The sequence below is a fragment of the Shimia sp. genome (assembly GCF_039969785.1).
In the GTDB taxonomy this organism is placed as follows: domain Bacteria; phylum Pseudomonadota; class Alphaproteobacteria; order Rhodobacterales; family Rhodobacteraceae; genus Shimia.
The window spans coordinates 1-109,848 of record NZ_JBDVNC010000031.1 but is presented as its reverse complement, the minus strand read 5'-3'; the positions used below and the strand labels follow the sequence as shown (position 1 = coordinate 109,848).

Below are 109,848 nucleotides of genomic sequence, written 5' to 3'. Positions count from 1 at the left end.
CGCTTCAAGGCCAGTTCAGAAGCTGCAAAGAAAACCACAAAGGAGGCCACCATATTGACCAAAGCATAGCCGCCGATACATAAATAAAGCGGGTCAAATCTCGGTGACAATACCGGGTCAGTTATCAATGACATTCAACACGAAGTCTATCAAAAGATGGCGACGGGCGCACTGAAACCTGCCCTCGACAGTGTTTCGGGAAAGCTCGCCGACTTCACTTTTCTCAAGACGCAGGTGCAACACATATTGAAACGCCATCGTTGCGGTGAAGGATGGACGGTCCAAGAAGTTGCCCGGATCACAGGCTGGAAAGAGCAATGTATTGCACATTGGTGTGACGCTGGTTTGATAGAGCATAACCTCGGTAGCCATTCCCGAGGTCTGTCGAGAATTATCACCCCTGAAGCACTTGCTGCATTTCAAGCAACACACGTCCAAGTGTCATCTCTGGCCAAACAGCTCGACACCACATCCCGATCGTTGGTTAAGAAATTAGACGAAAAGGGGATTAAAACTGTCGGCGCCTTTCAAGATGGGAAGGCAACTCGTGGGTTACTTGTCGCTCTATCGGATCTTGTAAAAGGGCTCGACGACTTATTGGTCCCGCCTGTTGCTGAGAAATCAAAGTGACTTTGTTTGAAATCGCATTCTTGATCGTTTGTATTTTAATGACAGCAGTGACAGTGGCCTACTTCACCTGGCTGGTTTGGACGCGCGGCCGGGATCCCGTTGATGATCCCAAACTCGTGGAAAAATTTCGAGAGACCGCCCCTTACCAAAAGCTCGATCACGTTCTTGATCCGTCTGAGGATGAAAAAGGCTTCCCTTTAGAGGATGGTGGCGACGATCAGAGCTGACAAGTTGGCAAAGCCTTGTTGGCATGCCAATTTCGTTTTGAAATTGGGTTTTCGCCAAAACAGGTTTTCATTTCTTCAGTGTGGGCGGGTTGCTGCAATTCGCTGTTCATGGGAGCGGATCAGGCCGATTTGTCAAAGTAGGCATTCCGACCAAGTCATTTACTTCACGTGAGTTGCTCTTTTTGGCTCCATGCGCTTAGGGTTGTCGAAATTTTAGATTGAATCATGAGGCCGAGGTATTATGGCAGACACCCATTTCCGAGTACAGGTAGAGCGTGATCATCTCAAAAAGCTGTCAAGCGCCGATCCAGTCAAGGCGTTGTCTGAGTTAATTTGGAATTCAGTGGATGCTGACGCCACTCGCGTGGACATCGAGATTGAAAGCGACGATTTCGCCATGCGGTCTATTACTGTCCGGGACAATGGCCACGGCATCCCGCAAAGCGATATCAAGGAACTATTCGGCAAGCTCGGTGGATCATGGAAACGCAATGGGAACCGCTCGAAAGGCAAGGGCCGCATCCTCCATGGCAAAGAGGGCAAAGGACGCCTGAAGGCGCTGGCACTGGGTCGTTCAGCTGAATGGACTGTGCGCTATCGGGAAGACGGCAAGCTGTTCTGGTACAAGGTTTCGCTGCTCAAAGATGATCTGGTCGATGTTCGCGTAACGGAGCCAAAAGAGGCTGAACCAGCACTCGGAACAGGTGTCGAGGTCGTGGTGTCCGAGCTTGACCGTACTTACCGGTCTCTCGAACCGGCAAAATCAGTACAGTCGCTATCAGAGATCTTTGCGCTCTATCTGACTGGCTACAAGGATGTGTCAATTTACGTTGAGGCCGAGCGGCTGGACCCGAACAAGGCGATTGAAGAAAAGGTCAGCTTTGATCTTGATTCTATTATTGAAGGCGAAGGCGAAGAGGTTAAAACACATTCGGTGAGGCTCGACCTCATCGAATGGAAATCTGCGATCGAGCGCTGGTTCTTCCTCTGTGGTGTGCATGGCTTCCCCTTCCAGCGCCTGGCACCCCGGTTCCATACCCCTGGCTATCGGTTCTCTGCTTACCTGAAATCCAGCTATATTGACGACTTGCAAGAACGAGGTGAACTCGACTTTGCCGATTTGGTCGCACCAGCACTTGCTGAAACACAAGACGCGGCTGCCGAAATCATTAAACGACACTTCGACAATAAGGATGCAGAGGCGGCGCAGACCGAGATCGCCCAATGGAAAGAGGAAGAGGTTTATCCCTTTCGAGCGGAACCGCAATCCCCAGTTGAAAAAGCAGAGCGCAAGGTCTTCGATATCGTCGCCTTAAACGTCAACAAGCACCTGCCTGACTTCAAGGTGCAGAGTAAAAAGAGCAAAGCACTCCAAATGAGAATGCTCCGGCAGGCCATTGAGCGCGGCCCAGATGAACTTCAGCATATTCTGACCGAAGTACTGGATCTGCCAGAGCGCACACAGAAGGAAATGTCCAAACTACTGGAAGAAGCCGATTTGGCCAACGTCATCAGTGCCGCTCGTCTTGTATCTGACCGGCTCAAGTTCGCTCATGGGCTTGAAGCTCTTATTTTCAACCCGGACACCAAGAAACACCTCAAGGAGCGCAGCCAACTGCACCGTTTGATCGCCGAGAATAACACGTGGATTTTCGGCGAAGAGTTCCACATGACCGTGGACGACCAGTCCTTGACAGAGGTGCTTCGCAAGCATCAAAAACTCATCGGGAAAGAAACCATGATAGATCGCCCGGTCACTCGGGTGGATGGCAAAGTCGGTATCGTGGACTTGATGTTATCGAGGGCGATCCCACGTCAGCGCGAAGGTGAGTGTGAGCATCTCGTCGTGGAATTAAAGCGGCCAAGCTGCAAGATCGGATCAGCAGAAATCAATCAGATCGAAGAATACGCCTTTGCGGTAATTGAGGATGAGCGCTTCCGGCACCTTAAGACAAGGTGGAGTTTTTGGGTTATCTCAAACGAACTGGACGAAACTGCCAAACGAAAGACACGCCAGCACAACAGCCCGCCCGGTCGTGTCTACATGTCGGAAGAAGGCAATGTCGAGGTATGGGTAAAAAGCTGGGCCGAGGTACTGGCCGCTTGCAAATCCCGCATGTATTTCGTGCAGAAGAAGCTGAACGCAAATGTCGATACGGAAAGCGCCCTAAGGTATCTCAAGAATACTTACGAGAAGCACCTTGTCGGAGTAGGTGAAGAATATGTGGACGATCCGGAACCTGCAGATGCTGGGCTGAGCTAATACTGGCTCTGAACAGTAATTGCGGATGCTCACTTTCATGGTTTACCGATACCGCAACGGAGGTCGGCCAAGAAACCAAATTGAAGAACTTAGCAAGATCAAAATGGGCTTTCTGAGCGCCGTGCCAGCCCCGGGCTTCAGAGTAGTAAATCTTCCAGAGGATATAGTTATGGCAAAAAGCCGGGTCGACAATCATATGAAGGAAGACGCTTCAGAGCTGTTAGTCTCCAATTTGCTTCCTGAAGAATGGGTGATGCGCAAGTTGCACCCAGACTACGGCGTCGACGTCACTATCGAAGTTTTTGAGCGCCAAGAAGGAAAAATACCTACAATGGGGGAATTCCTATTTGTGCAGCTCAAGTCAACAACCTCGCTTAAACGTGGCATCGAGCCGATCAAACCTCGAGGCAACGTCGAAAAGGGTCTCGACCCTCAAGACGGAGATGCAGAGCACGAACTCGACGTCGTGCGCTTTGTCGTCGATACTGACACGATTGATAACGCACGACTCATGGGGCCATCTACTCCGCTGATGCTGTTTGTATGCGATCTCGTTGAGAGCGAAGTTTATTACGTTTGCCTGACCGACTATTACGACAAGGTCATTGAACCGCGTGGGATTGATCTTACCAAGCAAGCCTCCGTCACCGTGCTCATTCCCGCCGGGAACAAACTCACCGATCCGAGGTCGGCTCAGGTGATGCGATTCTTCGCCACCCGCGCGAAGCTCTATGGCATGTTTAATCTCGCACAATTCCAGTACCGTGAAGCTCGATGGATCCTCAGTGAGTTCGCTGACCACGATTACGTCGAAAAGCTTCCCAGCAACTTTGCTATGATCGAGAGGTTCGCGTATCGACTGCGCGCGATGCCGATTTGGGAGCGGGATATACCTTGGCAACTGATGCGCGACTATAAGACAAGACTGGACCTCATTATCAAGAACATTGAAGCGGATACGCTGGGCCTTATCTTGCGCGGGATTGACGCCTTCCTGAAGGGTGACGACAAGGCCCTCACGCCACTACTGCAATTTCACGAACTATGCTCGATGTCATGGGAGCAATTTTCTGCCATTGGACAAACATTCGAAGACATTGTCCGCGAGTGGTTTCTGCCCACTTGGATGGGACAGCTTGGGAGCGGTGAAGAGCCATATTTTCGTGAAATTAAGTGATTGCGGCCAGGCGAGAACTCAACATCGCCTTGAAGTTGAGCGTTCACGGAAATAGAATCTCATTCTTACAGTTAGGGAGGTTTCCGAGCTTTCGCTGCGGCCTACCATTTTCACCAATAAATCAGCAGATCAGACATTGATCATCTTTTCCCTGACCACCCTCAAAAAAACCTCTGGGGTGTCTCCGGGCTCATTTACGATCTGAGGTGACTGATCTACTTTCATCTCAAAATTGCAAAGCGGGGGTGTGAATTGGCCAATTTCTGGGATGGGGAACCTAAAGGTAAAAAGGAATTAGTTCGCCAGCTGACGCGCGACGGCAAGTGGTTGCGGTGGGATGGCGAGAAAGAAAACCCAGACGACCCCAGCAAGAAACCCAAAGCAGGATGCAAGGATCAAGTTGAAGAGGCCCTGTTGGCGGCGCTGCATTCAACCAATGTTGTAGTGTTGTTGGGGTCTGGGGCATCCTTCTCGGCCAAGAACGAAGGTGGGCCGAATGCGCCGGGAATGTGGCATCTCTGGCAGGCGGTCAAGAATAAATGCGGCGAGGCTGCGTTCAACGACATCACAAACTCAGTGATAGGACATGTGCCAGCCGAGGGTGACGAAAACATCGAAGCCCTGTTGAGCTTATGCAAGATGTCCATCGAATTGCTGGAGGTTCGGGCTGAAAAGGATGACGTTTTCCCTGATCGGGCGCGGTTGGAACATCTGAAAGAATTTGCAGCCACCGCAGAACGTGAAATTCTTGCACAGGTCGGCTTCGTACGCAGCGACACCGAGCTGCCAGCGCACACTGGCTTTCTTCGCAAGTTCGCTCGCCGATCCCCAGAGAAGCCCAGAGTGAAGCTGTTCACCACTAATTACGATCTGTGCATTGAGACGGCGGGCCTACGCCTCGGTGTCGTGTTGATCGATGGGTTCTCGCACAGTGCCGAACAGCGGTTCAATCGAGATCACTTCGACCATGACATCGTAAGGCGAGCTGCTTCAAGCGCAAAGGCCGACTACCTCGACGGCGTGTTTCACCTTTACAAGCTGCACGGATCGGTGGATTGGCGGCGGAAGTCTGATGAAGTGGTTATTCGCAGCGCCGATGCCCCCGGAGAAAACCGCAAGCCAGTCCTGATTTATCCACGCTCTTCCAAGTATCAGGAAGCTTTCGATAGCCCCTATCTCGATATGTTTGCGGCCCTGCAAGCAGCGCTCCGAGAACCCGACACCACTTTGATTGTCTCCGGCTTCGGTTTCGCGGATGACCACATCAGCGCTCCGATCTGGTCGGCCATCGAAACGAACCTGTCACTTCGCCTCGTGCTCTGTGATCGTGGGTTCATAGAGCCTCAAAAATTATTCGATGAAGAAGCACAGGAAATCAACCTCGATCTGGGTGGACAACGCCGCTACCAGAGCAAGATCGCACGCCTTGTACAGCAGGGCGATACGCGCATCACTATGTTGAATGGCCGCTTCGAAGACCTTGCCGACGCGTTGCCGATGATATCAGGCAAAACGGATCGCCAGCTGTTGCAGGATCGGCTTGAGAAGCTGCGCGAGGGCGGTGGCACATGACTGACCCCGCCTCCCTAATCGACCCGTCCAAGCGCATCGGAACGGTCACACGGGTGACTGCGAGTGCTGTGGAACTCACTCTGCCGAACGCCCTTGCCGCCCTCGGTCGGCGTGGGCTGGCCAAAGGTTCCGTGGGCGACTTCGTGTTCGTCGATTGCGACCGCGCTGCGATCTTGGGGCGCGTGACTGAGGTTGGCATCCCAGACAGGCAGAGAAACGTCATTGAGCACCAGATCGAAACCGATCCTACGGTAGAGCCGCAGGGTCGTGTCCAGTTATTGGCAACCGTGAGTAAGACCACTCGTAAGGTGACGCGCGGCATCAATACTCAGCCAAGGGTCGGTGATGGGGTCTACCTCGCAGAAGGCGGGGCGCTGTCTAATTCCATCAAGGATGCCCTTGAAGGTGACGTGGGGCGTGATGGTGAACGATTGCTCGTGGGATTGGGTCACCTTTCTGGGTTGGACGATGCGGCGCTCGACATTCCACCAGAGAAATTATTCGGCCGTCATTGTGGGGTCTTTGGTGCGACCGGCGGCGGGAAGAGCTGGACGGTTTCCCGCCTTATCAATGAGATCGTGCGTATCGGTGGGAAATGCATTCTCTTCGATCCTTCCGGCGAATTCACCGGCAAAGTGACGGGCGCGTGGCAATACGCGTTTGGCGAAGCTGGCGATGAAGATCAGCCCTTAGCGCGGTTTCCCAGCGAGAACCTTTCGGAATTGGACTTACACGCCCTTCTAACCCCGACTGGTCAAAGTCAGGGCCCGGCCCTTCGGAGTGCCACTAAGAGCCTTCGCATGGCTCGGGTTCTAACCGCTGACGCAAAACGGTTCCCAGTAGAGGAGAACGGTGGCAAGCTGAATATCATGATACATAGAGGTGACGATCCTGTGGGGCATATCGTGGTCGAGGATCATGGCACCATTGAAAAAGCAAATCAGAGCCGCATCGCATACAGTCAAGCCGAGCTAATTCTTGCAGACGATCTTTCTGTTGAAACCTGTCCGTTCGATTTCAGTGCACTTTCACGACAGGTGCGAAACGAGTGTGTAAGGCCAGTGCATAACAATGATGCCTCGAAATATGGCCAACTTGATAACAATGCAGTTGGATACTCTAACTCGCTGATCATACGAATTGAGACGTTTCTTTCTTCTCCTGAGTTGGCATGCCTGTTTTCAAGCGATGGTCTGGATATCTGTAGCGAGATTGAGCGCTTCTTGACCGACTCGAAGGCCAGAGCAATGGTCCTGTCATTCGAAAAAGTCAGCTTCAAGCATAACACGAGAGAGTTGCTTCTGAATGCGCTGGGGCGCTACCTGCTCGGTCTTGCGCGGCAAGGCCGGTTTCGCCAGAACCCGCTCGTTTGCAGCTTGGATGAAGCACACCAGTTTATTGGTCGGACTGTGGGCGACGAATTCAATAGCGTTAACCTTGATGCATTCGGCTTAATTGCAAAGGAAGGCAGAAAGTATGGGTTAACTACTGTTATTGCGACGCAGCGCCCCAGAGATGTACCACAGGATGTTCTCAGTCAACTCGGGACACTCTTTGTTCATCGACTAACCAATGATCGAGATCGGGAAACCATCGAGAGGGCATGTGGTGACTTGGATCGCAGCGCCGCTGCTTTCATCCCATCCCTGTCGCAGGGCGAGGCAATCATTGTCGGCCCCGATTTACCCGCACCTTTACCGATCGTAATGGCCAAACCCGAAAAAGGGCAGCAACCAGAAAGCCACGGCCCAGAGTACCAAAAGTATTGGGGGCGAGAGGAGGTCGGCCCCGTGGTTGAAGAATGACATCAACGTCGTCCACCAATGGTACCCTACTCGCTCAGCTTGATCGGCTTCACATCAACGCCACAACCGTCTATCCAAGCATCGACCAGACCGAAGTTCATCTGCGAAATCAGCGCCAATCAACAAAGCCTGTAAAAATGACTTCGAGCGCAGCGTCCGAGTACACTCCCGAGGGGTGAAGGAACGGCAGCGGCAATACGCAAGCCGCTATCGACAACCGTTGACCCATTGAGATTTGAATGGGCATTTTTGGCAACTTTTTTGCGAGAAAACATAGTGACCCATCCTGCCCCCACACATCCATTAGATGAGTCAGTTTTTGAAGATGTGTTCCTTCAAGAGCTGGATTCTTGGTTCACTGCTGACATCGCTTGTTGCGATCAGTGTTATGAGAAGTTTCTGAAAGAGTGGCCTGCGGCGAACTCTGCAGATGACTGCGAGTTTCAGAAAAACCAGATTCAACTTGATAGCTTTTACGATGGGTCTCGGATAAACGCGTTTTATACTCTGGAGCAGTTTGAGCGTCTCGCCCGTGATTTGGACTGCCCCAGGTGCAGCGGGAAGCTCGGATACACCTTGTACCCATATAACTTCCCTTTTGATATCCCCGAGGGCTTCGAAAAAAACGTGGAGGAAATCAGTACCCTGGCTCAAGATACACCGTTCCTTCTGCTAAAAAATGAGCTTGCTTCCGAGGTTCTCAACACCCTTGGAAGTTTGGCAGCAGAAACTGCGACGAGTGAAATAAAATCAAGTATGTTTAGGGCGCGCGCGTTAACGGGTTTGAAGAACTTTGAATTCGAGCAGTTTGATTTTGCGGCTCCCGAATATGTGAGTGAGGGACGTTACAATCATGCGGGAAAGCCTGCTTTGTATTTGGGGGACAGTAAGGAAACATGCTTCCATGAGTTGAGGCAGTCTGAATGTGCAATTGCTGAAATTTCTCTTGAAGCTGATATGAAGGTTCTGGATCTCGTTTCGCCGTATGACAGTCATGGTGCCGACACTGATCTGCTGAATGCCCTGATCTTTTCAGCACTCTTGAGTACCCCCCAAGACAATCATGGCTACCAAAAACCTGCCTATGTGTTTTCACGGTTCGTTGCCGACTGCGCGCGCACATTCGGCTTCGATGCAATTAGATACCCGTCAACGAGAGTGTCAGAAGGCTCTTATAATTTGGTTGTTTTGAACCGCGATTTTTCGATTGGACGGAAATCAAAAATGCGGAGTTTGTGCGTGTTTGATGGCAAGAGATCGAGGACAATTGAGCTCTGAAGTGGGTCCCTGGTCAGGGCATGCCAACAGAGGCCACTAACCTCGCAAGCGGGTCAGGCTTGTTGTTCGCTTTCCTGAAGCCATTCCACCCATGTTCTCAAAAAGCTCCTGAAACTGTCTTCGCTGATGCGCAAAATGTTCAGCCCTTCCAGGTTTCCGAGACCGGTTGGGCAGTGACCTTCTCCATGCTGGCAATCCCGACGACCATACTTCCCGTTGACAAATGCATACATTTTCACAGGACGGTCATGGCCACTCCTGCCATCTTCATCGAGATAGACAATACCTCCATGAGCCAAAGCATTGCGAAGTATGCTGACCCATTGGTTAGCAGGCATTCGGCGCGCATTCTCTGAAGCTTCATCACTGCCCAATCTGTCTGCGGTTTCCTGGGGAATACCATCCGCTATGTTGAAAAGCGGTTCTTCACGCAGAGCTAAAAATGACCAGGCGCCATCCTCATAGAAAGGTGCCGCGGCAAGTGTGCCTTTTCTGACCACCGCATCGAAAGCTTCCACAGCTTTTTCGTTGATTTTCCGATCATCCGCATAGCCTGGATCTTTGTTGATGTGCCGCTCAATCCGCTCTATCGGCAAGTTGATAATTGGCATCGCCATTGAGATTAGGAAAGTTGTTGTGAGGGGCCCGAGGTCAGGGCGGTTGCCTCCGTGGATGCTCTCGGCTTGCTCCCAAAGACCGTCAACCAGTTGCAAGCAACGTGCAGGGAGTTCAATGCCATAATGGTTCGGTTGTCCCAACCCGACCTCCTAAATGCAGTTGGCAGAACTCATATGCGCTGAGTCTACAATCCCGGATTGTTTTGATCCATTGGTATTCGCCGTTTTCCCACACAAACTAACTCTTTGTGGGAGAAGTGATGTCCTTTGGCCATTTGTACTAAGCGCCCTGGGATATGCCCTCGCCGTGCTGATCACTAACGGTATAAACGCACGTAAATACCTGAAAGTTTGCGGTGCAAAGTTATGGTCAAGATCGAGTGCAAAATTAGCGCTATGAAAATGAAATTTTCTCAATAAACGAGCCGACACAGTGCAAGTTTATGCTCGGCCCTACAGAGTTTGTAAGATTACAAAGAGCCGTTCGCAGCGTGTTGCGAACGGCTTTGAATTCTTAAGAAGTTAGGACCGCGTCCTTAATCTCAACCGTCATCCACAGGGACTTCAGCTAAGGCTATGAATGGACTTGAACAGGACGCAATTGTTGAGAGACTTGATCAGATTATCCGTCAATCCGCGCCAGACGTGGAAACGCTTCGGAAATATGGCGGCACACTCTACACGCTGAAGCCTGACGAGAAGGAAGTTCAGTTTTGCGGCCTCTTTCAGTACAAGGATCACGTCCAGCTTGCCTTTAGCAACGGCGCCGCCCTCAAAGATCCAAATCAGGTTCTTATTGGAACAGGAAAGTTTCGCCGCCATATCAACTTCTCTAATCTGCAACAGATTGACCCGAATATCATTGGCGGGTTGATCGAAAGCGCTGTTGCGTATTCACTTTCTTAATTGGCGAATGCGCAAGCTCTGGACCCGTGACATCGGGTTTGGGATGTTGATTTCCCACATCACGACCGAGGGTCAATTCGGCGGGTTTTCAGCGAATTGGATGTCAAATATCGCCCCTTGCCCATTCTCCTGCGGCGCCGCGATTGCGGTCAGCGTTGCGCCATACCCTTCGAGAAGAGCGGTGACGATGGCCAACCCCATACCGGTGCCACCTTCTTCGCGCCGCGTTGTAAAAAATGGGTCGGTCAGACGCGGTAAATCGCCCTCAGACACCCCTTCACCATCATCGCAAATGCGCAATCGATTTTGGGTGAACGACAGGGTTAATTCCCCTGCCCCATGAGCGCGGGCGTTCTGCGCCATATGAGCCAGGATGATTTGTCCATGTTCCTGAGAGAGAGGGAGCATCTCATCGCTGGGCTCAGCAATCCGAACAGCCAGCCCGTCGATGTCCGGGATCATGTCCAACAGGCGCCCGGGTCCCGATTTTTCGGCTTGTCGCAAATGGGCCATCTCGCGCAAACGGGACAAAAGCGTGTTCATGCGCCCGGCCTCGGTGCGAATGTTGTCCAACAGTCTGTTTCAGTCTGCCGGCGACAGCGCAGACCCCTCCAAAAGTTCGGCCGCACCAGCAACCGACGTAACCGGGCATTTTAGTTCATGGGTCACATGATCCGTATAAATCGCGATTTCATGCGACCGGCTGCGCAGTTTATCGGCCATCGACAGCATGCTGTGCCCAAGCTCTGCCAACTCACGCGTCCCGTAATGCTTAAGAGGCGTCGACGTCGGGTTTCCGCCATCGGCAATGGCGCGCGCCTCATCTCGCAGACTGCGCACTGGGCGCGACATCAGACGCAACAAGAGCCACCCAACCAGACCTACTCCAAAGACCATGAACAATACCATAATGACCAGCGCCGCAGCCTCATAGGCTGCGCGGTCAGCAGAGGGCATGGATTTCGGGGTAATGCGTTGGCATCGATTGCCAAACGCGTGAAGATTCGCTGAGCCAATTCCAGACCGCTTCGCCAACCCCAGCCGTTCGCGCCCATCCTGCGAGACAAAGCTGACTGCCACGCTCCAGACGCTCCCGTCAGGAGCGGCCGCCTCGCAATTTGACGTGGGTAGCGGTTCGAAACGCGTGCCCAAAAACCGGACGCCGTAGCCCAGACTCAGCAGGCAGGTGGACAGGGAATGCAGGTGACGCAGCGGCGATGCTGCGCGAACCGCGTTCACACCCATTGGTCCAATCTGTGCCTTCTGAGCAGTGCCACCGTGAGTGGAAAAATAACTGCGTTCCATTTCCGACAGCGCAACAGGCTGACCCCGGTGCCCCAACGGCAGGCAGAACAGGAACAGCACCGCCGGCAAAAGCGGAGACAAAGCAATCCGACGCCGGTCCACCCGCAGGAAGGCGGCCAATGCAAATGCGTCGATCGCAAGTGCCAAAGCATTGAGGATGTTGATCGCCAGCATCTGCCCGGCCAGCCGGACTGAGGCGGCAATCAGGAACAGACCAAAAATCCGGCGATCAACAGACCATACAATCCGCCATCAGACTGGTATGACGGGTCACGTCAGCTTTGCAGCAACCATCTGACGGGCTCGATTGCCAACAGAGCCGAAGCAACGGCAAAACCTGCCCAAAGTGGTCTATCGTTCTTTTGTTCTATACCGGTTTGTCTCAAGCGGATGTGCATCTCAACCGTTCAAGATGTGCAGGATTTGTGCAGGCGTGTTACATGTCGGGTGGTTCGGATTTCCGGCTCAACGCGTCCGAGATCCTTAACTGGCTATTTAAATTCTTCGTTCACGCCCTATAATATGTTGCAAATCTGGGGCTGCATTATGCCTCGCGTGTGAAAGACTATTTTCTTGAAATCCGAAACACCTCTCATAAAACGTCAGCATTTACACGACATTCGGACCAATAACAGAGCACGCATTCTTCAGGTTCTGCGTGAACCTGAACCTATCTCACGGCAGGAACTGGCAGATCGTCTGGATCTTACGCCTGCCTCGTTGTCGCGCATTTCAAAAGAGCTGATCGCCGATGGGATATGTGTCGAGGCGCCTCTTGTGCGTGACAGCAACCAACGCGGACGCCCCGGAGTTGCGCTGCGTATTCACGCTCAAGGCGGCTACCTGATAGCGGTCAGTATTTCTTCCTATTCGCGGCTGATATCCATCGTCGATATCTCAGGAACGCAACACCACCAGAAAATCATCCCGGTCGACGTAACGGCGTCTGGTCCCAACACGGTTGAATTCATAGGCGCCTATATTGACCAGCTGGTGGCCGACAACCTGCTTGACGGGCGGCTCATCCTTGGCGCGACGGTGACAATTCCCGGGTCGATCAGTGTGGAGTCCGGTTTCCTAACCAAATCTGTTCTGTTGAACTGGCCCAACTTCCCCATTCAGAAACAGTTTTCAGAACGGCTGCGGTGTCGCGTGCGCGTCGAAAACAACGGGGATGCCCTGTGCCGCCACTTTATGGACAAACACCTTGGTCTCAAGAGCCAGCACGCCAGTGTTTTCCTGGCGCATATTTCGCAGAGCATGGGGGCGAGTATTGCCATCGGTGGCAGGATCGTTCGGCGTCTGGCGGATGAAGGGTGGATTAACGACATCAAGGTTTCGGTGCCCTCTTCCAACACCGAGAGTGAACAAACTCTAAGCGAACTTGCCTCGGGGGGTGCCATTCTGAGGGATGTGTCAAAGCTGGACAAGGATGTCAGAAAAAATGGCACCGAATTCAGCCAAATGATCCAATCTGCTGTTGCATGTTCCAATCGAAACGCCGGTCCTGTGTCGTCTGTTTTCTTTGACTCCGGTTATGCGCTTGGCAGCAATCTGGTCCCGTTGACGATTGCCATTGCGCCAGAAGTCATTGTTCTTGCCGGGCCTGTTCTGCAGGCTCAGGCATATTCTAACGGAGTGATCGCAGGCTATGAAAAGGCCGCCTCAGAGATGGATATGCAACCCAGCAAGATCATCGTGAGCGGCGCAAGCTACAGCGACGCGTCCGAAAATCTGGCGCTGCATGACTTCTTTCTGACGGGTGCGTACGGGATTTAAACGCGCCCCGGAATGGAGCGGGAATTTCCTGGGTTTTGGCGTGTTTCACGAAGAGTTCAGGTGCGTGTCCGGTTCCAAAACTGCGGTCAACTCTCTGATTTAGTACAATTTATTTTTCCAACACTTGGCAGCAAGACTTTCGTAAAAGATTCATTATTGACATAAAATATATTTTGGATCTATCTTTAATTACATCATGTAAGTTAATTATGTGCGTCACTGTTAGACAGCCAAATAGCATCAAAACAGACATTGCGGGGCAGAGGAGATCACGCGTTGTTTCAGTTTCCTGGGGAGGAAAAAATGCTTTCTAGAAGAATTCTACTCAAGACCGGAGCCGCCTTTGCGACCGCAAGTGTTGCGTCACCATTTGTTATAACATCGGCGCGCGCAGCGGCGGATCACCGGTTGACCTTTGGCCACACCTTTGGTGCCGCAACCGAACAATATATGATCACCGGATTGTCGCAGTTCAAAGCAGCGGCCGAGCGATACTCAAACGGCGCGCTTGAGGTTGATATTCACGAGGCAGGGAGCCTTGGCGGCCAGAATGTGCTGCCGCAAAAGGTGCTGACCGGCGCGGTACAGGGATGCCAGCTTTCGACAGGTAACTTCGTGAATTACTCTGACGTCTACAACATCATAGACCTGCCCTTCTTGTTCGCCTCAAATAACGCGTTCGAAGAAACCATCCAAACAGAACAGTTCCGCAACTCCGAATTCCTGAGCCGCCCGGCCTCCAGCGGGTTTCAGGTTGTGCCTGGCATGTGGGCCAACGCTGGCTTCCGAGTTCTGGGGATCAGCAACAAAGTGGATCGCGTGGTACGCCGTCCTGAGGATCTTGAGGGACTCAAGGTACGCACCAACGGCACGCGCGTCGAAGACGTAATGTTCAAATTGACCGCGGCCAATCCAGTATCCATCGCCTGGGGCGAAGCCTATCAGGCAATGCAACAAGGTGCCGCTGATGCGCTGAGTGTTGGATTGGGTCCGCTGACCGCAACCAAAATCCATGAAACCCTGAGCAGCGCGACGATGTACGAGCTGAACTTCAATTGCCACATCACCGTGCTGGACCGCAATTGGTACTCGGCTTTGCCAGACGATATCCAACAGGCCATCATGCGCGCCGGGGCAGAAAGCTATGAATTCCAGCGCCAACAGCAGCTGGCGGCGAATGACGAAATGGTCAAGCTGTGGACAGACTCGGGCATCGAGGTTGTGACCTTGACCGATGATGAGAAAAGCGACTGGGTGGCCGCGATGGGCCATCAGCGCAGCGAATATGATGATTTGAAAGATGCGTTCGGCCGTGAGGCGCTTCAAACAGTCCTGAACCTACAGGGCTAACCGGCAAGGTCGGCGGAAAGGGACCCTGCCTTTCCGCCGACCTTACCCATACAAGTTGACCTCTCTGGAAAGCACCCCTCAAAAATGCAAACTACGAGTTATAACAATGGGTTCATCCGATTCCTGGACGGCCCTTTTGTTAAGATTGTGGTCATTCTGGCCTACGCGTATTTCTTTCTGATCATCCTGTCAGAAGTCTTTATGCGGTACTTTTTTGCGCATTCGACCAACTGGGGCGAAATGACCGCGCGGTATGCTTTTGTGTATTTCGCATACATCGCTGCAGCCGAAGCCTTTCGCTATGATGAACACATTCGGATCGACCTGCTCCCCAATCGGTTGGGGCAGACGGGGCGCCGCGTGCTTGAGACCTACAGCGATTTTCTGTGTGTGCTGATCTCGATTGCGGTGATCTATTATTCCATCCGCCTCATGGACATTCAGCAAATGGCGAACATTCGGATGCATGCGCTGCCGCTGAACATGTCATGGGCGCAGGCCGCGTTACCCCTGGGATGGGGGTTGATGATCATTCGCATCATGCAGCGTGTCCAACGCCGATTTTTCCCAAAACCACTCTCAAACGCGGAGCTAGCGACATGATTGATCTTAGCAATATGCAGGTCGCCGTGGTCGTAATCGTTTTGATGCTGATCCATCTGGTGATCGGGCTTCCATTATTCATAGTTCTGGCAATGGGGTCGCTCTCCCTGATGCTTCTTACCGGAGCGTACTCGCTCAGCAGCCTCAGCACGACATTGTTTGACTCATTGGACAGCTGGGCGCTTTTGGCGATGCCTTTGTTCATTCTTGCTGGCGAAATCATTTCCAGAGGTCGTATTGCGCGCGACCTTGTGGGTCTGGGCGAGGCATTGGTTGGCTGGATCAAAGGCGGGCTGGGTATGGCCACGATCTTTGGCTGTTTCTTCTTTGCAGGGACCAGCGGCTCTAGCTCTGCCGACACTGCAACAATCGGTAAAATCATGGTCCCGGCCCTGAAAGACCGCGGGTATGACAAAAGCTATGCTGCCTCACTTGCAGCATCCGGCGGCATCCTTGGTGTTATCGTGCCCCCCAGCCTGATCTTTATTATCTATGGCATTGCCACGGGAACCTCGGTTGGTGATCTGTTTATCGCAGGTGTGGTTCCGGGATTGTTGATCGCCTTGGGGCTGTGCATTGCCAACTACGTGGTGTGCTCTTTCTCCAACTGGGGGGCCAATGAACGTTCACCGTTTTCGGGGTCCCGAGCACTCTCGGCTGTGTGGCAGGCGCGGTATGGATTTGGCGCACCGGTTGTCATTCTTGGCGGCATCTATGGTGGTTTTTTCACCCCAACCGAAGCCGCAGCCGTCGCCGTGTTCTATGTTCTGGTTGTCGAACTGTTGATCGTGCGCGAGGTCCGCTTTAGCGAACTAGGCAGCATCTTCCTCGCCGCGTCAAAGACCACCGGCATACTTGCCCCCATCATCGCCTTTTCGATCCTGTTTGCCGAAGTTCTGGCAGTTTTGCGGGTTCCTGGCGCCATCGTCGAAGCGTTTACATCATATGGAACCGGACCGATTCTTTCGGTTGTGTTGATTGTTGTCATGCTGTTGATCGTCGGGTGTTTGCTGGAACCGATTGCGGCCATTCTCGTGATCATGCCGATCCTCTTTCCGATCGGTGCGCAACTGGGATTTGATCAGGTTCACTTTGGCGTATTTGTGGTTGCCACGCTTTCGGTTGGCTTCATTACCCCGCCAGTTGGGATCAATCTTTTTGCCGCAGCGGCGGTCAGCGGCGAACCTTTCATGAGCATTGCCTACAAGGCTTTTCCAGCTTTCTGCGCGTTGATTCTGGTGTGCTTCGTGATCGCGTTCTCGCCGTCGCTCATCCTGTGGTTTCGTTAACAGCAATCCGGCCCTCACCCAAAAAATTGTCATGTAACTCACGTTACCTGACCCTCTAATTGCCAACTAAAGGAGAGACTCCATGGCTGTCACCAAGAACATCAACCACCTGAAATATGCGGATTTACCACAGGTCCAGCGCGGCATTGGCATCGTAAATCAGCCCATCGCCAGCAAAGAAATCGGCGCGCGGTCTCTTCACTCTGGCATCACCGTTATGCCCGCTCACAGCGCGGTGCCACCGCACATTCACAATGCAGAAGAGCAAGTGACCGTTCTGGAAGGCACAATGCGCATTATTCTGGACGGCGACAAAGAAGTGTTCTGCAGCAAATACGATTCCACATTCATTTCACCGGGCGTGCAGCACGAACTGATCAATGAAAGCGACGAAACCGTTGTCGCGATGGTCATCTATGGCAGCGCCAACGTGAACCGCACATTTTCGGAAACCGGTGAAACTGTCGATATTGGGTCCGACCGCGACAAGTTCCCCGCGACCTAAGCAAATTCAGCAGCGGTACAATGCCACCTCCCAGCGCATTGTGCCCTGCCAAAAAGGAGGCTCCTTTGAAACTTCAAACGGTTGGCCAAAAGGGTGGTCTTTATTGTTACCTCATTACGCCATTTGATCCTGCGGGTGATGTCGATCACGCCACATTGGAGCGCTACACAGACGCGATCGTCAACAGCGGGGCGGATGGTCTGACATGCGTGGCCAGCACTACCGAAGGTGTCTATCTGACAGAAGCGGAACGGTTCGCGGTTGTGCAAACGGTCTGCCAGACAAATGCGGGACGTGTGCCGGTGAACGTTGCTATTGGCGACATCTCAACCCGTCAGGTCATGCATTGGGCGGATCATGCCCAAAAGGCTGGCGCGTCCACGCTTATGCTTGAGATGCAAACCTATTTGCCCGACATCCACTTTTCCGATGTCCTGCACCACTATCAAACGGTTTCCGATGGGGTGGATGTGCCAATTCGGCTTTACAATATTCCGCGCACGACACGCTATGATATGAGCCCCAAAATGATCGCCGAACTGGCCGCGGTTGATGGGATCGATTCCGTCAAAGACGCGACCGGCGACCCACATCGGGTACGTGACATCAAGGCTTTAACCGGCGACCGGTACGCATTCTACACTGGCTTGCACTTCGTCGCGCGCGAAAGCTATCGCTATGGGGCAATTGGATGGGAGGCAGCCTTTCATCCTTTGTTTGCCGACGACATGGTCTCGTTGCACCAACTGCTTCTCAGCAACGATCCCCGGGGCGCCACACTCTATAAAAAGATGGAGCCTCTTTTTGTCTTTTTCCGCCACTTTGGCGTTCCACAGTGCATTCGAGCGATGTCGATGTGGTCAGATCTGAGCCTTGGCCACGCCCGTGCACCGCTACCCAAACTGAACTCTCAACAATTCACTCAGCTCAAATCTCTCATGGCTGACCTCGAATACAGCTAATTTTCGATCAGGTTAAAAACCCTGCCTCAGTCTCACGACCGAAACGATCGGAACCAAAACCGACGGAGAAATACCTATGTCTAAAATCGCCCATTTTGTGAACAATGCTACGTGGTCAGGGTCCGGGGACCGAACCGCAGATATCATCAATCCGTCCACGGGCCGGGTCTCGGGCGCGGTGACACTCGCCTCTTCGCAAGACGTGGATGAAGTTGTGCGAGCCGCTGCCAGGGCCCTGCCGGGCTGGTCAGCAACACCCCCCGCAAAACGCGCGATGGTCATGTTCGAATTTCGCGATCTGCTGAAACGCCATACAGATGAGTTGGCTGAACTTCTCTCGGCTGAGCACGGCAAAACCATTCCCGACGCAAAAGGCGAAATTGCGCGTGGTATCGAAGTGGTCGAATTTGTGTGCGGTATTCCTCAACTGCTTAAGGGCGAATACTCCGAAGCGGTTGCGTCAAACGTGGACAGCTTTTCGGTGCGCCAGCCGGTTGGCGTTGTTGCCGGGATCACGCCATTCAACTTTCCGGCAATGGTGCCGTTGTGGATGTATCCGGTGGCCATCGCCTGTGGGAACACGTTTATCCTGAAACCCTCCGAAAAAGACCCGAGTGTCGTGATGCGTATTGCCGAGCTTTTGGCCGAAGCTGGCCTTTCAGAAGGGGTGTTCAACGTTGTAAACGGCGACAAAGAAGCCGTTGACGCGTTGCTGGATCATCCAACGGTTGAGGCCATCAGCTTCGTGGGGTCGACGGCGATTGGTGAATACATCTACGGGCGCGGAACCAGTAACGGCAAGCGTGTCCAGGCATTGTGCGGTGCCAAAAACCATCTGGTTGTAATGCCAGACGCGGACATGGATCAGGTCGTCGATGCGCTGATCGGGTCCGCCTACGGGTCCGCAGGAGAGCGATGCATGGCAATCTCGGTGGCTGTACCGGTTGGCGAAGAAACGGCTGACCGCCTTGTCAGCGCGCTGACACCACGCATTCGTGCCTTAAAGGTCGCGCCTTATACCGACCCGGAGTCTGAACTGGGGCCGGTCATCAGCAAGCAGAGCTTTGACAAGATCAACGACTACATCGACCAGGGGATCGACAAAGGTGCCGAGCTTGTTGTCGATGGGCGCGGGATCACGCTGCAGGGTTATGAGGACGGATACTTTATCGGGGGATGCCTGTTCGACCGGGTCACAACCGACATGTCGATCTATTCAGACGAGATATTCGGCCCGGTATTGTCGGTTGTGCGTGCCAAAACGTATGACGAAGCCGTCACTATGGTGAATGACCACGAATACGGAAATGGTACCGCGATCTTCACCCGGGATGGCGACGCCGCCCGGGATTTCTGGGCACGTGCCAAAATCGGAATGGTAGGTGTGAACGTCCCTATCCCTGTGCCGGTTGCCTACCATTCCTTTGGCGGTTGGAAACGGTCCTTGTTCGGGGATCACCACATCCACGGCATGGAAGGCATCCGTTTCTATACACGTTTGAAAACAATGACCACGCGGTGGCCATCCGGCATCCGCTCGGGTGCGGAATTTAACTTTACCGGCGGCAAAGACGTCTGATGTGATTGTCAACTTTGAAGAGGCCCAAGCAGACGCTTGGGCTCTCTTTGAGACCGCGCCAGCCAACTGTGCAAAAGGCCATGTTCAATGAATTTTGAAACAACCGTGGCGGCCTTTGCCGCATCGGCGCAGGACAAGACCAACCACCTGCGCCGCGACCCGATTGCATTCCTCTGGCTTGCTGCAATGGCAGGCGCCTATGTCGGGTTCGGCATTCTGCTGATCTTTTCCGTTGGACAAGGTGTCGAGCCCGCGATCCGCCCTGTCGTCATGGGCGCAAGCTTTGGCATCGCCCTGATGCTCGTCATCTTCGCAGGGTCAGAGCTTTTTACCGGCCACACAATGTACATGACCCATGGCCTGCTGACAGGCCGCACCAGAATAACTGATCTGCTCTTATGCTGGGGGCTCAGCTGGTGTGGAAATCTGATCGGCGCAATATTTCTGGCGGCGGTGTTTGTATTTGGCGGCGGCGGATTGATTTTGGCAGACAGCAACAGCCTGCTTCACGCCGTTGCAGTAAAGAAAATGCAAGGCGATGCGCTTGCTTTGGTGATGAACGGCATCCTGTGTAACTGGCTGGTATGCCTCGCAATCTGGATGTCAGCACGGGCAGATTCCGCGATTGCCAGGATCGTTCTGATCTGGTTCTGCCTTTACGCCTTTATCGCGGCCGGGTTTGAACATTCCGTCGCAAACATGACCATCTTTGGCGTTGCGCTTTTGTCCGAACACAGCGGCGGGATCAGCCTTGCGGGCGCAGCCCGAAATCTGGTTTTTGTATCCCTCGGAAATACCATTGCCGGAGCAGGGTTGATGGGCGCCGGGTACTGGTTTGTCGCCGGGCGTCCCAAGTTCAGGCCATCAATGGATCCAAATTCAGATCTATGACACATACCCAAACGCGATTTTCGGAGTTTCGCCGCTATCGATCCAGATACTCTTGGGACTTGTATACTCCATCAAAGCATCCGTGCCGCTGGAGCGCCCGAAACCAGAGTTCAGTGAACCGCCAAACGGCGATGACACATGGATGGCTTTGTAGCTGTTGATCCAGAATGTTCCGGCGCGGATGGCCTCCGACATGCGGTGCGCGCGCCCAATGTCATTGGTCCACACGGCCCCGGCAAGGCCAAACATCGTGTCGTTTGCAGTCGAAATCGCCTCTTTTTCATCCGCAAATGGGATGGCCGTGACGACAGGACCGAATATCTCGGTCTGCGCGGCCTGTGCGGTATTTGTGAGACCGGCAAGCACGGTTGGTGGAACAAAATAACCGGTCTGAGGCGTATTCTGACGTGTCAGAACATCCGCCCCCTCAGCTTGGGCGCCAGTGATCATCTGGTTCACATGGCCAAATTGGCGCGCATTGCTGATCGGGCCAATCTCGGTCGCTTCGTCAAGCGGATCGCCAAGGCGGATCGCATCCATGCCATCAGCAATCATTTCAAGCAATTCTGCATGAACAGATTGATGCACAAGCAACCGGGACCCGGCGACACAGCTTTGCCCCGCAGAAGAAAAGATCGCCGCTTGCGCGCCAAGGCACGCATGTTTCAGATTGGCATCCTCAAAGACGATATTGGCCGATTTCCCTCCAAGCTCCAAAACCGCCGGTTTCAAGGCTTGAGCGGCAGCAACTGCGACGCGGCGACCTGTTTCAGGAGAGCCGACAAAGACCACCTTGCGAACAGTAGAGTGTTCGATGGCCGCCTGCCCGGACGTGGGTCCAAGGCCACACAGCACGTTCACTAAACCTTGCAGCAAGCCTGCAGATTCCGCGATTTTGACCAACGCAACTGTTGTTACCGGGGTCAGCTCACTGGGCTTGATAACCACGCCATTCCCGGTCGCAATCGCAGGCGCAATTTGCCAACCCGCGGTAAATATCGGCGCGTTCCAAGGCGTGATTTGAAACACAACGCCCAACGGTTCGCGCAGCGTATAGTTCAAGTGCCCGCTTGGCACCGGAATAACCTCGCCATGCAGCTTGTCGGCCCACCCCGCATAATAGCGAAACATTTCAATGACTTTGGCGACTTCGATCCGGCAATCTCGAATGGGCTTTCCGGCGACAAGCGCTTCAAGCGTCGCCAGAGTCTCGACATGGGTCTGAACCGCGCGTGCAATATCTTGCATGATCTCGCCGCGCCTGGCTGACGAAAATTCACGAGCCCATATTTGTTGGGCCTCGCGCGCCGCATCACAGGCCTCAGCGGCCAATTCGGCCCCGCAGTCTGGATAGCTCGCCAGTTCTGTCTGAGCGTAAGGGTCTTCCAGACTGATCGTTGCACCCGTTCCGTCGCGCAAGACGCCACCAACAAGGCTTTGTACAGATGCCCCAAGGCCAAGTTCCGCCATTGAGGACCAGAAAAGTTTGGCACGATCAGACATCTGCGGATGCTCCGTATTTGTAGATTTCGTTAAAGTCCGCGCTATCACAAAGGGTTGACCGGCTGTCCTCCCAAATCGCGGCAATGGCCCGTGTTGCCGGCAACTCCAGATCTGCGCTTTTGGCCAGCTTGGTGGCAAGCCCGACATCCTTGCGCATCAATCCCATGGTAAATCCGGAATCGTATCCGTCGCTCAAAATCCATTTCGGAAAATTGACTTCACTGACAGCACTGCGTCCGGACCCGGCATTGATCCCTTCCAGAAGATCGCTCAGCGAAACACCCGTGCTTTCAGCCAACCGGCCCATCTCGCTCACAAGGACAAGATTTGCCGCGCAAAGAAGGTTGTTGGCGATTTTTGCAGCATGGCCAGAACCGGATGGTCCAACATGAACAATCTTAGCCGTCAGAGCCGCAAGCATGGGTCGAACAGCGTCAATAGCGTCTGCCGCCCCCCCCATGACCATTGTCATGGTGCCGTTTCTTGCGCCAAGCGGACCGCCACTGACAGGGGCATCCAGAAAGACATAGCCGCCTGCCTGCGCCGTTTGCGCCAGTGCTTTTGTGACTTCAGGTTCAGATGTTGAGGTATCCAGAACGATCGTGGCAGGTTTGATATGGGGGCCCACTTCCGACATGACCTGCCTGACGATATCGGCCCGTGGCAACGACAGAATAATCACGTCGCAATCTTCTGCCAGCGCCTGCAAGCTGTCTCGCGCTGTGCCGCCCATTGCTTCGGCCCGGCTTCGGGCTTCGAGCAAGGCATCGTAACATTGAACCGAATGCCCTTGCTCAATGAGGCGGGCGATCATTGCACCACCCATCGCACCACAACCTATCAATCCGATCATTTCACGCCCCTCGTCTAGTTTGTTCGTCCTGTGTGGCACCACCAACCCGCGGGGCGGTTTCCAACAACATTTGTGTGTAAGTGCTCTCAGGGGCTTCAAATAATGCCTCTGCATCTCTGCATTCGACAATCTTTCCCTGTTTCATGACCGCAACCCGATCAGACACCTGCCGGACAACCGCCAGATCATGGCTGACAAACAACATCGTCAGCCCCAGCGAGCGGCGCAGTTCCATCAAAAGCGCCAGCATGTCGGCCTGAATGGATACATCCAACGCCGAGGTCGGTTCATCGCACAAAAGAAACCTTGGCCGGACCGACAAAGCCCGCGCGATACAGATGCGCTGCCGCTGGCCGCCGGAAAACTGGTGCGGGAATTTGCGGCTGGATCCGGCTGGTAACCCAACCCGTTCCAACAAGGCGTCAACAAGGCGATCAATCTCATCCCGTTTCGCCAAACCGTGAAAGCGGATCGGCTCTGCCAAAATGTGACCGACACGCATCCGGCTGTTCAGCGAAGAATACGGATCCTGAAAAACCACCTGCACATCGCGGCGGAAGGCTTTTCGAATTGCCGCTGACCTGATGTCGGCCAAGGCCCCATGATCGCCAAACGACACACTGCCTGTGCTGGGCTTTATCAAACCAGTCAGAATCCGGCCAAGCGTCGACTTACCTGAGCCACTTTCCCCAACAAGCCCAAGAACCTCTCCGCGCTGGACGCTCAGACCTTCAATGTCTACGGCCCGAAAGCTGCCTTTCTTGCCCCAAAAGCTCGCCTTGCGGGTCGCGAAATCCTTGGTCAGCGCGCTGGTCGACAAATAGTCCCCGTCACGTGCGCCCTGCTGACCTTCTAATAACCACGTGTCGATTTCGCCTGTCTTTTTGGGCGGGTTCCTGAACCGATCTTCGCGTTCGTCGATACTTGGAATCGCTGAAATCAGGTCCTGCGTATATTGTTCTGCGGGCGCTCCGATTACCTGTTCGGTAGGTCCGGTTTCGATCAGTTTGCCGTGGCGCATCACATATATACGGTCAGCGGTTTCTGAAATAACACCCATATCATGCGTCACAAGAATGACGCCCAGCGACCGCTCCACGCAAATGCGGCGAATAAGATCGAGCACTTGTTTCTGCACAGAGACATCAAGCGCGGTCGTTGGTTCATCCGCAATCAAAAGGTCGGGATCACCAGCCATGGCCAAAGCAATGACAACACGTTGCCGCATACCGCCGGAAAACTCGTGTGGGTACTGATTCACACGGTTTGCTGCATCTGGGATTCCCACATCATCCAGCCGTTCGGCGGCCATCACGCGGGCTTTCGCCATCGGGACATCCTGCAAAATAGATATGGATTCGCTCAGCTGCTCACCCACTGTCATCAACGGGTTCAGCGACGTCATCGGATCCTGAAAAATCATCCCAACACGCCGTCCGCGCAACTGCGCCATCTGGCTGGCGGACTTTGAGATAAGATCTTCACCGTTAAGCAGAATTCGCCCGGACGTGACCTTGCCCGGATGCGACAACAGCCCCATGATCGCATTGCCAATGGTTGATTTACCAGCCCCGCTTTCGCCGATCAGACCAACAATTTCACCCCGACGCACTTGCATATCAAACCCATGCACAGCGACGAAATCGCCAAGCCGGTGCGGGAAGGTAATTTGCAGGCTTTCGGTTTTACAAAGCAACTCGGTCATCGCAGCCTCGGGTTTAAATAGTCGCGAACCCAATCCGCGACGAGGTTGAACGCAATGACCATCACCAGCAACATGGTGCCCGGAAAGATGACAACCCACCAAATACCTGAGAACAGGTATTGGCTGCCGATCTGGATCAACGCGCCAAGGGATGGTTCCGTGAGAGGTGTGCCCAGACCCAGAAACGACAGGGTTGCCTCTGTCACGATGGCAACAGCGATCTGCAGCATCGCAAGCACAAGGACGGGGCCCAGAATGTTGGGGGTGATATGGCGCAAAATGATGGTAGATGTCGGCAGGCCAATCGCCTGACAGGCCGTGACATAATCCTGACCGCGCTGCACAAGCACCGAGGCACGCACAATCCGGGCGAACTGCACCCAGCCCGCCAGGCCAATCGCAAGTATCATGATCGGCACCGCAGCTTGGGCGAATACATTTGCCGGAAGCGACGCTTTCATAATCCCGTTGAACAAAAGCGCGATTAGGATCGGTGGAAACGCGAATTGGATCTCTGCAACACGCATTAAAATCGCATCGGTCATGCCACCGAAATACCCGGCCAATAGCCCGACGGTCATCCCGATGACCACGGAAAGCGCAACCGCGCCAAGCCCGACCAGCAACGAAATCCGCCCGCCATACAGCATCGCGGACAACACATCGCGACCTTGCAAATCGGTTCCCAGCAAAAAGCGCGGATCAGATCCGGACTCCCATGCTGGCGGCAAGTTGTTGTCCAAAATGGAAATTGTTGCAGGGTCAAACGGCGTGTGCGGCGCAAACACTGGCGCGAACGTACACCCGATGGCCATCAATAGAATTATGACCAACGAGACAACTGTGACCGGCGCGTTCAGCAATTCGTACCAGAAATCTGAGCGGATTTTTTCAAACATCTCAGTGCGCTCCATGACGGATGCGCGGGTCGATCAAAACATAGATCGCGTCGACAACCAGATTGGAAATTGTGAACACCAGTCCAACAAAAATCAGGTAGGCCGCCAGCAGTGGGATATCGCTCTGACCAATCGCATGCAAAAGCAGTGACCCCATTCCGGGCCATTGAAACACCCGCTCTGTAATGATGGAAAACGCGAATAGCGAGCTCAGCTGCAACCCAATGGCGGTCACAACCGGCACCAGCGTATTTTTGAGCGCATGACGCAAATAGACACGTTGACCGGGAAGCCCGCGCGCCCACGCAAACCGGATGTATTCAGTGCGCAGAACCTCAAGCATTTCCGCCCGGATCAGACGCAGGATCACACCCAGTTGAAACAGGCAAAGCACAGCGGCTGGCATCAAAGCATGGCTCAACCCATCCAAAGTAAACAGGCTCGATTCCAGCGTAAAAAGCGACGCAGTATCACCGCGTCCAAATGAAGGCAGCCAATTCAGCCAGACAGAATAGACAAGGATCAAGAGTATTCCCAACAAGAATGAAGGCACGGACACACCGATCACGGACAGCGCCATGATCGTCTGGGCCAGCCCGCCTTTGCGGCGAATGCCCGTGTAGATGCCTGCCGGAATGGCAAGGATCAGCGAGAAGACACCAGAGAGAAGAACCAGCTCAACTGTTGCAGGGAGCCTGTCCGCAATCATTTCGCTCACGTCACGATTAAAGCTGTAGGAAATCCCGAAATCCCCTTGGATCGCATTCCCTACATAACGAAGATATTGCACAAAGATCGGATCATTCAGCCCAAGGCTTTCCCGCAATGCTTCGCGGTCTTGGACAGTCGTTTCCTGTCCGACAAGAGACAGAACCGGGTCGCCAATATACTGAAACACCAAAAAGCCAACAAATGCGACGCAAAGCATAACAATCGCAGCCTGGAACAATCTGGCCAGGAGGAAATACATATGAGGTATCCAAGCAGAAGATGGGTGTTTGAACGGCCCGGAACTCTCCGGGCCGCTCACTTACACTCAGTTTACGTTGTAGTATTCCAAAGGAAACTCAAATGTTGGGAGTTGGACAACATCGATATTATCTGCCGCCCCCCAAACAAGCCGCTGAACATGAAGCGGTACAAGGCACACGTTCTCAACCATCAGCGCCATTGCATCTTGTAAATGCGCTTCGCGTTCGGCGGCATCCATTGTGTTGGCGGCTTGTGCGGCCAGCGCATCTGCTTCCGGAATTGAACAGCCAGAGATATTCCAAACGCCCAGACCGTTCTCCAAATCACGTGTTCCCAATACGTTTTGGAACACGTTAAGGCTATCCATTGTGGACGGTGTCCAGCTGAGCAGGAAGAAAGATGTGCCAAAATCAGGGGCAACAATTTTCGGGAAGAACTGCGCCTTAGGCTGCGCGATCAGGTTTACCTTTACATTCACCCGAGCCAGCAAGCTGACGACAGCCTGACAGATCTGCGCATCATTGACATAGCGATCAGTCGAGCAATCCATAGTCAGCTCAAACCCGTCCGGATAGCCAGCCTCAGCCAAAAGCGATTTGGCAGTTTCAACATTGTACTCCAACCGTGTCAGGTCTGGGTTGAAACCATTAACTTTATCCATGACGTACTGTGTCGCCAAAGTCGCTTGGCCTTGCATCACGCGGTCGATGATCGCCTGAGCGTCAATTGCGTGGGCAAACGCCTGCCGAACTCTAAGGTCCTGGAACGGGTTTCCTTCGACGGGGCTTTCAATGATCTGATCGCGCCATTGATCCATACCGATATACATCGTGCGGGCTTCTGGGCTGGACACCACTTTTACACCGTCTGCGCCTTCAACGCGTGGGATATCCTGCAAGGGCAAAGGCATTACCAGGTCGACTTCACCTGACAGCAGCGCTGATACCAATGTCGCCGCGTTGTTGATAGGAGTGAACACAACGTCAGTCACGTTGCCAGTTTCGCCCCAATACCCGGTATGGGCGGCAAGAATTGTCTTTTCGCCCTGTGCGCGTGAAACCACGGAAAATGGCCCGGTGCCATTTGTGTTCGTCGCACTGAACGCTTTTTCCTCAGCCTGAAGGTTCACCGGCTCTTGTGCACCGTTCGCCTCAGCCCATTGTTTGTCAACGATCATAAAATCCAGAAGATCGTTCAACAAAATCGGATTTGCTGACTTGGTTTTCACCTCGACTGTCATGTCATCGATTGCAGAAAAACTATCGACCGTTGTCAGAACATGCTTGAAATTCGACGGTTCAGAAAGTGCGCGTTCCATGCTGAAAATCACATCGTCTGACGCAAAGCTTGATCCGTCGTGAAATGTCACGCCCGGACGCAGATGAAAGTGCCAGGTTGTCGCGTCGACTTGCTCCCAGCTTTCTGCAAGCTGCCCGGTAATCTCAAAGTTCCGGTCGCGTGCGACAAGCCCTTCATAGATATTGGCCAAAAAGAAATTCGTGAAACTTTCATTGTGGCTGTGCGGGTCAAGGCTCGTGGCGTCGCCTTGCGAGGCAATGCGCAACGTTTCAGCCTGAACAGTTCCGGCCAATGCCGCAGATACCGCCAGAACTGATACAATGGACGTGAGTGTCCTGTTTAACATGTGATTTCCCCTGTGATCAGATTCTTATCGGGCGAGACTAGCCATGTGGTGAGCTTGTTGGAATTGCGCCATATGATCTTTAACGTTGCAATTTTTGCAACACTAAACAGATTGCCGGAACGCCGCCATGGATCGAATGACGTGATCCACCAAACGGCTGGCCCCTTCGGGCAATCGCCGTCCAGCTCGCGTAAATACCGACGCTTCGCCTTTGCTAAACTCAGGAATATCCAGCGATTTCGTAATGATGGTTTTGTCTTCGATTTCCCGGGTAACCACAAAAGCAGGGAGTATCGTTGCCCCCAATCCTTCACGCACGAAATTGCGCAACACGGCCAAAGAATTGGACTGCACCGATGCCTGTAAACGGGCACCATAAACACCTTCCGTCGCCCGGATCATGTCGCCGACCCCGAATCCGCTTTTTAACAGCGCGCAGGGCAGCATTTCCAGCTGCTGCATTGTGACGGGTTGCGAAAGTTCGGCCCATTCCGACGTTGGGCTAACCAATACCACAAGCGGCTGTTTCACTTGTGATGCGGTTCGGATCGCGCGCTCTCGGCGTGCATTATAAGCAAGCCCTATATGCGCACGGTCTGTCCGCACTGCATGTAACACCTGATCCGTCGACCCGCTTAAAATGTCATAGGTGAATCCGGGGTATGCCAATTTGAATGTCGCCAACGCATTGCCGATAAAATCACTGATGAACCCATCGCCAACCGCGACAACCAGCTCGCCCCGGCGCATACCAGAGAGTTCGTCAAACTCAGATAACAACGCCTCCTGATCACTTTGCTGGCGTTTCAAATAGAGCAACAGAATATTCCCGGCTTCCGTCGGACGCACACCTTTGCGACCGCGCTCGACCAAGGTGACATTCAGCGAGCTTTCCAACGCGGAAATATGGCGACTGATCGTGGACGGCTCGACTCCAAGACGCTCTGCGCCTGACCGAATTGATCCTTCTTCGCAGACCACCAGAAACGATGCCGCTTGAGCGGTCTCTATCTTAAACACTGCTGCAAACACCTATATTCCGAAGTGTGGCCATAGAAGCATTTTAGATAGAGCCCTGTCCACGAGCCAAAACGGAGATTCCGATCGGTGGCCAGATAAGCGAGACAAAGATCCGGAAAAGCGAAAGGGTTAACCAGTTCGTTCGCAGCTTTGAGGGTGTTTCTGACCGACGCGATACCGACGGAATACCGACGTGTTGCCGAAGCAAGGTTTCATTGGCACACTTAAGACGTTAATAATAATCACAACCCTCATGAAAGGCCAAACAGTGAACCCCGCCCGCGGTATTCTATTTATGCTCATCGCCGTCGCATTGTTCTCGGTTATGGTTGCGTTTATCAAAATTGCGTCCGGGCATGTCCCCACCGGCCAGTCGGTATTTTTCCGGTCTGCGTTTGCTTTGCCTGTTATTCTAATCTGGTTGGCACGCCGGGGTGATCTTGGCACCGGGCTCAAAGTCAAAAACCCAATGGGCCATTTCTGGCGCGGCTTCATTGGCACCACAGCGATGGCATTGGGCTTTGCCGCGCTGGCTTATCTGCCGCTGCCCGAAGTCACCGCCATCGGCTTTACCGCACCGCTGTTGACGGTTGTTTTTGCCGCCATGTTTCTGGGTGAAACCGTGCGCGCATTTCGTCTCACAGCAGTTGGTATTGGCTTGTTTGGCGTCATGGTGGTGCTGTGGCCACGCCTGACCATCTTTGGTGGTGGCTCTGCGTCTGACGCAGCAACGCTGGGGGTCATGCTGGTTCTCGGCTCCGCCGTGTTCAAAGCCCTTGCCCAGATACACATTCGCAAACTGGTGCAAAGCGAACAAACCTCCGCCATCGTGTTCTACTTCTCGTTGACCGCCACATGTCTGTCGCTGTTGACGCTGCCGTTCGGCTGGGTCATGCCCACCGGACCTGAATGTGCCTACCTGATTGGCGCCGGTCTGATTGGGGGCGTGGCGCAGATTTTTCTGACTTCAAGTTATCGCTTTGCACCGGCATCTGTGGTGGCGCCATTTGACTACTCCGCCATGCTGTTTGCTCTTGTGATCGGCTATGTCTGGTTTGACGAGGTGCCGACACTTTTGATGCTGGTCGGTGCTTCGATCATCATCTTTGCAGGCGTTCTCATCATCTGGCGCGAACGTCAGCTGGGTCTGAAACGCGGCAAAGCACGCCCCGGCGTCACTCCCCAGGGTTAGCTCTGCATCTCGGACTGGGCTTGTGTAATGATCCAGTCGCGTACCCGCTTTGCCTGAGAAATCAATGGGGTGCGCCGCGACCAAACCAGATAGAACCCGGCCCCGGTGTTCCAACTCCAATCTTCCCTTGCGGCCAAAAGCCCTTGCGAAATCAGTCCCTTTGTTACGTGCTGCCAGCCAAACGCAAAACCTTCTCCGGCGATCGCGGCTTGCAGCACCAGCGCATAATCATTTAACCGCAACCCGGTTTTCGGCTCACGGCCCGGCACGTTGTGATGCGCGAACCACTGGCCCCAGTTGGGGCGCTCGCGGACCGGTTCTTCCAGATGTATCAGACGTTCATGTAACAGGTCTGGCACCGTCGTCAGATTGCGCGCCGCAGCCATCACACGTGGGCTGGCAATGGGATAGATCACTTCGGGCGCGATCAATGCTGCGTGGCAATCGGGCCATAGCCCATGCCCCCGGCGCACCCCTAGGCTAATGCGTTCCGCGTCAATATCCGGCTCACGGTCGCTGGTTTGCAGACGCAGGTCAATATCGGGATGAGCGCCGTGCAAATTCTGAAGCCGCGGCACCATCCAATAATAGGCAAACGCGGTCGACACAGACAATGTCACGTGATCATTTTGCCCACGTTGGTGCACCGCCCGGGCCGACGCCAAAATACGCTCCAACGCTTGGGATACATCCGCAAACAACCGCTCTCCGGCGGGGGTCAGCGTGACTTGGCGGTGCGACCGGTGAAACACCTGAACCTCCAACGACTGTTCCATCTGCCGGATTGCGGCGCTGACGGCGGGTTGCTGCACGTTCAGCTCGTTCGCGGCGCGTGTAAACGATCCATGTCGCGCAGCCGCCTCAAAAAAGATCAGATGGCGCGGCGATGTCACCAATTTCCAGAGCTCTTGCATAACTGACAGTTATCCAAATGCTTGCAACAATCAAGGATCACACTGCGCACGACGCGATCTAAGATCGTCTGATCTTTCTCCACGGAGTCCAATATGGCCCGCCGTAACCGCAAATATCGCACCCGAACCGACAACCTAGGTGTTTTGCCCTCGCCCCATATCCGGCGGGTCCTGCCCTTTTTCGATCCGCTCGACGCGGAACAGATCAACCGTCTGGAAACGCAAGTTGACTGGATCATGCAGGATGTGGGCATCGCATTTCGCGACGATCCCGAGGCGCTGCGCATCTGGAAAGATGCCGGCGCTAATGTCGACGAAGACACAGTACGCATGCCCGCCGATCAGATCCGCGCGCTTTGTAAAACCGCGCTACGCGATTTTGTGCAACTGGCCCGCAATCCGGACCGATCTGTCACTATCGGCGGCAATAATCAGGTCTTCGCCCCGATCTATGGCGCCCCGTTTGTACGCGACCTGCATAGCGGCCGCCGCTATGCCACGTTTGATGACTTTGAAAAGCTCGTAAAGCTGGCTTACATGCATCCCAACCTGCATCACACCGGTCTTGTGATTGCCGAACCCACGGACATCCCTGTGAACAAACGCCATTTGGATATGGTGCTGGCACATATGACCCTGTCGGACAAACCACATCTGGGCGCCATTACCGAGATGAGCCGCGCGCAGGACAGCATTGACATGGCCGAAATCCTGCATGGGCGGGACGTGATGGACCAGAACTGCGTAATCATGGGCAACGTCAACACCAATTCGCCGCTGCTCATCGACAAGGTCGTGACCGAAGCGATCCGCGTTTATTGCAGGCGCGGTCAAGGCATTGTTGTTGTGCCGTTTATCCTGTCCGGTGCCATGGGGCCGGTCAGCACCGCGGCGTCGGTGGCTCAGGCCATGGCCGAAGCGTTAATGGTCTGCGCCTTTTCGCAGTTGGTGCGCCCGGGCGCACCCTTTGTACTGGGTAATTTTTTGTCGTCGATGTCGCTAAAATCCGGCGCACCAACTTTTGGCATGCCTGAACCGGTGATGTCTAATTATGCTATCGGCCAACTGGCCCGCCGCGCCGGGCTACCGCTGCGCTGTGGTGGATCGCTAACCGCATCTAAGATCGAAGATGCCCAAGCAGCGTATGAGAGCGCGGATTCGATGCATTCGACCATGTTGGCGGGTGCCAATTTTGTACTGCATGCCGCTGGCTGGCTCGAAGGCGGGCTGTGCACCGGATTTGAAAAGTTGATCATGGATGCTGACCGGCTGGGCAGTTATCAAAAACTGCTGGGGCAAGGGCTGGATGTCAGCGACGAAGCCTTGGCGCGCGACGCCTATGGAGAAGTGAAACCGGGCGGTCATTTTCTCGGCTCGGCGCACACATTCCGCAATTACCAGAACGCCTTTTACGAACCCACGCTCAGCGACAGCGAAAATGTCGAAAGCTGGGAGGAAGCAGGATCAAAAGACATGCGCCAGCGTGCCTATGACTGCTGGACCGGGATGCTGGAACGATACGAACCGCCCCCCATCGACATCGCCATCAAAGAAGAGCTGAGCGGCTTTGTGGCCAAGCGCAAAGCCGACCTTCCCGACGTTTGGTATTAAAACCTGATCGACAGACTATGAGGATCACACCATGACCAACATATTGGCTCAATCCGCACTGAACATTCACAAAGACGACACCAGCCGCGGCAAACCGCTTCCCAGCCACACCAAGGTTGTCATCATCGGTGGTGGCGTGGTGGGCTGTTCGATCCTGTTTCATCTGGCCAAGTTCGGATGGAAAGATGCGATCCTTCTGGAACGCAATGAGCTGACCTCGGGGTCCAGCTGGCATGCGGCGGGGCAAATACACACGATCTCGTCCGACCCAAATATATCGCGTCTGCAGAGCTATACGATCAACCTGTACAAAGAGATCGAAGAGCTGTCGGGCCATTCTGTCGGCCTGCACATGACCGGCGGGTTTTATCTGGCGTCCAACAAAGCCTGGTATGATTACCTGAAACGCGAACGCTCCAAGGCGCGCTATATGGGATTGGAACAGGAATGGATCAGCCCGCAAGAACTGTCGCAACGCCACCCTCTGATCGACGGCAAACACTATTACGCCGCGCTTTGGGATGATCAGGACGGCGATCTTGACCCCTCGGGCACAACCTATGCCTTTGCCAAAGCGGCACGGCACTACGGTGCGCAATATTTTACCCACACACCAGTTACAGCAACCAAAATGCGCAGCGATGGACTGTGGGAGGTCACCACATTACGAGGAACAGTCATTGCCGAACATGTGGTCAATTGCGGTGGGCTTTGGGCGCGGGAGGTCGGGCATATGGCCGGTCTAAACCTGCCTGTGCAACCGATGGAACACCATTACCTATTGACCGACCGGATCGACGAAGTCGCCACTTTTGGATCGCGACTACCGTGCGGCATTGATTACGAAGCCAACATTTATTTCCGTCAGGAGCGCGAGGGCATGTTGCTGGGCACCTACGAACCAGTTGGAGTTCCTTGGAAAGTTGGCGGCACCCCGTGGAGTTTTGGACACGACTTGCTGCAACCCAATCTGGACCACATTGCAGACCGGTTAGAGCTTGGTTTTGAACGTATCCCGGCGCTGGCCAGCGTCGGGATCAAGGACGCCATCAATGGCCCGTTCACTTTTGGTCCGGATGGCAACCCGATGATCGGCCCGGTGCCCGGCATGCGTAATTATTGGACGGCCGTGGGTGTCATGGCCGGTTTTTGTCAGGGCGGCGGCGTTGGGTTAACCATGGCGGAATGGATGATCGACGGTGAACCCTCAATCGATGTCTGGGCGATGGACATCGCGCGGTTTGGCAATTGGGCAACCCCCGATTGGGGCACTATCAAAAGCTGCGAGAACTACGAACGTCGCTTTGTGATGACATTCCCCAATGAAACCTTGCCCAAGGGTCGCAAACAACAAACCACCGCGCTTTATGACCGATTGGTCGCCAAAGGCGCCCGCATGGGTCAGGCCTTTGGTTTGGAACATGTGCTGTGGTTCGCCGACGGGCCTGAGGACGCATGGGAAGACCCGACATTCGAACGCAACCGCAGCCATGACTATGTCGCCCGCGAAGTCCACGCCGTACGCACCGGTGTCGGCGGGATTGAGATTGCCAATTTTGCCAAACACGTGATCAAAGGCCTGGGCGCGCGTAACTGGCTGAATAAAACTATGGCCGGGTACATTCCTAAACCCGGGCGCATGACATTAACTCCTATGATCACCGAAAAGGGTCGGCTCTATGGCGATCTCACAGTTGCCTGTCTGGATGAAGAGCATTTCATGCTGTTCGGTTCGGGCGCCATGCAGGATGCGCACAGCCGGTTTTTTGCCAAGACCTTGCCCGATGATGTCATCCACGAAAACCAGACCGCCGACTGGCACGGCATCGCCTTATCTGGCCCGAAGTCACGCGACCTGTTACAACGGATCACGCGCGATGATGTCTCGGGCAACGCGTTCAAATTCCGCGATACATGTAAAACATTCGTCGGCGGCGTGCCAGTGATTCTGAACCGGATCAGCTTCTCTGGCGAGCTGGGTTATGAAGTTTATTGCCGTCCACAGTACCTGATCCGGCTGTCCGAGGCGATCGAAGAGGCCGGCGCCGATCTGGGGTATCGCTGGTATGGAAACCGAGCCCTGATGTCGTTGCGTCTGGAAAAGGGGTGGGGCGCGTGGGGACTGGAGTTCCGCCCCGACTTTAACGCCATCGACTCCGGGATGGATGTCTTTATCAATTGGAACAAAGACTTTGTTGGCAAGGACGCCACGCTGAAACTCAAACAAGACGGTGTGACGCGCAAGCTGGTCACGCTGTTGGTGGACACGCGCATTGACGTCACTCAGGACGAAGCTGTGCTCAAAGACAACAACGCCGTGGGCTATGTCACTTCCGGTGGTTATGCGCATCATGTCGGCAAGTCTCTGGCGATGGCCTATGTCAGCTCTGACAACGCCGATCCGGGCACCGCGCTGCACGTCGAAATTCTGGGCGAAATGTATTGCGCCGAGGTTTTAGGAGGCCCGGTCTATGACGCCAATGGAGCCAACATGCGCAGCTAGTCAAACACCTGACCAGTCAGTGCCCCTTGAGACACCCAAAGGGTTCAGCATCTCTGATCACCTTGCCTTGACCGGCCTGTAATATCCCTATTCTAATGCTGTTTCAGTCCCATATTCCGAAGGGACTGTAAGGAGACGCGCATGACAAATTATTTCAAAGATCCCGATGTGATCGCCACTTTGACCGACGAACAACGCTGGGTGACGCAAGACAGCGGCACAGAACGTCCCGGAACGGGCAAGCTGCTGAACAACAAAGAGCCCGGTATCTATGTTGATGTTGTGTCCGGCGAACCGTTGTTTGCCAGCTCGGACAAATACGAATCCGGCTGCGGCTGGCCCAGTTTCACTAAACCCATCGAAACAAAACATGTCACGGAACACCACGATTCTACGCACGGTATGGTGCGCACCGAGGTCCGCTCGACCTATGGTGACAGCCATCTGGGGCACGTGTTCCCCGACGGTCCGCAGGATCGCGGCGGATTGCGGTATTGTATCAATTCCGCCAGCCTGAGGTTTGTGCATCGCGACGATATGACGTCCGAAGGATACAGCGCCTATCTTGATCAGGTGGAGGACGTGACATGAGCGAACGCGCGGTTCTGGCTGGTGGTTGTTTCTGGGGTATGGAAGATCTGATCCGCAAATTGGACGGCGTTTTGGCGACGCGGGTTGGCTATACCGGCGGCGATGTGCCCAATGCCACCTATCGAGACCATGGTACCCACGCCGAGGGTATCGAGATCACTTTTGACCCGGCGCGCATCAGCTTTCGCCAGTTGCTGGAATTTTTCTTTCAGATCCACGACCCGACAACGCCAAATCGACAGGGCAACGATATGGGCATGTCCTATCGGTCAGCGATCTACTTTGTCGACGATGCGCAGAAAGCTGTGGCCGCTGACACGATTGCCGATGTTGACGCGTCTGGCCTTTGGCCCGGAAGGGTTGTGACCGAGGTAGAGCCTGTTGGCGATTTCTGGGAGGCTGAAGACTATCATCAGGACTATCTGGAAAAACACCCCAACGGATATACCTGCCATTTCCCGCGCGCCGGTTGGGTTCTGCCAAAACGCGCAGGCTGACAATCTGAATCGCCACGCCCGGCGTCATATCGGGTGTGGCGATTGGGGCAAAACAGTCTCTAATTCACCGCAATACGCGGCCGACCAGAGACCTCCACAACAATATCGGCCTCAACAAAGATCTCCCGACCTTCGGCCTGTGTCGTCCGCACATCACGTTGGGCCGATATTCGCACATCGACCGCCCCGGCTTTGTCCGCCTCGACACGCGCACGTTTGGTAAGTTCGGTTTCCAGCAAACTCAACGCCGCTTCCAACGCGTTAAAATCTTGCGGCCCCTCAGGCAGATGCACCCGAAAACGTCCTTCGCTCGGGCACGTGACCGTTCCGGCCTTGCGGATCGTAACCCGTCCAACAACCGCACCGATGGCATTTGCCACGCCTGCATGGGTCGGCAACTCCATCTGACAGCCCAGCCGTTGCCCAACCGCCGGATAATACGCACTCGCAGAGGCACCCAATCCAATCACCGGGCTCTGCAACCCGGTGTTCAGCCGGACCAGACCCTCGTGACCCCTCAGGCCCCTTTGCATCAAAACGTGGCGCGCCAGGTCTGCTGCAGGCAATCCAAATGGGTCTTGCTCTTCGGCAAAACCAGTCTCTAGCAAAGCCAAACTTGTCTCATGCGTCAGCTGATCGATGATCATCAGGGCCATTTCTTTGGGATCAGGTGCCAGCATATGCCCCGCCCCGGTACGCCGCCGCCCCATCAACCGCAGCGCCTTTTCTGCCGCACCCTTGTCCCACACCGAAACATGTCCCAATACATGGCTCGCATCTGATGGCGTCGCACCGGCAACTTGCACCAGACCTCTGTCCACCAAACGCCGCATGGCCGTGACGTCCAGCCTTGATCGCAACACGTCTCCCAATGGGTGCACTTCGTCTCCGATCCGCTGCAACAGGGCCGCATCGCGCGGCTCAAGCGCGTCGGGGCTCGACCCGCCAACACAACGCACAAAGCGCCCGTCATGCTCTCCGGGCACCGGGCGACGCAACTGCTGGTACAGCGCATCGTGCACAGTGTCAGGCGCGTCCCTGGCAATTAGGGACACTGGCAAGATCCGCCGAGGCCCCAATGTGATGCCACCCGCCAGACCTTCAGCGACAAAATGCACTTCGCTGTCCCCGCCCAGCCCAAAGGTCCGCATCGCCACCGCCTCGACCATGGTACGATAGGGGCCCACACGGGCACCATCCGGGTCAATCGACGGACGCCCATTGCGCAAAACCGCCACATCTGTGGTGGTCCCGCCGATGTCACTGACCAGCGCATCCTGCGCGCCCGTCAGCCAGCGCGCGCCAACGATTGACGCCGCTGGTCCGCTCAGAATGGTTTCAATCGGACGTTCGCGCGCGAACTCTGCCGAAATCAACGCCCCATCACCGCGCACCACCATCAACGGCGCTGTGATACCCAGCGCCGCTAGCTGCGATTGTGCGCGCCCGATCAACCGGTCAATCATACCGATCAACCGCGCATTCAGCACCGCTGTCATCGCCCGCTTCGGGCCGTTCAATCGCGAAGACAAATGATGCGACGCGCTGACAGGCCGCCCCGTGATCTGCTGGATCAGCGCGGCCGCCCTTTGCTCATGCGCCGGGTTGCGCGTGGCAAACTGCGCGGCAATGGCAAAACCGGACACGTCGCGTCCATGCGCATCTAGCCAACGCCTCAGCCGGTCCTCATCCAGCGCCACTTTTTCGCCGCCTGCATGATCATGGCCCCCCGCAATATGTAACGCAGGGTCGCCAGACAAGGCACCGTTCAACCCATGCTTTTCCAGATCGCCATTGCGAAACCCGATCAGGATCAGCGCCACGCGCCCGCCCTGCCCTTCGACCAGCGCATTTGTCGCCAATGTCGTGGAGAGGGACGCCAGCGCCACCTCCTCCGGGCGCACCGCGCCGTCACGCAATACTGCAGAGACTGCCGCGCCAATACCTTCGGCCAGATCGTGGCGTGTGGTCAGCGCCTTGGCCGACGCCACAACATCCCTTTCGTCCCGGATCAGCACTGCATCAGTATAGGTGCCGCCAGTATCCACCCCCAATGACAAAGCCATTCAGGTCATCTCCCTTGTTCGCGCGCCCCTAATAACGACTAAACCAGAGACTATTCCAGCTCAATTGCGACCTCTCGCAACCGCTTTACCGCCCATTTGGCCGCGTCAGCCACGGTTGCATCCGGGTCCTCACACAACCCTTGCGCCACATTTATCAACGACTGGTCCCCGGAATTCCCTATGGCATAAAGCACATTGCGCACAAACCGGTCTCGCTTGATCCGCTTAACGGGTGATCCCGAAAAGAACGCCCTGAACTCAGCGTCATCCAGCACAGCAAGCTCTCCCAGACGCGGGGCCACCAAATCGGCCCGTGCTGCATAACGGATTTCTCGCGCACTGACTGCAAACTTGTTCCACGGACAGGCCGCCAGACAATCATCACAGCCATATATGCGATTGCCCAATAACGGCCGCAACGCTTCGTCAACAGGACCATGATGTTCAATTGTCAGATAGGAAATGCAACGCCGCGCATCGATCTGGTTGGGGGCCGGGAAAGCACCCGTCGGACAGGCGTCCAGACAGGCGCGACAACTGCCGCAATGATCCACTTCCGGGGCGTCCACCGGTAAATCGAGCGTGGTAAAGACCGAACCGATAAAGAACCACGAGCCTAGATCACGGCTTACCAGATTGGTATGCTTGCCCTGCCAACCCAACCCTGCTGCCTGCCCTAATGGCTTTTCCGGTACGGGGGCTGTATCTACAAACACTTTAACTTCGGTCTCAGGCCCGGCCTCAGCAATCAACCATCGTGCTAACCGTTTCAGGCGTTTCTTGACAATGTCATGGTAATCCCGGTTCTGCGCATAAACTGAAATCGCCCCCCGGTCCGGGCGCCTATGAATCTCAATCGGATCATGCTCGGGCGTATAGCTCTCGCCCAACACAATAACAGACCGCGCCTGCGGCCAGAGCGCGGCCGGATTGGCGCGCCATTCGGTGCGCTCTGCCAACCAACCCATTTGACCGTGATAGCTTTCAGCCAGAAACCCGGCCAACCCGGCGGGCACATGTCCCACAGCATCCGGGCGACAAACCCGCGCCATGTCAAACCCCACCGCGCGCGCCTCGGCGATCAGACGGGCTTTCACCTCAGCAGACACCGGCCCGCTCCTTCATTTTGCCCAAAACACTCCGGGGGTGAATTGGGCCGCATGGCCCAAGAGGGGGCTGGCCCCACCCCGGGGCCTGTTCAGAAATCCAGATCGGCATAATGCGCCGGAGGCAGAAACCCCGGAATCTGATCGGCCAAAAGTGACCGAAACGCCGGGCGCGACTTGATCGTCGCATACCAGTCTTTGACCACAGCCGACCGGTTCCAGTCTACATCTGAAATATAATCCAACGCACTCAGATGCGCCGCAGCGGCGAAATCGGCAAGCGTCATAACATCACCGGCCAGCCAGCGACGGTGGTCCAGCAGCCAGTGCATATAGTCCAGATGATACTTGATCGCCTTGGCACCGGCTTTGACATTACCGCTATCCGGATAACCCGACCCCATCACCTTTTTGTTGACCCGCTCATAAAGCAGCTTCGAGGTGACTTCATTGTGGAATTTGTCGTCAAACCACGCCACCAGTCTGCGCACTTCGTATCGGCCATCGGCGTCACGCGGCATCAGGCTGGGTTCAGGGTATTTTTCTTCCAGATATTCGCAGATGGCACTACTTTCGGCCATCATTTTGCCGTCCATCTTCAAAACGGGCACCTTGGCGGCGGGGTTACGGCGCAGAAAGTCCGCGTCTTTCTCCCAATACCGTTCTTCAACCAGTTCGACCTCGATCCGCTTCTCGCCAAGGCTCAGCCGCACCTTACGGCAATACGGGGACAAAGGAACATGAAATAGTCGGTTCATCGGGCAACACCAATTCTCGGGATTTCTACCTCTTTGCCTTGCCCCGCAGATATTTTCAATCCTCGAAACACCTTGCACGCGGCTCTTCGCGTATGGTTTCCGCACCGTCAAGGATTGAAGCGGCGCGCTTGCGTAGGTTGGCAGTGGGATTGCTGGCTGACCGCTGCTTGGGATTTGGCAAAACCGCTGCCAACCGCGCCGCCTGAACTGCACTCAGCTTTTCCGGACCAATGCCGAAATAATGCCGGGCTGCGGCCTCAACGCCAAACACACCTTCATCAAACTCAGCCACGTTCAGATATACTTCCAATATGCGCCGTTTTGACCATGTCAGTTCCACCAAAGGCGTCAGCAACGCCTCGATCGATTTGCGCGCCCAACTGCGCCCTTGCCACAGATAGACATTCTTGACCACTTGCTGGCTGATGGTTGACGCCCCGCGCCCACCACCGGAATCCAACGCGGCCCGGATTGCCTTAATGTCGAAACCCCAATGCAGACAGAAATTCGCATCCTCTGCAGCCACCACTGACCGACGCATCACCGGAGCGATTTCTTCGATGGGCACCCATTCCCGATCAATCTGGCCCAGCCGTCGATATTCGGACATCATCGTCCATGTGGTGGGTGGATTGATCACGGAAAACAGCAGCACCATCAAAAGCACCAACGACACGATCCAGACCAACGAGCGACGCAACCAATAACGCCCCCGCAACAATTGCCGTCTGAACCAGCCGCGCTTTTTGGGCGCTTTCTTTTTGGCCATGTTCTACTCACTCCGTCCTCACTGTCGGAGTAATCATTCCCGGTTCATTGCGCAAGCGCGGGCAGCGTCTCGCTCTTAACTCTGACTTCCTTCGACTGGTTACGCGTTGTCCCACGACGAATTTCGACGGCTATGCTGGAAGAGTACTTATCCTTTTGGCTGCGAAAAGCCGAGAAAGCCCGCAATCGACACTGCTTTTATCTTTCGGAGGCAGTCGCTGTTGTATGGAAAGGCAAAGGGCTCGCCCCGACTTCTCTAGGCGAGCCGCTACTTCAGTTACGTCCGAACGGATCGTTATCCAAAGATGTAGAACGCCATTTTGTTCCCATCGGGGTCACGGGCGTAGGCGCCGTAGAAAACATCCTCGATACGTTGACCAGGCTCGCCTTCCGATGTTGCACCAAGGGAAATGGCCTTGTGATAATACGCATCTACTTCACCTTTTGAAGATGCCGTGAATGCAACCATTGCACCATTGCCGCAACTGGGGGCATTGCCATCATGCGGTTCACAGACGGCGATCATAGGTGCGTCGATTGTTTTTCCAATCATGGCCAAACGGCCGATGTCGACTTGAACAGTTGCGTCGAACAGTTCTGTATAGAACGCTTTCGCTTTCTCAATGTCTTTAACGCCAATGGTTGAGTACCCGATCATGATGTTTCCTTTTTGAGTTGAACAATATCCTACCTACTAGAAGGTTGTTGAATTCAATTCAAGCCAAACCCAAGCCCTCACTTGAATGTGACCGCCCACCAGTTGGACCAGCGCTCCAGAAGCTCTGGACCATGGGTCACAAGACCGTTGCCTATTACCCGCCATGTTTTGAAAGCTCCCGGAAACATGAACAACACCGACACGGGCGGATGTGGCACTGGAATTCTTGCCTTTAAGAACACTTTACGAAGCTCATCGTTCCGCAGGTTCCCTTGATCGGTCTCGATCTGTTCCAAAACCCCCTTTTTCGACTAAGGTAATTCCACCCTGATCTGGGTTGGAATGCGGATACCATCGTAAAACTCATTAATTCCTTCCTTCTGAAATGCCATCCGAACCGGCAGTCGACTTCAAGGATTCGAGAGGAGATTGAAATTGGGGCAGGCTGATGTTGATAGTTGTCAAACTATCTATTAGTAGGTAGTTAAACTTGATCGACAAACAAAGGAGGTAACCAACATGTTTCATCCGGCCAGCGTCTTTCACGAAGGCGAACGCAGCCTGCACGAAAAGCTAAATATCAAGGAGCGCCAGCATCAGCTTGGTTTGCGGATGATACGCGATCATATGCCAAATCAGCACCGAGACTTTTTCTCAAAGCTGGAAAGCGTTCATATTGGCGCAGTGGACGCTGACGGGCACCCATGGGCAGTCATGCGGACGGGTGCCGCGGGATTTATGGCATCTCCCGACAACAAGACCTTGTCGATTTCATCGCACCCTTTGCCCGGAGAACCCGATGATCTGGATTTCGCAATTGGCGCGAAGACAAGCGTCGTCGGGATCGAATTTGAAACCCAGCGCCGCAACCGTGTGAACGCGACGATTGACGCAGTAGAGAACGATAAACTGTCGTTTCGCGTTGATCAAAGCTATGGGAATTGCCCCAAATATATTCAAATTCGACATAAAGTACCGGCTGGCCCGTCGGTCCCAAAAATTCCTGTCACTTCTATAAAGTTGAGCACGGCAGACATAGACCAGATCACTCAGGCGGACACGCTCATGATTGCATCGCGCGCGGCGGAACTTGGGGATGATCCACGCGCAGGCGTCGATATTAATCACCGTGGAGGCATGCCCGGTTTTGTGACCGTGCTGGACGACAAGACGCTTCAGTTCCCCGACTATAAAGGGAACAGTTTTTACAACACCTTTGGCAACATCCATACAGACAAGCGCGTTGGGCTTCAGTTCGTCGACTTTGAGTCGGGAACTATGCTGAATATCAAAGGGACTGCCGAGCTGATCGAGGACATCAACAACGGTGAGTTGCCACTGATGGGGCGCGGGCTGCGCATCACTGTACAAACGGCGACACGCGCCGAAGGGGCGTTGCCAATTCGGTACAAGTTTGGCGCGTTTTCAGAGCGCAATCCAAACGTCACCCCATAAGGGAAACGCCTTGACCATCAGCCTACCTACTGGTAGGGATTATCTCGATCTACGACACAAGACACCGCCGAATTGCACAAAGGGAAACCACCTATGGAACTGAACGCTGACTTCGGCACACGTGTCGTCATCGAATCGGATCAGCTTGACTGGAGCGCCTCGCCCATGCCCGGCGTGGACCGTCGCATGTTAGACCGGATCGGCGGAGAAGTGGCCCGCGCGACCTCAATCGTGCGGTACGCGCCTGACAGTAAATTCTCGGCACATACGCATACAGGCGGCGAAGAATTCATCGTGTTGGATGGTGTGTTTCAGGACGAACATGGCGATTACCCAACCGGCACATACGTGCGTAATCCTCCAACCACATCGCACACGCCGGGGTCTGACGACGGATGCACGATTTTCGTGAAATTGTGGCAATTTGACCTGAATGACCGTACCCAGTTCCGCAAGACAATGGCCAATGAACTTGCCGCCCCAGTGAACGGCGTCGCCACTGCTGAATTGCACCGCGACGCGTTTGAGGTGGTCACTTACAGCCATCTGAAAGCAGGCACGACACTTAACAACACAGACGCTGGCGGGGTTGAAATGCTGGTGATCGGCGGCTCTGTGATCGAAAGTGGCGAATCCCTGGGCACCGGCGCTTGGCTACGTTTACCAGAGGGTCAGACGTTGAATGCAGAGGCAGGCAGTGATGGCGCAAAACTTTGGATCAAAACCGGTCATCTGACCCATGCGAAACCGCCGGCTGTCTGATGGCTGAGCAGAAACCCTTAGCTATCGTCGCAGGCGCCGGAGCTGGTCTTGGCCAGTCCATTATGTCTCGTTTTGAACAGGGCGGATTTGCCGTCGTCGGCCTTGGCCGTACGGCCCCGGCCAACCCTGTTGGCGCGTTTCACACGCTTGATTTATCGGACGAAACAGCAGTTCACGTTCGGATCGCACAGATCATCAAAACCTTCGGACCGCCCAAAGCCGTCGTTCACAACACTGCCGAGCTTGTCATCGCACCCTTTGGCGAAACGACCCTGGATGACTTTTCGCGGACCTGGACATCAATGGTGCAAACTGCGTTCCTGTTGGGCCAAACCACACTTGCCCCCATGGCGAATGCAGACGGCGGTACGTTCATTGTGTCGGGCGCCACGGCATCCTTGCGCGGTGGTGCAAATTTCGCTGCATTTGCCAGCGCCAAATTCGCGTTGCGCGGCCTCACACAATCAATGGCACGAGAGTACCAACCGCAGGGCGTGCATGTCTGCCACGCCATTCTGGATGGTATCATCGACACGGCCCGGTCACGTGATCTGCACAGCCTAGACCCTGCCAAAATGATGAAACCCGAAGACATTGCCGGAGCGTATTGGCAATTGGCCCACCAACCAAAATCCACTTGGACCCACGAACTGGATCTGCGTCCTGCAACGGAAGGGTTCTAAACCGATGACGGCGCTTATCATTGGCGGCGGCCTGTCCGGCCTCGCCCTTGCAGACGCGCTTGAGACGCAGGGCAAGGATTACGTTATGCTTGAGGCCCGGGCGCGGTTCGGCGGACGCATCAAAACCGAACACTGCCAAGGCGGGTATTTCGACATGGGCCCCACATGGTTCTGGCCCGGCCAACCCCGAATGGCTGCTCTCATCGACAGGCTCGGCCTTAAAAAGTTTGATCAATTTGCAATCGGCGATCTGATTTACGAAAACGAACGCGGTCAGGTCCAACGCGGTCGCGGCTTTTCGTCAATGCAAGGCTCCTGGCGTCTGCAGGGCGGGCTGGGGACAATGATACAAGCCCTCGTGGATCGGGTGCCTGACCACCGCAAAAGACTGAACGCCGACGTCACAAAGCTGACTCGTAAAGCGACCGGCGTCACCGCCTTGCTGAGCACAGGCGACACGGTAGAGGGGAACCAGGTGATTGTGTCGATGCCGCCGCGCGTCGCTGCCAAAATCGCCTTCGTCCAGCCCCTGCCCCAGGCTGCACTGACGTCCCTGCAAAACGTGCCGACATGGATGGCAGGACAAGCCAAAGCTGTCGCAGTTTACGACACCCCGTTTTGGCGCGAGGATGGGCTGTCAGGCGATGCACAAAGTCACTTTGGTCCAATGGTTGAGATCCACGATGCCTCTCCGGCACATGGCGGCCCCTATGCCCTGTTTGGTTTTATCGGTGTACCGCCAAATGCGCGCGCAGACGAACAAACTCTGCGCTGCCATCTGATGGAACAACTGATCCGTCTTTTCGGCGCCAAAGCGGCCAATCCGACACAACTTTACGTCACGGATTGGGCCTTTGATGCTTATACTTCAACCGAGGCCGATCTGGCCCCGCTTTATGCCCACCCAGCCTTTGGGCTGCCGTCCAGCCTGATGCACCTTTGGGACACCCGTTTGCATTTTTCCGGTGCTGAGCTCGCGCCCGAATTTGGCGGTTATCTCGAAGGGGCTTTGGAAGCTGCTGAAAACGTATTAAAGATTTTGGAAATCCAGGATAGGTGACCGAGATGCCAACAACCGACACAAAGACTGCTCTGCTTAACTCTGCCGAGAATGCCGCACGCAGACTTGGTTTTGACGGGTTTAGCTATGCCGATCTGGCCGAAGACGTTGGCATTCGAAAAGCAAGCATTCATCATCACTTCCCATCCAAAGCCAAACTCTCAGTCGCGTTGATGCAGCGGTATCGCGAGAATTTTCAAACTGTCTGCGCGGAAATTGACGCTTCGTTTGAAACCGGCGGTGCGCAATTGGCGGAACTCATCAAACAATACGAAATAGGTAGCGACGAAGGCAAACGCCTGTGCCTTTGCGCCTCGTTCTCGGCCAGCCGCGACAGCCTTGCCCCAGAAGTGGTCCATCAAATCAGCCTGTTTCGCACCATGGTAATCGGCTGGATGACAAACGCGTTTGAAAACGGGCGCGATGATGGCTCAATTTCTGGCGTATCTCAACCCGCGTTAGAGGCCGCCTCGACGATGTCCCTGTTGGAGGGCGCCCAACTGGCCGCCCGCGCAGAGGAAAATCCCGCACTGTTTGATAACGCCATCAAGCTTTTGATGACACGCATTTCCGCCTGAAGACGCACCACACACCTTATGACTTCCGATAACTCAAAACGCTGGTCCTCTCCCCGGTGCCGGTGTCGCGGACGCGACCTGCGCTGGCTTGCAACGGGATAACAACGTTGACCGGGTTCCTGAAGTAGCCGCACGCCAAAACCGGCGATGTGCATTTACACCCGAAGAAGCGCGCGATTTTGCCGAAGCTTTCTGGATTGGCGAGTGCCCCTAGAAGTCTGAATAATTGTTAGGAGCACAGGAAAAGGACCACGAAAATCTTTTGGCGACGTTGCAAAACTAAAAACCTTTCATCAGTCCACTTGTACGGTACCATCAGCGCACCACGCATCAAAAATTTCCAACGCCTTATCCGCAAACGCGGCATCGTTGATGTGGTGCGGAATGCGTTGCGCAGAAACATTCGCCGGCAAACTTGTTTCGATTTCACTCAAAAACGCGGCCAACCCTTCAGCATTATGGAGATCAGCACCTTCCCGGTCCCATTCCCCCAACCCTTTTTCAGGCAAAATCATTGTGACTGGCCCCTTTGCTGTTGCGAGCTGTTCACAATGCGCGCGTGCGATTTGTTGGGTTTCAGGGGCCTGCAATACAATCGATGTCAACAAACGGTTATGCGCGTGCTTCATATGGTTCGCCCATTTGTCATCAATGGGTTTCCAGCCGACCACATCCACCAAATCATAGCATCCCGGTGCCACGATTTGCGGGGTGCCATTGGCTCCTGCGTTGGTCAATCGGTCTGCTCCGGCAGAGATATTCGACCCTTGAATATGATTGCCCAATTCCTGTGTGCAAAAATCAAATACACAGGCAAAGGCCCCTTGCGCAGCAAGGCTTTCAAATGCGCGGCCACCCATGCCGGTGGAATGGAACACTGCGACCTCAAAACCACGCTCTTCCAGCGCAGGTTTTAGCGGCACCATATAACGCAGCGCGGTTTTTCCGAGCGACGTCATCCCGATCAGGGGCTTGCTCCGGTTCATTGGTTCAACCGCGCGCGCGGCACCAAGAACAGCTCCTGCCGCCTGACTCAGCGATGCTTTACACACGGAATTGAGGCCATAAAGCCCGCCCGCCCAAAGGATCATCTGCGTATCTGCCGCCAACCGTTCGGCCGGGATTAAGGGGGAGAAGGACACTGTCGAGACGATATATTTTGGCACGCCCAACGGCAAAGCGGAACACACATCCAGCGCCAGATCAGTGCCCATAGTGCCGCCAAGAACAATCATCGCATCGATTTTGTCTTCACGGTGCAGTCGGGCGGTAAGCAATGCGGCCCCCTGCCCCATAATTTGCATCGCAGTGTTTTCATTGCCGCTGTCTATCGCGGCCTTGATCGAACTTCCGCCTTCTTGTGCAACATCGTGTTTGGAAAAATCGCAAGGCTTTGATGGGTCTCCCAGAACGGACACATCCATCGTCAACACGTGCCCGCCTTGTTCGCGTATCACACCTGAAAGATAGCCCAGCTCGTCGTCTTTGGTGTCGTATGTGCCGATCACAAGTATGGTTTTATCGGTCATCGAATAGCTCCTACAATTTGATCCAGGCAGTCTTGAGGTTGACGTACTTGTCGATGGCATGCAGCGATTTGTCCGCCCCGTTGCCAGATTGCCCCACGCCGCCAAGCGGCACCGTCACATCCGGCCCGCCATATGTGTTCACATGCATCACACCTGTCCGCACGGCGCGGATCATGCGATGCGCGCGGCTTAGGCTGGATGTCCAAACGCCACCGGCCAACCCATAGACAGTCGAGTTCGCAATCTGGATTGCTTCGTCATCGGATGAAAACGGGGTCACGCCCAACACAGGTCCAAAGACCTCTTTTTGGGCCAGCGTCGCGTTTTGATCTACACCGGCGACAATTGTGGGGGCCATGTAATAGCCGCCCGTTTCTTCCAGAATGCGCGCGCCACCGGTGACAATGTGGCCACCTTCGGACTTGGCTGTTTCGACGAAACCAAGGTTTGCATTCAGCTGCACCTCGGAATTCACAGCGCCTATGTGCGTATCCATCTGCAATGGGTCACCAACGCGCATCGCCTCCGTGGCCGTGGCAACGGCCGCAACAAATTCATCATGGATCGACGCCTCGACCAACAGTCGCGAGCCAGCCACACAAACTTGCCCGGCATTGCGGAAAATTCCACCGGCTGCGACCTTAGCGGCCTCATCCAGATTTGGCGCGTCAGCGAAAATGATGTTTGGGGATTTGCCGCCCAATTCCAGATAGACGCGTTTCATATTGGAGCGTGCTGCGTATTCCATCAGCCTGCGGCCTGTACCACCCGACCCAGTGAACACCAAAACATCGACATCCATTGACAGACCCAAGGTTTCACCAACCACTGCACCTTCACCTGTTACCGCGTTCAAAACGCCGGCAGGCAGGCCAGCCTCAAGCGCCAGCTCCGCCAAGCGCATCAGTGATAAGGATGCCGTTTCCGACGGTTTCAACACCACCGAATTGCCCATCGCTAAGGCAGGCCCAAGCTTCCATGCGCCGATCATCAACGGAAAATTCCATGGAATGATCGCGCCGACAACGCCCACAGGTTCTTTGTGGATCATCCCCAATATGTCAGAAGACGTGGGAGCGATTTCGCCATACACCTTGTCCAAGGCTTCGGCGTAATACCGGATAGTTGCCGCCGCGGACCCCGGCTCGGCCTTGATCGCCATGCCGATTTCGGTGCCATTGTCGCGCACACCCAAAACGGCCAGCTCCAAGGCATTCGCCTCGATCAAATCGGCCCATTTCAGCATGACCTTTTTGCGGGCAGCGGGCGGTTGCCCTGACCAGCGACCATCCTCGAACGCCGCGCGGGCTGATGCAATCGCGGCCTCCATATCGGTCTTGGTGCCTTTGGCTGTCATTGTCAAAACCTGACCGTCAATGGGCGATATGATATCCATCACCTGCCCGTCGCTGGCGGGAACATGTTGCCCATCGATCAGATGCTGAAACGCTGGAACAGGCCGCGCGCGCAGCTCGTCGATTTGTGTTTGGTTCATGTTATCCTACCGCTGGTACGTGTCAGAAATGTTGTGTTCGTCATCTTCCGGTTCTGCCCGCCATTCTTTGATCAAACCACGAATATGTATGCCAACCACGATGAGGATCAGCGCAAAAAGGATCGCAGTAATCGGGCGGTCAATCATATCCAAAGGCGTTTTAAGGCGCGGTAAGGACGAACGAAGTTTGACTTCCATGATACCGCCCAGAACCATGCCCAAAATAATTGGCACAATCGGCAAGTTCAGACGCTTTAAAATCAAACCAAGCACACCAAAGCCCGCTGCAATCATGCAGTCGGTCAGCGAATTGCGCAGCGAATAAACACCCACGAACGACAGCAACAAGATCATGACACCCAAAAACCGTGTGGGAACGCGGATGATTTTGGTCAGCAAGTTTGTTGAGAACAGCAAGAACACCATCACGATGATATTCAACGCAATGAGCGCGAAATACAGCCCGTAAACCAGATCAATATTGTTCTGGAATAGTTGCGGGCCAGGGATCACATTGTGGACGTAAAACACGGACAACATCATGGCTGTCAGCGCCTCACCCGGAATACCAAGCGCGAGCAAGGGGATCATCGCGGCCGCGGGGACAGCGTTGTTGGCTGCCTCGGATGCAATCAACCCTTCTGGTGATCCTTTGCCGAACTTGTCTGGGTCTTTCGACGTCTTCTGCGCGTAGGTGTAGCTCATAAACTGAGCTGTAAATTCACCTGTCCCGGGGATCATCCCAAGCACCACACCAAACGCCGACGCAACAGTCGCAACGCGCTTGTGTTTCATCAATTCCTTGATGCCTGCCCCCATTTTTCCAGTGATCGGCTTGGCGTCTGGGCTGTCATCTGGTGACGTAAGCAAGAAGAATGCTTGGCTCAGCGCAAACAGGCCCAGCACGACAACAATCAGGTTCACGCCCGAGCTTAGGAACGAGTAGCCGAACGAATACCGCTGTGTGTAGGTGGTCGGGTCAAGTCCAACAGTTTGCAGAAAAATGCCAAACATCGCCAACAAACCGGCCGCAAATATCTGCCCTCGGTGCGCAAGAATTACAAGGATTATGCCTAACAACGCGGCCAAAAAAATCTCTCGACTGCCGAACATCGGAGCGATTAACGCCAATACCGGCGATAAAAGTATCAAACACCCAATGCCAAAAATGCCGCCCCAAAACGACGCGGAATAGGCCAATGAAACCGCGCGATGCGCCTCTCCGTTTTTGGTCATGGGATAACCATCATAGGATGTAAGTGCATTCACCGCCGTTCCCGGCGTGTTGATCAAAACGGCAGGAATAGCACCCCCATACATGGATGATCCGTAAATGCCGAGCAACATTGTAAGCCCCACAATCGGATCAAGAGAGAACGTAGCTGGCAACAAAATGGCGATTGCGACCGCAGGGCCCACACCCGGAATAGCGCCAATAATGACGCCCCCGATTGAGCCAATAAATAGGGCCATCATAACGTCCCAACGGGCCAGCATTTCCAACCCAGCAAAGATATTTTCCATAACGCTTTCCGATCAGAAATAAGTCAGCATGATCTGACGCAGCCCATTGGGCAGCTGCTCGTAGATCAAACCAGATGGAAGGTTTACTTGAAGAAAGGTCTTAAACAGCAGGACAATCACCACAGCAGATACAACAGCTGAAATCATCATCGGCAAACTGCGGTATCCGGCCCGGAACGCCAACGCGACCGCGAACACAACCGTTGTCAGAAGGTAACCGGTATACGGAATGAGTGCCGCATACGCGATGAACCAAGCGGCATATTCAAGCGCAGATATCCATAGCCAAACTTCTTGCCAACGCCCAGGAATCCGCACAGACCATGCTGATCCCAAGAGATGAAACGCAGCGAAAACCGTCATGCACCCCAGTGAAACAGCGGGCCAAAACCGCGGCTGAGCGAACAGTTTTGTTCCGGGGCGCCATGTGGTTTGATCCGTTAACTGGAGGATCAGAAATGCAGCCAATAAGAACAAAAACCAAGCGAACACGATATCCCCCGGTCGCCTGTAGCGTTTGAATAAGTTTTGAAGTGTCTTAACACGAGACATATCGCGGCTCCGTTCCTATGGTTTAGGATAATCGGGCAGCCAGAATGGCCGCCCGATAAGTCTAGGAATGAGTGCTACTGACCCAAAATATTGCCGATGAGATTCATCGTTTCGATATCTTGTTCAATCTGCGTGACAACTTCGGCAGCGGGCTGCCAGTACACAAGAGCACCGGTTTCAGCAGCCAATGTTTGCGCGCGTTCAGACGCCATTGTCTTTTCAGCGACAGCGCTGATTTTCTCTTGAACGTCTTGCGGCGTGTCAGCGTGAACAAACAGACCGTTCCACAACGACACGTTCAGGTTAGGGGCCAGCTCGGCGACCGTTGGCGAATCCGGCGTCAAGCCAATACGTTCCCCGCCGATAGAGGCAAGAACTTTCACATCATCAATACAAGGCAGTATCAATTGCAGGGTTGTGTTGATGACGTCCACATCGCCGGATGCCAATGTGTTGCAATCCAAAGCATCAAAGGCAGCGTCAGCCGCATAAGAGAAACCCATCTCGGCCGCCAAACCAAGTGTGACCTGCGTTGGCACCAAAGGTGCCCCAAAGTGACCAAGCACAACGTCGTTTTCTTGCGCGTGAGCTGCAAGGCCCGCCATGTCATTATAAGGTGCATTCGCGCCCGCAGCGATAACGAATGGATACGTCAGGAAGTTACCAAGCGGTACAAACGGATCAGGGTTCAGCTCTGGGATACCGATCTGCGGGCCAACAACTGGAATCGCGATGATGAACGAACCAACGGTGTAACCATCAGCGGGCGCATTCGCCACTTCGATCGCACCAGGAAATGGGCCGCCACCGCCGCCAGGTTTGTTCACGACGGCCGTCGGCACGCCGTATGCGTCTGAGAAGTCCTCAGCGATCATGCGCGTCAGAACATCTTCAAGATCTCCTGGAGGCCAGGGCACGACAAACTCAACAGGTTTCTCTGGGTATTCAGCTTGGGCACCACCAGCAACAGCAACCATCGCCAAAGCCATCGCAGAGGCAACTTTTGTAACTTTAAACATTGTATTCTCCCTGTTCTCGGTTCATATATTGAACCATCGTTGTGAAAAATAGCTTGCACGTTCAAAATGTATGTGTCAAACTTTTTCTCATCCAAACAAGGATTGTTCGCCAAATGTCGTCAGCATCCAAAGCACTTGAGCTTCTTTCACTATTTTCTGAAGCAAAGCCGGAAATAGGCCTGTCAGAGATGTGCCGTCTTGCAAAACGCGACAAGGCAACGACATACAGACATCTTCAAGTTCTTGAAAAAGCAGGATTTGTCGAGCAAGTCGTTACATCGAAAAACTACCGCCTTGGGCCCGCACTTCTTCAGCTGGGTCGCATGCGAGAAGCCACCGTGCCGCGCAAAGCAGGTGCAGAAACAGCTCTTGCGACCCTTGCTGAAAAAACCGGCGAAACGGTTCACGTAACAGTCTTGTCTGGCTTAACGCTGTTCGCATTGATGTCGCGCGAGTCGCCAAAACACAGCACGCGCGCAGTGATTGACGTTACAACCTTCCCACTTCATGCCACCGCATCGGGTTTCTGTGCAGTAGCATTTGGCCCCGACGAGCTGTTAGCAGCAGCATGCGATAATTTCGAAGCGTTCACCGACTTGACCCCAATGACGGTGGAGGCCTTAGAAACGCTGGTTGCCACCGCCCGCACAACAGGCATGGGACTTTCAATTGGCCGTTTCGAGGAAGAGATCAACAGCCTCTCAGCCCCCATATTCGATCAAACAGGTCAATTCGCTGGTGCGGTATCCGTAGCGAGCGTCGCATCGCGATTCACCCCGGAATTAGAGAACATCATCAAAGCCGAACTCATCACGGCTAGCCGTGAGATTACCAAAAGCTGGGGTGGTGTTATCCCCACAGTCGTTGAAAACGCATGGGCTAACGCCATGTCATCACACTAAGAAATGGACACATCTCATGAAAGATTCGAACTTCCTGAAAGAGCACAACGGTAAACTGATGTGGCATCCGATGACGTCACCCAAAGACACCATCGACCAGCCTCCAAAGATCATTACCGGATCCCACGGTGTGAACATCACCGACATCGACGGACACACAGTTGTCGACGGCGTTGGCGGATTGTGGAATGTGAACTTGGGTTACTCCTGCCAACCGGTGAAAGACGCGATTGCGGCGCAGCTAAACGAGTTGCCCTATTATTCCACCTTCCGCGGCACATCCAACGACGCTGCAATTGAGCTTTCGTATGAATTGAGCGAATTCTTTGCACCGGATGGCCTGCAACGTGCGTTCTTTACCTCTGGTGGATCTGATTCCGTTGAATCAGCCCTTCGATTGGCGCGCCAGTATCACAAACTGCGCGGAGAACAGGGCCGCACCAAGTTCCTGAGCCTGAAAAAGGGCTACCATGGCACGCACATGGGTGGCGCATCTGTGAACGGCAACGCCAATTTCCGCACCGCCTATGAGCCGCTGTTGCCGGGTTGTTTCCACATCCCTGCCCCGTATACCTACCGCAACCCTTTCAACGAAACCGACCCCGAAAAGCTGGCGCAGCTATGCTTGCAGGCGCTTGAGGATGAAATTGCATTTCAGGGGGCTGGCACCATCGCCGCGATGATCATGGAGCCGATCCTTGGTGCGGGTGGCGTTATCCCTCCTCACAAATCTTTTGCGCCTAAAGTGCAGGAAATCTGTAACCGTAATGGCATCCTGCTGATCACCGACGAAGTCATCACCGCGTTTGGCCGCACAGGGGCGTGGTCTGGCGCCCGTCTTTGGGGCATCAAACCTGACATGATGGCAACTGCGAAAGCGATCACGAACGGTTATTTCCCATTCGGTGCAGTGATGCTGGGCGAACGCATGGTCGAGGTGTTTGAAGGCAACCCATCGGCCAAAATCGGGCATGGTTACACCTATTCCGGACACCCCGTTGGGGCCGCCGCAGCTTTGGCTTGTTTGGAAGAAATCAAGCGTTTGAACGTGATCGAGAATGCAGCCGCGCGGGGAACGCAGCTTTATGAGGGGTGTCAGGCGTTGATGGCGAAATACAACATCATCGGTGATGTTCGTGGCGGCCACGGCCTTATGACAGCCATTGAAATGGTCAGCGATCGCGGTACCAAGGCGCCAATCGATGGCGCAACCGCCGGAAAGGTACAAGAAGTGGCCTATCAAAACGGTGCGATGGTGCGCGTCTCGGGTCCGAACCTCATCTTGTCTCCGCCTTTGATCCTGTCCGAGGGCGAGGCATCGACAATCTTGTCCGCATTGGACGCCGGTTTTGCAGCCGTCTGAAAGCGCTTGATATGACACAGGATTACATCGCCCTTTTGGGCACCAAAGGTGGTCCGGCCATTCGGCCTGGGTCTTCAATGCCGACATCAAACTTAGTGTGTCTGAATGGTCAACAGATCGTGCTTGATTGCGGTTTGGGCGTGACGCGCGGTCTTGTTGATCAGGGGATGCAGCTTAAAGATCTGTCATTGATCTTTATCAGTCACCTGCATTCTGATCATTATCTGGAACTTGGCTCGTTGCTCCACACGGCGTGGACAGCGGGCCTGAAAACACCTGTGGACGTCTATGGCCCCGACGGTCTTGATACCTATTGGGCAGGTTTCTTGGCAGCAATGAAGGCTGACATCGACCTACGTACCGAGGATGAAGGCCGACCGGACTTAAAAGCTCTCGTGACATTCCATGTGGTCGACGCGGGTGAGGTAGTGACACACGCAGGTATCACGATCAGTGCCCTGCGGACCGAACACCCTCCGTTGATTGATTGTTTCGCGTATTCCTTCAAGACTGACAAAACCCATGTGGTCTTCTCAGGGGATACCGCGCCAATAACGGCGCTGGAGGATTTCGCACGAGAAGCGGACTTGCTGATCCATGAGGCAATGCTGGAAACCGCTTTGCCCGCTTTGATGGCACGAGTCGGCAATGGCTCGGACAAACTGATGGCACATTGGTTGCGCTCGCATAGTTTTGCCCATGATGCGGCAAAGGTCGCTAAGAATGCTGATGTCAAACGGCTTGCGCTGTCCCACCTTATCCCTTCTGACGATCCGACCTATGGTGTCCAGGATTGGCAAAGCGCCGTAGCGCCCGAATGGGATGGCCCGTTGACGGTCGGTCACGATGGGATCAAGATCGACTTGTAGAATGCGCAATGTCGCATATGCAATTTTGCTTCATGAGGAACTCTTGCTATTCAAAAAGATGTTCATTCATGGCCAAACCCAAGCAAACCACGCCCGTCAGTGACACCATCATTGTTTGGATTGAACGTGACCTGCTCCTCATAGAGTCCGCTAAATTGGGTTAGTTCTGTTCAGATTCTGATCCTAATTTGATCAGTTAGCGTATTCTGCGACATCGGGCCGGCGAGGCGTGAGTGCTTGCCGGGATAGTTGTAGGCGGGGCGCCGCGCCGTAATCAGATTGCGGGTATGTCTGAGGTTGTCGAACAGGTTTTCGTTCAGACGCTGATCCTGCATCCTGCCGTTGAAGCTTTCGACGAAGCCTTTCTGCATGGGTTTGCCGGGGACGATGTATCGGCAACAGCGGTAAGACATTCGCGGCTGAAGTCATCGGTCACATTCAGAATGCGAATCCTGCGGCCACATGACAGGCTGTCGGAAACGAAATTTCAGCGACATCCATTTGTTTGACCCCTGTTGGATCGCCAACGTGACAACACCATCATCATCACGGTTGGGCGCGCGCTTTTAAACTCAAAAGCCGACACCTAACATGTCCGTTCCGAGCCAGCCAAATGCGAAAGCCTTGTGACAGAGTGCGTGGCAATTCCGAAATTGTGTCTCTTACTTAAAAATACCGTTTCCACACAGAAGCTTACTGTTCAGAGATCGAAATCCGATTAGTGGATTTAGCATCAAACAAGTGCAATTTTTTAACTTCGTAACCTATGGTAAGTGTCTCACCTGAATCCGCTGTCACGCGTTCGGACGTGACCATTTTGATAGGCACTCCCTGCTGTGTGGTCGCCGAAATATGGGTTTCAGAACCGGTCGGCTCGATCTCATCCACAGTGATCTCTAACGGCCCATTGGCATCTAGTACCAGATGCTCAGGTCGAATTCCGACTATCACGTCGCCCTCAAAATCATCCGCGATCTGTATTTGCACGCGTGTTCCATCCGCGAGATGTACCTGACCGCCCGCAGCCTTGGCCGACAGGAAATTCATTGCAGGAGCGCCAATGAAACCAGCTACAAACAAATTTGCCGGACGATCGTATAGCTCGAGGGGGGCGCCAACCTGCTGCGCATAACCATCGTTCATCACGATGATCTGATCTGCCATCGTCATGGCCTCAATCTGGTCATGTGTTACGTAGATCATTGTCGAGCCCAAACGTCGGTGCATTGCGCGCAATTCCGTTCGCATCTGACCGCGCATTTTTGCATCAAGATTTGAAAGCGGTTCATCAAAAAGAAACACCGAAGGATCACGAACTATCGCACGCCCCATGGCAACGCGTTGACGTTGCCCACCAGAAAGTTTCTGGGGACGCCGGTTCAGGTAGTCTGTCAAACCCAGCATTTCCGCCGCGTCTTTAACCTTTTCCGCGATAATAGCCTTTGGAACCCTCGCCACTTTGAGCGAGAAGCCCATGTTTTGCGCGACAGTCAAGTGCGGGTAGAGCGCGTAGTTCTGAAACACCATCGCAATATCACGCTTCGGAGAAGAGAGATCGTTAACAACCTTGTCGCCGATAATGATATCGCCGCTGGTTATAACCTCCAGCCCTGCAATCATCCGCAGCAAGGTAGATTTCCCGCAACCTGACGGTCCGACCAAGATCGAAAAGCTACCATCTGGTATATCGATGTCGACCCCGTGAAGGACTTCGAGAGAACCGTAAGCTTTACGGACCTGCGAGATTTTGACTTGAGCCATTCGGGATAAGCCCTTTGTTATTTGATGCCGCTGGATGCGACGTTGCGGATGTAAAAACGCTGGAAAACAAGGAACGGGAGTGCTGCGATCACGCAAACGATGCTCATCGACGAGAACAACAGCCCCCAGTTAGCGCCTTCAAGACTGATGTTCTTTGCAATTTCCACTTGGGCCACAGTCAGCTCTGCTGACGGCGCGGCAACAAGCGGCCAGAAAAATGCCTCGAATTGAGTGATGAAAATCATAATCGACCCAGTCAGAATAACGGGCCAAGATACAGGTAATGCTATGAAAAAGAAGATCCGCAACCAGGAAGCCCCGTCTATCCGACCGGCCTCATAGAGTTCACGAGGGATCGCCGCAAAAAACTGACGGAACATCAAGATAACAAAACCGTTCGCGAGTTCAGGCACAATGAGAACCGAATAGCTGTCGATCATTCCAAGCTTGTTCACCAGCATATAAAGCGGCAGCACGATCGCCTCAAAAGGCATCATTGCAGTCAGAAGAACCAAAAGGAAAAGCGGCCCGCGAAACCGGAACTGGAACGTAGCAAAGGCAAAAGCCGCGGCCGCATTAACCAGCACACCGATCACCATGGTTACGCCAGCGACGAACAATGAATTCCCGATGGCCCGTGGAAAACCGGTTTCTAGCAAGCCCGTGTAGTTTGAGAGCGTAAACGTCTCTGGCCAGATTGTATGCCATGAGAAACTGCCCGCATAGGAGAACATCTCTTGGGTGGGGCGCAGCGAAGACAGGAACATCCAAAGCAATGGGGCCAGCGCAAGAAAGGCCAACGCACACATGAGGGTATAGCGCCCGATATGTTTGACCGGATGGTGTGTACCAGGGCGGAATGTATCGTTCATTCGCCTTCTCCGGGTTTAAAGAATAGCATCTGCGCACAGGCTACGATGACGACAAGAGACAGTAGGATGCATGACAGAGACAAGGCACGTCCCCAGTCGACAAATGTAAAAGAACTCTCATAGGCTCTGTACATCAGCGTATCGGTCGACCCATTCGGGCCACCGCGTGTGATGATATAAACGGGCGCAAAGAACAGCAGGTTGACAGTGGTATCGGCCACGAAAACAAACAAAAACGTGCGTTTCATTTGCGGCAAAGTGATCAGTCGAAGTTGTTGCCACGGGCTGGCTCCATCAACGTGTGCTGCCTCGTATAGCTCTTCTGAAATGCGGAACAAACCGGCCAAGAGGAAGATCATATAATACCCTGCTCCTTTCCATGTCGATATCCAGATCATGGCGCCAAGCGCTTGATCTTCATCAAAAAAGAACCCCTGACGTCCCAACGGGGTTTGCGCGAGTATTGAATTCACCAGGCCCAAGTTCGGATCAAACAAAAGGTTCCACATCACAGCGACCAGCGCAGTCGACATGGTCATCGGCAAGAAAAATGAAACCCGGAAAAACGTCAAAAAGCGCCCCGGCGCAAAGACAAGCAGCGCCATGATGAACGCAACGAAGATCTGAAGAGGGTTAATGATAATATTGAACAACAGGGTCACGCGAACGGAATTCCAAAACCCCTCGTCGGCGAACAAATTGCTGTAGTTTCCCAATCCATGAAAGGTCGTTTCACCTAGCAAGGATTGGCTGGTAAAACTGCCCCCGATCGAGATTGCGATCGGGGCCAGTCTAAAGACAATAAGAAGACTGATCGCCGGCAGAAGAAACATCATAAGCGTCGCCCAGCTTGGTCTTTGCGGATCAAGCATTGTGCGTTTTCTGGATGCCTTCGCGGCCGATTTGGGCGTTGAAGATGCTACTGGCGAGTCAGTCATCTGAGATCTCACTTCTTGTATTTCAGAAGTTCGCGATCCATTTCAGCTGCAGCTGCATTCAGCCGTTCAGTGACATCAGCACCGCCCTGAATTTCACGCAACGCGTTGCGCAAAATCGAGTCGTACTCAAGCCAGCCTCCGATTGACGGACGCGCCACTGCAGTGTTGTTGATCTCGTAACGTGCCAAAGTCCAAAGTTCACCATCCAGCTGGTCGCCAAGGCTTTCCCAGGCAGATTTCAGAACCGGTGGATTGGCGCGCGCGCCGAAATACGCCGCCACAAACTCTGGCTGGGCCAAGGCTTGGACCAACGCCGCCGCTTTTTCCGGGTTGGCTGAACGCGGGTTAACACCAATGTGCCAGCTACCAGTTGGTGTCACAGGAGTGCCGCCCTCAAAATATGGCAAAGGTGCAACCGTGAGGTCCAAGCCGTCACGTTTACCAGCGGTAACCGCATCTGACACAACGCCCGCGAACATGCCCACTTTACCATTCAGGAAAAGCTCCAATGCAAGGCTGTAATCATACATGCCCGCAGGGGCGATGCCGTCACTGTAAAGCGCGGAATAAGCCGAGATCGCTTCGATGAATTCGGGGCTATTGACGTAACCCGATGCGGTCACACCATCGTCGCCGATCAAAGTCGCACCTTTGGACTGCGGCATGATAAGAGCCATGTACGGGCTATCACCGAAGTGGAAATTGAATCCCCAGGTGTCTTCGCCCAATGCAGATATTTTCTTGCCTGCATCGGCAACTTTTTCCCATGTCCACCGATCTTGTGGATCGTTTGTCGGCGCTTCGATCCCTGCTTGTTCGAACAAAGCGTTGTTGACAAGCATGACGACGGTGCTGCTTTCAAGCGGAACAGACATCAACACACCGTCGACAGTGCCCTGCTGCAACGCGGCCGACGTGTAAATTTCGGATGCATTTGGCAAGATATCATCAAGAGCGGTCAAATGCCCGCGCGCCGTATAAGATGCGGTCAGTGGGCCATCTACATAGTAGAGATCAGGGGTTTCGTTACGCGCTTGAAGGCGCACTTCGAGCCCCGAAAACAACTGCCCAAATGGCAGCAATTCGGTGTCAACCGTAACACCGTCAACATTTTTGGCGGCGTCGCTTAACAGGCTTGTCAAAGCACCATCCGAAAAGGACAGACCGATTGCACTCAGCTCGACATCGTCTGCGACGGCTACACCGGCGACAAAGGTCGAAGCTGCCAATGCAAAAGTAAATTCCCTTAGATGTTTCATGTGTACTCCTTATTGGTAGACCGCGATCTGCGCAGCATCAGGCCCTTCTGTGGGGCAAACATTTATAGCGAATTAGGACTATTCATATTCCAAAATTGCCTCGATCATGGCCTCAACACAGGCAGGTCCATCGACACGCACACCGACTTTTACGTTCGGCGCAAGCAACATCTCCCCCGGAAATGGCTCGATTTCACGCATGTCACATATGGTCATCCCGCGAAGCGCGGGGCTGACCAGTTCAACCGACACATTCGTATCGCGAAACTCAAATAAATCTGGGTGAACCAGAGAGATGACCGCAGATGGGTCGTGCATCGGAGCATCAGGGCGTCTGTAGCGCGCCGAATGCTGTTTTAGGTAAAAAGTCAGTATCTGCGCAGCGTACGCGCCGATATTCGTCCCAGCATTGGCCATACGGTCCGCGTGGGTCTGCGACAAACGTGCTTGCCCGGTCAAATTCAACCCCGCCATGCGCAAGGGAACCCCCGAAGCCAAAACCATTTGTGCTGCCTCGGGATCTTTCCAGACATTGGCTTCTGCAAATGCTGTCACATTGCCGGTCCCAGTTGAGCCTCCCATAAACGATATCTCAGATATCCATTCGGAAAGCTTTGGCTCAATACGAAAAGCCAAGGCGATATTCGTCATCGGCCCAAGCACGATCAAAGACAGGTTTCCGGCATTGTCGCGGGCCATTTCAATCAAGTACTGCACGGCACCGCGCGGGTCCATTTCACGCTCGGTCGAAGGAATAGACTTGCCTCCCTCCAAACCATCATTGCCGTGGATCGGGGACACCACGTAATCGCCAACAATTGGTTTGCCAGCACCCATGGCAACCGGAATATCGAGCTTTGCCAACTCGCAAATACGCAGTGCATTTTGGGTTGTATTTTCGACTGTTGAATTGCCGAACACCGTCGTCAACCCGATCACGTCAAGGCAGCGCGCCGCATAGAGAATGGCAAAGAAATCGTCATGCCCGGGGTCTGTATCAATGATATATTTCACTGAAGCGCCTCCGCTTTTGGCGGGGCGGGCTGAGCAAACCCGTCCACTTCTGCGACGGTCGGAATCACATTGGCTGCGCCCAATCGCGTAACTTGGAGAGCGGCAGCGCGACTGGCAATTTCAAGACAGGTAGCGACCGCTGTGCCGTCAGTATAATTAGCCAAAAAATAACCAAGGAACGTATCCCCTGCACCAGTCGTGTCGATGGGCTTCACGCGATATGCAGCAACCTTTTCACTCACACCGCCAGAACGAAATTCCGCCCCACGTTCGCCGAGTGTAATGAGCAGATCGAACTGAGGCTCAACCAATGCCTCGGAGCAAGAGTCCTCAAGCTGTGCCAACTCAATTTCGTTGACCGACAAAAGGTCAATGTGCTCAAGCAAAGGGACAACAGCCTCGGCGTCAAAAGGTGCCGCACAATAGGCTATCTTTAAACCGCACGCTTTCGCCTGAGATATAGTCTGCGCAGGGAGCTTGACTTCATTTTGAAACAAGAGCCAATCGCCGGTGCCTGATTGCTCCAAGACTTGAGAAAGCGGCATCTCGGGGATGTCAGCATTCGCACCGGCATTTATGACAATCGCATTGTCACCATCAGAGTTGATATAAACATTTGCTTGCCCAGTGCTGCGGGTCGTGGATTCTGATATCGCTTTGGTCTCAACACCCAGCGTTTCAATCTGATCCAAGAGAGCCTCATCTCCGAACCCAACTGCACCAACGTGAATGACCGACCCACCCGCCCGTGCGATTGCAACAGATTGGTTCAACCCTTTGCCACCCAACCCTGAGTGAAAGTCTTGCACCTCGATTGTCTCTCCAGCCGTTGGGAAATGCGAAACCCTGAAAACAAAGTCACGATTTATCGAACCGATATTCACGACTGTCATCAATGCACTTCCACTTTCAGATACCCAACCTGTCGTAAGTTTCCTGCAGATCTAAACCTCAGGTCACCGGGAAACCACGCTTCCACAGCGGAAGCGGTGTGATAGGAATTCAGATTTCACCTCTGTTCACGAGCGTAAAACTATCTCTAATATTTCGTTTGTGTAGATACAAGTTTTTTCACGGTAACACCGCAGAAAATTCTCATCCAGCGGCTGCGTACACAGGTCAATAGTTGCGGCAACTAGGAAGATTTCGGACTGATCAGTTTCCTCGTTGCGGTCGATAATCTGCCACCTTCGCAATGAAAATCGATGGTGACACCCCCTTCTGGGCCGGAACTTCGGTGCCCATTGTGTAGGGCTTTTTTTGCCGCCGCCAGCTCCGCCGCCACACACTGTCGTGCTCTTGCTTTTTCTTCGTTTTCACATTGGTTCGGCAGCTCACTGTCGGAGATGCAATATCGGTGATGTATTTGAACCCGAAACCAGCGTTCGACAACGTTTCAGTCACTGACATGAATGCTAATGCCTAAATTTGGCAAACGTCATCCCTCCTCAAGTTGCTCCAAATGGGTGCGTGCCGGACGAGGTGCTTGATAATCGCGAATGTCTCTTAAAACTGGTCGCGGAAAAGCCGGCAAGTCTCAATAAATTGGGGTGTGAAACGAACAGGAAAAGTACTCTCCGAAATGCCCTTGCTTTCAACATGAGACCTGCGCGAGCCAATTTGGGCTGGTCAGACGAGTTCCTTACCAGTCGAGCAATCTGAACCGGGCCTGGGTTGGCGCTGCTGAATGCTCCGAACAGAACAATTCGCTCATGAACATTCTAAAATAGTCAATCGCGTTCGATACTGGCATTCAGAACCTTTTTGTCCCTTGCCTCGGCGAATTGTCGATACAATCGATAAGCAACCGACGCCCAGTGGATGGGTTTTGAAGAGGTGTTAATTTCTCACGCATACCGTAGGATTCTGAAAAGTATCGACTTTTGGAATAAGTGGTGCCCAGAAGAGGCATTTGAAATCCATATCAAGCCAACTCAGCTCATCGCGCCCATCGTTTAAGTGCTTATAATGAAGCGTTTTTCCTGTCTCATTGCGTCGCAAGTGCTCCCAAGGCATACTATATATGGAGGTGGACAGGAAGGTGGATTAAATTTCAATGCTTCACAAACTAACAACAGCCAAAATACGGGGCCTTCCGTTTGGGAAACACAACGATGGCGGTGGTCTTTGGTTGCACAAGAGACCGGACGGTGGCGGTCAGTGGTTTCTCCGCGTTACAATCCATGGCCGACGTCGGGAGATGGGGCTTGGTTCCACAGCCGACGTCTCGTTGAAGCTGGCACGGGAGCGAGCCAAAGAGTGGCGTGCGCTCGCTTAGGAAGGTGTGGACCCAATCAAGGAGCGGCAACGACGAACACGGGAGGCTGCTAGAGGCAGCAACACGCTGGCGCAAATTGCCGTTGAGACTTTTGAGGCGCGAAAGGCGGAACTTAAGAACGATGGCAAGGCAGGCCGGTGGTTCTCGCCGCTCGAACTGCATGTCCTGCCAAAGTTAGGCAAGGTCCCAGTCGAGGAAATTGATCAACGTGACATACGCGATACCTTAGCCCCGATTTGGCACGTCAAGGCAGATACCGCTCGAAAAGCGATGAACCGGCTCAACTTGGTGATGCAACACGCTGCCGCGTTGGGGCTGGACGTCGACATTCAAGCAACGGCCAAGGCCAAAGCGTTATTGGGTAAAAGCAGGCATCAGACCAAGCACATTGCAGCCGTCCCTTGGCAGGATGTACCGGCATTCTACGCTGGCCTGCATGAACCGACGATCACCCACTTGGCTTTAAGGCTCTTGATCCTGACGGCTGTGCGCTCCAATCCGATCCGGTTTTGCCGTGAAGACCAGATCGAAGGGGACACATGGATTGTTCCTGCAGCCCATATGAAAGCCCTCAAGGGCAAGGAGAGTGATTTTAGGGCACTGTCCCAAGAGGCTCAAAAGGTGCTCAGCGCGGCTCAGCCTTATGCTAGGGACGGCTTCTTTTATCCCAGCGTTCGCAAGGGTGTGATTTCTGATGCCACAATGTCCAAGTACATGCAGCGCTTAGGCATGGATGCGAGACCGCATGGATTTCGGTCCAGTTTTCGTACATGGTGTGCGGAAGCTATCAATACGCCCAGAGATGTTGCCGAGACGGCGTTGACCCATTCGGTTGGCAGCCAAGTTGAGAGGTCCTACCGACGGACCGGCTATCTGGAACAGCGACGTGTTTTGATGGAAAGATGGGCTAAACACGTTACCGGAGAAGCCAGTTGCGAAGTTTCCATACTTTTTTCGCCCTGACAGCCAAAGCCGCACTTGGGAGACGCAACATATGAACGGTGAACAACGTCGAAGATACCTAGATATTGCGATGGGTGCAGATTTCGACGATGCCGAGTTGTTGGAGATGTGGGTAGACCGATTGGCGATCCTGCGGAACTCACCACCCTGCATGTCCATGGTGTCCGATGGAATTGAGCCATTTGATATTGACTTGTGGAAAGCCAAGAGACGGAGCTCTGACGGGCGGATTGCCGCAGCCATACAAGTTCGGCCCGTCTACACGTTGGCTTGCATCCGAAATCGACCATTGGATCGCGGGTGATAGGCTACTCGCAGGACGATACCGGTGTGACAGCGCATATAAGGCGCAGCGATGGCTCTTTAAGTGACATTCAGGGGCATTTGCTGATCGGTGCGGATGGGATTCATTCTGCAATTCGGGCGCAGATGTTCCCGGATCAGCCGCCAATCCATTGGGGGGCGCAATTATGTGGCGCGGCACAGTGCGTGCCAAACCCTTGCGTACCCAAAGCTCTTTTGTCGGGCTGGGCACACATCGCAACCGTATGGTGATTTATCCGATCTCTAAACCTGATGCGGACGGGTACGCACTGGTTAACTGGATTGCCGAAGTCACTGTGGACAACGCCGATGGCTGGCAACAGGATGGGTGGTTCCGACAGGTCGACGTCACGGATTTTGCCCATCACTTTGACGTGTTTCGCTATGATTGGCTTGATGTTCCGGCAATGCTGGCACAAGCGGAAAGTGCCTATGAAAACCCGATGATCGACCGCGATCCAATTCCAACATGGGTCGACGGTGCGGTTGCGCTGATGGGGGCCGCGGCGCACGCGATGTATCCCACCGGGTCAAACGGCGCCAGCCAAGCCATTGTCGACGCACGGGTGCTGGGCGCCGAGATGGTCGCCCATGGCGTCAATGGGGCGGCGCTCACACAATATGATACTCTGCTGTGTGGCCCGGTATCCGATCTGGTGTTGCGAAACCGTGGGGCAGGGCCGTTTGGGCTGCTAAAACTGTTGGATGAGCGCTGCGGCGGTGAATTCGACGACATCAACACAGTCATTCCCGCTCAGGAACGCGCCACTTTCATGGCGAAATACAAAACTGCCGCTGGCTTTGCCATCGACGCACTAAACGCCGCCCCGCCGACCATTGCGCCCGAAGATCACGTTTGAAAATGACTCTCAGGGTCGGCAAGGTGGTCAGAAACAATATCAGGCATATTCAATTGCTGGAGTTTGCGACACAGAAAGTGCTACACGGCGGCCCTGTTGCCTTTCACAGTGGCACGGCCTCGAATAATGCGAACAAAACCGATCAAGCCAAGGAAAACCGAGAAGATGGGTGCACCAACAAGCCAAGTTGACTCAGAGTTTTCCAACGTTCACCGCGCAGCGCGCCTCTCGGTTGCACCTATGACGGATCTGAGTGACTGAGTGTATCTATTTGATATTGTGCTGTTTTTCAGTGGAAGTTTTTGTGAGTAGCACATACGTAGCAACTGTCCCTTTCTGATGGTGAAGCTAGGCTTCACCTTCTGTAGGATGCAACATTTCTGTTTGATCTTCAAATGAATGCGCCGGGGCCGCGCAACAAGCCCCGGCCAATCCATCTTAGAACTATACGGCAGAGGCCAGAAGATCGTCCGCCTCGCGGATTGCAGCCAATTTGTCGCCCAGCGCGACCTTGGCTACTTTGAACTGCTTCCAACGATAGGCGAGGTTCACATACTCGACGACTTTTTGATTTTGCTCTCAGACGAGATCCACGTCTTGCGAGAGGGCTGCATCTCCTTTTCCTTCATGGATTTCATTGAGCGTCTTTCGAATTTGCGCACCCATGAGCTCGATCAGATCCTGGTCGACCTGTTGAAGCCCCGTGCGCGCCCGGAGGGATTGAAGGGTTTCCAAGATGATGGATTTGCTGGATCCCGTCGGGATCAAGCTGCCTTCGAGCCATTCCTCGGCCAGTATCTCATTCGTCGAACTCCCAATCCCCGATCATGCTTTTTTCGAGCAGACGGTTCTCAAGCGTCAGCTCAGCAACCACCTCCTTCAGCACGGCAGATTCCGACCGCAGCTCCTTGACTTCGGGGGATGTCGCTTGTCGCGCCGTGTCACGCGCTAGCCGGTTCTTCCCAGCTTCAAGGAACTCCTTTGACCAGGAAAAATATAGGCTCTCAGCAATACACTCACGGCGGCACAGTGCGGCAATGCTCTCCTCGCCTCGGAGACCGGCCAGGACAATCCTGATCTTCTCCTCGGCTGAATACTGTTTGCGCGTCTTTCGCTTGACACCCCTGACCAACTTGTCAACGGCATCCTTCGATGTTCCGGATTTATTGTTCATCTTCGCTCCATAATGGCTTCGATGAACCAAAAATCCTCTGTTGCTCAAACACCTAATTCTGTCTGGTGGGTGATGACTTCAGACAGTCGTGGGAAACACGGCGGGTGGCTGAGATCGCAATCTTCGAGTACATCAACGGCTTCTACAATCCGCGCCGTCGCCACTCAGCCTTGGGATCGAGAAGCCCGGTCGCATTCGAACGGAAAGTGCCTTAAACGCGCACATGGCGCCGCACTAAAGCGGGACAAGTGCAGTTCGGGTAAGCTGCTCAATAGTATGTACTGTACAGGCTCGGGGTGAATTTTCTTTACATAGTGCGAGTTTATATGCTCTGCTCAGTTGAGAAATAGAACAAGCGGCACCTGCGGCATCAGGTCTGTATGTGGGGCGTGGGGAATGCTCCAAGAGCTAGGTATGGTGTTCGCAAACCATGAAATTAGTACCGGTCATGTATGTTTGTACGCTTTTGGTGCGCGCTTTGACGCGCGCAAGATAAGGTGTCTGCATGCGGGCCAACAGGGGCATCTGCATGATCAATACATCCTTTCCGAATCGCTTTGTCGTCTTTGACGAAAACGTAGAACACACATCTACACTGGCAAAGGCACTTCCGCCCGAGAGTGCACACCTGACACTGAGCGGGCGCGACCATCCGCTTGAGCGGATCGCCTCAGAACTTGAGACTGCGCCAGGGAAGATCGATCGTCTGGATATCGTAGGACATGCCAAGGCTGGGCAGCTGCGCTTGGGTGATCTGGTGCTCGAAGCGCAGGGACTGGAGCAGCACGCGGATCTGTTGGCGCGCATAGGCGCGGCGCTCGGACATGAGCGAACCATTGCCATCACAGGTTGCGAAGTCGCTTCGGGCCCGGATGGGGCGGAGTTACTAGCGGCCCTGTCTGAGATCACCGGCGCGCGCGTTGTTGGAACGACAGCAGTGGTGGGCGGGCGCGACGCCGATAGTTTTGCGCTGACACAAGGTGTGGCAACAGCGTTCAGCGCCGAGGCGCGCGCGGTCTACGCGCCTACGCTGAACCTCGGACTGCAGTTTGAAAATACTGACATCGTCAAGGATTCTGACGGAACGGACTTTCAACTTGACGGACTGGGCACCGTCGCCACCGCCGTGCTTGGCGGACAAACGTACCTCTTTGCATCAGGGACCGAAAAAACCGATGGCGGAATGTCGATCTTCACGCTCGATGCGACAGGTCAAGCCACGCATGTGGGCGACATTCCACGCGCACCTGAAGGCGGCGCCTTCCGCACCTTCTTTGCATCTGCGATGCAAACACTCGAATTCGGAGGAGATACGTTTCTTTATGTTAAGACAGTTGAAGGGATCGTTGCGACTAACCTGACACTGGCCTTTCACGACACATTGACAACCGGTCAGCCGTTGACCACCACGATGGTTGCACGTGCGATGGTCAATATCAACGACCGTTTTTTGGACGGCCCAGAATTTGTGGCAGGCTTCAGTGGAAACGGCATGAGTCTTGTGAAAGTGGGCGATTTTTTCGTGACCAGCGGCCTGTTTGACCCGCCTGAAAATGGCGCCAACTTTGAGCGTGGTTTGACAGTTTTTAGCGCCACATCCACCGGTCGACTTTTCGCGCGCGACAGCATCAACGTCACCGAGTTGGACGCGCAGTGGGGACAAGGGCCTCAAGGCAACGGAATTCAATTCCAAAGCACAGTGGGCGTGCATGCATCACAGACGGGTCGCGGTTTTGTTTACTCGACCATCTTCGATTTTGATAATAGGGATCAGCCTTCAAGCAACGGCATCGTCATCCATGAGATAGGCGCTAATGGTTCGCTGACTTTTTCAGAGTTTGTGGGCTTTGATCAATTCACACCTGACTCGTCACAGAGTCCTTCCCAGTTGAAAGCGGTCGAGATCGGCGGAACCGACTACCTTGTCTACGCATCATGGGGTGAGTTGAACGTCGAAAACCAAGGCACCCTGACCGTGTTCCGCGTCAATCCCGTCGACGGAAGCTTGACGCAAACCGCTGGCTTGCAAGACAACGCAACCCTATTTATCGGCGCTGTCACAGCCTTCGAGACCTTTGTACTGGACGGCAAGACCTACCTCGTTGCCACGGGCGCTAGTGATAATGGCTTCTCGGTCTTCGAGATGTCGGCGGCAGGCACGCTCACGAATGTAGCTAACGTCGCGGGGCTCACGGTCAACGACGGCGGCAGCACAGGCAACAACCTCAATGTTGTGCGCGACGTGCATCCGGTCGTGGTGGATGGCGTGCTGCAACTGATCACAACCAATGTATTAAATCCCGCAAGCTTCAGTGTCTATACGGTGACAGCACCGGTGGACCTGGTGGCGTCAAGCGACACTGGCTCCTCGAACACTGACGACATCACGCAGGACGCGACACCCACCATCGCGTACACAGCGGACCTCGGCGCTTCGGTTACGATCGACTGGGGTGACGGGCGCGGGCCACAAGCCCAGACGACCGGCACCGGCGCGCGCCAAGAGGCCACGCAGGACGTGGCATATGCGCAGAACGGGCCTGTCGTCATCTCTGTCAGTTCAACCATCGGGGGCATCACGACCACACGCACCCTGCAGATCACGCTGAACAACATCACTACGCCGGGCGACGACACCCTGCTCGGCACAACCGGGGCCGACGTGATCGACGCGCTAGCGGGCAACGACTCGGTTAACGCGTTGCAGGGCAATGACTCGATCGATGGCGGCCTTGGCGACGATACGGTCTTTGGCGGTGATGGCGACGACACACTCATCGGTGGCGACGGGGAAGATTCACTCGAAGGTGGGGCGGATGACGACCTTGTGCAGGGTGGCGCAGACTTCGACCACGTCCACGGGGGCGCTGGCAACGACACGTTGGATGGGGGCGCGGGTGCCGACCACATGATGGGGGGCTCGGGCAATGATCTGTTCCTCGTGGACGCGGCCGGCGACATCGCGGTGGAAGCCGCTGGCGGTGGATCTGACACAGTGCGGGCCGACAGCGACTATACTCTGGGCGACCATATCGAGGTTCTTGAACTGTCCGGTACAACTGGCAGCGCGGGCACGGGCAACGATCAGGCGAACCTGATCAGCGGCACAGGCGGAGACGACACGTTGTCCGGCCTGGGCGGCAATGACACGCTTGAAGGCGGCGCAGGGACCGACAGCATGTCGGGGGGCGATGGCCACGATCGGCTGGTGGCAGGCGCGGATAATGACACGTTGGATGGTGGCGCGGGCAACGACTTTATAGACGGCGGCACTGGCGCGGACTCGATGGTCGGCGGGGCAGGCAACGACCGTTTCACTGTCGACGATGCCGGCGATGTGGTGGTCGAGACCGGCAGCGACAACGGTTTCGACGAGGTACGCTCGACAATCAATTATACCCTGACCGATCACGTCGAGCGGCTGACTCTGAGCGGCGCGGGCGATCTGAGCGGCACGGGAAATTCGGGTGACAATTTCATCACCGGGACGACAGGCGACAACATTTTCCGCAGTGGTGGGGGCAGCGACACGTTCAATGGTGGGGCTGGCGAAGATCGGCTAATTCTGGACATCGCGCAAGCAGACGCTGTGTTTGATTTCTCAAGCCGCAACCATGTTGATGTTTCGGCAGGCGGCGAGACGCATCGTCTTGTCTCAATCGAACGGATCGCGTTCACAGATGCGCTGGTAAATCTGGCAGATATTACGCCGATCCGTGAAGACCCGGTTGAGGTATTTGCGGGCGACTACTTTGTCGGACGAGCCATCGACATGTCAGACGCTGGAGCGGGTCGTCAATTCCTTGTGGCGGGCACGGCCAGCCAAGGCTCTAACCAGAGCAATCAGTTCGATTTCACCAATGCCGATGGAAACCGCGCGCGTTTTGAAGGGCAAGGCTTTTTGAATCCCGCGACCGGCATAGTAAACCGTGTTTTGGTAGATACCGAAAGCAGCACTGGCAGAACAAACCGGGTTGGGATTCAGGGTATTGAGCAGACGCTCGAGACAATGCAATCGGCAACCTGGGACTTCTACCAAACCAATATCTTCAACGCAAATGACACTATGGTCGGTTCTTATGAGGCTGATTACCTGACTGGGTTCGCAGGTGATGACGTCCTGATGGGGGGATATGGTGACAAAGAGCGATACGATGTTACCAACCCACCTCAAAGCTCAACGCCTTCGCGCATCGAAACACCCGGAGCTACGGCGGATTCGTCTTTTTGGATCGATGACGGCAACGACACTTTGGACGGCCGGGAGGGCGACGATACGCTAGACGGTTCAACCGGAGACGATCTGCTGATCGGGGGGCTAGACGACGACGTGATCTTCGGGGGCGATGGCGACGACACTGTCAAGATCGCGGCCGACAGCACCTCGATGACTGGCGTTGATTTTGGAGGCAGCATTGAGGTCACGACTGCGGATGGCACGGACGTGATCCACCAAGATGTCGAGACGATCATGTTCGACGACCGGACCTTCACCTATGCCGAACTGGCCGACGAGGTGACCAACCCCAATCAGGCTCCCAGTGCGGTCTCGCTTGAAGGCGCGACCACGACGATAGCCGAGGATGTCGACACCTCTGAACGAATCAAGGTCGCCGATATTACAGTGAACGACGACGCGAAGGGGACCAATGCAGTTAGCCTTTCGGGCGCAGACGCGGCCTTGTTTGAGATCGACGGCGCGGCGCTGTTTCTGCGCGCGGGAGCATCGCTTGACTTTGAGACACAGGCCAGCCTCGCGGTCACGGTTGAGGTGGATGACCCCTCGGTCGGCACAAACCCAGACGCCGAAACTGACCTGACCATCACGATTGAAAACCGCGACGAGCCTGCAACTGGCAGCGTCGAGATTACCGGAACAGCTGAGCTGGGGGCCACGCTCACAGCAACGGTTGCAATTGTCGAGCCCGACGGGGCCGGTCCTTTCTCGTTCCAATGGCAACGCGATGGTGCCGATATTCCTAATGCGACCGGGCAGACTTACGTGGTGGGGACTGATGACGTCGAGGCCCGCGTCGGGGTCGTGATCACCTACACGGACGGGGCCGGTGCTGCGGTCGAGTTTGTCTCAGTTTCGAGCGATCCTATCCCGCGCCCTGTTCCAACCGAAGGCGCGGATGATCTTTTGGGAACATCTGGTAACGACACGATCGACCTGCTGGGTGGCGACGATAGCTATGCTGCGCAGGCAGGCGACGACTATGTCGAAGGCGGGGTTGGCTTCGACCAGCTCTTTGGCGGAGACGGGTCCGATACACTGCTGGGTGGTCTCGGTAATGACACCGTTGTTGGTGGCAATGGGCGTGACGAGGTTCGGCTTGGCAATGGATTTGACCTGTTTACCGACAACGGCCAGGGCGGTGACGCCGGGCGTGACACGGTGTTTGGCGGCAATGGTGATGACACGATCAACGGAGGGGCTGGCTTTGACGAGTTCCGGGGTGAAGCGGGCAATGACTCAATCTTGGGGGGCGCTGGCTTCGACCAGCTCTTTGGCGGAGACGGGTCCGATACGCTGCTGGGTGGTCTCGGTAATGACACGGTTGTTGGTGGCAATGGGCGCGATGAAGCGCGACTTGGCAATGGCTTTGACCTGTTTACCGACAACGGCCAGGGCGGTGACGCCGGGCGTGACACGGTGTTTGGCGGCAATGGTGATGACACGATCAACGGTGGGGCTGGCTTTGACGAGTTCCGGGGTGAAGCGGGCAATGACTCAATCTTAGGGGGCGCTGGCTTCGACCAGCTCTTTGGTGGAGACGGGTCCGATACGCTGCTGGGTGGCCTCGGTAATGACACCGTCTTTGGCGGCAATGGGCGTGACGAGGTTCGGCTGGGCAACGGCTTTGATGTCTTTAACGACAACGCTCAGGGGGGCACGCCGGGTCAAGACACTGTATTTGGCGGCAATGGTAACGATACGGTCAACGGTGGCGCGGGCAATGACGTGTTCCGCGGAGAGGCGGGCAACGACGTTCTGCGGGGCGGCCTGGGTTTTGACCAATTGTTTGGCGGGGCGAACGCCGACCAGCTGTTTGGCGGTAATGGCAACGACACGCTCAATGGCGGCGTGGGTCAGGACCAATTGACCGGCGGCGCGGGCCTTGATCGATTCGTCTTTACCAGCGGCTTTGGCAATGACACGATCTTTGGGTTCGAGGCGGCGGATGGCGAGAAGATCAACCTTGCCGGCGTCGTCGCGATCGCCGGGTTCGTTGATCTGCTCGCGAACCACCTGCAAGACGCAGGGGGCACGGCGCGGATCGTGGCTGGGGCCAATTCGATACTGCTTGATGGGGTTGCGTTTGCAGATGTGGGGGCCGGGTTGGCTTACTCGGAGGATGATTTCCTGTTTTGATAGTTCGCCAGGTGAAGTTTAAGAACGTCCGGCGCGTTTCAAATAAAATTCGGAATTCAACTTAAAGGAAAGACGATAGATGTAGCTTTTGTATCACCTGTCAATCGGGATACGCTGCTATCTGTGTATGATTTTCGCAACATTGAAAGCCTGTCGTTTTGCGCTTGACTTGGTACCGAACGCACCTGCCGTCATTCAGTTTGGTGTCATTTGGTCTCTTATGACCTGCCGCCCGAAGTTTTCCTCGTTCTGAGCTGTCCTCAGTTTCGTAGACGCCTGATTTTTTCAGTTTGAGCCGTCTTTCTTCGAAGTCAACCATTGCCGGCAACACATGCAAATCATGTGTGAGAGGGGGCGACAGCATGCCGTTGTTCGTGTGGTTGCGTTTTGGTTTGTAGAACAGCTCGATGTATTCGAAGACTGCACGTCGCGCTTCCTCGCGGGTGCGGTATTTTCACCGCCTGAACTTCTCCCGCTTCAAGAGCTGAAAGAAGCTCTCGGCGACTGCGTTGTCCTTTGCCCGGCAGGCGATTTGCAAAGCAAATCTGCCGAGAGGAGGGGCGATTGCCCCTGCGGCTCATCAAGTGTTCCAGATTGTGTTCGCACAGGAAAGCGACCCATTCACGGCTGGTGAATTTTGCGCCTTGATCTGAATGGATCAGCAGGCTTGGCCTGGACTTTCGCCGCCAGATTGCCATCAGCAATGCCTGAACTGCCAGTTCTGATGTTTGGCGTGACTGGACTGCCCAACGACAACACGCCGCGAGAACAGATCAATGACCACGCAGAGATACGCAAAGCCTGCGTGCGACCGCAGATATGCTGAGCGACGGCAAGCTGACCCCTGCCCAGTGTCACCACGAACGGTGTATCGCCATGGCGCAGTGGGATGGCATCGGGCACCTGCCCCGGGGGGCCTTCACGGTGTTCGAGGATCTAAGCCTTCAAGATCAACTGGGCGAACGCGCTGGGCGTGATGCCATGGCTGAAAAGCTGCGCTGTCCGAGAGTGTACCCATAATATTAACAGTCGGATTGACCGGGTCAGGCACTGGATAAGTCAAAGCCTGGCCAACTCGCCCGATGACGCCCGACACCCCCTTGCCCTTCAAGGCGGGCAGTCATCTCTATCAATGCCCACTGGAAAAATCTCCGGTGCATTTTTCAAGAACCGCCCGGTTGCACCCAACAAATAGCGGTGATACGCAGCAAATGTGGGGGTAAATGTGGGGTTGAGACCAGACCCTGCTTCTCAGAGCTTTAATAATAAGGGCAATACGACCTTGTTATGGTGCCCAGAAGAGGACTCGAACCTCCACGTCCATACGGACACTAGCACCTGAAGCTAGCGCGTCTACCAATTCCGCCATCTGGGCACGGGTTGGTGAAGCTGGCATTTAGACCCGAGGGGGTGTGGTGTCAACGATGTTTTTCTGAATATTGAGAAAATCGTGACGCGCTTGCCATTTAAGATAAAAACTTTTTGCTACCGCCGACGCGACAGCCTGAGGATTCTTGTCGCGGGTATGTGTTTGCGGCTTGTTCCCAAGGCGTGTCAGCGTTATTCCGAACTAACATTTAATTGTGCGGAGGCCCAAAATGTCGAAACTTGTCACCATCTACGGCGGTTCTGGTTTTGTTGGACGCCACATTGCACAACGCATGGCCAAAGAGGGCTGGCGCGTGCGCGTTGCGGTGCGCCGTCCGAACGAGGCAATGTTTGTAAAACCTTACGGCACTGTTGGTCAGGTTGAGCCGGTGTTTTGCAACATTCGCGATGACGCGTCGGTTGCGGCTGTGATGAACGGCGCGGACGCCGTGGTGAACTGTGTTGGAATTCTAGATAACAGCGGTAAGAACACGTTTGACGCCGTGCAGGCAGACGGCGCCGAACGTATCGCCCGGATTGCCGCCGCCAATGACGTCGCACGCATGGTGCATATCTCTGCGATCGGAACCGATACCGCATCCGACAGCGACTATGCACAGAGCAAAGCAGCAGGCGAGGCTGGCGTTCTGGCCCATATGCCCGGTGCCATGATCCTGCGTCCCTCGGTTGTGTTTGGTCAGGATGATCAGTTCTTTAATCGTTTCGCGTCAATGGCACGCATGGGGCCGTTTTTGCCGCTGATTGGTGGCGATACAATGTTCCAGCCGGTTTTCGTGGACGACGTCGCGCAAGCAGCGGTCATGGGTGTCACAGGCAAAGCAGAAGGGCTTTTTGAGCTTGGCGGACCCGAGGTGAAATCCTTGCGGGGATGGGTCGATGTTATCCTCAAGGAAATTCTGAGAACCAAGATTGTCGTGAACCTGCCCTTTGGCGTTGGCCGCATGATGGGCTGGGGTTTCGACATGGCCAGCAAGGTTCTGTTCGGTCTGGTGGACAACAAAATTCTGACCCGCGATCAGGTGAAGCTGTTGCACAATGATAACATCGTGTCTGAGGGCGCGCAGGGGTTTGCCGAGCTGGGCATCCAACCCACCGCGCCAGAATCGATCCTCAGCGAGTACCTTTGGCGGTATCGCCCGACAGGGCAATACGACGCGATCAAGAATTCAGCTAAGAATCTCAGCGTCTGATACGCTTGTTGGAAATTGATACGGATTTAAGGGCGGGTCGATTGATCCGCCCTAACTGTATGCGAAACCAAGCAGAATCAGCCCCAGAAACACTCGGTAAATCACATATGGCGTAAAGCTGACCGCCTGCAAAAGGCGCATCATAAAGCTGAGCGCGAAGAGGGCGGCGACAAAGGAGATCGCGGCGGCGATGGCACCGTCTCGTGCGACCTCAACGTTAGCTTGTCCGGCAACTTCGATGCCAAGCAGTACACCGCTGGCGATGATCGTGGGGATAGACATCAGCATAGACAGTTTGGCTGCGTCATGACGGGTGTATCCCAGATTTCGGGCACCGGTGATGGTGATCCCGGATCGCGATGTTCCGGGGATCAGCGCCACCGCCTGCCAAACGCCCATGATCAGCGCGTCACGCAAGGTCCAGTCGCTTTTGGTTTTTGTGCTGCCGCCGTATTGGTCGGCCCACCAGAGCACAATACCGAACACCAGCATCGCCCAACCGATGACCGCAACCGATCGCATCGCGTCGTCCAGACCTGTGAGTTTGAGAACAAGGCCCGCAAGGATGACCGGTATCGTTGCGACAATCAGAAGAAACGCCAGCTGTGATCCCGGTGTGTCCCTGCGCCCGGTCATCAGGCGTGGCAATCCCAGAATGGCGGCGCGCACATCTGACCAGAAGAACAGCACCACAGCCCCAAGGGTGCCCATGTGCACAGCCACGTCAATAGCCTGTCCCTGATCTTGTAGCCCGGTGAGATTCGGCAGCAGAATCAGGTGGCCTGAGGAGCTGACCGGCAGAAATTCGGTGACGCCCTGAATAAGAGCCACCAGTATAATGTGAAACAGCGACATTGGGCCTCGCGGGTGGCGGTGATGAGGTAAAGGTATAAGTTACAGAAAATAAAAGGAAAGTTGTTTTTTAGGTCCGGTTCGGCCGGAAAAATACCGCATTGCAGCGAAATCCCGCGCGCCCGTGGGCAAAAATAGTGAATTTAGGTCAGTACTTTTGACTTTTATCTTGTTTCGTTTTTGCTTAAACACGCTGCACTGAAGTGGATCGGGAGAAAGCTGCCGTGGCTAAGCAACCTATGCTCAAATTTGTATCTGTGGAACGTGACATGCCTGATAAGCGTGACGCGACTGTACGGAAACAGGATTTCGATGAGATATACGCTGAGTTCGCAAAGGCCAAGGCCGAAGAACAGGCGAGCCGCTGTTCGCAATGCGGTGTGCCGTATTGCCAATCGCATTGTCCATTGCACAACAACATTCCCGATTGGCTGAACATGACCGCGACGGGTCGTTTGGAAGAAGCGTATAGCATCAGCCAGGCCACCAACACATTCCCGGAAATCTGTGGCCGCATCTGCCCGCAGGACCGTTTGTGCGAAGGCAATTGCGTGATTGAGCAATCTGGCCACGAAACAGTGACCATTGGTGCTGTTGAAAAATACATCACAGATACCGCGTGGGACAATGGCTGGGTCAAGCCGCCGTCTCCGACTCAGGAACGCACAGAAAGCGTTGGCATCATTGGTGCTGGCCCCGGCGGATTGGCCGCTGCGGATCGTCTGCGTCGTGCGGGCGTGCAGGTCACTGTATATGATAGCCATGACCGTGCCGGTGGATTGCTGACCTATGGTATCCCCGGATTTAAGCTGGAAAAAGACATCGTCATGCGCCGCAATGATCAGCTGGCACAGGGCGGCGTGACCTTTAAGCAGAATTGCGAAGTGGGCAAAGACATCAGCTTTGCCGAAATTCGCGACGCGCATGACGCCGTGGTTATTGCCACGGGTGTTTACAAAAGCCGTGATTTACAAGGCCCTGGCGCTGGTGCCGGGGGTATTGTTAAGGCGATTGATTATCTGACTGCGTCGAACCGATTGAGCTTTGGCGACACTGTGGCCGAGTTTGAAAGCGGCGAACTGAACGCCGAAGGCAAAAAGGTTGTTGTGATCGGTGGCGGTGACACTGCAATGGACTGTGTGCGCACAGCGATCCGTCAGGGCGCAGAAAGCGTCAAATGTCTGTATCGCCGTGACCGGGCCAATATGCCGGGATCGCAGCGCGAAACGCAGAACGCCGAAGAAGAAGGCGTGGAATTTGTCTGGCTGTCAGCGCCCAAAGGCTTTGCCGGTGATCCGGTCAAAGGTGTGATGGTGCAGAAGATGCGTCTGGGACAGCCCGACGCTTCGGGCCGTCAAAGCCCTGAGGTGATCGAAGGTGCCGATTACGTTGAAGATGCGGATCTGGTGATCAAGGCATTGGGTTTCGAGCCCGAAGACCTGCCCACACTTTGGGATGAACCGGCGCTGGAAGTGACCCGTTGGGGCACCGTCAAGGCACAGTTCACAACCGGCGCAACCGAGCTGGATGGCGTCTATGCGGTGGGTGACATCGTACGTGGCGCAAGTCTGGTTGTCTGGGCGATCAAGGATGGGCGTGACTGCGCCGATGCGATCCTGAACTCGTTCGGCGCCGCAACTGCCGTGGCCGCAGAATAGGGATCGGCACAGCGTCGGTATCGCGTCGGTATTGTGTCGGTGCGCCGTCAGGACAGGCGGCGCAGAAACGACAACAAAGCTGACTGATCAATAGTGGAAAGGACCAGGCTATGCGCAAGGTAACTGCCCTAAGTTTCGGGATTGCGATTCTGACCGGATCGTCGCTTGCGGCCCAGACGATGGCCGTGGGCGAAGGTTGCGAAGCTTATGCCACTGTTCATCGCGACAGCTGTATCGTGTCCAACTATGTCAGATGCGGAGACCGCACCGAGGTATATTCATTTTACAAGACAAGGCTGACCGACACGCATGTGTTCGGCCCGGACTGGGATCTTTTGAAATATGTGGCGGACGGCAACACAAATTCCGTGCTGGCCAGCCCGGGAACCGCACCAGAGGCATCGCTGACCCAAGCGCTTGAAACCGGCGAAAGTCTGGGCGCACGCGAGTACGGGTTTGCGACCGGCGTTCTGAAGGACAACAAGCTGGACGTTGTTTCGCAAATGCGCATGAGCGACGCGGAAGTTGAGCTGAATGGCCACACGCTGCGCGTGGGGTCCGTGACGCGCAATATGACCGTTCGAAAGAATGGTGTGACCGCGCAATACGATTTTGTCACCTATGCCACGCCGGACGGCCGTCTGTTTATCGAAGGGTCAGCCGATGTTGAACAATTCGGAAATGCCAGCCGTCTGGAATGGACACCGCGCCAGATCGCAATGCCCGGTGAAGACGGCTTTCTGAGCGTGACCTCAAATTTCGGTTGTGAGGGGTGACGAGATGAGTGGCCCGAAAACAGGACAATGCATGTGTGGCGCGGTGACATTCGCCGTGAAAGACACACCGGCAAAGTTCAACTCCTGCTATTGCGACATGTGCCGCCGCTGGACCGGAAGCCGGTTTCTGGGTGTGCCGCTCAAGCAAGCTGACCTGAGCGTCGCGGACATGTCTGCCGTCTCTACCATCCAAAGCTCGGACTGGGCCGAGCGCGGGTTCTGCAATCGTTGCGGCACCGCGCTTTGGTACAAGGCGCTGGGTACGGATCGGATTAACCTTTCGGCGGGTCTGTTTGACGACACCGACGATTTGACTTTGGAACGCGAATTTTTTGTGGATCAGAAGACCTGTGTACACGCGTTCCCGGAAACAAGAATTCAATTGACCAGGGCCGAGACGATCGCGTAGTTCGCGCCCTCGGAAGAAGGAGAGCCCCAATGACCAAATATGATGAAAACTGGGTTCGCGAGGAAGAAGCCAAGCGGACATGGATGGCCGAGAACGGGCTTTATACGCAAGAGGAAGAGCATTCCTCATGTGGGGTTGGTCTGGTTGTGTCGGTCGATGGTAAGCCCAGCCGCAAGGTTGTTGAGGCCGGGATCACTGCGCTTAAAGCGATCTGGCACCGGGGTGCTGTGGATGCGGATGGCAAAACCGGCGATGGCGCGGGTATCCACGTGCAAATTCCGGTGCATTTCTTTTATGATCAGATCCGCCGGACCGGCCATGAACCCCATATGGATCAGCTGATGGCTGTGGGTCAGGTGTTTCTGCCGCGTACCGATCATGGCGCACAGGAAGCCTGCCGGACCATCGTTGAGTCCGAAGTTCTGAAAATGGGCTATGGCATCTATGGCTGGCGCCACGTGCCGGTCGACATCACTTGTTTGGGTGAAAAGGCCAATGCGACGCGTCCTGAGATCGAACAGATTTTGATCTCGAACTCCAAGGGTGTCGACGAGGAAACGTTTGAGCGCGAGCTGTATGTGATCCGTCGCCGGATCGAAAAAGCGGCTGCCGCAGGCAATATCAACGGGCTCTATGTGGCGTCGTTGTCGTGCCGGTCAATCATTTATAAGGGCATGATGCTGGCCGAACAGGTCGCTGTTTTCTACCCCGACCTTCAGGACGAGCGGTTTGAATCGGCGTTTGCGATCTATCACCAGCGCTATTCGACCAATACGTTCCCGCAATGGTGGTTGGCGCAGCCATTCCGCATGTTGGCCCATAACGGCGAGATCAACACGTTGAAGGGCAACCTGAACTGGATGAAAAGCCACGAGATCCGCCTGGCTTCGGCCACGTTTGGTGACATGGCCGACGACATCAAACCGATTGTGCCGGGCGGAAGTTCGGATTCTGCGGCGTTGGATGCTGTGTTCGAAATGATGGTGCGCGCGGGCCGCTCAGCGCCGATGGCGAAAACCATGCTGGTGCCGGAAAGCTGGTCCAAGCAGGCGGTGGAATTGCCGCAGGCGTGGCGCGATATGTATTCCTATTGCAACTCGGTCATGGAACCGTGGGACGGCCCGGCCGCTCTGGCGATGACCGATGGGCGTTGGGTTTGCGCCGGACTGGACCGCAGCGGACTGCGCCCGATGCGCTATGTTGTGACGGGCGACGGGCTGTTAATTGCGGGTTCCGAGGCCGGAATGGTGCCGATTGACGAATTCGACGTCATCGAAAAGGGCGCCTTGGGTCCGGGACAGATGCTGGCCGTCGATATGGCCGAAGGCAAACTGTACCACGACACCGAGATGAAGAATAAACTGGCCAATGCACGCCCCTATGGGAGCTGGGTTGGCAAGATCCGCAATCTGGCGACTGAATTAGGTCAGGTCGAAGAAAAGCCGACCTTTGGTGGTGAAGAGCTGCGCAAACGTCAGATTGCTGCGGGCTTCAGCATGGAGGAAATTGAGCAAATTCTGGCGCCGATGGCCGAAGATGCCAAAGAAGCGCTGGCTTCGATGGGGGACGACACGCCCAGCGCGGTGCTGTCGCGCAAGTATCGCCCGCTCAGCCACTTTTTCCGTCAGAACTTTAGTCAGGTGACAAACCCGCCCATCGACTCGCTGCGTGAATTCCGCGTGATGAGCCTGAAGACCCGGTTTGGGAACCTCAAGAACGTGCTGGACGAGGATGGCAGCCAGACGGAAATCGTGATGCTGGACAGCCCGTTTGTGGGCAATGCTCAGTTTGACCACCTGCTGAATGCCTTTGAAAATACTGTTGTGCGGATCGATTGTACTTTTGATGCTGGTGCTGGTGATGGCGCGTTGCGGATCGGTCTGGAACGCATTCGCACTGAAGCCGAAGACGCGGTGCGCAGCGGTGCAGGTCATATCGTGCTGAGCGACGAGGCGCAGAGCGACGGCAGAATTGCGATGCCGATGATCCTCGCGACCAGCGCTGTGCACAGCCATCTGACCCGCAATGGTCTGCGGACGTTCAGCTCGCTGAACGTGCGGTCTGCTGAATGTATTGACCCGCATTACTTTGCCGTGTTGATCGGGGCAGGCGCCACGGTTGTGAACGCCTATCTGGCCGAAGACACGCTGGCCGACCGGATTGACCGGGGGCTGGCTGACGGCACGCTGACCGAAAACGTTTCGCGGTATCGCGAAGCCATTGATCAGGGTCTTCTCAAGATCATGGCCAAAATGGGTATTTCGGTGATCTCATCCTATCGCGGCGGTCTGAACTTTGAGGCGGTTGGTCTGAGCCGCGCCATGTGCGCGGAGTATTTCCCCGGCATGACAAGCCGCATTTCCGGCATTGGTGTCAGCGGCATTCAGCGCAAAGTCGAAAAGGTTCACGCCAAAGGCTGGCTGAGTGGTCAGGACGTGTTGCCGATTGGTGGGTTCTATAAGTCGCGTAAATCGGGCGAAACCCATGCGTGGGGCGCGCAGACGATGCACATGTTGCAGGCCGCCTGTAACAAAGCATCGTACCAGATGTGGAAGCAATATTCGAAGTCTATGCAGTCCAATCCTCCGATTCACCTGCGCGATTTGCTGGATTTCAAACCACTGGGCGAAGCGATCCAGTTGGAAGAGGTTGAATCGATCACGGCGATCCGCAAACGCTTTGTGACGCCGGGCATGTCGCTGGGGGCGTTGTCGCCCGAGGCGCATAAAACACTGAACGTGGCGATGAACCGGATTGGTGCCAAGTCGGATTCCGGCGAAGGCGGCGAAGATCCGGCGCATTTCGTGCCGGAACCAAATGGGGACAACCCATCGGCCAAAATCAAGCAGGTCGCATCAGGCCGGTTTGGCGTAACTGCTGAATACCTGAACCAGTGTGAAGAGCTGGAAATCAAGGTGGCGCAGGGTGCGAAACCGGGTGAAGGCGGGCAATTGCCGGGCATGAAAGTGACCGACCTGATCGCGCGTTTGCGTCATTCGACCAAAGGCGTGACGCTGATTTCACCGCCACCGCACCACGACATCTATTCCATCGAAGACCTTGCCCAGCTGATTTACGATCTGAAACAGATCAACCCGCGCTGTAAAGTGACGGTCAAGCTGGTGGCGTCTTCAGGTGTTGGGACAATTGCCGCCGGGGTCGCCAAGGCCAAGGCTGATATTATCCTGATTTCCGGCCACAATGGCGGCACAGGTGCCTCTCCTGCAACCTCGATCAAATACGCGGGTCTGCCATGGGAAATGGGTCTGACCGAAGCGCATCAGGTTCTGGCGATGAACAACCTGCGGGAACGTGTAACGCTGCGCACCGATGGTGGTTTGCGCACCGGACGTGACATTGTCATGGCGGCGATGCTGGGTGCCGAGGAATACGGTATCGGTACGGCCGCGCTGATCGCGATGGGCTGTATCATGGTGCGTCAGTGCCAGTCCAACACCTGTCCGGTTGGTGTGTGTACGCAGGATGAAGATCTGCGCGCCAAATACACCGGATCGGCGGACAAGGTTGTGAACCTGATCACCTTCTACGCGCAGGAAGTGCGCGAGATTCTGGCCTCGATCGGGGCACGGTCGCTGGACGACGTGATTGGCCGGGCGGATCTGTTGGCTCAGGTGAGCCGCGGGTCGGCGCATCTGGATGATCTGGACCTGAACCCACTGTTGATCACGGTCGATGGCGCTGCGGACATTACCTATAACCGCAACAAAGACCGCAATGCCGTGCCTGATACGCTGGACGCGGAAATCGTGCGCGATGCGCATCGCTTCCTTGAAGACGGTGAAAAAATGCAGCTGTCTTATGCCGTGCAAAACACGCATCGGACGGTGGGCACACGTACCTCTTCGCATATCGTGCGCAATTTCGGCATGCGTAACGCGCTGCAGGAAGACCACCTGACGGTCAAGCTGACCGGGTCTGCCGGACAGTCGTTGGGGGCGTTTGCTGCGCCGGGTCTGAAAATCGAAATCTCGGGCGATGCCAACGACTATGTCGGCAAAGGTCTGTCCGGCGGTATGATTGTGGTGCGTCCGCCCATGGCGAGCCCGCTTACGGCGTCTGAGAACACGATTATCGGCAACACCGTCCTGTACGGCGCCACCGATGGCCATCTGTTTGCGGCAGGCCGCGCTGGCGAACGGTTCGCGGTACGTAACTCGGGCGCCAAGGTGGTGATCGAAGGCTGTGGATCAAACGGATGCGAATACATGACCGGCGGTGTGGCGGTTATTCTGGGTGAGATTGGTGCTAACTTTGGTGCCGGTATGACGGGCGGCATGGCCTATCTCTATGACCCGGACGCGCAGGCTGACAATGTCATGAACACAGAAACGCTTGTGACGTGTCCGGTGTCTGTGGATCATTGGGAAAACCAGCTGAAAGGTCTGATCGAGCGTCATGCCACAGAAACCGGCAGCCGCAAGGCCGCGGATATTCTGCAGCACTGGGACGTTGAAAAAGACAATTTTGTTCAGGTTTGCCCCAAGGAAATGCTGGCCCATCTGCCAGCGCCGCTGACCATAGAAGAGCAAGCGGTTCCCGCCGAATAAGCGGCCCTTCAGCAAGACAACAAGACCCTGCGACCGTTGGCTGTGGGGTCTTTTTTATGTGTGCTTTGGAATTTTTCGAATTTGCCCCATACTGGTATTGAAACTAGGGGACACACGCAAATGAATTTAAGAACACTCAAGTTGGCAATGATGGCATTGGCGATGCCGAGCATGGCGATGGCCGGTCAGTGCGGTTACGAATATTGCTGGGGCGCGGTAGGGATCGGTCCAAACGGCGCGTGGGGGTTTTCCTGGGGCCAGTATTCTGAGCAGGACGCCGTCAACGCGTTGCAGAGCGAATGTGAATGGGACTGCAATAACGTTAAGACGTTCTACAACACTTGTGGTGCGATGGCTGAGGGCAATCAGGGCAACTGGGGCTTTGGCTGGGGCAATTCACGCGGTCTGGCCGAGGATAACGCGATTGGCTATTGCTATCAAAATGGGGGCGGGTGCCAGATTAAAGTCTGGTCCTGTTCGCCTTGAGTGTCGCCCACGCGCGCGGATGCACGGCAGCAATACTTGATCTCACTTTTCGCATAGTCGTGGAGAAACACCTCTCGTGCTCGACTTCTGACCAGTCTGGCCGGCGGTTTAACGGCTGGCTAGCCCTTGGACAGAGTCTTAGCGACGAGGCTTCAGGCAAAAGCCAGGAAGACATAGGTCGCGGAAACGCTTGGCCGCGACCGGCCGACAATTCATCGTGAGATTAAACATAACTGGTGGCATGATACGGAAGTTACACAGGCCGATGGCAACTGGCATGTGATGGCGCAGACGCTGGCGGATTGGCTTCACTTCAAACGCCGCAAGCTGGTGCAAAATGTGGACTTGCGAGAGGAAGTCATCGCCAAGCTGAAGAGCGGCCGGTCACCAGAGCAAACCGCCGGGAGTTTAAAGATCGCGACGCGAACACCTTATCGGATTTTTCACGAGACGATCTATCAGTACGCCTATTCGAAGGACGGCCTGTTTCAGGAGCTGGGACGTAAACTGGCTGAGCGTCGACGGAAGCGCAAACCTCGGTATGCGCACAAGGCCAGTGACCGCGTCTTTCCGTTGCAAACAAACATCCAAGTTCGACGATTCGATAGCGGATCATAGGCCAGCACGAATACGTCCTTGGACGCAGGCCTAAGCCACGTGATCACTTCCACTTCTTCCGAAATCAATGCCGCAAGCTGTTCGTTGGGCCCACACAAGCGTGCAAAAACCTCGTTCGCCAAAATACCGAGCGGCTTTTGCACTTTGCCTTGAGGGTTTACTTGAACTGTCGCCCCTTGATTGCCCTGCAGTGCACTGACGCTGACCAGTTGCGACACCGACCAACTTGCGCTTGCGCTACGTTCGACCAAGTCAGCAAGGGCCGGCTCGTACCCTTGACGGGCAAGGCAATCACTTAGTGTTGTGGTCGACGTGTCGGCTGGCCAGATGCTCAAACAGGCGCCACAGCTTCTGCACCGGGCTCAATATGACCGTCTAGCTGCTCCGCATTGATATAGCTCGCGCGGCCCGCTTTTGCTGACGTCAAAGATGCCGTGTAATCGGCCCCCTTGCGCGCCGCCTTCGCAGCCGCAGGCAAACCATCATTCAAAGACCCCAAAGCAGGTAACAATGCGTCAACCATGGTCCGATCACCTGGATTAGCGCCACCGATTTGACGCATCCGGTCAAGCCCGGCAATCAAAGCATCGCGCATCGTCTGGCCAGATGATGATGCATCCCCCGCTGCCGCGAAGAAAATGGCAAGCAGGACACCTGACGAACCACCCATGGCCTGGCTGAGTTCCAGCCCGATGGAACGGTAGAGTTGTGTATGATCCGCCAAAGGCAGCGTATCCATGGCCTCAATCAAAGCACGAGACGCGCCCGCCAATGTGGACCCAGTGTCACCATCCCCAGATTTCGCATCTAGCAGATTCAAGTCACCCTCGGCCGCAATCAGCACATCACAGCAGTTCGTCAGAAATGCCTTGGTTGGTGCATGTGCCGATGCAGGCGCTCGAATTGGTGTCAAACCATCGGGAAGCGGGAGTACCAAAGGCTTGGTGACCGCGCGGCAACCCGGCCAAGCAAGCACATTGGCTGCTTCTCTCAAGAACTTTTCATCCCCGTCCGCCAGTTCGCAAACCGAAATCGAAAACCCGTGCATATCAAGGGCAGTCATCATCGCGCTTGGCCCCACGACCAAGCGGATATGTTGGCCGAAATCTGACGATAAAAGGCCGTCCGTCAAAATGGCCATTTCCAAACAGGACGCCCCGCCAAGGTTGTTGATCAACACCACATGCGGCGTCCTTGGCATGTCCGCGCTCAGTTTTTCTGTCACCTTGGCAATGGCATCGAGTGCGCCTGCCGATGCGACCTGTTCAACGCCCGCTTCGCCATGAATACCAAGGCCCAGTTCGGCCATGCCCGGCGGAATGCGGTCCTCTTTCAGAGATCCAGGAACAGAACAGGTATCCAATGACAGCCCGATGCTGCGTGTAGATGAAATCACCCGCTTGGCCGCAATTGTGCAAGCGTCAAGGTTCGCGCCGCTCGCGGCCATCGCACCTACGATCTTGTGCACAAACAGCGTGCCCGCAAGCCCGCGTGACTGTGGCAGATCAGGCAGTGCCACGTCATCATCCACGATGACCACGCTGACCTTATGACCAAACGCCCGCGCCCGTTCCGCGGCCAAACCGAAATTCAACCGGTCACCGGTGTAATTTTTGACGATAAGCAGACAGCCCGCAGGCCCTGTCACTGCCAAGATCGCGGCCAAGACGGCGTCCACGGATGGGGATGCAAACACATCGCCACAAACGGCAGCCGTCAACATGCCTTCGCCCACGAAACCTGCATGTGCAGGTTCATGACCAGACCCGCCGCCCGACACCAACGCGACCTATGATTTGTCCCAATCCGCACGCATGGCTACGCGGATATGTGGATAGCCGTCCAGACATGTCAGTGATCCACCCGATGCGGCAATTGTACCATCAATCGCTTCGGTCACCATGTCCTGCTTGGCATTGATAAACTGTTTCATGGGTTTTCTCCTACGAAAGACGTGCGCCAGAAGCGTCAAAATAGAACGCTTTTTCAGGGCGGATCTGGATGATATCGCCCTCTTTTAGGGTCGTATGCGCCTCCGTCACCGTTATCAGGTCGTGTGACTTGAACGACAGGTGCAATCGGGTCTGATCGCCCAGATGTTCAACGCGTTGCACGAAGCTATCTTCGCCCTCGCCTTGCATGATCTGTTCGGGCGCAACCCGATATGGGTCGCATTTTTGGGCGCGCCCCCGAACACATCCGACGGCAAAACATTGATACGCGGTTGCCCCAAACGACTGGCTGCATAAGTGCTTACTGGATTTTCGTAGATATCACGCGGGTTTCCGAACTGAACCAGCTTGCCATTGTCAAGAACGCCGACATGGGTTGCCATCGTCATTGCCTCGGTCTGATCATGGGTTACGTACAGCATGGTTGCCCCTGAATCCGCCTGAATGCTTTTTAGTTCAATACGCAAATCGGACCGCAGCTTCGCATCCAGCGAGCTCAGCGGTTCGTCCATCAAATAAACGGACGGTTCACGCACCAAAGCCCGCCCGATTGAAACACGCTGCATCTCGCCGCCCGACAGCGCCGTCGCTTTGTTGTCCAGCTTGTGGTTGATCTGCAAAACCTCGGCCACGGCACCAACCTTGCGGTCAATCTCAGCCCGCGGTGTTTGCAGGATTGGGGATTTCAACGGGAATTCGAGATTTTGGCGAACAGTCAAATGCGGATAGAGCGAGTATTGCTGGAACACCATCGCCACATCCCGCTGGGCCGGTATGAAAGACGCAACATCACTGCCCCCGATCTTGACAGCGCCTATATCAGGCTTGTCCAAGCCCGACACCATTCGCAGCGTCGTCGTCTTGCCAGCACCTGTCGGTCCAAGCAAAACTACAAACGCACCGTCTGGAATGGTCATGCTTACTTCATCTAACGCGACCTGTGGGCCGTACGACTTCGAGATGTTCGTTAGCGTCACTTCAGCCATGGATCAGCAATCCTTCATTGGCTTGCGAGCGAAGTGCCGCACCTGTCTTAGCGTCAAAAAGTGTAATCGTGCGCGTGTCAAACGTAAGCCCCGTCTGCTCCCCGACAGGGACTTTGTCAGAACTTGCCACGCGCGCATTTAGGTCACCATTGGCCGTTTCTAGCGTTACGATCTGCGTAGTACCAAGGTATTCTGTCGCTTTAACTCGCCCTCGATACGGGGCCGTATCGTCCAGCTTCACATGCTCAGGACGTACACCGAACGACAACTCGCCATTGGCCTCATCAATGCTTTTCGGCACGCTCATCGGGGTTTCATTCAGGCGCACCTCGCCACCGCCCTTGCCTATCATCCCGCGAAAATCGAGGAAATTCATTGGAGGAGAGCCGATAAACTGCGCCACGAATTTTGTCGCGGGCCAATCATAGATATCTTGGGGCACTCCAAATTGTTCGACCGACCCGTGGTTCATCACCACGATTTTGTCGCCCATCTGCATGGCTTCAAGTTGATCGTGAGTCACGTAGACTGTCGTGGCGTTCATGCGATCATGTAAGGCGCGTAGTTCTTCGGACATATGTTCACGAAATTCAGCGTCCAACGCGCCAAGTGGTTCGTCCATAAAGAACGCCTTGGGGTCACCTACGATCGCCCGACCTAGGGCAACGCGCTGCCGATCCCCGCCAGACAAACCACCGACAGGCTTGTTCAAAATGTCGAGATGCCGAGGATCTCGGCAATCTCGCTGACCTTCTGTTTCACCTGCGCGGCGGGCATCCCTTGGGATCGCAATGGATAGCTGATGTTTTTGCCCACATTCATATGCGGATAAAGCGCGAACATTTGGAACACGAACGCGATGTCGCGCTGGGACGCAGGCTTCATGCCAACCTCTTCTCCGTCGATATATACTTCGCCCGATGTTGGTAATTCCAAACCCGCCATCATCCGCAGCGTTGTGGTCTTGCCGCAACCAGACGGTCCGAGCAGCATGAAAAATTCTCCATCTTCAATCGTGAACGTCGAAGATTTCACCGCGTTGAACGACCCGAAATCCTTTCGCACGTTTTCAATTCTAATTTGTGCCATGGGTTACTCCGGAAAGTGACTGACGATGATGAACATCACCGTGCCGACAAGGGTGACAATGAAGGAAAAGGTGTAAAGTCCGATTGCGAAAGGTTGCATCAGCATGATGACCCCTAGCGCGATCAGAATGGTCGCCAGCATTTCCCAAGGACCACGGCGCAATCGCAGTAAGCCGTTTACGAAGTTCATCATTTGCGAACCGCTCCGAATGTGATCCCGCGCAAGAGGTGCTTACGCAACAGGATGGTGAAGACCATGACCGGCACGAGGAAAATCGTCGCGCCCGCCGCCACCGCAGGCCAATCCTTGCCGCTGGTGCCGATGATTGTCGGAATGAAAGGTGGTGCAGTTCGTGCAGTGCCGGATGTCAGCAGAACCGCGAAGGCATACTCATTCCACGCAAAGATCAGGCAGAAAATGGCTGTTGATGCGATGCCTGTGGCCGCTTGCGGCAGGACCACTTTGTAAAACGCCTGAAACCGCGTGTAACCATCAATCAAGGCCGCTTCTTCGTATTCAATCGGGATCTCGTCGATGAACCCTTTCAGTAACCAGACCGACAGCGACAGGTTCACCGCCGTATAAAGCAGGATCATCCCAAGGTGTGTGTCGTTCATCCCCAAATTTCGGAACATCAAGAAGATCGGGATCGCGACCGTGATAGGTGGCATCATCCGCGTGGACAGGATGAAAAACAGCAAATCGTCCTTTAGCGGGACCTTAAAGCCGCTGAACGCATATGCCGCCATCGTACCCAGAACCATGCACAAGAGCGTCGATCCAAACCCGATGATGACCGAATTTAGGAACCGCTCACCATAGCGTGACGGCCCAGAAATAACCGTGCCGCGTTCGCGCGTGATCTTGTCATACCATGTTTCGGCAGGGCCCGCCGCCTCAAGCATGTCAGGTGTTGCACGCGTGCGTTCAGTGAACAGGTTCACGTAGCCTTCCAAGCTCGGTTCGAAGACTATGACGGGTGGATACGCAATTGAATCTGCAGGCGATTTGAAACCCGTGGCGACGATCCAAATGAGGGGAACGAGCGTGATGACCGCGTAGAGAACTACGAAAACGCCAGCAAACCACTTGGTGCCTTGGTGGGCTCTGTGACTGAAAAACTCATCTTTCTTTTACCTTGTTCAGGGCTTTGACGTAGATCGATGCGAGGCCAAAGACGGTCACAAAAAGAATGACGGCATAGGAACTCGAATAGCCCGTGCGCCATTTCTCAAACGCTTCTCGTTTTAGATCGATAGATGTCAGGGTCGTGGTGCTGCCCGGCCCCCCCGCCCGTTAGTTGCACGACCAGATCGAACATCTTGAAATTCTCGATCCCGCGGAACAACACGGCCAGCATCAGGAATGGCAGCGCCATAGGGATGGTGATGGTCCAGAACTGGCGCCATTTGGATGCACGATCACATTCGGCTGCCTCATATATGCTGTCAGGGATGGATCGCAGCCCCGCCAAACAGATCAACATCACAAACGGCGTCCACATCCAGGTATCAGCAATCACAATCGCCCAAGGGGCCAGATGCACATCGCCGATCATCGAAAAGCTTGCGGGATCGACCCCTGTAAAGAACGCGACCACGTAGTTGAACAGGCCAATTTGTGGTTGGTAAAGAAACGTCCAGAAATTGCCGACAACTGCGGGTGAAAGCATCATCGGGAACACAATGATCGTCGTCCACATATCGTTTCCGCGAAATTTCTTGTTAATCAGATAGGCCAGCGCAAATCCGATCAACACCTGCAACGTGATCGTCCAGATCAGGAAGTGCGCGGTCGCCTGCATCGTGTTCCAGACGTCAGGGTCGTTCAGAATGCGTTCGTAGTTGCGCAAACCAACCCATTCGACGTCATTGTTAGGGCGGTTCACCCGAAAATTGGTAAAGCTCAGACGGATTGTCCAGATCAACGGAAAGATATTCACGGCCAGCAGTAAGAAAATCGTGTGGGCCACGAATATCCACGCGATTGTCCGATCAGACAGCCCGCGAATACGCTTGGCCAGACTGTCGGGCGTTTTCGCCGCCGCCGTCTCTATGGAGGAAGGGGTCATGGTGTGTGTCCTTGTCGCGGTATGTCGCCCGCGCAACCAAAAATTGAAACATGCACCAGCCGATCCGAAAATCGGCTGGTGCGGGTGTCTGGATAACCCTCGTGAAAGGCCATCCGACAGGGAGGAACGTTAAAGTTTGCCTTCGTCCTCGAACACTTCGATCCAATCACGAACCAAACCGTCAAGGGCCTCTTGGGCCGTGCCTTCGCCAGCAATGACGTAGTTGTGCATGCGCTCTTGTGTGGCGATCAAAAGGTCCGCATAGGCAGGCTCTGCCCAGAAATCCTTCACGATCGCCATGCTATCAAGGAACGTCTGCGCATATGGCTGGCTTGTTGCGAATTCAGGGGCTTCGACAACCGCACGCAGTGCAGATGCACCACCCAAATCCCACCAGCGTTGCTGGATTTCAGGCTGTGCAAACCATTGGATGTATTCCAATGCAGCGTCCTGCTTTTCCGAATAGGCAACAACCGAAATACCTTGACCGCCAAGCTGTGCGAATTGGCCCGCCGGACCTGCAGGGTTGGGGAAAAAACCGGAATTGCCGCCACCGACAGTTTCGTCAGATTCGACGCCCGGCCAAACGAAGGCAAAGTTCATCTGCATGGCAACCTGACCCGAACGATAGGCGTCAATGTTTTCACCCATGTACCAGTTGGATGATCCCGGAGGTGTGCCCGCTTCGTAAAGTTCCTTGTAGAACTCCAGACCTGCAACAGCACCTTTTGAATTTACGAAACCATCCAGATCGTAAGGCTGATCGGGGTTCTCGTATTCGAAACCAAAGTTATAGAGCGCGTTGGTAACACCCATTGAGATGCCCTCGGACCCACGTTCGGTGTAGATCGCAGCACCGTAAACAGTCGTGCCATCAATGTCGCGACCCTGGAAGAAAGATGCTATGTCTTTCAATTGACCCAGCGCTTCAGGAGCGGCCAGCGCGTACCCGTAGGTGTCCAGAAATTCTGCCTGAAGCTCTGGGCGCTCAAACCAATCCTTGCGGTATGTCCAGCCTACAACGTCTGCATAAGCAGGCAGTGCATAGTAGTTTGGCGTGTTTTTTGGCCATTCAGCGTAGCCCGTCACAGTCGCGGGCAAGAAGTCATCCATGCTGATACCACTGGCATCGAAGAAGTCGTTCAATTTCACGTAGTGGCCGTTTTCAGCGCCCCCACCGATCCATTGGCTGTCACCAATCATTAGGTCACACAGCTGCCCGCCCGAGTTCAGCTCGTTGAACATGCGATCTGCAAATCTGGTCCAAGGCACGAATTCGAAATTCATCCTGTGGCCGGACTGTTCTTCGAAATCCTTGCTCAGCTCGATCAATGAATTTGCTGGATCCCACGCGGCCCAGCACAATGTCAGGTCTGTTGCATGACCATCCGCCATCGCAGTGGTAGCCAGTCCAGATGCAACAGTCGCACCCACTGCGGCTGTGGTGAACGGGTTCTTTTTCATGAAGGTAACTCCTCCCGGTTATGGCGGGACATGGCTCCCCGCCACGACTCACGCTCTCCACATTGCTAAATGAGGCACGTGCATCAATAATCACTGTATTCCGGGTTAAGAGCCCAATTTGGGCGCGAAAATGATGCAGCTGCGACAGGGCAAAGGTCTGATAAGATGTTGAAAACCGCGGCAATGGACGTCAGAGGTATAATGCTGAGACCCACTACAAAAGATTTGGCAAAAGCAGCTGGCGTCAGCCGCGCAACGGTCGATCGGGTCCTAAATGGACGCGAGGGCGTGAAAAAACGGACAGTGGATCGCGTAAACGACGCAATCCAAGAGCTCGGCTTCGTGCGCAACATCCAGGCCGCCAACCTTGCCAGATCCCAACGTTATCGCTTTGTATTTGCGCTGCCCCGCTCGGGTGATCTCTTTTTGAAAGAAATCATTCGCCACATCAATGAGGCCCGTGAAACCTTTGCATCCGACCTTGTGTGGTGTGACGTCGAACACATCGACGAAAATGATCCTCACAGCATTGCAGCTTTCCTGGCAACACTGGACCCGAACGAAACAACAGGCGTGGCAATTATGGCCCCTGAATCGCCACAGGTTCGCGACGCAATCTTCCGCTTGCAAGAACGGGGCGTCGCCGCCCTGCCCTTCATTACAGATCAATCCACAATGGAAGAACACTGGGTCGGAACAAACCACCACGCCGCCGGAGCAACAGCCGCAAATCTCATCGGTAGATTTTGCTCTGCGCAAGAAGGATCAGTCTTAGTCATTTCCGAAAGCATGAGGTCAAGGGACAGTCTCGAGCGGCGGATGGGTTTTGATGCCGAGATGAACGCGCATTTTCCCAACCTGCGCGCGCTCCCGTCTTTGGAAACCTACGGGGACGAAGTTCGCGCTGAAAATATCATCGGCAGCTCGGTGATGAACTATCCAGACCTCATTGGCGTTTATGTGCTGTCATCAGAGGCCCGCGTGCCACTCACGATCCTGAACGAAACAGGGAACACGGGCCATCTGATCAAAGTCGCCCACGAGCGCACGCCATTCACAGAAACAGCGCTTAAAGACGAGACATTAGATGGTGTCATCGTGCAAGACCCCGGCCATCTTGTCCGCAGTGCTGTGCGAAAACTCAAGGCGATTACCGACAAGCGCGTCGCAAAGGGGTCTCAAGAACGGATCAGAGTATAGGTTTTACTCCGGACAAACATCTGAATAAAGACCGTCGAGCTGACTTACACTGACTCAGCGCAATTCGTAACATCCATGGGAAGAATGTCGGTTGGGATCGTGCGGTTTTGGTCTTAACAAAAACGGGCAGCTATAGCGCCAATGCGTGCTTTGGCTGCTTCTCATTTACTTTGATTATTTTCGGCTCAAACTGATTTCCGGCCCGGTAATTCTACTTATCACACCTCCCGTATTGACGGCCCGATAGATTGATCTCGGGGGGCGCGCCGTTTCATCAACGCTGCGATGTACCCAGTCTTTTACCTCCATAGATTTCAACGACTGTGACAAAGCGCGATCAGTGATCGTATGAAGGTTTCGTTTGATGTCGCTGAAATGGCACGGCCTTTGCAGGGACGTTAGCACCGGCAAGGTCCAAGACTTGCGTAGCAAACGCTGATCGTCCTCAGCGGACACCCGCTGAACCTTGCCCGCAATTGCAGCCGCTTCTTTTCCGAGCTGAGTAAGGCGAAACTCGGGTCTCAATGGATGGCCATACCCAGGGTTTCTTTCCAGAAGCCCCGCTTTGATGAGGTGGTCCATGCTTTGAGCGAATGCAGTCCTGCTCGCTCCAGTCGCTGTCAGCAACGTCGCCTGTCGTCCTGCAACCCCCAAATGCAAGTTGGACAATATGGGGATTGCCCAAGCCCTTGAAGTGATGTTGACAAATAAGTCTATGTCCATAAAGTATAGTTAATACATTTTTACTAAAAAGGAAAGCCAATGGCACTTGTTACCTTGGACGAAACTATCAATATCGCAATGTCGGTCAAAGATCGTCACGCAAGTGCCAAGTGGTACCGAAGCATGTTGGGCTTTGAGACGATCTATCACGCTGACGACGCGGGCTGGTCGGAACTGCAAACAAAAACGGTTGGTGTGACGATTGGCCTTGGTGAACATACCAAACCTGTTCCCGGCAACTGCGTTCCTGTCTTTGGAATCGCTGATCTGGACTCCGCTCGGCAGAGGCTGGAGCAAGCCAAAGTGAAGTTTGACGGTGAAACAGAAGTGGTGGAAGGTATGGTAAAGACTGCAACTTTTTATGATCCTGATGGCAACGCCCTGATGCTCGCAGAAGATTTAACGATAGGATCATGACAATGCGCGTTCTTAGAAATGTTGCTGTGGCGCTTCTCGTAACATCGAGTTTCGCCGTGGCTGAACCGTTCTAAGAAGTTACGGTCGGTCCCGTTGGCATCTATCGTCGATGCAGAGGCCTGGTATCTAGATCTATTAGGCTCAGATGTTGAAGTCCAAGACCTTTCCCTGGGGTTGCGGAATTCAAAGCCCCTTCAGCGGCGGTCCTTTCGTAGATGATGGGTGATGTATTTCCCAAAGTGGAGTGGCGATGGGAGGGATTGTACCAGCATTGGATGAACTCAAAACGGCGACACGTGCCTCGGCCATTAACTTGAATTTTCGGCGGTCGAGCAACTCACTTTAGATAGTGGCGAAAGGCTTGTGCACATGCACTGCCCGGTAGGCGATGTCCATTTCATTGCAGAGAAGACCAAAGCCAAGGATGATTATTGTGAGCCCTGTTTGCTGTGGCTAATGACGCCACCGGACTGCGCTGCGAAGGATGTCGTGCAATCCACCGGTACAGCAACGCCGAACCAGCCAATTGGAAACGGCAGACGGTCTGTAACAAGATCTGTCATCATACCCCCCCAATGCAGACGTATTTCATCTCGAGATAGTCATCCACGCCATATTTGGAGCCTTCGCGTCCTTGTCCCGATTGCTTGATACCACCGAAGGGTGCGACCTCGGTTGAGATCAGCCCCGTGTTGATACCGACCATTCCGTATTCCAGCGCTTCTGCGACGCGCCAAACTTTGGTGAGATCATTGGCATAGAAGTAAGACGCCAGCCCAAAGATCGTATCGTTGGCCTGCTCAATCACATCTTCGACCGTGTCGAACTTGAACAGTGGTGCGACCGGACCAAATGTCTCTTCGTCGGCAATCTTCATGTCGCGGGTAACACCGGTGAGGATAGTAGGCTCAAAGAATGTTCCGCCCAAATTGTGGGCTTTACCGCCAGCGGCAATTTGGGCGCCTTTGGCCGTTGCGTCCTTGATGTGCTCGACAACTTTAGCAACAGCATCATCGGTGATGAGTGGGCCAGCGGTGACGCCTTCTTCAAACCCGTCGCCAACTTTCATCTTGCCGACAGCGGCACTGAGCTTTTCCGCAAAAGCGTCGTAGACCCCAGACTGCACATAGATGCGGTTGGCACAAACACAGGTTTGTCCATTGTTGCGATATTTGGAAATCATTGCGCCCTCTACGGCAGCATCGAGATCGGCATCATCAAACACGATGAAGGGAGCATTGCCGCCGAGTTCCATCGATGTCTTCATGACCTGATCAGCTGACTGCTTCATCAGAATGCGACCGACTTCTGTGGACCCTGTAAAGGTAAGCTTGCGCACTTTCGGATTGGAACAAAACTCCTGACCGATGGCCGCGCTCGACTTTGATGTGATGACGCTAAACAAACCTTTTGGCAGGCCGGCTTCTTCGGCCAAAACCGCCATGGCCAAGGCAGATAGCGGCGTTTCAGCCGCAGGCTTGGCCACAAATGCACAACCAACTGCAAGCGCAGGGGCCAGTTTGCGGGTCATCATCGCATTTGGGAAGTTCCACGGCGTTATGGACGCGACAACGCCCACCGGCTGCTTCAATACCATGATGCGTTTGTCTGGCTGATGTCCCGGTATGATATCGCCATAGACCCTTTTTGCTTCCTCAGAAAACCACTCCAGGTAAGAGGCGCCATACATGATCTCACCTTTGGCTTCCGCCAAAGGCTTGCCCATCTCGGCGGTCAGGATCGCAGCCAGATCATCTACATTGGCGATCATCAGATCAAAAAGCCTGCGCAAGACCGCTCCACGCTCCTTACCAGTTTTTGCTGCCCAGCTCTTCTGCGCGATAAAGGCTGCATCAATCGCAGCGCGCGTTCCGCCGACACCTAAATCTGGGAGCGTTGCGATCACATCTGTGGTTGATGGGTTGATAACATCGAAGACAGACCGGCCGTCATCCTGTGCCTCCCGCGTCGTGACCCAGTTGCCTGCAACATATGCGGCTTCTGAGAGTAAGTCTTTTCGGCTCAGGCGCTGTTCTAGTGTTTCGAAAATATCGGGCATTGCGGTCTCGCTTTGAAAAGGCTTTCAGGAAGTTCGGAGTCTTGTGGCACCGGATTGAACGGCCCTGGGGTAAAACCCTGGGCCGTTCGCGCTTCTAGTGAATTGCGATCGGGTTGATGATCATCTGCACTGCGCCTTTGAGACGAGCAGCGCCGAGGACGAACATGAACTCCTTCACTCCGTCTTTGACCAATTCACGCGTTTCCATGTTTTCCAACATATAGATTCCGTTTTGCGGAATCAGGATTTGGTGAACGGAAAAAACGCCATCGCTGCCTTTTTCAAATGGAACAGCTTCAACACCCCAAGTGTCAGCACCAACAGCCATCACACCAATTTCAGCAAGGTATTCGGCTCCGGAATTACCAACGCCAGGTTCGACCGACACATACCGCTTGTGGTCCTGATTTTCGCCGTCCAGCAGATTCAACCAGCCAGAGTGGAACATCACCACGTCGCCTTTTCGGATTTCAACACCCTGCTGCTCAGCCGCTGCAATGATATCTGCTTTGGTGTAGGGTGTGCCTTCCTTCACGATGTCCTGACCGTAAAACCTGGCCATGTCCAGAACGACGCCGCGCGCGACGATCGGTGGCAGTTTCTCGATTCCGAGTTTGGTAAGCCCATCAGCCTTTGCAAACTCGGAATCTTTGAAGCCATTGTAGAAAGTGTGCTTGATGCCGATGTGGCCGAGGCCGTCAATCTGCGGACCGATACCCAACCAACCCATAAAAATATCGTCGTTGTAGGTCATTCCGTTGGTTCCAAGACCTTCAGTTCCAATCTGGTTGGGCTGAAGGACACTCACGCTTAAAGAACGTGGCGAAAACGCCGGTGTCTTTGAATCGACGACGATTCCAAGATTGTAGGTCTTGCCGGTTTTGATCAGTTTAGATGCCTTGAGCACACTTTCCGGTGTAATCAGATTTGCGGCACCAATTTCATCTTCAGGACCGTACTTGGAATTTGTCCAGTCCTGCGCCATGGCTGTTGTTGCCATGCTGCAGCAGAGCGCTGCCGTGAAAAGAAGTTTATTCATGTTAAGTTTCCTCCCTATGGAACGTCACGGCCAAGTGGTCGGTGTCTGGTGAGCTGACCGCAGACTCCCAAGACGACCAGCACAAATCAGAACGACGCTTCGTAGATGCGTGCCGCGTCTTCCAATCCAACCTCCCTCGGATTGTTGACGAGCAAACGCGTCTGGTTCATCGCGTCCGATGCGAGCTTTGGAATATCCGCCTTGGTGATCCCGACATGCTGAAGACCAGCTTCCAATCCGAGTTCAGTGTTGAGCTGCCCGAGTCGTTCGATGAATTCTGCCGTGACCGCCTGGCTTGATCGGTTGGTGTTGATGCCGGGGAATACGTGTGAGGCAAGTTCAGCATATTCTGCGCTGCATTCTGGCGCATTGAACCGCATGACCTCTGCCAGTACCAAGGCGTTGGAAAGACCATGTGGAACGTGGAAGAGACTGCCAATAGGATAAGCAAGAGCGTGGACGGCGGCCACGGGCGAGTTCGCAAATGCTTGTCCTGCCAACATTGAACCAAGCAGCATGTTTGCACGGGCTTGCTTGTTTGATCCGTTGAAAACGGCTTCGCGAATGTTGGCTCCCAACAAATCGAGCGCCTGCTTCGCCAGCATCTTCGACATTGGATTGTTGTTTGCGTTTTTGGAGGTGAAAGCTTCGATGGCATGGACCATCGCATCCACACCCGTCGCCGCTGTAATGTGAGCCGGTAGCCCTGTCGTCAATTCGGCATCCAACACAGCAATATCAGGAAGGATGATCGGAGATACGACGCCCTTTTTCTCTTCGGTGCCAATGGTCAGAATAGAGACCGCCGTGACTTCGGAACCCGTCCCCGCGGTCGTCGGGACGAGAACGAGTGGCAGTCGCGTGCCTGTTGCCTGATTGACGCCGTAGATTTCATCAAGCGGTTGTTGGGAAATCGCGAGGAGAGCAATCATTTTCGCGACATCCATGGAACTGCCGCCACCAAAACCAATGACGCAGGCTGACTCGTGCAGCTTCGCAAGAGCAACGGCTTCCATCACTGTTGAGGCTTTTGGGTCTGGCTCGATTTTGTCGAAGACGGTAACCTGAAAGCCGCTTTGTTTCAGGCTTGCTAATGCTTGGTTGGCCAAACCCAATCGCATGATGCCCGGGTCAGTAACAAACAAGACCTCCGAGTGCCCTGAGGCATTGGGCATGCTGTCCACAATTTCACCCAGCTTGGCAGCGCCGCCGGTAATCTGGCGGATAGAAGGTGTTGTGTTGAAGGTAAAATCAGTCATCGCTCACGCTGCCTCCGCATTATTCATCAAGGCGATTTGGCCGCGTTCGATAGAGTAGACTTTGTCGACAACTTTTTCTGAATGGCTGTAGTCGGATTCCGACACCAAGACCGTGAGATTTTCAGATCTCAAATTGCCGATAACCTCCATAAGTCGCTGCGCAAGTGCGGGCGCAACACCTTCAAACGGTTCGTCCAAAAGCAGCAGGTTAGATCCGGCCACGAGCGCGCGGGCCAATGCCACAAGTTTTTGCTGCCCTCCGCTCAAAGTCATTGCCTTACGCTCGGCAAAACGGCCGATTTCGGGCATGAGTTCGTAGACCCATTTGAGTCTGTGGCGGTCGTGATTATTGGTCGCCCACAGAGAAACCATGATGTTTTCTTCGACCGTGAAATGGGGCACCAGGCGTCGATCTTCCGGCAGGTAGCCAATACCAAGCGCCGCACGTTCGTGGGGTTTGGACTTGTGCAAATCCACATGGTTGAACTGGATCGCGCCGCTCTCGACGGGCAATGCCCCCATGATCGACCGCATCAAAGTGGTCTTACCCGCACCGTTTCGGCCAATGAGACCACAGGTCGTCCCGGTCTCAATTTCAAGACTGACGTCTTGCAAGATCGGTACACGCTGAATGGAGAGGCTGATATTGTCTATTGTCAGCATTATGCAGCTCCTTTTCCGGAGATTTCTTGGCTCAGTTTTGATTGGCGTTTCTCAGGTTCTGCGGTGCTTCGATGAAACTCACTGCCAATGACGAACTCACGAACCTTTTGGTTTTCAAGAACCTCTGCCGTGGGTCCATCTGCAAGAATGGTTCCCTCGTAAAACGCAACGCAACGCGGCGAAAACGTTTCGACGATTTCCATGTCATGTTCGATAAAGAGTACGGCGGTTTTTGTTGACTTAAGCGCATCGATCAGAACGCGCATGAAGTCCATTTTTTCATCGGCACTCACACCACTTGTCGGTTCGTCGAGAAATAAAAGCTCTGGCTCGGCCACCGTCGCCATCGCGATATCCACCAGTTTCCGGACACCCTGGGCCAGGGTGGTAATTTCCTGATCAGCGTATTGATCGATTTTAAACCGGGCGAGAAGCGTCATCGCTTCTTCTTCCAGTGCCGGATTAATCGCCGGTTTGAACAGGACGGGACCGGTTTGTTTTGCCACCGTCAAGGCGATCAGCATGTTTTCAATCACTGGCAGTTCCGGAAAGAGCTGCGGGATTTGGAAAGACCGACAGATCCCAAGTTTGGTGATGTCCCGCGTCGGCAATCCAGTGATGTTCTTGCCGCGATAGAGGATCTCACCAGCGCTTGGTGCCAGATAACCAGTGGCCATGTTGACGAAGGTTGTCTTGCCCGCACCGTTCGAACCGATGACACCCAAAACCTCGCCGGCGCCGATTTTGATGTTGATGTCTTTGGCGGCATAGACCGCGCCAAAGGACTTCTCGAGATTACGTGTTTCAAGAATGGTTGTCATGTCATTCACCTGCTGCTGGAGCAGACGCAGCCAGCCTTTCTTTCTGGGGTTTTTTCTTTTTGGCGATCAGCGACCAAAGCCCCTTTGGAAGGAAAATGATCGTGAGAAGCATCACTGTCCCCAAAATCATCTGCCAAGTGTTCGGCGAGATCTCGACGGCAAAGATGCGAACGATTTCAAGAATGAACGTCCCGATCAGAGGTGCTGCGATATTCCCGACACCGGAGAGGATCGACACGAAGACGAACTGACCTGACGTTGTCCAATTCGTCATTTCGGGGTCGACATGTCCAAGAGCCAACGCCCAGAGCACGCCGCCAACAGAGGAGACAATCGCGGCCAGGACATAGGTGATGTGGACTGCTTTATGTGCCGAAGTGCCCAGATATTCGACCCGTAGTTCATTCTCCCGGATCGCCTCATTGATGTAGCCAATCGGTCCTTTGAGGAAGCGATTGAGTGCTATTGCACATCCAATGACAACGAAGCAGGTGATGATGTAGAGGGTCAGCCTTGCGGTTTCGCCGGCCGGTGCCCAGCCAAGATAGGTGGCGGTTGGCAGGTTGAATCCATCGGTGCTCCCGAGGTCTTCGGTGCTGGAAAGCAGGCCGAACAGGATCATCGATACTGCCAGACTCAACATTGCGTAGAAGATTTCGCGATATCTACGCAAGAGGAACCCGAGGATCGTCGCCAGAACAAGGGCGGCGATTATTCCAATAGCCAGAAGCACAAAGAGATCGGAGATCCCCATGAACTTTGCAGCCATGCCCGCGGCATAGCCGCCAACGCAAAAATAAAGTCCTTGTCCGAATGAGACCAGACCGGCGCGCATTTGGATCATGACACCCAAAGCGACAAGACCCGTTCCCATGGAAACTTGTACGTAGTTGACGATCCACTTGGGCAGGACAAATGCGATGCAGATCAGGATTGGCAGGGCGATGATCAGCCCCAATTCAGTACGGTCGAATGATTTGGTCATATCTTCCTGCTTTCTGCTAAAGCAAAGAGGCCATAGGGTTTGACGGCCAGGACTGCGGCCATGACGAGGTAGATTGAGAAAAGCTCTGCAGGTGGATACAGGTGCACAGAGGCCGCGCGGGCGAAGCCGACGATGACAGCCCCAAGCATGGCCCCCCCGATGGACCCCATGCCGCCGATCACGATGACCGCAAATGACAGAACAATGATTTCCGCCCCGATACCGGGTGACACCGAAATTTCAGGTGCAGTGATCGCTCCGCCAAGTGCGCCAAGGGTCGCTCCGATCACGAATGTAACCGTGAAGAAGCGCCGTACATTGATACCAAGCGCCCCGCTGATCTCACGATCTTCGATCACAACAAGCAGCAATTTTCCTATGCGCGTGCGATTGAGACCGATGAAGAGCGCCAGACCGACTGCAACGGCCACGCCTATGATGATGAATTTGTAGATCGTGTAGGGAATTCCGAAGACGTCGACTGTCCCAAAGTAAAATGCTGGCTGCCAAGCAACATAGGATTGGGTTCCCCAGATCAGCTTGGTCACATCTTCAAGGATGAGGAAGATTGCATAGGTTACGAGAACCATCAGCACTTCGTCACGCCCATACATGAACCTGAGTATTCCGCGTTCAACGAGTAGTCCCGAGACAACGCCAGCTGCCAGAGCGGCAATTGGTATGATAAAAAATGTCAGGGCAACCGTATTGCCAGTTTGAGTGTAAAGGCCGATGGCCCATGCAGACGAATAGGCTCCGAGTGCATAAAAGCCACCATGGGCAATATTGAGGATTCGCATCACGCCGTAGATCAACGTGAGCCCCACCGATGATAAAAACAGCCATGCGGCAAAGCCAAGACCATCCACTGTTATCGCGATTGCGGTCAGCATCATTAACTCCAGATAAATGTTAGGGATTTCCTCCTCGCCGTGTGTTCAGCCGTAGGAGAAAAAGCCGGGTTCAAGCAGCTCAGCCAGATCGCTCGAATCCCGGTTCAGTGTTTGAAGGCGATGTACTGATCGTCGTTTCAGCAACACCGCCTTCTTGGGAGGAACTAAGTGCTTATTCGCAATTCGCGCCTTCGAAGCCGCCATTGATCCAGTCGATGGATGTGACGCCTGCGGGAGGATTCACGCACTCGGCTGCGAAGCGTACGACATCGACAAGGCTCGCTTTGCCAGAGTCTTTGTCATATTTGTAAGTGCCGTAGGCTGTGTCCTGAATCGCCTGGTGACCATTGGCGAGAGCCATGGAAACGGTGCCGCTTGGACCTTCCCACTCCAGACCCTTCAATGCGTTGATAATGGCATCTTGATCGGTGTTGCCAGCCTTGTCTGCGGCAGCCTTCACACCAAGCAGCGCTTGAGCCATTTTGTAGGACGGATAAGTTGGGAGCGTACCAAAACGGTCGAAATAGGCTTTGCGGAACCAGTCGTTCAGTTCTGACTCCGGCGCGAGATCGCCGTGGGGGCCTCGTGCTCCAATCACTGTTCCATCAGGCAATTGCGCGCCCAGACGATGCATAGCTGTCTCACCGGTTGTGAGAACAACTTTAGAACGTTCGAATACGCCACGCGCTGAACCTTGGATAATAAAGGCTTCCATGTCACCGCCCCAGAAGCTGGAGTGGATGACATCCGGCTTGGATGTCAGCAGTGCGGAGATTTCCGAACCGTATTGGCCAGCATAGATCTTAGGAAACTGTTCTGTCGCGACCTCCGACCCTGAATTGATCTGCGCGATGGAAGCGGAAAAGTCGCGCCAGGAATCCTGACCCCAGGCATAATTTTGGTTGATGCCCGCAATAGTGGCGGTCGCCGTGCCTGTTTGCGCGAGATAGCGTGCCGCTGCGACGTTATCCATGGTCGCATGACCGCCCGTGCGGAAGGTATATTTGGGATCTGTGACAATTTCTTCGAAGATTTGCGGCGTACCACAGTCGAACAGAATCGTCAGTTTTTGTGCTTTTTCAGCTTCCGGTGCGATCGCCTTGCAGCTACCCGAAGAAATATATCCGACGACCATATCAACAGCGTCTTTCTCAACGAGCTTGAGATAGTCAGCGTTTTTCTGTTTTGAGTTTTCATCAACGAAGATCGGATCGATAGAAGCGCCACCGATGCCAGCTGTGTTGTAGGGACCAGGGAGGGTGCCAGCGTTGATGGACTGGATCAAGAGTTCAGCGGCGTTACGCGCCGGAACTCCGAATGGACCGGCAGCTCCTCCCGACAGGAATGTGACAAATCCAATTTTGACGGTCTTGTCTTGCGCCTGTGCATCATTTGGCAGTGCAAAAATGCCCAGGGCGCCAATTGTTGCAGCTGCAAAAAGGGCCGTTGTACTTTTGAAAACGGCATCAATTTTAGTGCCGATTTGAGGCGATTTCCTCATGGTGTTCCTCCAAGTTCTATCCAGTTTTGAGATAGAAATTTACGCAGCAACACGCGGTAGAGCCTCCCCCGACCGGTAGGTGTAACTGTGCAAAATCCTCCCTGCGCACCATTTGGACGCGCTGACCTAAGTCTCATCGGAATGAGGTGTGCTTCAATTTGTCGGTCGCATCTTGGTGAGCGCTTTTCGCTCAAACGTGCCGATCTCAGAGCGGAAGCCGCTCACGATGCAAGTTTCGCACCATTCGCCTGTTTTCAGTCTGGGAGTTGTGGCCACTCTGCGGGAGGGTAGTAGACTGACCACTCGCCCAATTGCACCGTTGCAGGAGGAAAACGATTGTCAAAAACGGTCCGGCCGATTGCTTGCACCTGGAGCATCTGATGGCTTTTGGGATCCATATGCGACCGGAAATCTTCGGGGTCTTCGGGGAGCGACAAGCTAAGGTTTTCGAATGCTAGACGCAGTTTTTCCTTGTCGTCGAGGCCACCTGTTTGTCGAACCGCCTCAGCGATTGCCAAAATACCAGCATATGCACCTTGCGCTGCGTAACTGGGGTAGCGGCCGGCCTCTTCATAGAACCGATCAACAAAAGCTTTGTTCTGTCGCGTGGGCGGCCAATTGACATGATGACGTGCCGATAAAACCAAACCAAGAGGCATGTCATTGCCCAGTTCTGCTAGAATTTCGTAATTTCCGCCCGCATCAAAATTAATAAACTGGGTGTGCTCAAATAAACCAAGTTGCTTTGCCTGTTTGACGAAAGTCACCAGATCGAGACCCCAATGACCACTGACGAGGATATCTAATTCGTCCTTGAGCAACTGTTGGATGTAGGGCGTGTAGTCCGTCTCGAACAGTTTTGGCCAATACTCGCCCTGAATGTTTGCCGCCACACCGTGGGCGTCCAGAAATCCCTTCAGGTCGTGCCAAGCCTGATATCCATATTCATAGTCAGGTCCAATGAATGCTATTTTTATCGGATTTGGCGACTGGCCGTAATTCTCCTTGATGAACTGCGCGCCTGCCAGCATCGAAAGGCGCGTGCCATTGCTGACCCTAAAATAGTAGGGGTGGAGCGCCTCTGTGACCAATGTAGGTGATGCATGGTCAGTGCCGATAAAGAAAGTTTCGTATTCTGCGGCCAGATTAGAGACCGCACGAGCGATGTTGGAACTGACCACACCGCACAGGAAGTCGACGTTTTCCACTTCGATGAAATTTCTGGCGATCTGAACAGAGCGAAGTGACTTTGACCGCGTGTCTTCAATGATCACCTCGATCTGCGGAAATTCTGCCGGTTGAAGCGAGTTCAGATGGTTTTGCGCCAGCTTTATAGCCACCGCGCTGTCACGACCATAAAGGCCACCTGGACCGGTCAGGGGGTAAAGGCACCCAACTTTGACCGGGTCGGATTGCGCAGAGATTGGCGACCAGAAAGATAGGGTCGCCAAGATTGCAAGTGCGTATGCGGCAACCCTACTCATTATGATAAATCCAATCGCTGCATCTTGCGTTTTAGCGCGTGTCTGGAAATCCCCAACCGTTCGGCAGCGAGACCCTTTTTGCCCTGGCACTTGATCAAGGCGTCCTGAATCATATTGCGTTCAACATTATCCATCGACTCTTCGATGGACACCGGACTTCGTAGTTCAACAGTTCGAATTTCCGCAGGCAATTGATCGACAGAGATGACCTGCCCGGGATGAAGGATCGTGAGCCGCTCGACGAGGTTTTTCAACTCGCGCACATTTCCCGGCCACGGATATGAGTTGAAAAAGGAAAGAGTCGATTTTGCAAATCCAATTGGATTGGAAACTGTTTCCTCGGCGTAGAGGCGCGCGAAATGTCTGGCGAGCAATTCAATGTCTTTATCCCGTTCCCGCAACGGTAAGATCTCCAGCGGGACAACGTTCAGGCGGAAAAACAAATCCTGACGGAATTCCCTGACTGCAACCGCCTCTTCGAGGTTTTTGTTGGTGGCAGCGATAACCCGAGCATTTGAATGACGCTCTCTTGATATACCCAGCGGCCGATAGGTCCTCGTTTCAATAAAGGTCAGGAGCTTTGCTTGAACAGAAAGGGGCATTTCCCCGATTTCATCAAGAAACAGGGTGCCGTTGTCAGCAATCTCCACCAAGCCACGACGGCGTGTGACGGTACCGGGTAGCGATCCTCTTTCTGCACCAAAGAGTTCGGCCTCAATCTTGCCTTCGGGCAACGTAGCACAGTTTATCTCGACAAACGGGCTGTCTTCGCCGCTTCCCTTTATGTGCAGTTGTCGGGCCACTACTGCCTTGCCTACGCCGGTTTCTCCAGAAAGAAGAAGCGTGCCGACATTGCTTTGGGCGATGCGGTCAATCTGTTCCCTCAAATTCCGAATAAGTCCGCTAATCCCAATTAGAGATGTTTCATTCGTATAGCGCTGTCTCAGATATTCGACTTCGGATTTCAACTGACTGTGATTGTTGGTTTCCTCAAGCAGATGGATGAGTTCATCAACGTCAAAGGGTTTTGACAGATAGTCTACCGCACCCATTTTGATGGCTGTGACAGCGTCTTTGGTGTCGTCGAAGGCCGACATCATGATGATGGGCACATCTGGCATTTCGTTGTTAAACCATTCGAGGACGTCAAGACCACTCTGCCCCGGCATTCTAACGTCGAGCAACACAATGTCAGGACTTTCCTTTTGGGCCAGATTACAGCCGAGATGACCATTGTGAGCTTCAAGGCACTCCATCCCAGCTTGCCGAAGCGTGAACGCAAGCGATTGAGTCAGTTTGGTTTCATCGTCAATTATAAGAACTGTCGTTTTACTCATGACGTTTCCTTTGATTGACGTCCCTCGGAGTGGAAAATCATAGTTATCGTTGTGCCAACGCCTTCTTCGCTCTCGATTTGCATCGTGCCGTGGTTCGCCTCGACCAGTTGGTTTGTGATCGAAAGGCCAAGGCCGGTCCCTCCCGGCTTGGTTGTAAAGAAAGGGCTTAGAATCTTTGCTTTGGTATCATCGTCGATACCGCTGCCGTCGTCTGACACGGTAAGGGTTGCAGTGCCGTCTTCACGATAAGCTTGAAGGTTGAGGTGACCTCCATCGGGCATCGCATCGATGGCATTGAGAGTTAGATTCAATAGGATTTGTCTCAGGTGCGCCTCATCGATTGCTATCGCGAGGCTCGAGTCTCCAGACAGATTGATTATGACACTTTTCTCATGCGCTGTTGTCGCGATAAGCGTTCTGATAGATCGAAATATATCGCGGACCAGAACTCGTTCGATTACGGGATCACTGGGTCGGGCGTAGTTGAGAAACTCGCTGATTGCGTTATCCACTCGCGTAATCTCTGACGAGATAACCTCAAACATTTTGCGGCGCTCAACATCTGTCTCGTTTCGGTTCAAGCCGTGAACCGTTGCTGCAACTGTGGTGAGTGGGTTTCTGATCTCATGGGCAATACCTGCGGCCATGTTGCCAAGAGCGGCGCGACGTTCGACTTCAACACGAGACTTGATCAGCTTCTCCAATTGCTCACGCATGCGATTGAATGATCGCGCGAGCGTACCGAGTTCACCAGGCGCATCTTCAGACACCGGCTCCGAGAAGTTCCCGTTCGCAATCGCCTTGGCCCCATCGTTCAGGGGCAGGAGGTAGCGCGACACACGCTCGGACATCTTGAAAAACAGGAACACCAGACCAAGTGCCGATATCGCGGCAGCGACCAATAGCAAATATCGGATTTGCGTTCGCGGTTCTTTGAAAATGTCCGTTCCTTCTACCAGATGTATCTTCCAACCTGGAAAGAACTGGCGCGATTTAGCAATAACCACGCCTGCATCTGCACGTGTACCAACCGCCGTCAGGTGCACGCGATCAAAGACTACGATTTGTGGCTCATAGACATTAGGTTCTATGAGTGAGGCGACCTCCTCGGTGAGAGAAGCAAGCCGCGTTCGAAGGGAAATAATACCAATTTTTTCGTTATTCACTGTCACAGACTTCCGGATAAGAAACCAACCCGGGCGCCCATTCTTGGGTAGTACGGGTCCCAGAACCTCGACCGATTCATGTTGCACAAGAGGAAGTGTATTGTAATTGTCCGGCTTTGATCGCGTCCGAGTTGATGGAACCGTTTGCAGAATATTGCCGTCAATGTCAGCGAGTTCGATTGCGTATATGTCGGGCCCCTCAGCTTCCAAGAGCAGAATATCCTCTAAAAGCGCGGACATAGTCGCGGTTTGGTCGCCGCGAAAAAAATCCGTCGCATCAGGGAGGTCAACAATGTTCTCCAGCCGATTTACCTGAACCGACATGAAATTACTCATCTTGGCAGCCGTTGCTTCCAAGTTTGCATCTACCCGGTTAGCTATCAGGTTATTCAAGAGGTTGGCGCTATATTGATCATACAGCGCTGCGATCAGCACCAGAGGTATCAGCGCGGCGACAAGTGCGCCCCACAAATAGCGCCGGGCAAGATTTAGCTTCCGGACCCCGAGCCTCAAGTTCAAATCAATCATCCTCCCGAGGTGAGGATATCAAGTTACAACATGAGCGCAAATCGCTCAGCTCAAATTATATGAGCGGAAACCGCTCCAATATCTCTATAAAGTCTTGCCTAACAAAAGCGGGCCATCATCATGCAATGCCGCATGAAAAATGTGTGGATGTATATGGCCCCGGCCCATGGCTTTGTTGCACAACTCGCGAGAGTGCCGGACTTCCCCTTACTCCGGACGGATTTATCCTGCGGCCTCGGTAACAGGCATGCCAAGTGTGGTGTAGCGGTTGAGGACGGCGATGCGAACTTGGGTTCCAGCGACCTGCCGATCAAAGTCCCTCGCCATCAGCGATTGGTCGAGTAGTTTATACAATGCATCCACTGACCGGCAGGGTTATGCGCAGCATGATCCCGAGAGGTTTTGTTTCGACGCGGCTCCTGCGGTGGTATCCGCTCCAGCCGCGCCACAGGGGGCGGCCGGGATATCGTTGTGCATTGACCGCGTCGTTACGCGCAATGGGACTGTTGCATTAGTCGGTTGAGTTGGTCAATTTTGGGCTTTTGAAGTTAAATATGCCGCGCAGATCCCCGTTCAAGCACCACCGCTTTCCGCGTGACATCATCCTGTGTGCCGTGCGGTGGTACCTGCGCTATCCATTGTCTTATCAGGATGTC

The 109,848-nt window shown here is 54.4% G+C and carries 90 protein-coding genes, 1 tRNA gene and 9 pseudogenes; 44 read left to right on the top strand and 56 right to left on the bottom strand.

Features of this window, described 5'->3' with window-relative positions; all coding sequences use genetic code 11:
• Positions 1-156 precede the first annotated feature (156 nt).
• From ABJI08_RS14270 to ABJI08_RS14240, 7 genes are all read left to right on the top strand, one after another.
• Entirely contained in the window at positions 157-630 is a 474-nt protein-coding gene (locus ABJI08_RS14270; protein ID WP_348402515.1) for a hypothetical protein, read from the top strand.
• The gene (locus tag ABJI08_RS14265) at positions 627-857 is read left to right on the top strand and encodes a hypothetical protein (RefSeq protein ID WP_348402514.1); all 231 of its coding nucleotides are present in this window, start codon (positions 627-629) and stop codon (positions 855-857) included. The genes ABJI08_RS14270 and ABJI08_RS14265 overlap by 4 nt, the downstream gene beginning before the upstream one ends.
• 241 nt (positions 858-1,098) lie before the next feature.
• Positions 1,099-3,120, top strand: a complete 2,022-nt coding sequence (locus tag ABJI08_RS14260; protein ID WP_348402513.1) for an ATP-binding protein — start codon at positions 1,099-1,101, stop codon at positions 3,118-3,120.
• A 169-nt stretch (positions 3,121-3,289) separates the two neighbouring features.
• The gene (locus tag ABJI08_RS14255) at positions 3,290-4,297 is read left to right on the top strand and encodes a DUF4365 domain-containing protein (RefSeq protein WP_348402512.1); all 1,008 of its coding nucleotides are present in this window, start codon (positions 3,290-3,292) and stop codon (positions 4,295-4,297) included.
• 252 nt (positions 4,298-4,549) lie between these two features.
• Positions 4,550-5,869, top strand: a complete 1,320-nt coding sequence (locus ABJI08_RS14250) for an SIR2 family protein (protein ID WP_348402511.1) — start codon at positions 4,550-4,552, stop codon at positions 5,867-5,869.
• Entirely contained in the window at positions 5,866-7,674 is a 1,809-nt protein-coding gene (locus ABJI08_RS14245) for an ATP-binding protein (RefSeq protein WP_348402510.1), read from the top strand. Before ABJI08_RS14250 ends, ABJI08_RS14245 begins: the two co-directional genes overlap by 4 nt.
• 276 nt (positions 7,675-7,950) lie before the next feature.
• Positions 7,951-8,952, top strand: a complete 1,002-nt coding sequence (locus ABJI08_RS14240; protein ID WP_348402509.1) for an RES family NAD+ phosphorylase — start codon at positions 7,951-7,953, stop codon at positions 8,950-8,952.
• Positions 8,953-9,005: 53 nt separating this feature from the next.
• On the opposite strand, the gene ABJI08_RS14235 is transcribed toward ABJI08_RS14240, so the two are convergent.
• Positions 9,006-9,710 carry a hypothetical protein gene (locus ABJI08_RS14235; protein ID WP_348402508.1) on the bottom strand — a complete coding sequence of 235 codons (705 nt, stop codon included), beginning with the start codon at positions 9,708-9,710 and terminating at the stop codon, positions 9,006-9,008.
• Between the two features lie 435 nt (positions 9,711-10,145).
• On the opposite strand from ABJI08_RS14235, the gene ABJI08_RS14230 reads away from it, so the two are divergent.
• Positions 10,146-10,475 (top strand): DUF1801 domain-containing protein, encoded by a 330-nt coding sequence (locus ABJI08_RS14230; protein WP_348402507.1) that lies wholly within the window; start codon positions 10,146-10,148, stop codon positions 10,473-10,475.
• A 72-nt stretch (positions 10,476-10,547) separates the two neighbouring features.
• Here ABJI08_RS14230 and ABJI08_RS14225 read toward each other — a convergent pair whose 3' ends face one another.
• A complete protein-coding gene (locus tag ABJI08_RS14225; protein WP_348402506.1) occupies positions 10,548-11,048 on the bottom strand; it encodes a HAMP domain-containing sensor histidine kinase in 501 nt (166 codons plus the stop codon).
• Between the two features lie 9 nt (positions 11,049-11,057).
• Positions 11,058-11,954, bottom strand: coding sequence for a HAMP domain-containing protein (locus ABJI08_RS14220; protein ID WP_348402505.1), 897 nt, complete (start codon positions 11,952-11,954; stop codon positions 11,058-11,060).
• A 399-nt stretch (positions 11,955-12,353) separates the two neighbouring features.
• On the opposite strand from ABJI08_RS14220, the gene ABJI08_RS14215 reads away from it, so the two are divergent.
• The 8 genes from ABJI08_RS14215 to ABJI08_RS14180 all read left to right on the top strand — a co-directional run bounded on the left by ABJI08_RS14215 (position 12,354) and on the right by ABJI08_RS14180 (position 20,738).
• Positions 12,354-13,559 (top strand): ROK family transcriptional regulator, encoded by a 1,206-nt coding sequence (locus ABJI08_RS14215; RefSeq protein WP_348402504.1) that lies wholly within the window; start codon positions 12,354-12,356, stop codon positions 13,557-13,559.
• 303 nt (positions 13,560-13,862) lie between these two features.
• Positions 13,863-14,909, top strand: coding sequence for a TRAP transporter substrate-binding protein (locus ABJI08_RS14210; protein WP_348402503.1), 1,047 nt, complete (start codon positions 13,863-13,865; stop codon positions 14,907-14,909).
• Between the two features lie 84 nt (positions 14,910-14,993).
• Positions 14,994-15,512, top strand: coding sequence for a TRAP transporter small permease (locus tag ABJI08_RS14205; RefSeq protein WP_348402502.1), 519 nt, complete (start codon positions 14,994-14,996; stop codon positions 15,510-15,512).
• On the top strand, positions 15,509-16,801 hold the full coding sequence (locus ABJI08_RS14200) for a TRAP transporter large permease (protein ID WP_348402501.1): 1,293 nt from the start codon (positions 15,509-15,511) through the stop codon (positions 16,799-16,801). Before ABJI08_RS14205 ends, ABJI08_RS14200 begins: the two co-directional genes overlap by 4 nt.
• An 82-nt stretch (positions 16,802-16,883) precedes the next feature.
• Complete coding sequence (locus ABJI08_RS14195) at positions 16,884-17,306, top strand: cupin domain-containing protein (RefSeq protein WP_348402500.1); 423 nt, start codon at positions 16,884-16,886, stop codon at positions 17,304-17,306.
• A gap of 65 nt (positions 17,307-17,371) precedes the next feature.
• Complete coding sequence (locus ABJI08_RS14190) at positions 17,372-18,268, top strand: dihydrodipicolinate synthase family protein (RefSeq protein WP_348402499.1); 897 nt, start codon at positions 17,372-17,374, stop codon at positions 18,266-18,268.
• Between the two features lie 76 nt (positions 18,269-18,344).
• On the top strand, positions 18,345-19,847 hold the full coding sequence (locus tag ABJI08_RS14185) for a CoA-acylating methylmalonate-semialdehyde dehydrogenase (protein ID WP_348402498.1): 1,503 nt from the start codon (positions 18,345-18,347) through the stop codon (positions 19,845-19,847).
• Between the two features lie 87 nt (positions 19,848-19,934).
• Positions 19,935-20,738, top strand: coding sequence for a formate/nitrite transporter family protein (locus tag ABJI08_RS14180; protein WP_348402497.1), 804 nt, complete (start codon positions 19,935-19,937; stop codon positions 20,736-20,738).
• On the opposite strand, the gene ABJI08_RS14175 is transcribed toward ABJI08_RS14180, so the two are convergent.
• The 7 genes from ABJI08_RS14175 to ABJI08_RS14145 all read right to left on the bottom strand — a co-directional run bounded on the left by ABJI08_RS14175 (position 20,733) and on the right by ABJI08_RS14145 (position 29,335).
• Positions 20,733-22,241, bottom strand: coding sequence for an aldehyde dehydrogenase family protein (locus ABJI08_RS14175; RefSeq protein WP_348402496.1), 1,509 nt, complete (start codon positions 22,239-22,241; stop codon positions 20,733-20,735). The two genes, ABJI08_RS14180 and ABJI08_RS14175, sit on opposite strands and share 6 nt — an antisense overlap.
• A complete protein-coding gene (locus ABJI08_RS14170; RefSeq protein WP_348402495.1) occupies positions 22,234-23,094 on the bottom strand; it encodes an NAD(P)-dependent oxidoreductase in 861 nt (286 codons plus the stop codon). The genes ABJI08_RS14175 and ABJI08_RS14170 overlap by 8 nt, the downstream gene beginning before the upstream one ends.
• A gap of 1 nt (position 23,095) precedes the next feature.
• Positions 23,096-24,799: an ABC transporter ATP-binding protein gene (locus tag ABJI08_RS14165; RefSeq protein ID WP_348402494.1), complete on the bottom strand. Its 1,704-nt coding sequence runs from the start codon at positions 24,797-24,799 to the stop codon at positions 23,096-23,098.
• Positions 24,796-25,713 (bottom strand): ABC transporter permease, encoded by a 918-nt coding sequence (locus ABJI08_RS14160; protein ID WP_348402493.1) that lies wholly within the window; start codon positions 25,711-25,713, stop codon positions 24,796-24,798. The genes ABJI08_RS14165 and ABJI08_RS14160 overlap by 4 nt, the downstream gene beginning before the upstream one ends.
• Complete coding sequence (locus ABJI08_RS14155) at positions 25,700-26,668, bottom strand: ABC transporter permease (RefSeq protein WP_348402492.1); 969 nt, start codon at positions 26,666-26,668, stop codon at positions 25,700-25,702. Before ABJI08_RS14155 ends, ABJI08_RS14160 begins: the two co-directional genes overlap by 14 nt.
• A gap of 66 nt (positions 26,669-26,734) precedes the next feature.
• Complete coding sequence (locus tag ABJI08_RS14150; protein WP_348402491.1) at positions 26,735-28,315, bottom strand: ABC transporter substrate-binding protein; 1,581 nt, start codon at positions 28,313-28,315, stop codon at positions 26,735-26,737.
• A gap of 102 nt (positions 28,316-28,417) precedes the next feature.
• Positions 28,418-29,335: a LysR family transcriptional regulator gene (locus ABJI08_RS14145; protein ID WP_348402490.1), complete on the bottom strand. Its 918-nt coding sequence runs from the start codon at positions 29,333-29,335 to the stop codon at positions 28,418-28,420.
• 253 nt (positions 29,336-29,588) lie between these two features.
• Here ABJI08_RS14145 and ABJI08_RS14140 point away from each other — a divergent pair, with 253 nt between their 5' ends.
• Positions 29,589-30,527, top strand: coding sequence for a DMT family transporter (locus ABJI08_RS14140; protein WP_348402489.1), 939 nt, complete (start codon positions 29,589-29,591; stop codon positions 30,525-30,527).
• Here the strand turns inward: ABJI08_RS14140 and ABJI08_RS14135 are convergent.
• Complete coding sequence (locus tag ABJI08_RS14135) at positions 30,524-31,441, bottom strand: LysR substrate-binding domain-containing protein (protein WP_348402488.1); 918 nt, start codon at positions 31,439-31,441, stop codon at positions 30,524-30,526. The two genes, ABJI08_RS14140 and ABJI08_RS14135, sit on opposite strands and share 4 nt — an antisense overlap.
• A 93-nt stretch (positions 31,442-31,534) precedes the next feature.
• Between ABJI08_RS14135 and ABJI08_RS14130 the strand changes: the two genes are divergently transcribed.
• The 4 genes from ABJI08_RS14130 to msrA all read left to right on the top strand — a co-directional run bounded on the left by ABJI08_RS14130 (position 31,535) and on the right by msrA (position 36,643).
• Positions 31,535-33,052 (top strand): trimethylamine methyltransferase family protein, encoded by a 1,518-nt coding sequence (locus ABJI08_RS14130; protein WP_348402487.1) that lies wholly within the window; start codon positions 31,535-31,537, stop codon positions 33,050-33,052.
• Positions 33,053-33,083: 31 nt separating this feature from the next.
• Positions 33,084-35,555: an FAD-dependent oxidoreductase gene (locus tag ABJI08_RS14125; protein ID WP_348402486.1), complete on the top strand. Its 2,472-nt coding sequence runs from the start codon at positions 33,084-33,086 to the stop codon at positions 35,553-35,555.
• A 141-nt stretch (positions 35,556-35,696) separates the two neighbouring features.
• Positions 35,697-36,146: a peptide-methionine (R)-S-oxide reductase MsrB gene (msrB, locus tag ABJI08_RS14120; protein WP_348402485.1), complete on the top strand. Its 450-nt coding sequence runs from the start codon at positions 35,697-35,699 to the stop codon at positions 36,144-36,146.
• Positions 36,143-36,643 carry a peptide-methionine (S)-S-oxide reductase MsrA gene (msrA, locus tag ABJI08_RS14115; RefSeq protein ID WP_348402484.1) on the top strand — a complete coding sequence of 167 codons (501 nt, stop codon included), beginning with the start codon at positions 36,143-36,145 and terminating at the stop codon, positions 36,641-36,643. Before msrB ends, msrA begins: the two co-directional genes overlap by 4 nt.
• Positions 36,644-36,702: 59 nt before the next feature.
• Here msrA and ABJI08_RS14110 read toward each other — a convergent pair whose 3' ends face one another.
• The 5 genes from ABJI08_RS14110 to ABJI08_RS14090 all read right to left on the bottom strand — a co-directional run bounded on the left by ABJI08_RS14110 (position 36,703) and on the right by ABJI08_RS14090 (position 41,999).
• Entirely contained in the window at positions 36,703-38,709 is a 2,007-nt protein-coding gene (locus tag ABJI08_RS14110; RefSeq protein WP_348402483.1) for a hydantoinase/oxoprolinase family protein, read from the bottom strand.
• Positions 38,710-38,759: 50 nt separating this feature from the next.
• Positions 38,760-39,818 (bottom strand): tRNA epoxyqueuosine(34) reductase QueG, encoded by a 1,059-nt coding sequence (gene queG, locus ABJI08_RS14105; protein ID WP_348402482.1) that lies wholly within the window; start codon positions 39,816-39,818, stop codon positions 38,760-38,762.
• A gap of 89 nt (positions 39,819-39,907) precedes the next feature.
• A complete protein-coding gene (locus tag ABJI08_RS14100) occupies positions 39,908-40,573 on the bottom strand; it encodes a glutathione S-transferase family protein (protein WP_348402481.1) in 666 nt (221 codons plus the stop codon).
• 55 nt (positions 40,574-40,628) lie between these two features.
• Complete coding sequence (mtgA, locus tag ABJI08_RS14095; RefSeq protein WP_348402480.1) at positions 40,629-41,342, bottom strand: monofunctional biosynthetic peptidoglycan transglycosylase; 714 nt, start codon at positions 41,340-41,342, stop codon at positions 40,629-40,631.
• Positions 41,343-41,636: 294 nt separating this feature from the next.
• Entirely contained in the window at positions 41,637-41,999 is a 363-nt protein-coding gene (locus ABJI08_RS14090; RefSeq protein ID WP_348402479.1) for a VOC family protein, read from the bottom strand.
• A gap of 519 nt (positions 42,000-42,518) precedes the next feature.
• On the opposite strand from ABJI08_RS14090, the gene ABJI08_RS14085 reads away from it, so the two are divergent.
• The 5 genes from ABJI08_RS14085 to ABJI08_RS14065 all read left to right on the top strand — a co-directional run bounded on the left by ABJI08_RS14085 (position 42,519) and on the right by ABJI08_RS14065 (position 46,537).
• A complete protein-coding gene (locus tag ABJI08_RS14085; RefSeq protein WP_348402478.1) occupies positions 42,519-43,454 on the top strand; it encodes a pyridoxamine 5'-phosphate oxidase family protein in 936 nt (311 codons plus the stop codon).
• Positions 43,455-43,547: 93 nt separating this feature from the next.
• Positions 43,548-44,216, top strand: a complete 669-nt coding sequence (locus ABJI08_RS14080; protein ID WP_348402477.1) for a cupin domain-containing protein — start codon at positions 43,548-43,550, stop codon at positions 44,214-44,216.
• A complete protein-coding gene (locus tag ABJI08_RS14075) occupies positions 44,216-44,899 on the top strand; it encodes an SDR family NAD(P)-dependent oxidoreductase (protein WP_348402476.1) in 684 nt (227 codons plus the stop codon). Before ABJI08_RS14080 ends, ABJI08_RS14075 begins: the two co-directional genes overlap by 1 nt.
• A gap of 4 nt (positions 44,900-44,903) precedes the next feature.
• The gene (locus tag ABJI08_RS14070) at positions 44,904-45,959 is read left to right on the top strand and encodes an NAD(P)/FAD-dependent oxidoreductase (protein ID WP_348402475.1); all 1,056 of its coding nucleotides are present in this window, start codon (positions 44,904-44,906) and stop codon (positions 45,957-45,959) included.
• Between the two features lie 5 nt (positions 45,960-45,964).
• Positions 45,965-46,537 (top strand): TetR/AcrR family transcriptional regulator, encoded by a 573-nt coding sequence (locus tag ABJI08_RS14065; RefSeq protein WP_348402474.1) that lies wholly within the window; start codon positions 45,965-45,967, stop codon positions 46,535-46,537.
• A gap of 293 nt (positions 46,538-46,830) precedes the next feature.
• Here the strand turns inward: ABJI08_RS14065 and ABJI08_RS14060 are convergent, their stop codons facing one another.
• The 5 genes from ABJI08_RS14060 to ABJI08_RS14040 all read right to left on the bottom strand — a co-directional run bounded on the left by ABJI08_RS14060 (position 46,831) and on the right by ABJI08_RS14040 (position 52,656).
• Positions 46,831-48,066 (bottom strand): Tm-1-like ATP-binding domain-containing protein, encoded by a 1,236-nt coding sequence (locus tag ABJI08_RS14060; RefSeq protein ID WP_348402473.1) that lies wholly within the window; start codon positions 48,064-48,066, stop codon positions 46,831-46,833.
• Between the two features lie 10 nt (positions 48,067-48,076).
• Positions 48,077-49,561 carry an aldehyde dehydrogenase family protein gene (locus tag ABJI08_RS14055; protein ID WP_348402472.1) on the bottom strand — a complete coding sequence of 495 codons (1,485 nt, stop codon included), beginning with the start codon at positions 49,559-49,561 and terminating at the stop codon, positions 48,077-48,079.
• 6 nt (positions 49,562-49,567) lie between these two features.
• Positions 49,568-51,085, bottom strand: a complete 1,518-nt coding sequence (locus ABJI08_RS14050) for a tripartite tricarboxylate transporter permease (protein ID WP_348402471.1) — start codon at positions 51,083-51,085, stop codon at positions 49,568-49,570.
• 12 nt (positions 51,086-51,097) lie between these two features.
• Complete coding sequence (locus tag ABJI08_RS14045) at positions 51,098-51,637, bottom strand: tripartite tricarboxylate transporter TctB family protein (RefSeq protein WP_348402470.1); 540 nt, start codon at positions 51,635-51,637, stop codon at positions 51,098-51,100.
• Between the two features lie 74 nt (positions 51,638-51,711).
• Positions 51,712-52,656: a tripartite tricarboxylate transporter substrate-binding protein gene (locus tag ABJI08_RS14040; protein WP_348402469.1), complete on the bottom strand. Its 945-nt coding sequence runs from the start codon at positions 52,654-52,656 to the stop codon at positions 51,712-51,714.
• 113 nt (positions 52,657-52,769) lie between these two features.
• Here ABJI08_RS14040 and ABJI08_RS14035 point away from each other — a divergent pair, with 113 nt between their 5' ends.
• The 3 genes from ABJI08_RS14035 to ABJI08_RS14025 are packed head-to-tail and all read left to right on the top strand — an operon-like array spanning position 52,770 to position 55,790.
• Positions 52,770-53,558 carry an IclR family transcriptional regulator gene (locus tag ABJI08_RS14035; protein WP_348402468.1) on the top strand — a complete coding sequence of 263 codons (789 nt, stop codon included), beginning with the start codon at positions 52,770-52,772 and terminating at the stop codon, positions 53,556-53,558.
• A 16-nt stretch (positions 53,559-53,574) separates the two neighbouring features.
• The gene (locus ABJI08_RS14030; RefSeq protein ID WP_348402467.1) at positions 53,575-54,921 is read left to right on the top strand and encodes an aspartate aminotransferase family protein; all 1,347 of its coding nucleotides are present in this window, start codon (positions 53,575-53,577) and stop codon (positions 54,919-54,921) included.
• Between the two features lie 11 nt (positions 54,922-54,932).
• Positions 54,933-55,790, top strand: coding sequence for an MBL fold metallo-hydrolase (locus ABJI08_RS14025; RefSeq protein WP_348402466.1), 858 nt, complete (start codon positions 54,933-54,935; stop codon positions 55,788-55,790).
• A 272-nt stretch (positions 55,791-56,062) separates the two neighbouring features.
• Here ABJI08_RS14025 and ABJI08_RS14020 read toward each other — a convergent pair.
• The 8 genes and pseudogenes from ABJI08_RS14020 to ABJI08_RS13985 all read right to left on the bottom strand — a co-directional run.
• A pseudogene (locus tag ABJI08_RS14020) lies at positions 56,063-56,277 on the bottom strand (integrase core domain-containing protein); the annotation flags it as partial.
• A 206-nt stretch (positions 56,278-56,483) separates the two neighbouring features.
• Positions 56,484-57,551, bottom strand: coding sequence for a sn-glycerol-3-phosphate ABC transporter ATP-binding protein UgpC (gene ugpC / locus ABJI08_RS14015; protein WP_348402465.1), 1,068 nt, complete (start codon positions 57,549-57,551; stop codon positions 56,484-56,486).
• A 17-nt stretch (positions 57,552-57,568) separates the two neighbouring features.
• Positions 57,569-58,423 carry a carbohydrate ABC transporter permease gene (locus ABJI08_RS14010; RefSeq protein WP_348402464.1) on the bottom strand — a complete coding sequence of 285 codons (855 nt, stop codon included), beginning with the start codon at positions 58,421-58,423 and terminating at the stop codon, positions 57,569-57,571.
• Positions 58,420-59,259 carry a sugar ABC transporter permease gene (locus ABJI08_RS14005; protein ID WP_348402463.1) on the bottom strand — a complete coding sequence of 280 codons (840 nt, stop codon included), beginning with the start codon at positions 59,257-59,259 and terminating at the stop codon, positions 58,420-58,422. The genes ABJI08_RS14010 and ABJI08_RS14005 overlap by 4 nt, the downstream gene beginning before the upstream one ends.
• A 110-nt stretch (positions 59,260-59,369) precedes the next feature.
• Positions 59,370-60,620 (bottom strand): extracellular solute-binding protein, encoded by a 1,251-nt coding sequence (locus ABJI08_RS14000; RefSeq protein WP_348402462.1) that lies wholly within the window; start codon positions 60,618-60,620, stop codon positions 59,370-59,372.
• Between the two features lie 78 nt (positions 60,621-60,698).
• Positions 60,699-61,634, bottom strand: a complete 936-nt coding sequence (locus ABJI08_RS13995) for a nucleoside hydrolase (RefSeq protein ID WP_348402461.1) — start codon at positions 61,632-61,634, stop codon at positions 60,699-60,701.
• Entirely contained in the window at positions 61,631-62,527 is an 897-nt protein-coding gene (locus tag ABJI08_RS13990; protein ID WP_348402460.1) for a ribokinase, read from the bottom strand. The genes ABJI08_RS13995 and ABJI08_RS13990 overlap by 4 nt, the downstream gene beginning before the upstream one ends.
• A 262-nt stretch (positions 62,528-62,789) precedes the next feature.
• Positions 62,790-63,044, bottom strand: coding sequence for a hypothetical protein (locus tag ABJI08_RS13985; protein ID WP_348402459.1), 255 nt, complete (start codon positions 63,042-63,044; stop codon positions 62,790-62,792).
• Between the two features lie 646 nt (positions 63,045-63,690).
• Between ABJI08_RS13985 and ABJI08_RS13980 the strand changes: the two genes are divergently transcribed.
• From ABJI08_RS13980 to ABJI08_RS13970, 3 genes and pseudogenes are all read left to right on the top strand, one after another.
• Positions 63,691-63,912, top strand: a complete 222-nt coding sequence (locus ABJI08_RS13980) for an Arm DNA-binding domain-containing protein (protein ID WP_348402458.1) — start codon at positions 63,691-63,693, stop codon at positions 63,910-63,912.
• A 270-nt stretch (positions 63,913-64,182) separates the two neighbouring features.
• A complete protein-coding gene (locus tag ABJI08_RS13975) occupies positions 64,183-64,875 on the top strand; it encodes a hypothetical protein (RefSeq protein WP_348402457.1) in 693 nt (230 codons plus the stop codon).
• Positions 64,876-65,163: 288 nt separating this feature from the next.
• Positions 65,164-66,059, top strand: a pseudogene (locus ABJI08_RS13970) (FAD-dependent monooxygenase); the annotation flags it as partial.
• Positions 66,060-66,638: 579 nt separating this feature from the next.
• Here the strand turns inward: ABJI08_RS13970 and ABJI08_RS13965 are convergent.
• Together ABJI08_RS13965 and ABJI08_RS13960 are read right to left on the bottom strand one after the other, a co-directional pair.
• Positions 66,639-66,827 (bottom strand): hypothetical protein, encoded by a 189-nt coding sequence (locus ABJI08_RS13965; protein ID WP_348402456.1) that lies wholly within the window; start codon positions 66,825-66,827, stop codon positions 66,639-66,641.
• 64 nt (positions 66,828-66,891) lie between these two features.
• A pseudogene (locus tag ABJI08_RS13960) lies at positions 66,892-67,233 on the bottom strand (transposase); the annotation flags it as partial.
• Between the two features lie 77 nt (positions 67,234-67,310).
• On the opposite strand from ABJI08_RS13960, the pseudogene ABJI08_RS13955 reads away from it, so the two are divergent.
• Both ABJI08_RS13955 and ABJI08_RS13950 read left to right on the top strand, forming a co-directional pair.
• Positions 67,311-67,448 (top strand): annotated as a pseudogene (locus ABJI08_RS13955) (IS3 family transposase); the annotation flags it as partial.
• A gap of 314 nt (positions 67,449-67,762) precedes the next feature.
• On the top strand, positions 67,763-73,609 hold the full coding sequence (locus tag ABJI08_RS13950) for a DUF4347 domain-containing protein (protein WP_348402455.1): 5,847 nt from the start codon (positions 67,763-67,765) through the stop codon (positions 73,607-73,609).
• 271 nt (positions 73,610-73,880) lie between these two features.
• Here the strand turns inward: ABJI08_RS13950 and ABJI08_RS13945 are convergent.
• A pseudogene (locus tag ABJI08_RS13945) lies at positions 73,881-74,429 on the bottom strand (DDE-type integrase/transposase/recombinase); the annotation flags it as partial.
• Here ABJI08_RS13945 and ABJI08_RS13940 point away from each other — a divergent pair.
• A complete protein-coding gene (locus ABJI08_RS13940; protein ID WP_348402454.1) occupies positions 74,429-74,629 on the top strand; it encodes a hypothetical protein in 201 nt (66 codons plus the stop codon). The pseudogene ABJI08_RS13945 and the gene ABJI08_RS13940 sit on opposite strands and share 1 nt — an antisense overlap.
• Before the next feature lie 268 nt (positions 74,630-74,897).
• Here the strand turns inward: ABJI08_RS13940 and ABJI08_RS13935 are convergent.
• Positions 74,898-74,984 (bottom strand) — tRNA-Leu (locus tag ABJI08_RS13935).
• Positions 74,985-75,207: 223 nt separating this feature from the next.
• Between ABJI08_RS13935 and ABJI08_RS13930 the strand changes: the two genes are divergently transcribed.
• Positions 75,208-76,188: a complex I NDUFA9 subunit family protein gene (locus ABJI08_RS13930; protein ID WP_348402453.1), complete on the top strand. Its 981-nt coding sequence runs from the start codon at positions 75,208-75,210 to the stop codon at positions 76,186-76,188.
• 51 nt (positions 76,189-76,239) lie between these two features.
• Here ABJI08_RS13930 and ABJI08_RS13925 read toward each other — a convergent pair whose 3' ends face one another.
• Complete coding sequence (locus ABJI08_RS13925; RefSeq protein ID WP_348402452.1) at positions 76,240-77,043, bottom strand: undecaprenyl-diphosphate phosphatase; 804 nt, start codon at positions 77,041-77,043, stop codon at positions 76,240-76,242.
• A gap of 221 nt (positions 77,044-77,264) precedes the next feature.
• Between ABJI08_RS13925 and ABJI08_RS13920 the strand changes: the two genes are divergently transcribed.
• From ABJI08_RS13920 to ABJI08_RS13895, 6 genes are all read left to right on the top strand, one after another.
• Positions 77,265-78,698, top strand: a complete 1,434-nt coding sequence (locus ABJI08_RS13920; protein WP_348402451.1) for an NAD(P)-dependent oxidoreductase — start codon at positions 77,265-77,267, stop codon at positions 78,696-78,698.
• 110 nt (positions 78,699-78,808) lie between these two features.
• A complete protein-coding gene (locus tag ABJI08_RS13915) occupies positions 78,809-79,474 on the top strand; it encodes a hypothetical protein (RefSeq protein ID WP_348402450.1) in 666 nt (221 codons plus the stop codon).
• 4 nt (positions 79,475-79,478) lie between these two features.
• The gene (locus ABJI08_RS13910; protein WP_348402449.1) at positions 79,479-79,883 is read left to right on the top strand and encodes a GFA family protein; all 405 of its coding nucleotides are present in this window, start codon (positions 79,479-79,481) and stop codon (positions 79,881-79,883) included.
• 29 nt (positions 79,884-79,912) lie between these two features.
• On the top strand, positions 79,913-84,451 hold the full coding sequence (gene gltB, locus ABJI08_RS13905) for a glutamate synthase large subunit (RefSeq protein ID WP_348402448.1): 4,539 nt from the start codon (positions 79,913-79,915) through the stop codon (positions 84,449-84,451).
• 120 nt (positions 84,452-84,571) lie between these two features.
• Positions 84,572-84,937, top strand: coding sequence for a DUF4189 domain-containing protein (locus ABJI08_RS13900; RefSeq protein WP_348402447.1), 366 nt, complete (start codon positions 84,572-84,574; stop codon positions 84,935-84,937).
• A gap of 282 nt (positions 84,938-85,219) precedes the next feature.
• Positions 85,220-85,555: a hypothetical protein gene (locus ABJI08_RS13895; protein ID WP_348402446.1), complete on the top strand. Its 336-nt coding sequence runs from the start codon at positions 85,220-85,222 to the stop codon at positions 85,553-85,555.
• A gap of 331 nt (positions 85,556-85,886) precedes the next feature.
• Here the strand turns inward: ABJI08_RS13895 and ABJI08_RS13890 are convergent, their stop codons facing one another.
• The 8 genes and pseudogenes from ABJI08_RS13890 to ABJI08_RS13855 all read right to left on the bottom strand — a co-directional run bounded on the left by ABJI08_RS13890 (position 85,887) and on the right by ABJI08_RS13855 (position 93,117).
• The gene (locus ABJI08_RS13890; RefSeq protein WP_348402516.1) at positions 85,887-87,290 is read right to left on the bottom strand and encodes a dihydroxyacetone kinase subunit DhaK; all 1,404 of its coding nucleotides are present in this window, start codon (positions 87,288-87,290) and stop codon (positions 85,887-85,889) included.
• Positions 87,291-87,344: 54 nt separating this feature from the next.
• A complete protein-coding gene (locus tag ABJI08_RS13885; RefSeq protein ID WP_348402445.1) occupies positions 87,345-87,488 on the bottom strand; it encodes a hypothetical protein in 144 nt (47 codons plus the stop codon).
• 10 nt (positions 87,489-87,498) lie between these two features.
• Positions 87,499-88,493 (bottom strand): annotated as a pseudogene (locus tag ABJI08_RS13880) (ABC transporter ATP-binding protein).
• A pseudogene (locus tag ABJI08_RS13875) lies at positions 88,486-89,582 on the bottom strand (ABC transporter ATP-binding protein). The pseudogenes ABJI08_RS13880 and ABJI08_RS13875 overlap by 8 nt, the downstream one beginning before the upstream one ends.
• A gap of 3 nt (positions 89,583-89,585) precedes the next feature.
• Positions 89,586-89,774, bottom strand: a complete 189-nt coding sequence (locus ABJI08_RS13870; protein WP_348402444.1) for a hypothetical protein — start codon at positions 89,772-89,774, stop codon at positions 89,586-89,588.
• Positions 89,771-90,526 (bottom strand): carbohydrate ABC transporter permease, encoded by a 756-nt coding sequence (locus tag ABJI08_RS13865; RefSeq protein ID WP_348402443.1) that lies wholly within the window; start codon positions 90,524-90,526, stop codon positions 89,771-89,773. Before ABJI08_RS13865 ends, ABJI08_RS13870 begins: the two co-directional genes overlap by 4 nt.
• 178 nt (positions 90,527-90,704) lie before the next feature.
• Positions 90,705-91,653, bottom strand: a pseudogene (locus ABJI08_RS13860) (sugar ABC transporter permease).
• Positions 91,654-91,782: 129 nt separating this feature from the next.
• Positions 91,783-93,117: an extracellular solute-binding protein gene (locus ABJI08_RS13855; RefSeq protein WP_348402442.1), complete on the bottom strand. Its 1,335-nt coding sequence runs from the start codon at positions 93,115-93,117 to the stop codon at positions 91,783-91,785.
• A 165-nt stretch (positions 93,118-93,282) separates the two neighbouring features.
• Between ABJI08_RS13855 and ABJI08_RS13850 the strand changes: the two genes are divergently transcribed.
• Positions 93,283-94,317, top strand: a complete 1,035-nt coding sequence (locus tag ABJI08_RS13850) for a LacI family DNA-binding transcriptional regulator (RefSeq protein WP_348402441.1) — start codon at positions 93,283-93,285, stop codon at positions 94,315-94,317.
• Positions 94,318-94,491: 174 nt separating this feature from the next.
• On the opposite strand, the gene ABJI08_RS13845 is transcribed toward ABJI08_RS13850, so the two are convergent.
• The gene (locus tag ABJI08_RS13845) at positions 94,492-94,899 is read right to left on the bottom strand and encodes a winged helix-turn-helix transcriptional regulator (RefSeq protein WP_348402440.1); all 408 of its coding nucleotides are present in this window, start codon (positions 94,897-94,899) and stop codon (positions 94,492-94,494) included.
• 180 nt (positions 94,900-95,079) lie between these two features.
• Between ABJI08_RS13845 and ABJI08_RS13840 the strand changes: the two genes are divergently transcribed.
• A complete protein-coding gene (locus tag ABJI08_RS13840; RefSeq protein WP_348402439.1) occupies positions 95,080-95,457 on the top strand; it encodes a VOC family protein in 378 nt (125 codons plus the stop codon).
• Between the two features lie 428 nt (positions 95,458-95,885).
• Here ABJI08_RS13840 and ABJI08_RS13835 read toward each other — a convergent pair whose 3' ends face one another.
• The 13 genes and pseudogenes from ABJI08_RS13835 to ABJI08_RS13775 form a co-directional block, all read right to left on the bottom strand.
• Entirely contained in the window at positions 95,886-96,020 is a 135-nt protein-coding gene (locus ABJI08_RS13835; protein WP_348402438.1) for a hypothetical protein, read from the bottom strand.
• Positions 96,020-97,516, bottom strand: a complete 1,497-nt coding sequence (locus ABJI08_RS13830) for an NAD-dependent succinate-semialdehyde dehydrogenase (RefSeq protein WP_348402437.1) — start codon at positions 97,514-97,516, stop codon at positions 96,020-96,022. Before ABJI08_RS13830 ends, ABJI08_RS13835 begins: the two co-directional genes overlap by 1 nt.
• Positions 97,517-97,610: 94 nt before the next feature.
• Complete coding sequence (locus ABJI08_RS13825) at positions 97,611-98,555, bottom strand: cyclase family protein (RefSeq protein ID WP_348402436.1); 945 nt, start codon at positions 98,553-98,555, stop codon at positions 97,611-97,613.
• 86 nt (positions 98,556-98,641) lie between these two features.
• A complete protein-coding gene (locus ABJI08_RS13820; RefSeq protein WP_348402435.1) occupies positions 98,642-99,814 on the bottom strand; it encodes an iron-containing alcohol dehydrogenase in 1,173 nt (390 codons plus the stop codon).
• 3 nt (positions 99,815-99,817) lie between these two features.
• Positions 99,818-100,477: an ATP-binding cassette domain-containing protein gene (locus ABJI08_RS13815; protein WP_348402434.1), complete on the bottom strand. Its 660-nt coding sequence runs from the start codon at positions 100,475-100,477 to the stop codon at positions 99,818-99,820.
• Positions 100,477-101,298 carry an ABC transporter ATP-binding protein gene (locus ABJI08_RS13810; RefSeq protein WP_348402433.1) on the bottom strand — a complete coding sequence of 274 codons (822 nt, stop codon included), beginning with the start codon at positions 101,296-101,298 and terminating at the stop codon, positions 100,477-100,479. Before ABJI08_RS13810 ends, ABJI08_RS13815 begins: the two co-directional genes overlap by 1 nt.
• 1 nt (position 101,299) lies before the next feature.
• Positions 101,300-102,283 (bottom strand): branched-chain amino acid ABC transporter permease, encoded by a 984-nt coding sequence (locus ABJI08_RS13805; protein WP_348402432.1) that lies wholly within the window; start codon positions 102,281-102,283, stop codon positions 101,300-101,302.
• On the bottom strand, positions 102,280-103,176 hold the full coding sequence (locus ABJI08_RS13800; protein ID WP_348402431.1) for a branched-chain amino acid ABC transporter permease: 897 nt from the start codon (positions 103,174-103,176) through the stop codon (positions 102,280-102,282). Before ABJI08_RS13800 ends, ABJI08_RS13805 begins: the two co-directional genes overlap by 4 nt.
• Before the next feature lie 172 nt (positions 103,177-103,348).
• Complete coding sequence (locus ABJI08_RS13795; RefSeq protein WP_348402430.1) at positions 103,349-104,677, bottom strand: ABC transporter substrate-binding protein; 1,329 nt, start codon at positions 104,675-104,677, stop codon at positions 103,349-103,351.
• A gap of 254 nt (positions 104,678-104,931) precedes the next feature.
• Positions 104,932-106,161 (bottom strand): ABC transporter substrate-binding protein, encoded by a 1,230-nt coding sequence (locus tag ABJI08_RS13790; protein WP_348402429.1) that lies wholly within the window; start codon positions 106,159-106,161, stop codon positions 104,932-104,934.
• Positions 106,161-107,498, bottom strand: a complete 1,338-nt coding sequence (locus ABJI08_RS13785) for a sigma-54 dependent transcriptional regulator (protein ID WP_348402428.1) — start codon at positions 107,496-107,498, stop codon at positions 106,161-106,163. Before ABJI08_RS13785 ends, ABJI08_RS13790 begins: the two co-directional genes overlap by 1 nt.
• The gene (locus ABJI08_RS13780; protein WP_348402427.1) at positions 107,495-109,192 is read right to left on the bottom strand and encodes an ATP-binding protein; all 1,698 of its coding nucleotides are present in this window, start codon (positions 109,190-109,192) and stop codon (positions 107,495-107,497) included. The genes ABJI08_RS13785 and ABJI08_RS13780 overlap by 4 nt, the downstream gene beginning before the upstream one ends.
• Positions 109,193-109,414: 222 nt before the next feature.
• A pseudogene (locus tag ABJI08_RS13775) lies at positions 109,415-109,691 on the bottom strand (hypothetical protein); the annotation flags it as partial.
• Between the last annotated feature and the right edge of the window lie 157 nt (positions 109,692-109,848).

What these genes read in the sequence shown, in the direction of transcription:
- ABJI08_RS14270 (WP_348402515.1), top strand. Translation starts at nt 157, where the DNA reads ATGGCGACGGGCGCACTGAAACCTGCCCTCGACAGTGTTTCGGGAAAG.
- ABJI08_RS14260 (WP_348402513.1), top strand. Translation starts at nt 1,099, where the DNA reads ATGGCAGACACCCATTTCCGAGTACAGGTAGAGCGTGATCATCTCAAA.
- ABJI08_RS14255 (WP_348402512.1), top strand. Translation starts at nt 3,290, where the DNA reads ATGGCAAAAAGCCGGGTCGACAATCATATGAAGGAAGACGCTTCAGAG.
- ABJI08_RS14245 (WP_348402510.1), top strand. Translation starts at nt 5,866, where the DNA reads ATGACTGACCCCGCCTCCCTAATCGACCCGTCCAAGCGCATCGGAACG.
- ABJI08_RS14230 (WP_348402507.1), top strand. Translation starts at nt 10,146, where the DNA reads ATGAATGGACTTGAACAGGACGCAATTGTTGAGAGACTTGATCAGATT.
- ABJI08_RS14220 (WP_348402505.1), bottom strand. Translation starts at nt 11,954, where the DNA reads ATGCTGGCGATCAACATCCTCAATGCTTTGGCACTTGCGATCGACGCA.
- ABJI08_RS14210 (WP_348402503.1), top strand. Translation starts at nt 13,863, where the DNA reads ATGCTTTCTAGAAGAATTCTACTCAAGACCGGAGCCGCCTTTGCGACC.
- ABJI08_RS14205 (WP_348402502.1), top strand. Translation starts at nt 14,994, where the DNA reads ATGCAAACTACGAGTTATAACAATGGGTTCATCCGATTCCTGGACGGC.
- ABJI08_RS14200 (WP_348402501.1), top strand. Translation starts at nt 15,509, where the DNA reads ATGATTGATCTTAGCAATATGCAGGTCGCCGTGGTCGTAATCGTTTTG.
- ABJI08_RS14195 (WP_348402500.1), top strand. Translation starts at nt 16,884, where the DNA reads ATGGCTGTCACCAAGAACATCAACCACCTGAAATATGCGGATTTACCA.
- ABJI08_RS14185 (WP_348402498.1), top strand. Translation starts at nt 18,345, where the DNA reads ATGTCTAAAATCGCCCATTTTGTGAACAATGCTACGTGGTCAGGGTCC.
- ABJI08_RS14180 (WP_348402497.1), top strand. Translation starts at nt 19,935, where the DNA reads ATGAATTTTGAAACAACCGTGGCGGCCTTTGCCGCATCGGCGCAGGAC.
- ABJI08_RS14175 (WP_348402496.1), bottom strand. Translation starts at nt 22,241, where the DNA reads ATGTCTGATCGTGCCAAACTTTTCTGGTCCTCAATGGCGGAACTTGGC.
- ABJI08_RS14170 (WP_348402495.1), bottom strand. Translation starts at nt 23,094, where the DNA reads ATGATCGGATTGATAGGTTGTGGTGCGATGGGTGGTGCAATGATCGCC.
- ABJI08_RS14165 (WP_348402494.1), bottom strand. Translation starts at nt 24,799, where the DNA reads ATGACCGAGTTGCTTTGTAAAACCGAAAGCCTGCAAATTACCTTCCCG.
- ABJI08_RS14160 (WP_348402493.1), bottom strand. Translation starts at nt 25,713, where the DNA reads ATGGAGCGCACTGAGATGTTTGAAAAAATCCGCTCAGATTTCTGGTAC.
- ABJI08_RS14155 (WP_348402492.1), bottom strand. Translation starts at nt 26,668, where the DNA reads ATGTATTTCCTCCTGGCCAGATTGTTCCAGGCTGCGATTGTTATGCTT.
- ABJI08_RS14150 (WP_348402491.1), bottom strand. Translation starts at nt 28,315, where the DNA reads ATGTTAAACAGGACACTCACGTCCATTGTATCAGTTCTGGCGGTATCT.
- ABJI08_RS14140 (WP_348402489.1), top strand. Translation starts at nt 29,589, where the DNA reads ATGAAAGGCCAAACAGTGAACCCCGCCCGCGGTATTCTATTTATGCTC.
- ABJI08_RS14135 (WP_348402488.1), bottom strand. Translation starts at nt 31,441, where the DNA reads ATGCAAGAGCTCTGGAAATTGGTGACATCGCCGCGCCATCTGATCTTT.
- ABJI08_RS14130 (WP_348402487.1), top strand. Translation starts at nt 31,535, where the DNA reads ATGGCCCGCCGTAACCGCAAATATCGCACCCGAACCGACAACCTAGGT.
- ABJI08_RS14125 (WP_348402486.1), top strand. Translation starts at nt 33,084, where the DNA reads ATGACCAACATATTGGCTCAATCCGCACTGAACATTCACAAAGACGAC.
- msrB (WP_348402485.1), top strand. Translation starts at nt 35,697, where the DNA reads ATGACAAATTATTTCAAAGATCCCGATGTGATCGCCACTTTGACCGAC.
- msrA (WP_348402484.1), top strand. Translation starts at nt 36,143, where the DNA reads ATGAGCGAACGCGCGGTTCTGGCTGGTGGTTGTTTCTGGGGTATGGAA.
- ABJI08_RS14110 (WP_348402483.1), bottom strand. Translation starts at nt 38,709, where the DNA reads ATGGCTTTGTCATTGGGGGTGGATACTGGCGGCACCTATACTGATGCA.
- ABJI08_RS14100 (WP_348402481.1), bottom strand. Translation starts at nt 40,573, where the DNA reads ATGAACCGACTATTTCATGTTCCTTTGTCCCCGTATTGCCGTAAGGTG.
- mtgA (WP_348402480.1), bottom strand. Translation starts at nt 41,342, where the DNA reads ATGGCCAAAAAGAAAGCGCCCAAAAAGCGCGGCTGGTTCAGACGGCAA.
- ABJI08_RS14090 (WP_348402479.1), bottom strand. Translation starts at nt 41,999, where the DNA reads ATGATCGGGTACTCAACCATTGGCGTTAAAGACATTGAGAAAGCGAAA.
- ABJI08_RS14085 (WP_348402478.1), top strand. Translation starts at nt 42,519, where the DNA reads ATGTTTCATCCGGCCAGCGTCTTTCACGAAGGCGAACGCAGCCTGCAC.
- ABJI08_RS14080 (WP_348402477.1), top strand. Translation starts at nt 43,548, where the DNA reads ATGGAACTGAACGCTGACTTCGGCACACGTGTCGTCATCGAATCGGAT.
- ABJI08_RS14075 (WP_348402476.1), top strand. Translation starts at nt 44,216, where the DNA reads ATGGCTGAGCAGAAACCCTTAGCTATCGTCGCAGGCGCCGGAGCTGGT.
- ABJI08_RS14070 (WP_348402475.1), top strand. Translation starts at nt 44,904, where the DNA reads ATGACGGCGCTTATCATTGGCGGCGGCCTGTCCGGCCTCGCCCTTGCA.
- ABJI08_RS14065 (WP_348402474.1), top strand. Translation starts at nt 45,965, where the DNA reads ATGCCAACAACCGACACAAAGACTGCTCTGCTTAACTCTGCCGAGAAT.
- ABJI08_RS14060 (WP_348402473.1), bottom strand. Translation starts at nt 48,066, where the DNA reads ATGACCGATAAAACCATACTTGTGATCGGCACATACGACACCAAAGAC.
- ABJI08_RS14055 (WP_348402472.1), bottom strand. Translation starts at nt 49,561, where the DNA reads ATGAACCAAACACAAATCGACGAGCTGCGCGCGCGGCCTGTTCCAGCG.
- ABJI08_RS14050 (WP_348402471.1), bottom strand. Translation starts at nt 51,085, where the DNA reads ATGGAAAATATCTTTGCTGGGTTGGAAATGCTGGCCCGTTGGGACGTT.
- ABJI08_RS14045 (WP_348402470.1), bottom strand. Translation starts at nt 51,637, where the DNA reads ATGTCTCGTGTTAAGACACTTCAAAACTTATTCAAACGCTACAGGCGA.
- ABJI08_RS14040 (WP_348402469.1), bottom strand. Translation starts at nt 52,656, where the DNA reads ATGTTTAAAGTTACAAAAGTTGCCTCTGCGATGGCTTTGGCGATGGTT.
- ABJI08_RS14035 (WP_348402468.1), top strand. Translation starts at nt 52,770, where the DNA reads ATGTCGTCAGCATCCAAAGCACTTGAGCTTCTTTCACTATTTTCTGAA.
- ABJI08_RS14030 (WP_348402467.1), top strand. Translation starts at nt 53,575, where the DNA reads ATGAAAGATTCGAACTTCCTGAAAGAGCACAACGGTAAACTGATGTGG.
- ABJI08_RS14025 (WP_348402466.1), top strand. Translation starts at nt 54,933, where the DNA reads ATGACACAGGATTACATCGCCCTTTTGGGCACCAAAGGTGGTCCGGCC.
- ugpC (WP_348402465.1), bottom strand. Translation starts at nt 57,551, where the DNA reads ATGGCTCAAGTCAAAATCTCGCAGGTCCGTAAAGCTTACGGTTCTCTC.
- ABJI08_RS14010 (WP_348402464.1), bottom strand. Translation starts at nt 58,423, where the DNA reads ATGAACGATACATTCCGCCCTGGTACACACCATCCGGTCAAACATATC.
- ABJI08_RS14005 (WP_348402463.1), bottom strand. Translation starts at nt 59,259, where the DNA reads ATGATGTTTCTTCTGCCGGCGATCAGTCTTCTTATTGTCTTTAGACTG.
- ABJI08_RS14000 (WP_348402462.1), bottom strand. Translation starts at nt 60,620, where the DNA reads ATGAAACATCTAAGGGAATTTACTTTTGCATTGGCAGCTTCGACCTTT.
- ABJI08_RS13990 (WP_348402460.1), bottom strand. Translation starts at nt 62,527, where the DNA reads ATGACAGTCGTGAATATCGGTTCGATAAATCGTGACTTTGTTTTCAGG.
- ABJI08_RS13985 (WP_348402459.1), bottom strand. Translation starts at nt 63,044, where the DNA reads ATGTCAGTGACTGAAACGTTGTCGAACGCTGGTTTCGGGTTCAAATAC.
- ABJI08_RS13980 (WP_348402458.1), top strand. Translation starts at nt 63,691, where the DNA reads ATGCTTCACAAACTAACAACAGCCAAAATACGGGGCCTTCCGTTTGGG.
- ABJI08_RS13975 (WP_348402457.1), top strand. Translation starts at nt 64,183, where the DNA reads ATGAACCGGCTCAACTTGGTGATGCAACACGCTGCCGCGTTGGGGCTG.
- ABJI08_RS13950 (WP_348402455.1), top strand. Translation starts at nt 67,763, where the DNA reads ATGATCAATACATCCTTTCCGAATCGCTTTGTCGTCTTTGACGAAAAC.
- ABJI08_RS13940 (WP_348402454.1), top strand. Translation starts at nt 74,429, where the DNA reads ATGCTGAGCGACGGCAAGCTGACCCCTGCCCAGTGTCACCACGAACGG.
- ABJI08_RS13930 (WP_348402453.1), top strand. Translation starts at nt 75,208, where the DNA reads ATGTCGAAACTTGTCACCATCTACGGCGGTTCTGGTTTTGTTGGACGC.
- ABJI08_RS13925 (WP_348402452.1), bottom strand. Translation starts at nt 77,043, where the DNA reads ATGTCGCTGTTTCACATTATACTGGTGGCTCTTATTCAGGGCGTCACC.
- ABJI08_RS13915 (WP_348402450.1), top strand. Translation starts at nt 78,809, where the DNA reads ATGCGCAAGGTAACTGCCCTAAGTTTCGGGATTGCGATTCTGACCGGA.
- ABJI08_RS13910 (WP_348402449.1), top strand. Translation starts at nt 79,479, where the DNA reads ATGAGTGGCCCGAAAACAGGACAATGCATGTGTGGCGCGGTGACATTC.
- gltB (WP_348402448.1), top strand. Translation starts at nt 79,913, where the DNA reads ATGACCAAATATGATGAAAACTGGGTTCGCGAGGAAGAAGCCAAGCGG.
- ABJI08_RS13900 (WP_348402447.1), top strand. Translation starts at nt 84,572, where the DNA reads ATGAATTTAAGAACACTCAAGTTGGCAATGATGGCATTGGCGATGCCG.
- ABJI08_RS13895 (WP_348402446.1), top strand. Translation starts at nt 85,220, where the DNA reads ATGGCGCAGACGCTGGCGGATTGGCTTCACTTCAAACGCCGCAAGCTG.
- ABJI08_RS13885 (WP_348402445.1), bottom strand. Translation starts at nt 87,488, where the DNA reads ATGAAACAGTTTATCAATGCCAAGCAGGACATGGTGACCGAAGCGATT.
- ABJI08_RS13870 (WP_348402444.1), bottom strand. Translation starts at nt 89,774, where the DNA reads ATGATGAACTTCGTAAACGGCTTACTGCGATTGCGCCGTGGTCCTTGG.
- ABJI08_RS13855 (WP_348402442.1), bottom strand. Translation starts at nt 93,117, where the DNA reads ATGAAAAAGAACCCGTTCACCACAGCCGCAGTGGGTGCGACTGTTGCA.
- ABJI08_RS13850 (WP_348402441.1), top strand. Translation starts at nt 93,283, where the DNA reads ATGTTGAAAACCGCGGCAATGGACGTCAGAGGTATAATGCTGAGACCC.
- ABJI08_RS13845 (WP_348402440.1), bottom strand. Translation starts at nt 94,899, where the DNA reads ATGGACCACCTCATCAAAGCGGGGCTTCTGGAAAGAAACCCTGGGTAT.
- ABJI08_RS13840 (WP_348402439.1), top strand. Translation starts at nt 95,080, where the DNA reads ATGGCACTTGTTACCTTGGACGAAACTATCAATATCGCAATGTCGGTC.
- ABJI08_RS13835 (WP_348402438.1), bottom strand. Translation starts at nt 96,020, where the DNA reads ATGACAGATCTTGTTACAGACCGTCTGCCGTTTCCAATTGGCTGGTTC.
- ABJI08_RS13830 (WP_348402437.1), bottom strand. Translation starts at nt 97,516, where the DNA reads ATGCCCGATATTTTCGAAACACTAGAACAGCGCCTGAGCCGAAAAGAC.
- ABJI08_RS13825 (WP_348402436.1), bottom strand. Translation starts at nt 98,555, where the DNA reads ATGAATAAACTTCTTTTCACGGCAGCGCTCTGCTGCAGCATGGCAACA.
- ABJI08_RS13820 (WP_348402435.1), bottom strand. Translation starts at nt 99,814, where the DNA reads ATGACTGATTTTACCTTCAACACAACACCTTCTATCCGCCAGATTACC.
- ABJI08_RS13815 (WP_348402434.1), bottom strand. Translation starts at nt 100,477, where the DNA reads ATGCTGACAATAGACAATATCAGCCTCTCCATTCAGCGTGTACCGATC.
- ABJI08_RS13810 (WP_348402433.1), bottom strand. Translation starts at nt 101,298, where the DNA reads ATGACAACCATTCTTGAAACACGTAATCTCGAGAAGTCCTTTGGCGCG.
- ABJI08_RS13805 (WP_348402432.1), bottom strand. Translation starts at nt 102,283, where the DNA reads ATGACCAAATCATTCGACCGTACTGAATTGGGGCTGATCATCGCCCTG.
- ABJI08_RS13800 (WP_348402431.1), bottom strand. Translation starts at nt 103,176, where the DNA reads ATGCTGACCGCAATCGCGATAACAGTGGATGGTCTTGGCTTTGCCGCA.
- ABJI08_RS13795 (WP_348402430.1), bottom strand. Translation starts at nt 104,677, where the DNA reads ATGAGGAAATCGCCTCAAATCGGCACTAAAATTGATGCCGTTTTCAAA.
- ABJI08_RS13790 (WP_348402429.1), bottom strand. Translation starts at nt 106,161, where the DNA reads ATGAGTAGGGTTGCCGCATACGCACTTGCAATCTTGGCGACCCTATCT.
- ABJI08_RS13785 (WP_348402428.1), bottom strand. Translation starts at nt 107,498, where the DNA reads ATGAGTAAAACGACAGTTCTTATAATTGACGATGAAACCAAACTGACT.
- ABJI08_RS13780 (WP_348402427.1), bottom strand. Translation starts at nt 109,192, where the DNA reads ATGATTGATTTGAACTTGAGGCTCGGGGTCCGGAAGCTAAATCTTGCC.